The sequence below is a fragment of the Prevotella dentasini JCM 15908 genome, assembly GCF_000614065.1.
Lineage (GTDB): Bacteria > Bacteroidota > Bacteroidia > Bacteroidales > Bacteroidaceae > Prevotella > Prevotella dentasini.
The window spans coordinates 57672-173014 of record NZ_BAKG01000001.1 but is presented as its reverse complement, the minus strand read 5'-3'; the positions used below and the strand labels follow the sequence as shown (position 1 = coordinate 173014).

Annotated in this window: 80 protein-coding genes, 4 tRNA genes and 23 pseudogenes (2 of these 107 cut by a window edge); 55 read left to right on the top strand and 52 right to left on the bottom strand. The window is 50.4% G+C overall.

The window, feature by feature from the left end; all coding sequences use genetic code 11:
* From JCM15908_RS11460 to JCM15908_RS00690, 19 genes and pseudogenes are all read left to right on the top strand, one after another.
* A pseudogene (locus JCM15908_RS11460) lies at positions 1–282 on the top strand (pyrroline-5-carboxylate reductase family protein); it begins 494 nt to the left of the window's first position.
* A 598-nt stretch (positions 283–880) separates the two neighbouring features.
* A complete protein-coding gene (locus JCM15908_RS00785; RefSeq protein ID WP_444543838.1) occupies positions 881–1780 on the top strand; it encodes an IS256 family transposase, variant Zn-binding type in 900 nt (299 codons plus the stop codon).
* A 136-nt stretch (positions 1781–1916) separates the two neighbouring features.
* A complete protein-coding gene (locus JCM15908_RS00780) occupies positions 1917–2123 on the top strand; it encodes a hypothetical protein (protein WP_025001883.1) in 207 nt (68 codons plus the stop codon).
* Positions 2124–2159: 36 nt separating this feature from the next.
* A complete protein-coding gene (locus tag JCM15908_RS00775) occupies positions 2160–2453 on the top strand; it encodes a hypothetical protein (protein WP_025001882.1) in 294 nt (97 codons plus the stop codon).
* Positions 2454–2681, top strand: coding sequence for a hypothetical protein (locus JCM15908_RS00770; RefSeq protein ID WP_025001881.1), 228 nt, complete (start codon positions 2454–2456; stop codon positions 2679–2681).
* Between the two features lie 383 nt (positions 2682–3064).
* On the top strand, positions 3065–4402 hold the full coding sequence (locus JCM15908_RS00765; RefSeq protein WP_025001880.1) for a site-specific integrase: 1338 nt from the start codon (positions 3065–3067) through the stop codon (positions 4400–4402).
* Between the two features lie 8 nt (positions 4403–4410).
* Complete coding sequence (locus tag JCM15908_RS00760) at positions 4411–5334, top strand: DUF6043 family protein (protein ID WP_025001879.1); 924 nt, start codon at positions 4411–4413, stop codon at positions 5332–5334.
* Between the two features lie 173 nt (positions 5335–5507).
* Positions 5508–5822, top strand: coding sequence for a helix-turn-helix transcriptional regulator (locus tag JCM15908_RS00755; RefSeq protein ID WP_025001878.1), 315 nt, complete (start codon positions 5508–5510; stop codon positions 5820–5822).
* 3 nt (positions 5823–5825) lie between these two features.
* Positions 5826–7016: a primase-helicase family protein gene (locus JCM15908_RS00750; protein WP_025001877.1), complete on the top strand. Its 1191-nt coding sequence runs from the start codon at positions 5826–5828 to the stop codon at positions 7014–7016.
* Positions 7017–7500: 484 nt separating this feature from the next.
* Positions 7501–8430, top strand: coding sequence for a DUF8464 domain-containing protein (locus tag JCM15908_RS00740; RefSeq protein WP_025001875.1), 930 nt, complete (start codon positions 7501–7503; stop codon positions 8428–8430).
* Positions 8431–8573: 143 nt separating this feature from the next.
* A complete protein-coding gene (locus JCM15908_RS00730; protein ID WP_025001874.1) occupies positions 8574–8927 on the top strand; it encodes a plasmid mobilization protein in 354 nt (117 codons plus the stop codon).
* Positions 8924–9844: a relaxase/mobilization nuclease domain-containing protein gene (locus tag JCM15908_RS00725; protein WP_025001873.1), complete on the top strand. Its 921-nt coding sequence runs from the start codon at positions 8924–8926 to the stop codon at positions 9842–9844. The genes JCM15908_RS00730 and JCM15908_RS00725 overlap by 4 nt, the downstream gene beginning before the upstream one ends.
* Positions 9845–9846: 2 nt before the next feature.
* Positions 9847–10497, top strand: a complete 651-nt coding sequence (locus JCM15908_RS00720; RefSeq protein WP_025001872.1) for a hypothetical protein — start codon at positions 9847–9849, stop codon at positions 10495–10497.
* A 126-nt stretch (positions 10498–10623) separates the two neighbouring features.
* Positions 10624–10914 (top strand): helix-turn-helix domain-containing protein, encoded by a 291-nt coding sequence (locus JCM15908_RS00715; protein ID WP_025001871.1) that lies wholly within the window; start codon positions 10624–10626, stop codon positions 10912–10914.
* Positions 10914–13316 carry a DNA cytosine methyltransferase gene (locus JCM15908_RS11455; protein ID WP_234396341.1) on the top strand — a complete coding sequence of 801 codons (2403 nt, stop codon included), beginning with the start codon at positions 10914–10916 and terminating at the stop codon, positions 13314–13316. The genes JCM15908_RS00715 and JCM15908_RS11455 overlap by 1 nt, the downstream gene beginning before the upstream one ends.
* 157 nt (positions 13317–13473) lie before the next feature.
* Positions 13474–14667 (top strand): hypothetical protein, encoded by a 1194-nt coding sequence (locus JCM15908_RS00705; RefSeq protein ID WP_025001870.1) that lies wholly within the window; start codon positions 13474–13476, stop codon positions 14665–14667.
* Positions 14660–15034, top strand: a complete 375-nt coding sequence (locus JCM15908_RS00700; protein ID WP_025001869.1) for a hypothetical protein — start codon at positions 14660–14662, stop codon at positions 15032–15034. Before JCM15908_RS00705 ends, JCM15908_RS00700 begins: the two co-directional genes overlap by 8 nt.
* A gap of 79 nt (positions 15035–15113) precedes the next feature.
* Positions 15114–15431: a hypothetical protein gene (locus tag JCM15908_RS00695; protein ID WP_025001868.1), complete on the top strand. Its 318-nt coding sequence runs from the start codon at positions 15114–15116 to the stop codon at positions 15429–15431.
* Positions 15421–16020: a hypothetical protein gene (locus tag JCM15908_RS00690; protein ID WP_025001867.1), complete on the top strand. Its 600-nt coding sequence runs from the start codon at positions 15421–15423 to the stop codon at positions 16018–16020. The genes JCM15908_RS00695 and JCM15908_RS00690 overlap by 11 nt, the downstream gene beginning before the upstream one ends.
* Before the next feature lie 98 nt (positions 16021–16118).
* Here JCM15908_RS00690 and JCM15908_RS00685 read toward each other — a convergent pair.
* Positions 16119–16203: transfer RNA gene (locus JCM15908_RS00685), tRNA-Leu, on the bottom strand.
* A 477-nt stretch (positions 16204–16680) separates the two neighbouring features.
* On the opposite strand from JCM15908_RS00685, the pseudogene JCM15908_RS11450 reads away from it, so the two are divergent.
* Positions 16681–17770: pseudogene (locus JCM15908_RS11450) on the top strand (mannose-1-phosphate guanylyltransferase).
* A gap of 279 nt (positions 17771–18049) precedes the next feature.
* Here JCM15908_RS11450 and JCM15908_RS00675 read toward each other — a convergent pair.
* Positions 18050–19057: a 2-oxoacid:ferredoxin oxidoreductase subunit beta gene (locus JCM15908_RS00675; RefSeq protein WP_025001866.1), complete on the bottom strand. Its 1008-nt coding sequence runs from the start codon at positions 19055–19057 to the stop codon at positions 18050–18052.
* A gap of 14 nt (positions 19058–19071) precedes the next feature.
* A pseudogene (locus JCM15908_RS11445) lies at positions 19072–20968 on the bottom strand (2-oxoacid:acceptor oxidoreductase subunit alpha).
* 752 nt (positions 20969–21720) lie between these two features.
* Here JCM15908_RS11445 and JCM15908_RS00665 point away from each other — a divergent pair.
* The 3 genes from JCM15908_RS00665 (at position 21721) to JCM15908_RS00655 (ending at position 24866) form a co-directional block, all read left to right on the top strand.
* On the top strand, positions 21721–22083 hold the full coding sequence (locus tag JCM15908_RS00665; RefSeq protein WP_025001865.1) for a BlaI/MecI/CopY family transcriptional regulator: 363 nt from the start codon (positions 21721–21723) through the stop codon (positions 22081–22083).
* Positions 22084–22118: 35 nt separating this feature from the next.
* On the top strand, positions 22119–23732 hold the full coding sequence (locus tag JCM15908_RS00660) for a M56 family metallopeptidase (RefSeq protein WP_025001864.1): 1614 nt from the start codon (positions 22119–22121) through the stop codon (positions 23730–23732).
* 162 nt (positions 23733–23894) lie between these two features.
* Positions 23895–24866: a tetratricopeptide repeat protein gene (locus tag JCM15908_RS00655; RefSeq protein ID WP_025001863.1), complete on the top strand. Its 972-nt coding sequence runs from the start codon at positions 23895–23897 to the stop codon at positions 24864–24866.
* Between the two features lie 244 nt (positions 24867–25110).
* Here JCM15908_RS00655 and cysS read toward each other — a convergent pair whose 3' ends face one another.
* Positions 25111–26598, bottom strand: a complete 1488-nt coding sequence (gene cysS / locus JCM15908_RS00650) for a cysteine--tRNA ligase (RefSeq protein ID WP_025001862.1) — start codon at positions 26596–26598, stop codon at positions 25111–25113.
* An 81-nt stretch (positions 26599–26679) separates the two neighbouring features.
* On the opposite strand from cysS, the pseudogene JCM15908_RS14220 reads away from it, so the two are divergent.
* The 3 pseudogenes from JCM15908_RS14220 to JCM15908_RS15410 form a co-directional block, all read left to right on the top strand.
* Positions 26680–27243: pseudogene (locus JCM15908_RS14220) on the top strand (IS982 family transposase); the annotation flags it as partial.
* A gap of 194 nt (positions 27244–27437) precedes the next feature.
* Positions 27438–27500, top strand: a pseudogene (locus JCM15908_RS15655) (hypothetical protein); the annotation flags it as partial.
* A 6-nt stretch (positions 27501–27506) separates the two neighbouring features.
* Positions 27507–28347 (top strand): annotated as a pseudogene (locus JCM15908_RS15410) (IS256 family transposase, variant Zn-binding type).
* A 291-nt stretch (positions 28348–28638) separates the two neighbouring features.
* Here the strand turns inward: JCM15908_RS15410 and JCM15908_RS11435 are convergent.
* Positions 28639–29799 (bottom strand): annotated as a pseudogene (locus JCM15908_RS11435) (IS4 family transposase).
* A 518-nt stretch (positions 29800–30317) separates the two neighbouring features.
* On the opposite strand from JCM15908_RS11435, the gene JCM15908_RS00620 reads away from it, so the two are divergent.
* Positions 30318–30392, top strand: a tRNA-Arg gene (locus JCM15908_RS00620).
* 276 nt (positions 30393–30668) lie between these two features.
* Here the strand turns inward: JCM15908_RS00620 and rnc are convergent.
* The 3 genes from rnc to JCM15908_RS00600 form a co-directional block, all read right to left on the bottom strand.
* A complete protein-coding gene (rnc, locus tag JCM15908_RS00615; protein WP_025001859.1) occupies positions 30669–31709 on the bottom strand; it encodes a ribonuclease III in 1041 nt (346 codons plus the stop codon).
* Complete coding sequence (fabF, locus tag JCM15908_RS00610; protein ID WP_025001858.1) at positions 31699–32961, bottom strand: beta-ketoacyl-ACP synthase II; 1263 nt, start codon at positions 32959–32961, stop codon at positions 31699–31701. Before fabF ends, rnc begins: the two co-directional genes overlap by 11 nt.
* A gap of 349 nt (positions 32962–33310) precedes the next feature.
* Positions 33311–33547, bottom strand: a complete 237-nt coding sequence (locus JCM15908_RS00600; RefSeq protein WP_025001857.1) for an acyl carrier protein — start codon at positions 33545–33547, stop codon at positions 33311–33313.
* Between the two features lie 343 nt (positions 33548–33890).
* On the opposite strand from JCM15908_RS00600, the gene JCM15908_RS00595 reads away from it, so the two are divergent.
* Complete coding sequence (locus tag JCM15908_RS00595; RefSeq protein WP_025001856.1) at positions 33891–34493, top strand: DUF4254 domain-containing protein; 603 nt, start codon at positions 33891–33893, stop codon at positions 34491–34493.
* 162 nt (positions 34494–34655) lie between these two features.
* Positions 34656–35713: pseudogene (locus JCM15908_RS11430) on the top strand (glycosyltransferase family 9 protein).
* A gap of 129 nt (positions 35714–35842) precedes the next feature.
* Here JCM15908_RS11430 and JCM15908_RS11425 read toward each other — a convergent pair.
* A pseudogene (locus JCM15908_RS11425) lies at positions 35843–37512 on the bottom strand (nucleoside kinase).
* 86 nt (positions 37513–37598) lie between these two features.
* Here JCM15908_RS11425 and JCM15908_RS11420 point away from each other — a divergent pair.
* A pseudogene (locus JCM15908_RS11420) lies at positions 37599–39313 on the top strand (Na/Pi cotransporter family protein).
* Between the two features lie 169 nt (positions 39314–39482).
* Here the strand turns inward: JCM15908_RS11420 and JCM15908_RS11415 are convergent.
* Both JCM15908_RS11415 and JCM15908_RS13970 read right to left on the bottom strand, forming a co-directional pair.
* A complete protein-coding gene (locus JCM15908_RS11415; RefSeq protein ID WP_148295479.1) occupies positions 39483–40511 on the bottom strand; it encodes an alpha/beta hydrolase family protein in 1029 nt (342 codons plus the stop codon).
* The gene (locus tag JCM15908_RS13970; RefSeq protein ID WP_051530725.1) at positions 40460–40765 is read right to left on the bottom strand and encodes a hypothetical protein; all 306 of its coding nucleotides are present in this window, start codon (positions 40763–40765) and stop codon (positions 40460–40462) included. Before JCM15908_RS13970 ends, JCM15908_RS11415 begins: the two co-directional genes overlap by 52 nt.
* A gap of 404 nt (positions 40766–41169) precedes the next feature.
* On the opposite strand from JCM15908_RS13970, the gene JCM15908_RS00570 reads away from it, so the two are divergent.
* Genes JCM15908_RS00570 through JCM15908_RS14755 form a run of 3 tightly spaced genes read left to right on the top strand, consistent with a single transcriptional unit; the run spans position 41170 to position 42586 of the window.
* Entirely contained in the window at positions 41170–41538 is a 369-nt protein-coding gene (locus tag JCM15908_RS00570; protein WP_084607786.1) for a starch-binding protein, read from the top strand.
* Positions 41535–42392 carry a hypothetical protein gene (locus JCM15908_RS13965; protein ID WP_025001854.1) on the top strand — a complete coding sequence of 286 codons (858 nt, stop codon included), beginning with the start codon at positions 41535–41537 and terminating at the stop codon, positions 42390–42392. The genes JCM15908_RS00570 and JCM15908_RS13965 overlap by 4 nt, the downstream gene beginning before the upstream one ends.
* A 20-nt stretch (positions 42393–42412) precedes the next feature.
* On the top strand, positions 42413–42586 hold the full coding sequence (locus JCM15908_RS14755) for a hypothetical protein (protein WP_159101285.1): 174 nt from the start codon (positions 42413–42415) through the stop codon (positions 42584–42586).
* Positions 42587–42710: 124 nt separating this feature from the next.
* Here JCM15908_RS14755 and JCM15908_RS13960 read toward each other — a convergent pair whose 3' ends face one another.
* The 3 genes from JCM15908_RS13960 to JCM15908_RS11400 form a co-directional block, all read right to left on the bottom strand.
* Entirely contained in the window at positions 42711–43604 is an 894-nt protein-coding gene (locus JCM15908_RS13960) for a TonB-dependent receptor (protein WP_051530724.1), read from the bottom strand.
* A complete protein-coding gene (locus tag JCM15908_RS14750; protein ID WP_051530723.1) occupies positions 43586–44860 on the bottom strand; it encodes a TonB-dependent receptor in 1275 nt (424 codons plus the stop codon). Before JCM15908_RS14750 ends, JCM15908_RS13960 begins: the two co-directional genes overlap by 19 nt.
* Positions 44861–45140: 280 nt before the next feature.
* Positions 45141–45767 (bottom strand): helix-turn-helix domain-containing protein, encoded by a 627-nt coding sequence (locus tag JCM15908_RS11400; RefSeq protein ID WP_234396339.1) that lies wholly within the window; start codon positions 45765–45767, stop codon positions 45141–45143.
* A 653-nt stretch (positions 45768–46420) separates the two neighbouring features.
* On the opposite strand from JCM15908_RS11400, the gene metK reads away from it, so the two are divergent.
* The 8 genes and pseudogenes from metK to JCM15908_RS00510 all read left to right on the top strand — a co-directional run bounded on the left by metK (position 46421) and on the right by JCM15908_RS00510 (position 53895).
* On the top strand, positions 46421–47713 hold the full coding sequence (gene metK, locus JCM15908_RS00545) for a methionine adenosyltransferase (protein ID WP_025001853.1): 1293 nt from the start codon (positions 46421–46423) through the stop codon (positions 47711–47713).
* An 8-nt stretch (positions 47714–47721) separates the two neighbouring features.
* Positions 47722–48690 (top strand): DUF4271 domain-containing protein, encoded by a 969-nt coding sequence (locus tag JCM15908_RS00540; protein WP_025001852.1) that lies wholly within the window; start codon positions 47722–47724, stop codon positions 48688–48690.
* Positions 48691–48696: 6 nt separating this feature from the next.
* Complete coding sequence (locus tag JCM15908_RS00535; RefSeq protein ID WP_025001851.1) at positions 48697–49449, top strand: uroporphyrinogen-III synthase; 753 nt, start codon at positions 48697–48699, stop codon at positions 49447–49449.
* A 46-nt stretch (positions 49450–49495) separates the two neighbouring features.
* Entirely contained in the window at positions 49496–49933 is a 438-nt protein-coding gene (gene rnpA, locus JCM15908_RS00530; RefSeq protein WP_025001850.1) for a ribonuclease P protein component, read from the top strand.
* 73 nt (positions 49934–50006) lie between these two features.
* Entirely contained in the window at positions 50007–50252 is a 246-nt protein-coding gene (gene yidD, locus JCM15908_RS00525) for a membrane protein insertion efficiency factor YidD (protein ID WP_084607785.1), read from the top strand.
* A 69-nt stretch (positions 50253–50321) separates the two neighbouring features.
* Positions 50322–51621: pseudogene (gene tyrS / locus JCM15908_RS11395) on the top strand (tyrosine--tRNA ligase).
* 478 nt (positions 51622–52099) lie between these two features.
* Complete coding sequence (locus tag JCM15908_RS11390; protein WP_234396338.1) at positions 52100–53677, top strand: sulfatase-like hydrolase/transferase; 1578 nt, start codon at positions 52100–52102, stop codon at positions 53675–53677.
* Between the two features lie 147 nt (positions 53678–53824).
* A tRNA-Gln gene (locus tag JCM15908_RS00510) sits at positions 53825–53895 on the top strand.
* Between the two features lie 256 nt (positions 53896–54151).
* On the opposite strand, the gene JCM15908_RS11385 is transcribed toward JCM15908_RS00510, so the two are convergent.
* Together JCM15908_RS11385 and JCM15908_RS14950 are read right to left on the bottom strand one after the other, a co-directional pair.
* On the bottom strand, positions 54152–55840 hold the full coding sequence (locus JCM15908_RS11385; RefSeq protein ID WP_234396337.1) for an outer membrane beta-barrel family protein: 1689 nt from the start codon (positions 55838–55840) through the stop codon (positions 54152–54154).
* A gap of 53 nt (positions 55841–55893) precedes the next feature.
* Positions 55894–56325 carry a TonB-dependent receptor plug domain-containing protein gene (locus tag JCM15908_RS14950; protein WP_234396336.1) on the bottom strand — a complete coding sequence of 144 codons (432 nt, stop codon included), beginning with the start codon at positions 56323–56325 and terminating at the stop codon, positions 55894–55896.
* 299 nt (positions 56326–56624) lie between these two features.
* Here JCM15908_RS14950 and JCM15908_RS00500 point away from each other — a divergent pair.
* Together JCM15908_RS00500 and JCM15908_RS00495 are read left to right on the top strand one after the other, a co-directional pair.
* Positions 56625–56696, top strand: a tRNA-Arg gene (locus tag JCM15908_RS00500).
* A gap of 35 nt (positions 56697–56731) precedes the next feature.
* Positions 56732–57520 carry an ADP-ribosylglycohydrolase family protein gene (locus JCM15908_RS00495; protein ID WP_025001848.1) on the top strand — a complete coding sequence of 263 codons (789 nt, stop codon included), beginning with the start codon at positions 56732–56734 and terminating at the stop codon, positions 57518–57520.
* Between the two features lie 327 nt (positions 57521–57847).
* Here the strand turns inward: JCM15908_RS00495 and JCM15908_RS11380 are convergent.
* From JCM15908_RS11380 to aroQ, 4 genes and pseudogenes are all read right to left on the bottom strand, one after another.
* Positions 57848–59072 (bottom strand): annotated as a pseudogene (locus JCM15908_RS11380) (FtsX-like permease family protein).
* A 166-nt stretch (positions 59073–59238) separates the two neighbouring features.
* Positions 59239–59574, bottom strand: a complete 336-nt coding sequence (rbfA, locus tag JCM15908_RS00485; RefSeq protein WP_025001847.1) for a 30S ribosome-binding factor RbfA — start codon at positions 59572–59574, stop codon at positions 59239–59241.
* 163 nt (positions 59575–59737) lie between these two features.
* The gene (locus JCM15908_RS00480; RefSeq protein WP_025001846.1) at positions 59738–60367 is read right to left on the bottom strand and encodes an O-methyltransferase; all 630 of its coding nucleotides are present in this window, start codon (positions 60365–60367) and stop codon (positions 59738–59740) included.
* Positions 60368–60529: 162 nt separating this feature from the next.
* Positions 60530–60967 carry a type II 3-dehydroquinate dehydratase gene (aroQ, locus tag JCM15908_RS00475; RefSeq protein ID WP_025001845.1) on the bottom strand — a complete coding sequence of 146 codons (438 nt, stop codon included), beginning with the start codon at positions 60965–60967 and terminating at the stop codon, positions 60530–60532.
* 223 nt (positions 60968–61190) lie between these two features.
* Here aroQ and xerA point away from each other — a divergent pair, with 223 nt between their 5' ends.
* Positions 61191–62111, top strand: a complete 921-nt coding sequence (gene xerA / locus JCM15908_RS11375; RefSeq protein ID WP_036892415.1) for a site-specific tyrosine recombinase/integron integrase — start codon at positions 61191–61193, stop codon at positions 62109–62111.
* Positions 62112–62617: 506 nt separating this feature from the next.
* Here the strand turns inward: xerA and sucD are convergent.
* Both sucD and sucC read right to left on the bottom strand, forming a co-directional pair.
* Positions 62618–63489: pseudogene (sucD, locus tag JCM15908_RS11370) on the bottom strand (succinate--CoA ligase subunit alpha).
* 45 nt (positions 63490–63534) lie between these two features.
* Complete coding sequence (sucC, locus tag JCM15908_RS00455; protein ID WP_025001844.1) at positions 63535–64674, bottom strand: ADP-forming succinate--CoA ligase subunit beta; 1140 nt, start codon at positions 64672–64674, stop codon at positions 63535–63537.
* A gap of 1066 nt (positions 64675–65740) precedes the next feature.
* Between sucC and JCM15908_RS14945 the strand changes: the two genes are divergently transcribed.
* Genes JCM15908_RS14945 through JCM15908_RS00445 form a run of 3 tightly spaced genes read left to right on the top strand, consistent with a single transcriptional unit; the run spans position 65741 to position 67532 of the window.
* Entirely contained in the window at positions 65741–66004 is a 264-nt protein-coding gene (locus tag JCM15908_RS14945) for a hypothetical protein (RefSeq protein ID WP_234396335.1), read from the top strand.
* Positions 65938–66228: a T9SS type A sorting domain-containing protein gene (locus tag JCM15908_RS14940; protein WP_234396334.1), complete on the top strand. Its 291-nt coding sequence runs from the start codon at positions 65938–65940 to the stop codon at positions 66226–66228. Before JCM15908_RS14945 ends, JCM15908_RS14940 begins: the two co-directional genes overlap by 67 nt.
* A complete protein-coding gene (locus JCM15908_RS00445) occupies positions 66225–67532 on the top strand; it encodes a hypothetical protein (protein ID WP_025001843.1) in 1308 nt (435 codons plus the stop codon). The genes JCM15908_RS14940 and JCM15908_RS00445 overlap by 4 nt, the downstream gene beginning before the upstream one ends.
* Positions 67533–68517: 985 nt before the next feature.
* On the opposite strand, the gene secF is transcribed toward JCM15908_RS00445, so the two are convergent.
* The 6 genes and pseudogenes from secF to JCM15908_RS00430 form a co-directional block, all read right to left on the bottom strand.
* Positions 68518–70047, bottom strand: coding sequence for a protein translocase subunit SecF (gene secF / locus JCM15908_RS15695; RefSeq protein WP_506256107.1), 1530 nt, complete (start codon positions 70045–70047; stop codon positions 68518–68520).
* Positions 70044–70408, bottom strand: a pseudogene (locus JCM15908_RS15690) (SecDF P1 head subdomain-containing protein). Before JCM15908_RS15690 ends, secF begins: the two are co-directional and overlap by 4 nt.
* 41 nt (positions 70409–70449) lie before the next feature.
* Positions 70450–70845, bottom strand: a complete 396-nt coding sequence (locus JCM15908_RS15685; protein ID WP_506256105.1) for a hypothetical protein — start codon at positions 70843–70845, stop codon at positions 70450–70452.
* A gap of 8 nt (positions 70846–70853) precedes the next feature.
* Positions 70854–71558 (bottom strand): preprotein translocase subunit SecD, encoded by a 705-nt coding sequence (locus tag JCM15908_RS15680; RefSeq protein WP_506256104.1) that lies wholly within the window; start codon positions 71556–71558, stop codon positions 70854–70856.
* 106 nt (positions 71559–71664) lie between these two features.
* A pseudogene (locus JCM15908_RS11355) lies at positions 71665–72773 on the bottom strand (endonuclease/exonuclease/phosphatase family protein).
* Between the two features lie 20 nt (positions 72774–72793).
* On the bottom strand, positions 72794–73765 hold the full coding sequence (locus JCM15908_RS00430; protein WP_025001842.1) for a rhomboid family intramembrane serine protease: 972 nt from the start codon (positions 73763–73765) through the stop codon (positions 72794–72796).
* Between the two features lie 214 nt (positions 73766–73979).
* On the opposite strand from JCM15908_RS00430, the gene JCM15908_RS00425 reads away from it, so the two are divergent.
* Positions 73980–74255, top strand: a complete 276-nt coding sequence (locus tag JCM15908_RS00425; protein WP_025001841.1) for an HU family DNA-binding protein — start codon at positions 73980–73982, stop codon at positions 74253–74255.
* Positions 74256–74447: 192 nt separating this feature from the next.
* On the opposite strand, the pseudogene JCM15908_RS11350 reads toward JCM15908_RS00425, so the two are convergent.
* The 5 genes and pseudogenes from JCM15908_RS11350 to JCM15908_RS14495 form a co-directional block, all read right to left on the bottom strand.
* A pseudogene (locus JCM15908_RS11350) lies at positions 74448–76324 on the bottom strand (murein hydrolase activator EnvC family protein).
* Positions 76325–77227: a lipoprotein insertase outer membrane protein LolB1 gene (gene lolB1, locus JCM15908_RS00415; protein WP_025001840.1), complete on the bottom strand. Its 903-nt coding sequence runs from the start codon at positions 77225–77227 to the stop codon at positions 76325–76327.
* Positions 77224–78951: a tetratricopeptide repeat protein gene (locus tag JCM15908_RS00410; RefSeq protein ID WP_025001839.1), complete on the bottom strand. Its 1728-nt coding sequence runs from the start codon at positions 78949–78951 to the stop codon at positions 77224–77226. Before JCM15908_RS00410 ends, lolB1 begins: the two co-directional genes overlap by 4 nt.
* A gap of 16 nt (positions 78952–78967) precedes the next feature.
* The gene (gene dut, locus JCM15908_RS00405) at positions 78968–79405 is read right to left on the bottom strand and encodes a dUTP diphosphatase (RefSeq protein ID WP_025001838.1); all 438 of its coding nucleotides are present in this window, start codon (positions 79403–79405) and stop codon (positions 78968–78970) included.
* A gap of 25 nt (positions 79406–79430) precedes the next feature.
* Positions 79431–79748, bottom strand: a complete 318-nt coding sequence (locus JCM15908_RS14495) for a hypothetical protein (protein ID WP_148295477.1) — start codon at positions 79746–79748, stop codon at positions 79431–79433.
* A gap of 163 nt (positions 79749–79911) precedes the next feature.
* Here JCM15908_RS14495 and dgt point away from each other — a divergent pair, with 163 nt between their 5' ends.
* The 3 genes and pseudogenes from dgt (at position 79912) to JCM15908_RS00385 (ending at position 85918) form a co-directional block, all read left to right on the top strand.
* On the top strand, positions 79912–81249 hold the full coding sequence (dgt, locus tag JCM15908_RS00395) for a dGTP triphosphohydrolase (RefSeq protein WP_025001837.1): 1338 nt from the start codon (positions 79912–79914) through the stop codon (positions 81247–81249).
* A gap of 153 nt (positions 81250–81402) precedes the next feature.
* Positions 81403–82397, top strand: a pseudogene (locus JCM15908_RS11345) (YqiA/YcfP family alpha/beta fold hydrolase).
* A gap of 143 nt (positions 82398–82540) precedes the next feature.
* Positions 82541–85918 carry a DEAD/DEAH box helicase gene (locus JCM15908_RS00385; protein ID WP_025001836.1) on the top strand — a complete coding sequence of 1126 codons (3378 nt, stop codon included), beginning with the start codon at positions 82541–82543 and terminating at the stop codon, positions 85916–85918.
* On the opposite strand, the gene JCM15908_RS00380 is transcribed toward JCM15908_RS00385, so the two are convergent.
* Positions 85915–86889 (bottom strand): ComEA family DNA-binding protein, encoded by a 975-nt coding sequence (locus JCM15908_RS00380; RefSeq protein WP_025001835.1) that lies wholly within the window; start codon positions 86887–86889, stop codon positions 85915–85917. The two genes, JCM15908_RS00385 and JCM15908_RS00380, sit on opposite strands and share 4 nt — an antisense overlap.
* Positions 86890–87246: 357 nt before the next feature.
* Positions 87247–90450, bottom strand: coding sequence for a choice-of-anchor J domain-containing protein (locus JCM15908_RS00375; protein WP_148295476.1), 3204 nt, complete (start codon positions 90448–90450; stop codon positions 87247–87249).
* A 530-nt stretch (positions 90451–90980) separates the two neighbouring features.
* Between JCM15908_RS00375 and pncB the strand changes: the two are divergent.
* Positions 90981–92199, top strand: a pseudogene (gene pncB / locus JCM15908_RS11340) (nicotinate phosphoribosyltransferase).
* 137 nt (positions 92200–92336) lie between these two features.
* Here the strand turns inward: pncB and JCM15908_RS11335 are convergent.
* From JCM15908_RS11335 to pckA, 4 genes and pseudogenes are all read right to left on the bottom strand, one after another.
* Positions 92337–92950 (bottom strand): annotated as a pseudogene (locus JCM15908_RS11335) (TrmH family RNA methyltransferase).
* A 3-nt stretch (positions 92951–92953) separates the two neighbouring features.
* Positions 92954–93369, bottom strand: a pseudogene (locus JCM15908_RS11330) (SufE family protein).
* Positions 93370–93371: 2 nt separating this feature from the next.
* Complete coding sequence (locus JCM15908_RS00355) at positions 93372–94625, bottom strand: peptidase U32 family protein (protein ID WP_025001833.1); 1254 nt, start codon at positions 94623–94625, stop codon at positions 93372–93374.
* Positions 94626–94882: 257 nt separating this feature from the next.
* Entirely contained in the window at positions 94883–96496 is a 1614-nt protein-coding gene (gene pckA / locus JCM15908_RS00345; protein WP_025001832.1) for a phosphoenolpyruvate carboxykinase (ATP), read from the bottom strand.
* 289 nt (positions 96497–96785) lie between these two features.
* Here pckA and upp point away from each other — a divergent pair.
* Positions 96786–97444, top strand: a pseudogene (gene upp, locus JCM15908_RS11325) (uracil phosphoribosyltransferase).
* 379 nt (positions 97445–97823) lie between these two features.
* On the opposite strand, the gene JCM15908_RS00330 reads toward upp, so the two are convergent.
* A complete protein-coding gene (locus JCM15908_RS00330; RefSeq protein ID WP_025001830.1) occupies positions 97824–98738 on the bottom strand; it encodes a DMT family transporter in 915 nt (304 codons plus the stop codon).
* Positions 98739–100610: 1872 nt separating this feature from the next.
* On the opposite strand from JCM15908_RS00330, the gene JCM15908_RS00310 reads away from it, so the two are divergent.
* Together JCM15908_RS00310 and JCM15908_RS14740 are read left to right on the top strand one after the other, a co-directional pair.
* Positions 100611–101678 (top strand): tetratricopeptide repeat protein, encoded by a 1068-nt coding sequence (locus JCM15908_RS00310; protein WP_025001826.1) that lies wholly within the window; start codon positions 100611–100613, stop codon positions 101676–101678.
* Positions 101606–102175 (top strand): PilN family protein, encoded by a 570-nt coding sequence (locus JCM15908_RS14740; protein ID WP_234396333.1) that lies wholly within the window; start codon positions 101606–101608, stop codon positions 102173–102175. The genes JCM15908_RS00310 and JCM15908_RS14740 overlap by 73 nt, the downstream gene beginning before the upstream one ends.
* Before the next feature lie 105 nt (positions 102176–102280).
* Here JCM15908_RS14740 and JCM15908_RS11320 read toward each other — a convergent pair.
* The 12 genes and pseudogenes from JCM15908_RS11320 to JCM15908_RS00240 form a co-directional block, all read right to left on the bottom strand.
* Positions 102281–103570 (bottom strand): annotated as a pseudogene (locus tag JCM15908_RS11320) (L-cysteine desulfidase family protein).
* A 91-nt stretch (positions 103571–103661) separates the two neighbouring features.
* Entirely contained in the window at positions 103662–104060 is a 399-nt protein-coding gene (locus JCM15908_RS00285) for a hypothetical protein (protein ID WP_025001822.1), read from the bottom strand.
* A gap of 8 nt (positions 104061–104068) precedes the next feature.
* Positions 104069–104206, bottom strand: a complete 138-nt coding sequence (locus JCM15908_RS14735; protein ID WP_159101284.1) for a hypothetical protein — start codon at positions 104204–104206, stop codon at positions 104069–104071.
* 2 nt (positions 104207–104208) lie between these two features.
* A complete protein-coding gene (gene cdaA, locus JCM15908_RS00280; RefSeq protein WP_025001821.1) occupies positions 104209–104979 on the bottom strand; it encodes a diadenylate cyclase CdaA in 771 nt (256 codons plus the stop codon).
* A 38-nt stretch (positions 104980–105017) separates the two neighbouring features.
* Entirely contained in the window at positions 105018–105857 is an 840-nt protein-coding gene (folP, locus tag JCM15908_RS00275) for a dihydropteroate synthase (protein WP_025001820.1), read from the bottom strand.
* A 379-nt stretch (positions 105858–106236) separates the two neighbouring features.
* Positions 106237–108246 (bottom strand): AAA domain-containing protein, encoded by a 2010-nt coding sequence (locus JCM15908_RS00265; RefSeq protein WP_025001818.1) that lies wholly within the window; start codon positions 108244–108246, stop codon positions 106237–106239.
* 130 nt (positions 108247–108376) lie between these two features.
* Positions 108377–109204 (bottom strand): carboxypeptidase-like regulatory domain-containing protein, encoded by an 828-nt coding sequence (locus JCM15908_RS00260; protein WP_036892455.1) that lies wholly within the window; start codon positions 109202–109204, stop codon positions 108377–108379.
* Positions 109205–109434: 230 nt separating this feature from the next.
* Positions 109435–110193 (bottom strand): methionine--tRNA ligase subunit beta, encoded by a 759-nt coding sequence (gene metG, locus JCM15908_RS15540; protein WP_506256106.1) that lies wholly within the window; start codon positions 110191–110193, stop codon positions 109435–109437.
* Positions 110194–110346: 153 nt separating this feature from the next.
* Positions 110347–111497 (bottom strand): annotated as a pseudogene (gene metG / locus JCM15908_RS15535) (methionine--tRNA ligase); the annotation flags it as partial.
* Between the two features lie 555 nt (positions 111498–112052).
* The gene (locus JCM15908_RS00250; RefSeq protein WP_025001816.1) at positions 112053–113807 is read right to left on the bottom strand and encodes an RluA family pseudouridine synthase; all 1755 of its coding nucleotides are present in this window, start codon (positions 113805–113807) and stop codon (positions 112053–112055) included.
* Between the two features lie 101 nt (positions 113808–113908).
* On the bottom strand, positions 113909–115255 hold the full coding sequence (locus JCM15908_RS00245) for an McrC family protein (RefSeq protein WP_159101283.1): 1347 nt from the start codon (positions 115253–115255) through the stop codon (positions 113909–113911).
* A protein-coding gene (locus JCM15908_RS00240; RefSeq protein WP_084607791.1) for a DUF8426 domain-containing protein crosses the window boundary here: on the bottom strand, positions 115230–115343 show its 3' end. It continues 1095 nt past the right edge of the window; the window shows 114 of its 1209 coding nt (coding positions 1096–1209); its start codon lies off the right edge, out of view; it ends in the stop codon at positions 115230–115232. The genes JCM15908_RS00245 and JCM15908_RS00240 overlap by 26 nt, the downstream gene beginning before the upstream one ends.

The following is a 115343-nucleotide window of genomic DNA, read 5'->3' as shown; positions in this document are numbered from 1 at the left end:
AGGCACGACTCTCGCGAGCTGCGGCATCGCCTACGCCATGCGCTATGTCCGAGCCGCCTCCGAAGGCGGTGTGGAACTGGGATTCAAGGCAGATCTCGCCAAGGACATCGTGCTCCAGACGCTCAAGGGAGCGGTCGCCCTGCTACAGGCTAACGGCAATCATCCCGAGGCGGAGATAGACAAGGTAACGACACCGGGCGGTCTGACCATCCGGGGGCTGAACGAAATGGAGCACGCAGGGTTCACCTCGCAGTCATCCGCGGCCTGAAGGCTGCACTATAGACAAACGGCGGGACGGGAATACTGCCGGGCACATGCCTGACGACGGATGTTTCTTTCCGCTCCGATACCACTTTTGTTAGTTTTATCTGTAACTTTGTCTTTGGTGATTATAGCGATTTTTGTTTGTAATTCTTTGTTTTTAGCACTATAAAGTTACAACAAATTTCGCTAATCACCAAATTTACAAGAACTTATAATTCGTCGAACTCACATTAGTTAGAATGGCAACTAATACCATTACAATTTATGATTTAGGGAAGTTTCATTTTTATAAGAACTGATTATGGTGTTTGTTATTAATAAACTAATATTGTTGACATGATATTCTGAGTTTATTCAAGCATATTTTTGATAGTTTCTATCAGTTTGGGGTTGATGTCTTCCGGAATCCTCATGTTTCCGATAATTACTCTTCTTTCTTTAGAATGGTAATTATCTCCCCAGACTATCTTTTGTAATGCGTTATAAAAAACCTCAATATCGAAAAGACTGTTTTTATTGTTTTTTGGCGTAATGGACATTTGGTAGGATGAAACCTTCCGAATGTCCTTCATTTATTACCTTCGCAGCATTTGAAAACTTATGAATAAAAAACTGTATATGCTGCAATGGCTCAAATGTTAAAAAGAACGGTCATCGGTGTGGCTTCCAAATGTATTATTGCCGGGACTGTGATGAGCAATTCCAAGGAGAAAAGCGCATTAGAGACATAACCCTTTGGAACGAATATCTGACTGATAGACGGACGGTTTCAGAACCGGCTGTTATCCACAAATGTTCAGAGAGGACAATACGCCGCCATCTGGCATTGGCAGCGGACAATTTCAATTCTGTCTGTCCAGAGTCAGCCGTCATCATCACTGATACGACATACTTCTCCCGCAGCTTTGGTGTTATGCTGTTTATGGATGCGGAATCCGGAAAGATACTTCATCGCAAGTATGTCAGGAATGAAACGAACAGGGATTATCTTGACGGACTCAACCATATAGAAGAGTTTGGAACAGAAATAAAGTCAGTCGTATGTGACGGACACACAGGACTCTTGCAAGCTATAAACTCCTGTCCTGCACAGATGTGCCAGTTCCATCAGTTACAGATAATCAGGAGGTTACTCACGAAAGACCCACATCTGTCTGCCGGTATAGAGTTGCTGAAGTTAGTACAGAGTATGTTCCCGATGAAGAAAAATGAGTTTATATCGCTGTTTAACAAATGGTGTGAGGACTGGGAAGATTTTCTCAATGAAAGAACGGTATTGCTTTCCGGGAAAGCCACCTATATCCATAGAAGGCTAAGAACAGCAAGACGATCTATAAGAACGCATCTCAAATGGCTTTTCACCTATGAGGAACATCCTGAACTGAACATTCCTAATACGACAAACCGTTTGGAAGGATTTAACACACACATCAAAAAGGCATTATTAAATCACAACGGGTTGAATGATATTAATAAGAAGAAATTTATTGACGGGTTACTCAATACAAAAAAGTAGGCTGGATAATCCAGCCTACCAAATGTCCATTGCTAACAAGCATACAAGGTTTCAGCCTACCAAATGTCCATTACGCCTAATAATGCATTTTTCCAACTAATGCAATCACTTCCAGACAAAGTGGAAGATTAAAGGAATGAAGATACAATTAAGCAGAGAGGACAAAATAGAACTTTTGTTAGCCATTAAAAATAGTGTATGGAATACAGACAAGACACCTAACCTATTGGCAAAGTTAAGTGATAAATCTGTAAGAGTAGATACTATACCGATACTATCTGATGAGGATATACAGAAAGTTATTGAAATTAACAATGAGTTAAAAAAGAATAAAGTTATTTGATAATCAAATATGCATCAAAATCTTTTAACTTAACACATGATTATCAGATTACTTTATTGGTTACTTTTACATTATCAATCAAATATAAATATTATGGTACAGATAAAAGTAAGTGAAGATTTGGCAAGCGCATTAAAATGGGAGTTTGAGCATGTTGAAACAGAAAGTAAGTATTTTTTAGATGCTATGTGTGAAATGGTTAGTATTATGTATCAACCAGATTGTATGGATGCTGTTTATACGATGGAAGAGTTATTTCCATTGTGGAAGTTAGCTGAACAGAAACAAATGTTAGATGAATTGTGCAAAGGTTTGGAAGTTATAGAGTAAATGGATGTGGTAAAATTATGTAGCAAACTTGAAAAAGGAGCAGTATATCTCAAAGATGATTACGAAGACATTGTTTTAAGAGTGGTAGTCATTGGTAAATCTACGCATTGTTTTATCAAAAGGCGAGGAAGAACAGAAGTGGAGGTAGATTCAACAGATAAAGATATTTTTGAATCTAAGATGTATGGTGACGAAATCAGCAAGGAAGAGTATGAAGAATTTCGATAGATAAAAAACATCTTGCTAAAGACCATTTTGGGGGAGATGTTTATATGGGGTATTGTTAGAGCCCCAGCATTGCCAAACCCAAATATTTTCCGAATTGTTGCACCAATGTTGCACTAAAAAGAAAGGAAGAAGCTGTATCTAATTGATAATCAGCCTCTTCCTTTTCTTATAAAGTACCCAGACCCGCATTTGAAATATTAAATATGGGAACATTTCAATTAATTCTATTAAATCCCACAACTAAATATAAACACCTTATAATCAACAGTATAAAAGAATATTGTGTTTATTCTTATTGAAAACAATAAAAATAAATTTAGGATGAACGGGAACAATTTGGGAACAAATTAGTATCTTTGCAATAGAATTAAAAAACAACGATTATGAAGGTTACTGCATTCATTCGCAAGACGGCAAAAAAGAACGACACAGATAGTATGGCAACTATCTATTTTCGTTTGCGTGATGGTAAGAAAGATATTAAGGCTGCAAGTGAACTTGTTATAAATCCTAACCATTGGAGTAGCGAGAAGCAAGGGTACAAGGATCGTGTTGCACTGGTTTCAGAAGAGAATAAATTGCATTTGGCACAAAGTGTACAAGATATTGTGTCAACGATTACCGAGCAATATACGGCAGAAGCTGATAATGAATGGTTGGCAATGATTATCGACAAATATCATCATCCTAATCGATATAAGACGGAGGAAGAGTTGATGCTGGAAAATAAGCCTAAACTTTTGGAACTCTTTGCTAAATTTCTTGTTGAACATAAATTATCTGAGGTACGTGTGAAGAACTTTAAAGTTATTCAGCGCTCTTTGGCTCGATATGAAATGTATGTCAGAACTGCTAAACGTGGTCGTCGCGACTTCATTCTTGATGTTGATGATGTGACTGCTGATATATTGAGAGACATGTGGGATTTCTTTGAAAATGAATATATCTATTATGAGAAATACCCAAAGTTGTATGAGGCTTTTCCTGAAAAGCGAGTACCGTTACCAAGAGGCAAGAATACTTTGATAGATAGGTTTTCTCGTATCAGGACATTCTTTATATGGTGCTACGATAAGAAAATCACAACCAATCGTCCATTTGATGACTTCCCATTAGACGAATGTACCTATGGAACGCCTTATTATATTACCTTAGATGAGCGTGACCAAATATTTGATGCAGATTTATCTGAACACCCACAGCTTGCTATTCAACGAGATATTTTTATTTTTCAAACTTTAATAGGCTGCAGAGTTAGCGATTTATATCGGCTGACCAAAAGAAACATAGTCAATGAGGCTATAGAATATATCCCTAAAAAGACCAGAGAGGGTAATCCTGTAACCGTTAGAGTACCCTTGAATAGCAAAGCAAAGACAATATTAGCTCGCTATAAGGACTACGAGGGCGCAAAGTTATTTCCATTTATATCAGAACAAAAGTATAATGTAGCTATCAAACGCATTTTTCAAGAAGCAGGTGTAGATAGGATAGTAACTATCTTAGACCCTTTGACTCATGATGAGGTGAAGCGACCAATATATGAGGTAGCAAGTAGCCATTTGGCAAGACGCACATTCATTGGCAATATCTATAAAAAAGTAAAAGACCCCAATCTGGTTTCTGCATTATCAGGGCACAAGGAAGGGAGCAAAGCCTTTAGGCGTTATAGAGATATTGATGAAGAAATGAAGAAAGACTTGGTAAAACTTTTAGACTAAATCCAACGATGAAAGAAAGTTTTGAAGATTTTAAGCGACTTATAAAAGATTGGCTTGATACGCATCCGAAGGAATATTGCTCATTTGTTGAGGAAATGAACCGTAAAGATAGTGCTGGTTTTCAGAAAGTCTTTATGCTTGTCGTAAAGATTGTACCGAAATACAAAGACGAGGTCAAGAAAAGGATGTTCAACGATACATTAAAGGATTTTTCTTCTTTGGAAAATATGCTAACTAATTCAGACCTTGCAGAACGCCTGATACATGAATTTCATAATACTGATAGAAAATCAATAGTTCCAGCAATGCTTGCATGGTTGTATTTTGGTCGTAGTTATGAATGTATGGTAGAACATGGTGAGAGCCTTATTCAAAACAGCAAGACCAACCGATTGCACAAATGGCTGCTTTCTTTGATGATAAAATACATTATTCTCAGAAGTGTATCATCAGGGGAAAGAACAAAGGAAGATTGGAAAGAGTTTCAACAATACCAGAAATCTATAGGTTCCGACGGACTTGTCGAATCTGCTTTGGAAGAAAACTTCTCTGATAATGAGGATTCAAAGGCAATCAATAATAGGCGTGGCAGAGTTAAGGATGAGAGAACTTTAGAAGAACTTTTAAAGATAGAAAATAAGGAAAAACTACTTGAAAAGATTAGGAATCGGCTATTGACTAAGCCAAAAGAGAAAGATATTATTTATCTCAAAATAGCTTTAGAAGAAGCAAACTTGCTCAGAGAATGTGATATTGCACCATTCTACAGAGCATTATCTGACCATTATAATATTCGCTTGGTAGGGCTTCGAGGCGTTCAGAAAGCCAACAAAAATCTTTCTGAAGCCATAGGGAAGACAGGAATAAGGCTGATGGATAAAGGCGAAGACCGTGCTGCCATCAATGAAATCAAATCCTTTTTAACGGAATAAGAGTTCGTTTAATTCGTTTAATATTTATGTGAATTAAGCGTTTGCAAAATCGTTGAAGATCAGTCATTTTACGATATAAATTTGCAGTCGTCATCTCAAGCGAGGTGGCGGCTTTTTGTTTGCAAACCCACCGACAACAGAAAGTCAAACAAGCTGGTGGAGTCTAAAAAAATATGACCGATATTCTATCAATTATTCAAAGTTCTAATGCACATGTGCGATTAGAAGTGTCAGGAGAGGACCTGTTGGCTTTCTCTAACAATCTTATCAATCGTGCAAAAGACGAACTAACGACTATCGTTGAAGAAGCACGCAAAGAACGCTTTCTTTCAAAGGAAGAAGTAAAACAACTCTGTGGTGTCTGTGATGCAACCTTATGGCATTGGGGGAAAAAGAACTACCTAAAGCCAATAAAGGTAGGTAACAAAGTCAGATATAAAATGTCTGATGTGCAGAAAATTTTAGGAAACTATACTCCAAGTATCTAACTTATGGCACAAGAAGAATTTATCCGTGTTGGCACGACCTTATACAAGATCGTGAACCAACCACGCATCAATGGCGGTTTTGCCAAGAAGCGTATCGTGTGGAACAATGAAACGCTACGGCAAGACTATGGCAAGGATTTCATAGCCACTGTCCCTAAGTACGATGGTTTCTGCACTGTTCCTGATCATGTCAACTACAAGCCTGTAATTGACAAGTTCCTCAATCTCTACGAGCCGATAGGACACCAACCAAAAGAGGGTGAATTTCCGAACGTTGATTCCCTGATAAGGCATATCTTCGGGGAACAATACGAGTTGGGTATGGACTATTTGCAGTTGCTCTATCTCCAACCCGTGCAGAAACTACCCATCCTCCTGATGGTGTCAGAGGAACGCAATACAGGGAAGAGTACGTTCCTCAATTTCCTTAAAGCCGTTTTCCAGAACAATGTAACTTTCAACACTAACGAGGATTTTCGTAGCCAATTCAATGCTGATTGGGCAGGAAAGCTGCTCATTGTTGTGGATGAAGTTCTGCTCAACCGCAGGGAAGACAGTGAACGATTGAAAAATCTTAGCACAACGCTCTCCTATAAGGTGGAAGCAAAAGGCAAAGACCGAGACGAAATCTCCTTCTTTGCCAAGTTCGTGCTGTGCTCCAATAACGAGTTACTCCCTGTCATCATAGACGTGGGAGAAACCCGATATTGGGTAAGGAAGATAGAGCGTCTTAAAAACGATGATACCGACTTTCTGCAAAAACTGAAAGCAGAAATCCCTGCCTTTCTCTATTTTCTGCAGCACCGTACCCTGTCCACTCACAAGGAAAGCCGTATGTGGTTTGCACCCAAGCTGACCTTTACACCAGCCTTGCAGCGCATTATCCGCAGCAACCGCAATAAGATTGAGTTGGAAATGTCAGAACTCAGTTTGGAGGTAATGGAGCAAATGGTTGTTACCGAGTTTTCATTCTGTATCAATGACATGGTGTGCCTGCTGAACAACACAGGATGCAAGGCTGACAAAAGCCAAGTTCGTAGGATAGTGCAGGATATATGGAAACTCATTCCTGCTCCCAATACGCTGACGTATCTAACCTATCAGATAGACTACAACAGCTTGCGGAACTACTCACCCATCAAGCGGACAGGCAGATATTACACCGTAACCAAAGAACAGCTCACGAACATTTAATCATTATTTTGATGAAATGATGAAAAATATATATAACAGATTGATTGACAACATCTACTCGATTCATCTTTCCACTCATCAATGTAAAAGAATGATGAAAGCGAACTTTACTGCTGCCCAAAAGAGAAATGAATTTAGTTTTTCTTTTGGCAGGTATCGGGATGGAATTTGTGAATCCTTTTCCCGACTTCGTGTAGTCGGCAACATACTTTTGTCCGCACAAAAGTACAACTTGCTAAACAAATTCTATCGAGGTATTGAGAGACTCAAAAACCGATGTCGTGATTTTATAGAAAACAGAGAATCCAAAATAGAGAAATCAAGAAAAGTCGAAATGACAATATCATAGAATGTGAGTTGTTCTTTATCTTTTGGTAAGTTTTATGATGAGACCATGATGAACAGGTAACTTGTTTGTTATGAAACGATTATGTGCATTTTCATCAAATCATCACTTTTTCAAACCATCCAACTTCATTATAATATGAATATACAAGAAATAAAAGCGATAAAGTTGCAGGAAGTTCTTGCGAGTTTGGGATATTCTCCCACCAAGCAACAAGGTAACAACCTGTGGTATCTTTCTCCCTTTCGTCAGGAGAACCATGCTTCTTTCAAGGTAAACACCGAGCGTAACCAGTGGTATGATTTCGGTATTGGCAAAGGTGGAAACATCATAGATTTGGCAGAACTGCTTTACAAATCCTCTGATGTCTCATATCTCATTCGCAAGATAGCGAGTGATGCCCCACATTGTATGCCGATATCTTCTGCACCATTTGCAGATGTTAAGTCAGTACAGCGAACAAACTCTTTTGAGAATTTGCAGGTACTTCATTTGTCACATCCTGCTTTGATAAGGTATCTCGATGACAGGTGTATTGATATGGAGGTGGCAGCTTCTGTCTGTAAGGAACTGCATTACGATTTCAATGGCAAGCATTACTTCGGTATAGGCTTTCCCAACATAGCAGGTGGGTATGAATTGCGTAACCCATTTTTCAAGGGCTGCATTGCACCGAAAGACATCAGTCATTTCTGTGCCGATGAGCCGAAGAAAGTATGTTTTCTTTTCGAGGGTTTTATGGACTTTCTGTCATTCATGACGCTGAAAAGGAAGAAGAATCCGCAGAGTACAGGACTGCGGGAACAGGATTATTTGATACTCAATTCTGTAACGAATATTCATAAGGCTGCAAAGAGATTATCACGCTATGATAGCGTTCAATGCTTCTTGGACAATGACGAAGCAGGAAGAAATGCCTATCTACAATTATCAAAGGAATTGGGAAAATCTGTTACGGATGCATCAACCTTATATAATGGCTACAAGGACTTGAATGAGTATCTGTGTGCTGAATCCAAGCATTCAGAGAGAGCTGAAATCAAGAAATCCAAAGGGATTAAGCTATGATTACAGGAATAGTTTGGCATAATCTGTTTTTCGGGGAGCAAGTTTATGTTTTGGGCATACCAAAACCACTTGCTCCACCTCCTGCCACTCGGTGCAGAGGATTATCCCGTCGGTCTCCATCAAAACAAATTAAAGAAACAAATATGACTAAATCAGAATACAACAAAGGCGGGCGCCCGACCAAAGGCGCAGCCGAAAAGAAGAAATACCGCATCACGGTAAAACTTACCACAGAGGATTACTACACGCTCAAAGGTAAAGCCAAAAGCGCAGGAATATCCATAAGTGAGTTTGTAAGAAAAGTTCTTGAGAAAGGAAACGTCATAGAACGGCTGACCGTAGAGCAGGCAGACTTCATTCGCAAGCTGTGTGGCATGGCAAACAATCTCAACCAGTTGGCACATCGTGCCAATGCGGAAGGGTTTCATGCCATTGCTCCTTTCCACAAAATCGTCATTGGCAAGATTGACGAAATCCTAAACATGATACGAAGATGATCGCCAAGATAAGGAAAGGTTCGGGCTTCAAGGGTGTCATCAATTACATCCTTGACCCGAAGAAAGGAACGGAGCTTATAGACTGTTCCGGCGTGAGAACAGACAGTATCAGCCATATTGTCCAAAGTTTCATTGACCAGACGGAACTGAATCCACGAGTAAGTAAGGTTGTCGGACATATCTCCCTGAGCTTCTCCGCACAGGACTCTCCCAAACTCAGCAATGAGTGGATGGCGAAAGTGGCGCATGAGTATATGGAGAAGATGGGTATAAAAGATACTCAGTACATCATCGGTCGCCATTTCGACAAGGAACATCCGCACATTCATATCGCATTCAATCGGATAGACAATAACGGCAAGACCATTTCTGACCGTAACGACCGATTCAGAAGCGAGAAGATTTGCAAGGAACTGACTGCCAAATATGGTTTGTACTTCGCCGGTGGTAAGGAGAATGTCAAGGAATACCGCTTGAAAGAACCTGATAAGACTAAGTATGAAGTCTATCAGGCATTGAAAGCAGAAATAGCTCGGTGCAGAGATTGGAAAACCTTACTTACTCACTTGAAAGAACAAGATATTAATGTCCGTTTCAAGTACAAAGGCAACTCGCAGGAAGTTCAGGGTATTATCTTCGAAAAGAACGGTTATCATTTCAATGGCTCGAAGGTGGACAGGAGTTTCAGTTATTCCAAGATTGACTTTGCCCTGCAACAGAACAATAGGGAACACGAACAGCAGATGCAAGGAACGACAAATCTTATATCTAATGTTGCAGATGCTACGAGCGAAATAGTCAACGAACTCATAGAAGGAGGATTGGGATTGTTTCAGACTCATGGCACAGTCCCTGCGGAAATTTACAACACACTTGACAAAAAGAAGAAAAAGAAAAAACGTAAAATACATTTATAACTATGGCAGATAATAATGCATTTGTCCTCTTTGAGGAAATCAAGAACAAGTTGGAGACAATTTACAGGGAACTGAAGGAGCTGAAAGAAAAGGAGAACAGTTCTGTTTCTCTCCCTGTTCCCTCCACACCTGCACAACGTGACGACCAACAGGAACTGGAATTGCTCAATCAGTATGAACAGCGGATAAAAGCCGTGATTAACAAGTATATTGGTGTACAAGTGCGCATCAAGGACGAGGAGGCTAAATCCATGGACAAGTTGGTGGCAAGTGTCATGACTATGCTGCACGAGTGGCAGGAGCAGAAAGAGCATCCAATACCGCAGGAACTGCTTCACAGACATAGCTTTGACATAAAGTCGTCGAAAGTCTTTACTACTGTGGTGGCAGTGTCTATCCTTTGTCTTGTTTCTTTGGTTGGTAATTACTCCTTATGGCAAAGCAAACTGCAATATAAGGATGATGCCTTGAAATTCCGTATCATCAGAGTGTGGAGGGGCTGTAGTTCCAAGGAAATCTTATGGCTCAATGATGTGTTTGACATTCATCGAAATGAAAAGGTAATCAAGTTAATTAAGGAAAAAGCTAATGGTTACGATATGGATTTGAAGCAAAAGGCAGATAGCCTGATGCAGAAGAAATTAAATGAGTAGAATTGTGATAGTAGAGGCGTAGAGGTAAAACTTTCGACCTTTACTTAAAATAAACAAGAAAAATCACAGATTACTCAAATAAAAATCGTAATTTTGCCAAATAATGTCAAGACGTAAGTAGGTAATATGCTATTTTCTGAACGAATAAAAGAGTTGCGTATGCAATATAAGCTGCCACAACGCCATTTGGCAGCAGCGCTTGATATTGATACCGCGACTTATTGCAAAATAGAAAAAGGAGAAAGGAAAGCTAAAAGAGAACAAGTATGTATCCTGTCGGGGCTATTTCATGTCAAGCAAGAAGACTTGATAGTGTTATGGCTTGCCGATAAAGTCTCCGATATTGTGGCACCAGAGAAACAAGTCGCTATAAATGTTTTATCTGTTGTCAAAGAAAACTTAAAGCGTATAGTGTGATGTTACAAAAGAAATATAATCCAATAAATCAGGAACCCGCTATAGTTGCAGAAAGTCGTTCTCCATATGGACTGAAAACATATGTCAGTTTGTTCAGTAGTGCTGGGGTAGGATGTTATGGTTTTAAACAAGAAAATTTCTATTGTATTGCTACGGTAGAACTACTTGAACGTAGGCTAAAAATACAAAAATACAATCAAAAATGTGCATACGATAGTGGGTATATTTGTGGGGATATGACCCAAAAAGAAACTCAAGGTCGAGTGTTTGAAGAATTGGATTTGTGGAGACGAAATTTTAATGTAAAAGATTTAGATGTAATCGTTGCGACACCACCATGTCAGGGTATGTCTGTGGCAAATCATAAAAAGAAAGATGAACTGAAAAGGAATTCTTTGGTTGTTGAATCTATAAAAATGGTTAGCAAAATACAGCCAAAATTTTTCATATTCGAGAATGTCCGTGCATTTCTTACATCCATTTGTACAGATGTCGATGGTCAAGATAAGACTATTAGAAATGCAATAGAGTTGAATCTTGGAGGATTGTATAATGTGCTGTTTAAGGTTGTGAACTTTAAGGATTATGGTAATCCGTCAAGTAGAACACGAACTTTAGTCATTGGGGTAAGAAAAGATTTAAGAGAAATTACCCCTTATGATGTATTTCCCGATAGACAGCCTGAGCGAACCTTACGACAGATAATAGGTGATTTACCACCATTAAGAACTATGGGAGAAATTTCTGAAACCGATATTTATCACAATTTTAGGAAATACTCGCCAAGAATGGAAGCATGGATTGCCGATATAAAGGAAGGACAATCAGCTTTTGACAATACTGACATAACCAAGATTCCCCATACTATAAAGAATGGGGTTGTAGTTTATAATGCTCAGAAGAATGGGGACAAATATACACGTCAATGTTGGGATAAAGTTGCACCATGTATTCATACTCGTAATGATATTATGGCAAGTCAAAATACTGTTCATCCTGTGGATAATCGGGTTTTCAGTATTCGTGAAGTGATGCTTATGATGTCGGTTCCTGCATCTTTTCAATGGAGTGATATTCCTTTTGACGAACTGAACAATTTGCCAATAAAAGAAAAAGAAACATTCCTCAAAAAGGAAGAAATGAATATAAGGCAAAATTTGGGCGAAGCTGTTCCTACTATCATATTTAGACAGATAGCGCATAAAATATCCAAAGTTTCCTGTCGTATCAATATGACAGAACAAGATATTAAGGATTTGATAGAGCGGAAGCATCTTGATAGTCAAATAAATCTTGTAGATTTTATCAATAAATCTACAAGATACCGTTTCAGTGAACTCTCAAAAATTGCAGAATTATCAAATGCTAATAGAAATAATAACGCAGCATATTATACACGACAGGATATTTGTTTTTCAGTAGTTGAGAACTTGCCAGAAGCGAAAGGCTTTACAGAAATCGATATTTTGGAACCCTCTGTTGGTGTGGGCAACTTTATTCCCATGCTTATTCAAAAGTATGCGGACGTTCCCTCTGTAAACATAGATGTTGTGGATATTGATAATGACAGCCTTGAAGTACTTAAGGCTTTAGTCAATCATGTAAATGTTCCTAATAATGTACACATAAATTACATTCATACAGACTTTCTTACTTATTGTTTTGAGAAAAAGTATGATGTGGTAGTTGGAAATCCTCCTTATAAAAAACTGACAAAGGAAAAAGAGTTACTATCTGTCTATAAAGCTGAAGCCTACAATACAGATACAAATAACATATTTTCTTTTTTTATAGAAAAGTCTATGAGAATCGGAAATGTAGTATCATTAATTGTACCTAAAAGTTTGATAAATGCTCCTGAGTTTAATAAAACTCGTCAACTAATGAGTAAAAAAAGAGTTTCTCATATCATTGATTTTGGGGAAAAAGGATTCAAGAATGTTAAGATTGAAACTATAAACTTTATTATTGAAACACAGCGAAAGCCTGCTCAGACTATTGTCGAATCTTACATTACGGAAAAAGTTGTAGTACAACAGCAATCCTACCTTATGGATACAAAGTTTCCTTATTGGATAATATATCGTAACAAAGATTTTGATCAAGTTGCAGATAAAATGGAGTTTAATGTGTTCAAAGCATATAGAGATAGAGTAATAACCAAGTCTTTGACAAAAGGAAAAGGTCAGGTAAGAGTTCTCAAGTCAAGGAATATTGGTGATAATCAAATTATAGATATTCCAGAATATGACAGTTATGTGGATAATTTAGATGGGCTGGATGTTAGTAAGTTTCTGAACAAAACAAATTGTGTCCTGCTCCCAAACTTGACATATAACCCACGAGCATGCTTTCTCCCCAAAGGTGCATTGCGGATGGTTCTGTTGCAATTCTTACTTTGACAAATAATGATGAGGTTATAACAAAAGAAGACCTGTCGTTTTATGCCACAGATAAATTTACTAAATTCTATGCAATAGCAAGAAATTTAGGTACACGTTCACTTAATATTGACAACAACTCTGTTTTCTTTTTTGGAAAACTTAAAGGATAGATGAAATGAGAGAAAATATAATAAAGTATCTTAGTAGCTTTGATTTAGATGTACGTAAATCCCAAGATGCACGTTTTATGGATCAGAAATGCACTCCTGATGTTGTTTGCTTCATTGCTGATTGCATCATCAATACAATAGATGTTGACAATGAGTTTACGGTGTCCAACATTTGGGATGCTCAATACTTCATAAAGAACGCAAGAGCTATTTTCAATAAGCCATTACCTACTAATCCCAAAGCTCGTCATGAGTATGATAAGTTTATACAACAGCCTCTCCGAATGCTTGCTTATGCCCATGTGTTGGAGATAGAAAAGCGATCGGGAACAAATTATTATCGTGTTGCTAATTTGGATATTCTTGACTATATAGCGCAAAGAGAAAGAAATACATATAATTTCCTCTATTGCTATCTGCAAAAGGTTCTTTCGGATAGTGGGATTATCCGATATTTTGATGCGTTCAAAGATAAATGTTTGCAGGGAAAAGCTACGAATGCAGACTTCCAAGAGTTAAAAAGTAGATATGACCGTTTTGTAATTGGTCATACAGCTATAAATACAGAAGTTGAAGTACATCGTATCTTTAGTAAGATATTAAATGTATATGCTGTAGAAAATCAGATTAATGGAACTGAAAAAGGACATATGTCAAAATATATCTTTACATTCTCGGATTTAATGTACAATCGCAAGAATTGGAGAGACCTAAATAAAGATAAATCCATTACTCGGCAGGAGGCACAAGAGCAACAGGATGTTGAGCAGCAGGAAGCATACAATGCTTATTATGTTCAAAAAGCTATGAATCTATTGCGAAAAATACAAGTAGAAAGTGAAGTTCATGACCAATGGGGAAATGGTGAAGCAACGCAAGTCCATCATATTTTTCCAAAATCTCAGTTTCCGCAACTGGCACATTATTTAGAAAATCTGATAAAGCTTACAGCAACGCAACACTTTACAAAAGCCCATCCTAATAATAAAACTCAGGAGATAAATCGTGATTATCAACTTACCTGTCTTTTAGCTAAGGCAGATACGATTGAAGCATCGTTGAGGATAGTTGGTGATAAATACTACCGCAAAGAGTCTTTTGTTTTTATCATTAATACAGGATTAGATACGAATATTAGTATTGGCACAAGTTTTGATGTAATAAAGAAAGAATTAATTAAAGCATACAACTATGTATAAACAATCGTTTGGAAAAAATCAGCAAATACAATTTGCTAATGAACATGAGTATTATAAGTTCTTAGGTTTTCTTGCTAAATCAGATGGAAGTACATCTCTGGTTTTGGAACATAACGAAGAGCAGGGAGCTTGGGGGAGTGAGAATCGTATACAAATATATATTTCAAATCTTCCAACTGGGATGGGAACTTTTTCTCTATCAGCAGGCGTTGGGAATATCATAAATAGATTAAATTGCAATGAATTTATACAGAATCTTGTAGACAATCATAATTTTATCATGGGGAAACATCAGAATAGACAGGATATTTTGGACACTATTCCTAATGCTTTCAGGGAAGATTTTGATAGAGGGTATAATGCTTAAAATATATGTTTTTCAAGTAAATTTGAGATATGGATATGTAAATTCAAATGGAAAATAAAATGAAAGAAACACCTTATTTATGCCAGTAAAAAAACAACGAGAAAAAGAAAAATGGGTAGAAAGTTTTCTTTCAGCTTTAGACAGTTTGTGGGGAAAGCTTGCGATAATATTGATTATTCTATCTGTTGGTTTTAAAACTGGATGTTTCTATCAAGAAACCAAAATGACTCGTGATCAACTCCAGTTAGAGAAAGAGCAATGGATAAAATGGATTGACAGAGAGACAAATTATAGGTCAGAAATAGATATTCTTAAACAGGAACGACTTGAATTAAAATATCAAATTAATAATCTTAAGTTCCCAGAACTTCATAGTAAAGGCAAATATGAAAAATAATGAACAAACGATTAAAGCAATAGTCTCAGAACTCAAGGATGAACTAAGAGTAACTGACTTAGCAAAGAATGATAGAGTGCTAGAAACAATGGATAAACTTGAACAAAAAATTGAAATCCATGAAAAAACAAAAAGAGGATTAGCAAATCTTTGGCTTTTACTACTAATTATCTTTGCAGTTTTAATCACTGGAAATATTCTTTTATTAGATAGAAATGATGCGTTAGAATCGAAATTGGAATTGCTAGAATATAGAGATTCTCTTTTTAAGAAATTTATGGAACCAGACTCTAATTCTTTTATCACATATCGTACGATAAATGGAAAACCTGTTACATATCATCAATTAGAGAAAGAAAAAGACTCATTAGAGGAAAAAAGTAGTAATATAGAAAACCTAAAGGAGCATTATCGAATACAATTGGGGTTAGTTACAAGAAATTATCCTATTAGTTTTCAAAAAAAAGGTAATGTTTATATGATATCTGCACCACAAATAGATTCTGCTCTTCAATTATTACCAGTCTACAGAGATATGATCAAATATGATGCTAAGGATCAAGTATGGACTATTAGTAGATATAAATAATTGATATTTGATTATATGCTGACTGGGAACATTTTGGGAACATTTATAAAATAACAAAAAAGCTAAGTGTTTGTAATCAAACTACTTAGCTTTTTTCTTGGTACCCAGACCCGGGCTCGAACCGGGATGGATTACTCCACTGGTGTTTGAGACCAGCGCGTCTACCTATTCCGCCATCTGGGCTAACGGTCTTAAAAAAGACGCTGCAAAGGTAGGGAGAAAATCTGGAAATGGCAAATTTTTTACAGAAAATCGTAGAGGGATGGTCGCTTTTCCCTTATTTTAAAGAGACGATGTGTAAATATAATATTCTATTGATATATATGAAAAGTAAACATTTGTAATGGCACTGATACTACTTATGAAGCAGGTGTTTGCAATTTTATTGAAGAGATTTGAAAGTTCACATTCAGGAAAGCAACATAGTATGTAGGGTATAATTTGTTTTTCTTTTATTTTTCGTTTAGAAAGATTATTTCTAGCAGGATTGGGAGCTGTATTTTCAAAATACTATTCTTATATCGAGGATAGGTGGAGGGAGAAATAAATGAGTTGCCAAAGATAATAAAAAATAGTTATTTATTAATCAAAAATTCGTTGTTGTTAATTTATTGGGATATCTTTGAAGTGTTAATAAAGAAAGTCTATACTGATATCGAAATGACTCAAAGGAATAATAACTATTGTGTAATTCTGGCAGGAGGAAAGGGACGTCGCCTATGGCCTGTTAGCCGTGAAAGATTCCCCAAACAATTTATTGACTTTTTCAATGTCGGGCGCACGCAACTGCAACAGACCTTTGACAGGTTTGCCAAATTTATACCTCAGGAGAATATTTTTGTCAATACCAGCGAAGATTATCTGGAATTGGTGAAAGAGCAGCTGCCCAAACTTGCCGATGACCATATCATGCAGAGCCTATTCACCGCAATACAGCCCCGAGCGTGGCATGGGCAGCCCACCGCATCGTGCACCTTAATCCTAACGCCAACGTAATAATAGCACCTTCCGACCAAAGCATATTCAACGAAGACATATTCCAACGCAATGTAGAAGAAGGACTTGAGTTTGTCTCCCAACATGATAGTCTGCTGACCATGGGTATTCGTCCCACCCGTCCAGAGCCTTGCTATGGATATATTCAAGAAGGAGAGAGTGCCGGGATGGAAGGTATTTTCAAGGTAAAAGCCTTTACTGAAAAGCCAGACGGCAATTTTGCTCAGCTATTTATGGATAGCGGAGAATGGTATTGGAATACAGGTATGTTCCTATCCAATGCCCGTTACCTGAACGAATGTATGTCGCTGATTCTTCCCGTAGCTTTGGGTTGTCAGGAAGTATGCCGGGGAAATTTCAGTATAGAGGAAGAAAATGCTTTTATCCGTGAGAAATTCCCATCCTATCCCAATCTTTCCATAGATTATGGTATATTGGAAAAATCAGATAATGTTTATGTGCTGCGATGTGGTTTCGGGTGGGCCGACCTCGGAGCTTGGCATAGTATCTACGAGCCAAAAGTCGGGGAAAAGGCGATAATGTCATCATTGACTCTAATGCCATTGTAGAAAACTCCAAAAACAACGTAATCAAAGTGCCTAAGAATCGCCTGACCGTTATTGACGGATTGGATGGATATGTCGTTGCCGAACATGAAAATGTATTGCTCATTTGCAGAAAAGAAGCCTCTTCCAATCTTATACGGAAGTATATCAATGAAGTGCAGATAAAGAAAGGAGAAGGTTTCGTGTAAGCGGTCGGTCAATGGCAATTGGATATAGGTTCGGCCAGACGGATAGGTGCTTGTCTGGCCGAATTTATTGTTTGTTTTTTCGGTTCTATGGGATGATGGTTCTTGGTATATATATTATGAAAGGAGCACACCGACAACTCGGTGTGCTCCATAATTAATAACCTATGATATTATGATAGAATTTGTTTCCTCAGCATTATGGAGAGGGCTAATGCCCTATTATTTGACCGTTTGGCGGTCTGTCTTAGGTGTTTGGCTCTCTCCTGAGGACTTTCACAATTATTGTACTTCCCAAATGTCATTGGTTTCCAACATCTCCATAAACGTGTGATAAGGCTTCTTTGCCTTCACGTCTTCAATTTGCTGATTGACAGCAGCATCGTATGTTGGAGCGTCCACGTCGCGGATAACACCGAGCGCAACTGGGAAGCCGTCCTCATTGCTCATCATCGCAAGTTTCAGTTGCAGAGTGTTGTCCATGCAATGGGCATCATGTACGAGGATATCGTCCTTGGTGATACCGTTCTCGCCAATTTTTACGACCTTCAGTCCGAATCCTTCCTGAATCAGACCCATTTCGTTGTCTTTGCCGAAGATGAGCGGTTCGCCGTGGCGTACATAGATGGCATTTTCCTTTCTGCCTGCCGAAGTGTAGACAGAGTCGTGGCATCCATCGTTGAAGATGACACAATTCTGGAGAATCTCACACACGGCCGCACCCTGATGGCGGTAGGCTGCCTGAAGAATAGCCATTGTTTCGGTGTTGTCGCTGGCCACACTGCGTGCGAAGAAGTTACCACGTGCTCCGAAGCAGAGTTCTGCCGGGCGGAACGGGTCTTCCGTGGTGCCGTAGGGGCTTGACTTAGACACAAATCCGCGCGGACTGGTAGGAGAGTATTGTCCCTTTGTCAATCCATAGATGCGGTTGTTGAGCAATATCATGTTCAGGTTGATATTGCGGCGCATGGCGTGGATGAAGTGATTGCCACCGATAGCCAGTGCATCACCGTCTCCGGAAACCTGCCATATTGTCAGGTTCGGGTTCGTTACCTTTGCTCCTGTTGCTATGGCTGCCGAACGACCGTGGATAGTCTGCATGGCATACGTGTTAGCATAGTAGGGAAGACGGCTTGAGCAGCCGATACCCGATATAACTGCTGTTTCGTATGGCGGAACACCAATCTCGGCCATAGCCTTCTGAAGGCTGGCGAGGAAGAAATGGTCACCGCATCCCGGACACCATCTGGGCTGTCCCTTCTTGAAATCTTGTGCTGTATATTCGTTCATGTCGTGTTCCTCCTTTATTGTAATATCTTAGTATAGAATGTGCACCTTCTTCCTTTGGCAGTGGGGCATTGATAAGTTTCTCGAATCCTTTCACCAACTCGCTGACCACGAAAGGCTGTCCCTTAACCTGATTGTACTGGTAAGGAGCGAAGTTGTTGATGCGGATACGGAGAAGGGCTGCCAGCTGTCCGAGGTTCTGCTCGGCAACTACCACTTTCTTGTACTTGCTGAGCACTTCGGCAGTGTTCTTCGGCAGTGGTTGATATACTTAAACTGTGCGAGGGCAATCTTGTGTCCGGCAGCACGAAGTTCTTCCATAGCCGAATAGAGATGGCCGTATGTACTTCCGAATCCTACTATGAGGAGGTCTGCATCGTCCTTGTCGCCCAAAACCTCAAGGTCGGGAACGGGGATTCGTGCAACCTTGTCCCAGCGCAGGTGATCCATCAGGTCATGGTTCTCCGGGTCGGTAGAGATAGCTCCAGTCTCGCCGTCTTTCTCCAGACCGCCAAGAATGTGGGTATAGCCTTCCTGTCCCGGGATAGCCCAGTATCTTACGAGAGTTTCCGGGTCGCGCTTGTACGGTGAGTACTTATATTTCTGCTCTTCGGTAGCATAGTGCGGATGAATCTCTGGCAAGTCGTTGATGTCGGGGAGTCTCCAAGCCGATGAACCATTGGCAATGAAGGCATCGGTCAGAAGTACAACCGGGGTCATGTGCTCAAGGGCTATCTTGCAGGCATGGTAGGCTGCATCGAAGCAGTCTGTCGGGCTGGTTGCAGCGATGACAGGCATCGGACTTTCGCCATTGCGACCGTAGAGCACCTGCAAAAGGTCGGTCTGCTCGCTCTTTGTAGGAAGTCCCGTAGATGGACCACCGCGCTGAACGTCGACAACTACCAACGGCAACTCGTCGATAACGGCAAGGTTCAGAGCCTCGCTCTTCAAGCAGATACCGGGGCCGGAAGTAGAGGTGGCAGCCAGTGCGCCTGCAAATGCGGCACCAATGGCCGATGCGCAGCCTGCAATCTCGTCCTCGCATTGTACGGTTGTAACACCCATCGACTTGTGTTTTGCCAGTTCGTGCAGGATGTCGGTAGCCGGTGTGATAGGGTATGAACCGAGGAAGAGGCGCAGTCCGGCCTTCTCCGCAGCTGCCATCAGACCATAGGCTGTGGCCTTGTTACCCGTGATGTCCATATAGCGTCCGGGCACCTTTACCTTTGTCTCAATGCGATAGGTATTGGGAACGGAGGCGTGTACGTTGTTGCCATAGTTATATCCGGCTTCTACTACCTTGATGTTGGCTTCTGCAATAGCCGGCTTCTTGCGGAACTTCTCGCGCAGGAAGTTGTTGATTAACTCCAAGTCGCGGTTGAAGAGCCAGCTCACCAAGCCGAGTGCAAACATGTTACGGCACTTGAGTATTGACTTGTTGTCCATACCCGTGTCTGCCAGACAATCCTTCACCATCTTGGTGATGGGGCATGCCACTACGCGGTCGGGGTCTATGCCCATCTCGCCGAGGTAGTCGTCGCTCTTGAACTCTGCCTTCTGGAGGTCGCGTGGGCCGAAGGAGTCGGTATCAATGATGATTGTAGCCTGTGGCTTGCAGTAGTGATACTGCATCTTCAGGGCTGCAGCATTCATTGCTACAAGCACGTCGCACTTGTCGCCCGGTGTCAGAACCCTGCCCGAACCGATGCGTACCTGAAATCCACTGACGCCCGTCAACGATCCTTGCGGGGCGCGGATGTCGGCAGGATAGTCTGGGAACGTAGAGATGCCGTTACCAACTGTTGCTGAAACTGTTGAGAAAATGTTGCCTGCAAGCTGCATACCGTCGCCGGAGTCGCCGGAGAAATGTATGACAACATTGTCTAGCTCTTTCACTTCAAGTTGTTCATTCATAGATTATTTCATGTTTATGTTAGTATTCTTCCGCAAAATTGCAAATAATATTTGAGAATCCAAAATATTTTGAGGGAAAATTGTCATGTCGTCTTTCTCTTTTTATACTTTTCAGACAACGAACCGTAAACTCAGGCATGGGGAAACTAACATTTGTCTTCGCTTTTCTTGTTATCTGTAACTATAAGATACAATAACCCGTCTTTCGGGAACTTTCAGCCAAGAGAAAAGATATGTGGTCAAATGATGGGTGGAAAGTGTTTTTAAGAAGTTTTTCCGATAAATGGCATCCGCCTTGATGAAGATAACGGACAACGGGCACCATGCAGGCTTTTAGACAGGCCGGAGGTGTGGTAGCCGGAATGTGCATGCTTGCTTACCGTATTGCACCTTGTCAGGTAGTGTGTGCTTGAGTTGGCAAATAGCAAATGCGGAACTTCCGGCTGGTCTGATTGTATTGGTCAATGTGCCACCTAATCTATAATATAAAGCCGTGAAGGGGATATTTTGTCTCTTGCTTCCTCCCGTCTTGTTTGTGCTTTATGGTCGCCAAGATTCCTTTTTCCGGCTATAACAGTTTGGGTAGGGCAGGCGGAAAAAGAAGCGGACTCATGCTTACGATACTATCGTAATAAATTGTTTGTCAACAAATAAAATAATCAAAATTTAGTTTTGTTAACTTTGATAATTTGCTTTTATTACGAGATATTCGTAGATTTGCGACATCAAAAGTATTAAACAGCACAGACAATATGGAAAAACTGACCAGACAAGAAGAAGAAGTTATGCTGCGCGTGTGGCAGCTCGGCAGCTGTACCGTGAAGGAAGTCCTGAATATTCTGCCCGAACCGCAACCGCCCTATACCACCCTCGCCTCGGTGTTCGGCAATCTGAAGCGCAAGGGGTATGTCTCGGCAGTGCAGCGGGGACTTACTTACATCTATCAGCCTGCCATTGCCGCCGCCGAGTACAAGCGCAGTTTTATGACGGGCTTCGTACACGATTATTTCCGCAACTCCTTCCGTGAGATGGTGTCGTTCTTTGCCAAGGAAGACAAAATATCGCCCGAGGAATTGAAAGACATCATTGCCGAGATAGAACGGGGAAAGGATTAGGCCGCCCTATTGTTGTTTCAGTAAGCTCTACCATCATGATTATTTATTTCATCAAGCTCAATGTAGCCCTCGCACTCCTCTTCGGCTTCTATAAGGTGGCGTTCGCCCGCGATACTTTCTTCGCTTGGCGACGTGCCGCCCTCATCGGAATCTACCTTATGGCAACGGCAGTTCCGGGACTCAACATGGCCTATTGGATAGCCTCGAACAGCGAGGCCCACTCTGTGGCTGCTGCCTATGCACAGGTTGTCCTTCCTGCTGTCAGCGTTCAGGCCCGTCCCGATACCGCCACCTACTGGCAGCCGCTGCTGTTTTGGGGCTATATGGCAGTGGTGCTCCTGCTGCTGATTCGTTTTGCCGTGCAGCTGTTCTCCATCTACCGGCTGGCCCGAAAGTGCCCTGCAATGGAGGTCAACGGTGTCCGCGTCCATGTCCTGACAGGCGAGCAAGGCCCGTTTTCCTTCTTTCGGATGATATTCCTGAACCCGTCGAGACACAGCAGGGAAGAACTTGACGAGATACTCCTCCACGAGCAGACCCACTGCCGCCAGCTCCACTCTGCCGACGTCCTGCTGTGCGAGCTTTACGCCATCGCCTTTTGGCTGAATCCCTTCGTGTGGCTGATGCGGCGTGAGGTGCGCATCAATCTCGAGTACATGGCCGACCACCGCGTACTCTCCCATGGTACCGACAGCAAGTCCTACCAGTATCATCTCGTCGGTCTGACCTATCACAAGAACGTAGCTACAATATCAAATAACTTCAATGTTTTACCCCTTAAACAACGTATTAAAATGATGAACAAACAGCGTAGTAAAGGAATTAAGAAGGCAAAGTACCTTCTTTTCGCACCATTGGCAGCCACATTGCTGTTAGTCAGTAACATAGAAACTGTGGCCCGAAGCATAAAAACGAGCATGGGCGAAGTGCCTGTATTGGGCAAGATGGTGAAGGCGATAGCCGAGTCGGACGGCCAGAGCACCTCCGTTGCCCTAATGAATCAGCAGGCTGACGGGGCGACGGTTTCCGATGCCGCCACGGCAGAGGAACTTCCGATGCAGGAAACCATACAACCGGCAACGTCTGTCCTGCCCGGCGATACTGCAAAAGCGAAGGAATATATCGCAGTAGACCAGATGCCGTCATTCAAAGGGAATGTAAACGTGTGGATTATGCAGAACCTCAAATATCCGGCAGAGGCTGTGAAGAATAACGAGCACGGGCGGGTTGTAGTCAGATTTCTTGTCAGCAAGACTGGAAAGGTGATGAAGCCTGCCGTCATCCGCGGTGTCTCTCCGGCACTGGATGCTGAAGCTCTCCGTATTGTGTCGACTATGCCCGACTGGAATCCCGGTTATCAGGACGGCAAGCCTGCTGATGTCTGGTTTGTGCTTCCCGTTAGTTTCTCGATGAAACCGGACGGGGAGAGTGGTTCGCGCGGAACCTCTGCAACCTTAGTGCGGAATACAGCTAAGGCGAACGAGACCACGCGCAAATCCGAAAAGGAGACTCCGCAATTCAAAATCTATCTGGACGGTAAGAAAATATCGGATGCTGAGTCGAAAAATATCAACGCAGAGACAATACGTTCTATAGACGTAGACAAGTCTGACAACGCCATCCGCATCTCCACCAGTGAAAAGAAATAGCCGGCTTTCCATAGCCTAAACCCTTTCGGCCCGTCGGTGATTGTCTGTCAGACAGCTCCGACGGGTTTCCCTGCCGCTTGCAGGAGGCATATAGGACGACAGCCTCCTCATGTTCTGAACTTTTGTCCGCCCGTTCCGTTTCACCTTTATCGTTCTGTCATTATGAAACATATCCTTCTTTTCTTCCTCTTTCTGCTTGCCCTGCCCCTTCGGGCAGACAATACCGAACGCCGGCATCTTGTTGCTCAAGGCGACAGCTGCGTGCGCGACTACGACTATTTCAATGCCCTGAAGTACTATCGGCAGGCGCAGACGCTGCTCGACGACAACGCCATCAAGCAGAAAATAGGATATTGTTATTACAATCGGGGTAACTACAGCGGCTGCGCGTCCATCCTTCTGCGCGTTCCCGAAGACAGCCTCAACCACGAATCGCTCCGTCAGCTTTTCTATTCCTTCGGTGCGCAGGACCAAGTAAGACGGCAGGTCAGGTGGGGCGACGTTCTCCTGCGGCGATTTCCGATGGACGGGAAGATTGTCTCGGAACAGATGAACCTCTATATGACAGACCTGTTCGACGCAGCCCAGTTGGCAATAGACTATGGCGAACGCTATTGTGCGGTAGATTCGGACAATATCCACGTCAACCGCGCCCTCGGCGAGGCCTACTTCACCTGTCGGAGGTACGATGAGGCCATCAGTGTCTATAGGCGATTGCTTGCCGCCAAGGACTCTGCCTACAACAATCTTTACTATCTTGCCGGCTGCTTTGAGTATCTTTACTATCTCGACTCTGCCGCCGTCTATTTCCGGAAGGCCATCCGCCGCAATGCCAGACTGGCTGTTGCCTATTATCGTCTGGGCGTGGTTGAAAACCATCTGAAGCATCCCGAAGCGTCCATCGGCTATCTCAAGAAGGCCGCCTTCCTCTACGAGCCGAACAAGACCATTATGTATGTCATCTACAAGAACATGGGCGAGGCCGAACTCGCGCGCTCCTACTATGGCAGGGCGTATGCCTGTTGGGAGAAGGCACTGGGATATACCTATGACGGCGAACTGAAGGCTGAGCAGGACGGGCTGCGTGGCAAGAGGAAGGTGCATCCCGACGATGACGATATTCCCAAGGAGTAGTATTGGACAGCTCTTGATGGTAGGAGGCCTTCTGTTTTATACACAGGCAACGGCCCTCTTCCCTTTCGGTGTCGTCGGCGGAAGAAAAGGGTCGTAAAGTTCTGATAGTCAGTAGTATCTATGCGAGTAGGCGAAAGTGCCGTTTTCATGGGGCCAAAGTGGCACTTTGACCCTGTGAAAACGGCACTTTCATTTTGTTGCTGTGGCTTTTTGCCCGTATGTCGGCTGTGCTCCTGATGGTCGGTTACCGGTCGAGCTTCCAAGTAACACCGTCCTTGGTGTCCTTCACTTGGAAGCCGGCGGCGGCGAGGGAGTCGCGAATCTGGTCGCTGACTGCCCAGTTTTTCTCTGCCTTGGCCTTTGCCCGGAGGTCGAGCACCATCTCTACCACCTTACCGTATGCCTCCTCGCGCGCGTCGTTGTTGGCACTGCGCTCGTTGCGGAGTCCGAGGATGTCGAAGGCGAAAAGGTTCATCGTCTCGGTGAGTTCCTTCAGGTCGTCGGTTGAAATCTGCGCCTTGTGGTCTATGAGGAGGTTGACCGAATGGCACGCCTCGAAGAGAGCGGAGATGACGGCAGGCGTCATCAGGTCGTCGTTCATGGCCTCGTAACACTTCTGACGGAGGTTTCCGGCAAGTTTCTTCGTGTTTTCGTCGGAAGCGGCAGCGGTCTGTATGTGTGCGAGGTCTTCCAAGCTGTTCATCAGCCGTTCGTATCCCTTCTCGGCGGCCTGCAGGGCCTCGTTGGAGAAATCGACCGTTCCGCGGTAGTGGGCGGAGAGGATGAAGAAACGGATGGTCATCGGCGAGTAGGCTTGGGTAAGCGTCTGATGGCTGCCGGTGAAGAATTGCTCAAGCGTGATGAAGTTTCCGAGCGACTTGCCCATCTTCTGTCCGTTGATGGTAATCATGTTGTTGTGCATCCAATACTTCACCATCTCGTCGCCCTGCGAGGCTACCGCCTGTGCAATCTCGCACTCATGGTGTGGGAAAACCAAGTCCATGCCTCCCCCGTGAATGTCGAAATGACTGCCCAGATACTTGCGTCCCATGGCCGTGCACTCGCAGTGCCAGCCGGGGAAACCGTCGCTCCAAGGAGACGGCCAGCGCATGATGTGTTCCGGCATAGCCCGTTTCCAAAGGGCGAAATCAGCCTGATTGCGTTTCTCGTTGACTCCTGCCAGTTCCCGGGAGTTGTTGACCATGTCGCTTAGATTACGGCCCGAGAGGACGCCATAGCGGTGGTCCTTGTTGTATTTCTCCACATCGAAGTAGATGCTGCCGTTGCTTTCGTAGGCGTAACCGTTGTCGAGAATCTGCCTTACCAGCTCTTCCTGCTCTATGATGTGGCCCGTTGCGTGCGGTTCTATGCTTGGCGGAAGCACGTTGAGCGACCGCATGGCGTCGTGATAGCGGTTGGTATAATACTGCGCTATCTCCATCGGCTCGAGCTGTTCGAGCCTTGCCTTCTTCTCAATCTTGTCGTCTCCCTCGTCGGCATCGTGTTCCAAGTGCCCCACATCGGTGATGTTGCGGACGTAGCGCACCTTGTAGCCGATGTGCTTCAGGTAGCGGAAGAGGATGTCGAAGGTGATGGCAGGGCGTGCGTGTCCCAGATGCGGATCGCCATATACGGTCGGTCCGCAGACGTACATGCCCACGTTGGGTGCTGCTATAGGCTGGAAGAGTTCCTTCTGTCGATGCAGCGTATTGTAAATAACTAAGTCTTGCATAATCTTCTGAATTGATACTGATTGCAAAGTTACATAAATATTTTGTATGGCAGACGACTTCTGCAAGTTTTTTGATGCAATATCAGCTTCGTTGACAGTACACCACTTCGCGTCTCCGGAACCAGAGAAAACACATTCACAGGGTGTTCAAGGGCATTGCCCAAAGGGGAAAATGCTCCATGGGGTGGTTCTTCGCTTTCAAGTTGCACCTGATTTGCAACGAGAAGGGAGAACTTCTCAACTTCATGATAACTCCGGGTGACGTGGATGACCGAAAATCTCAGGAATACAAAGCCTTTGTAGAGTTCATTTACGGCAAGTTGGTAGGCGACAAGGGATATATCAGCAAGAATCTCTTTCAGAGACTTTTCGTTGATGGCATACAGCTTATTACCAAGTTGAAAAGCAACATAAAAGGGGGCGCTGATGAGCGTCTCTGACAAATTGCTGCTCAGAAAAAGGGCTATCATTGAAACCGTGAATGATGAACTCAAGAACATTGCATAGGTGGAGCACTCCAGACATCGGTCCTTTGACAATTTCATCGTCAATTTATTGGGTGCCATCGCTGCCTATTGCCTGTTCCCCAAGAAGCCGTGCATCAATGTACAAAGGACTGTAGATACACAACTTGCTTTGTTTTAAATTCATCGAACTCACGTTAACTACTCTAATAATGAGAATATTAAGCAAGCATCAGGATTTAATTCCATACAATATTGACAAAGATATTGGGGAACTTTTCAGAGATTCCTATAATATTGGGCGTAATGGACATTTGGTAGGCTGAAACCTTCTTAATGTCCTTCATTTATTACCTTCGCAGCATTTGAAAACCTATGAATAAAAACTGTATATGCTGCAACGGCTCAAATGTTAAAAAGAAGGGTCATCGGCGTGGCTTCCAAATGTATTATTGCCGGGACTGTGATAAGCAATTCCAAGGGGGAAAGCGCATTAGAGACATAACCCTTTGGAACGAATATCTGACTGATAGACGGACGGTTTCAGAACCGGCTGTTATCCACAAATGTTCAGAGAGGACAATACGCTGCCATCTGGCATTGGCAGCGGACAGTTTCAATTCTGTCTGTCCAGAGTCAGCCGTCATCATCACTGATACAACATACTTCTCCCGCAGCTTGGCGTTATGCTGTTTATGGATGAGGAATCCGGAAAGATACTTCATCGCAAGTATGTCAGGAATGAAACGAACAGGGATTATCTTGACGGACTCAACCATATAGAAGAGTTTGGAACAGAAATAAAGTCAGTCGTATGTGACGGACACACAGGACTCTTGCAAGCTATAAACTCCTATCCTGCACAGATGTGCCAGTTTCATCAGTTACAGATAATCAGGAGGGTACTCACGAAAGACCCACATCTGTCAGCCGGTATAGAGTTGCTGAAGTTAGTACAGAGTATGTTCCCGATGAAGAAAAATGAGTTTATATCGCTGTTTAACAAATGGTGTGAGGACTGGGAAGATTTTCTCAATGAAAGAACGGTATTGGTTTCCGGGAAAACCGCCTATACGCATAGAAGGCTAAGAACAGCAAGACGAGCTATAAGAACGCATCTCAAATGGCTTTTCACCTATGAGGAACATCCTGAACTGAACATTATACGACAAACCGTTTGGAAGGATTTAACGCACAACTCAAAAGGGCATTACTAAATCACAACGGGTTGAATGATATTAATAAGAAGAAATTTATTGACGGGTTCCCTCAATACAAAAAGTAGGCTGGATAATCCAGCCTGCCAAATGTCCATTGCTAACAAGCATACAAGGTTTCAGCCTACCAAATGTCCATTACGCCTAATATTGCTTATAATAGAGCCATTATAAAACTCTATAATGACAAGTATGAAGTTACCCTGACATTTGAGGATATGCCATTTCACGTATTGATAAGCCTATCTAACTTTTGTTTAACTAATGAAGCTGATTGTATTGGAGGGCATTTCAATAACTTCTTTATAGTTGAAAAACTCCAATTTAATTTCACTAGTGTCTACTAAAAATGGACGAGTTTAAAAATTAAATAAATTAGGTTCACCTGAACCGCTTCGGTCTTTGTCATTTTTGAATATAGTTTTGTCGAAGAGATCTCTGAGATTTGTTGTGTCTGTAAGTGACATGCTGAGGATTTGCAGCATCTCATAAGTGCTTCTATCCAATCGCATATCATATTGCACAATGGCAACGAGGCAGTAGCGCAGATGGCAAAGTAAATATGTATTCTGACAGCATTCTCAGTTATTCCCCAAAATTTCTTGATTTTGAGGTGCTGCTTGAGCCACTTGAAGAAAAGTTCTATCTGCCAACGATTCTTGTAGAGGTCGGAAACTTGCAGTGCGGTCAGTTCCATTGCATTAGTCAGGAACATGAACTCACGGCCTTGCTCCTCATCGAAGAATCGTACAAGCCTAAGATGTTCTGGATAGCCTTTCTGACTGCCATAGATGGTCAGCTCTATCTCAGCATCTGTCATTATTACCCTGGGCAGCCTGCGTCTCCACTTGATGCACTTGTACTGCAAATTGGTCTTAGCCCTGACAACGAAGAACGACTCTGCACGATGTATGCGATAGAGCTCCTTGAAGTTGTTGTAGCCACGGTCAAAAATGTAGTAAGCACCTGTCTCAATGGGGATTTCCCTCATCGCCTTGGAGTCATGCACTGATGCTGTGGTGATATGAAAGAAGGCAGGAATCTGAGTCTCCAGGTCATATAGGGTATGTATCTTGATACCGCCCTTATGCTTGCGGAACTTGGCCCACCAAAACACATTCAGGCACAGCGAGATGGTCGTGGAATCGAAAGCATAGACATTACCGGCAAGTTTGAAGATATTAGCAGCCCGTTTGCGCCTGGCCTTACTCACAAGGTAGTAGGCATACTCCTCGAAGATGCGATAGTCACGATTTGTATTGGCTTTAGCCAGATTACTTCTGGTCACATGCTTGCCAAGTCCGAGATGATAGCACTTCTGGTGATGTGCTTCTATGGCGACAATCAAGTCTCGCATGCTCTCACGATTGCTCAACTGACCAAACATCAGTGTAAGGAGTTGGTTCCAACATGTGAAGTTTCACATAGCGGTTACCGCCATACTTGTCAACGATGTGACGGAACTTGTCTGAATCCATAAAAGCGACCAATTGGGAGAAAACGAATTTGGGCTTGTTCATATGCAGTCATCTGTTTGGACTGCAAAGATACAAAATCAAATCGTCGCACCTTGAAAATCTCTGTAACTAACTATATTTCAATTATTTCAAAGAACGCTTAGCGATTTTTAGTGGACGGCAATGAGTTAATTTCATTATTAGAAAGAAATCTAAACTCTCTTGATAAAAGTATTTATTCTGAAATTAAGAACAAAATTCACTTTTTTATTTACACTGAAGATGAATGTTTTGATATAATATCTGACAAACTACCCAAGACAGAAATATCAGAGAGATAACGAAACAGGCTCATCCACGTTAAACAGAGAATTTCCCCAATCGTACTTTTTACTATATTGTTTCCAAATAAAACCTTGCAAAAGTTTTCCTTCAAGAGAGAATAAAAAGAGAAATTATTACGGAAGAATCTGCGGATGGAATAGAATGAACGGTATTTATGCGTTCCAATACCACCACCAATAAATCTCTCTCTTATTTGGTAGAACAGAATAAAATCACTATCTTTGCACCCGATTAATGGTTCCGTAGCTCAGTTGGATTAGAGCAACAGCCTTCTAAGCTGTGGGTCTTGGGTTCGAACCCCAACGGAATCACTGAATACGACACATTTCCCGTGTCGTATTTTTTTATGATTAGACGATTTATAACTCTATTATGCTAAGAATTTTCCTTATACTACAAGCAGCAGGGAAGTACTTTATTGGTTATTTCCTAAAGGCCCAAACGAAGCTATTACCTATATTTCACACATGAATACAAGGATTTTAATAAAGAGGCTTGCGTACTTTCACTAAATCATATCAACTGACAAGCCCTACCAACACATGAGGTACGGCTTGCCAGTACTCTGATATCATAAACAAAAACTGCTATTCTCCAAAGGCTTTTGCCTCTGCTGCGGCAATGGCAGCCTCACGGTCAGCATCTCGCTCGTAAGAGATGCCGGAAGAAACAGATTCATCTGCTTGGTCCTGCCCATCCGACTTACTTCTTCCCAGCTTCGAGACAGGGTTATCGGCATACACCTCTTCGTGAAAAGGATTCCTGCGCTTTTCCTCCTGACTCTTGCAACCTGCCATGAAATCGGTACCCTGCGGCATTGCCGGAACATCTACCACAGGCTCTTCCTCCATCTTTGTACGGTTGGCCTTAGCGGTAAACACCTCGTTTATGAACTGCGGTTCGCGGCGCAGCCGCTGCAACGTCTGCTTGGCAGCCAACTGCTGACTTTCCTTTTTGGAATATCCCTTGCCTTCTCCACATTCCACGCCCTCCATGACAACACGGAACAGAAAGACAGGATTGTTGTCCTTGTCTTTCTCGAAGTTCAGAAGTTTGAACTCCATCTTCACCTTGTTCTTCTGACTCCATTCGATGAGCTTCGACTTGAAGTTGACTTCTTTGTAAGCCACCTTATCTATATTGATAAGCCCACCCAATATCTGCCGCTTCATGAACTTCATGCAGGCATCATATCCGTGGTCAAGATAGAGTGCTCCTACCAGTGCCTCGAAGGCATTGCCCCCCAAGTAGCTGTTGTGCGACGAAATTTGTCCGCTGGACAAAACAAGATTGCAGATACCCATTTCCTTTGCAAGCCGGTTGAGAGTATCACGCTGTACAATCTTCGACCGTGTATTGGTCAGGAAACCTTCGCGCTTTCCCGGAAAATGTTCGAAGACAATGTCTCCGACGACAGCATCAAGAATGGCATCCCCGAGAAACTCCAGACGCTCATTGTTGACCGGCTTTCCCTTCTCGTTACGACGTGCAATACTCTTGTGAAGAAGCGCAGTCTTATAGTAACTAAGGTCGTGTGGAAGGATTCCTATGATGTGGTATAAAGACAAATAAAGCTCCTTTTCCTTGCGGAAAGGGAGCCTTATCCTATCTATAATATTATTCAGCATACTTTTTGAATACTACGCAAGCATTGTGGCCACCGAAACCGAAGGTGTTGCTGAGAGCAGCACGCACTTCGCGCTTCTGCGCCTTGTTGAACGTAAAATTCATGTTGTAATCAAGTTCTTCGTCCTTATCATCCTCCTCGTGGTTGATGGTAGGAGGTACGATGTCGTTCTTCACGGCGAGAATACAAGCCATGGCCTCTACCGCACCGGCTGCACCGAGAAGATGGCCCGTCATACTTTTGGTAGAGGAAATATTCAGCTTGTATGCAGCATCACCGAACAGCTCCTTGATGGCCTTGGCCTCAGAGATGTCACCAACGTGAGTCGAAGTACCGTGAACGTTGATATAGTCAATGTCCTCTGGCTTTAATCCGGCATCGTCGAGAGCTGCCTGCATGACGAGCTTTGCACCGAGACCATCCGGATGAGAAGCAGTGATGTGGTAGGCATCGGCAGACTCGCCCTCGCCAATCATCTCTGCATAGATTCTCGCACCACGGGCCTTGGCATGCTCCAACTCTTCGAGAACGACGCAGCCGGCACCCTCACCCATGACAAAGCCGTCGCGGCTTGCCGAGAATGGACGCGAAGCGTGCTCAGGGTCGTCGTTGCGGGTGGAAAGAGCGTGCATGGCATTGAATCCGCCTACCCCACAAGCACATATAGCACTCTCCGCACCACCACTGACAATCATGTCTGCCTTGCCAAGACGAATTTGATTGAAGGCTGCCGCCAACGCATTGCTTGAAGAAGCACAGGCGGACGTGGTAGTGAAATTAGGTCCGTGGAAGCCGAAATGTATGCTAATCTGTCCCGAAGCGATGTCGGCAATCATCTTCGGAATGAAGAACGGGTTGAACTTAGGACCTTTCTCCTTGTTCTGTCCATAGTAGGTAACCTCCTCTTCAAAGGTACGGATGCCGCCGATACCGACACCGTAGATAACACCGATGCGGTTCTTGTCGGCCGTCTCCAAGTCAATGCCGCTGTCTTTGACGCCCTGCATCGCACTAATCATGGCCAACTGGGTATAGTGGTCAAGTTTGCGGGCTTCCTTGCGGTCAATGTATTCGTTGATGTTCAAGTCCTTTACCTCACACGCAAACTGGGTCTTGAACAGAGTTGCATCGAACTTTGTAATAGGTGCAGCACCACTCTTGCCAGCCAACATATTCTGCCAAGTTTCCTCCGGGCTGTTGCCTAACGGTGTAACGGCACCAAGTCCTGTTACGACTACTCTTTTTAATTCCATTTATATAAGTTATATTGTTATGGCGAATCCGAATTTTCCTTTGTGCTTCCTTGCCTTTTTCTCTGCACATACTTCCTCACCCCATGTCTTGGGCTGGCAATGCCACACGAATAGAAAGGTGCAGAAGAAAAAGCTTCCGTTCTCGGACATAGAAACATCCGTCTATGCCGGAACGATGGCTATTCTGTATTGAATAAGGTGCCGAATAAAAACAAAAAGGCACAAAGAACGCTTTCGTACCTCCCTATCGTGTACGTGATGATTTTTTCGGAACGCGCCCGATAAGTCAATGACTGAAAAAAGATAGGCGGGAAGAATCTTTCCGCCTTTATCTCTTTTACTGCAATCTTTACTTAGCGTTCTCTTCGATGTAAGAGATAGCGTCGCCTACAGTAGAAATCTTCTCAGCCTTGTCATCAGGAATGGAAATACCGAATTCCTTCTCGAACTCCATAATCAGCTCTACCGTGTCGAGAGAGTCTGCACCAAGGTCGTTTGTGAAGCTTGCTTCTGCCTTTACCTCTGCTTCGTCAACACCGAGCTTGTCTACGATAATAGCCTTTACCTTTGATTCAATTTCTGACATAATTGTAAGTTTTAAAATGTTTGATGATTACTTTCTTATTCTAAAATTCGGCTGCAAAGGAACAATAATTTTTCAAGCTACGCAAATTTTTCATTCAAAAATATACCTTTTGCTGCACAAACAACCCAACATTGTGCATCAAATTAGCCTAAAATACCGTTTATCTTGCGTTAAATCAAGTTATTATATAGCTTTATTCAAACATTACTTCCAATATCCGGCACAACAGGAACGGCACACCCGCCTATCGGAATAAGCACAACGGCACGAAAAAGACGTGTTTTTATTTTGTCAATCGCATATTTTCACTTATATTTGCACAATCAATTCAAATCTAATAGAAATGTCATTTACTGATCATTGCAACGAGATTTTCGCACAGGCCATCCGCGATTACCATATCACGGACAATGTAGACACACCCATCAACAATCCTTACGACAGGGATTCCATAGAGAATCGTCTGTACCTGAAGTGTTGGATAGATACCGTCCAGTGGCATTTCGAGGATTTAATCCGCGACCCTCACATCAAACCGGAGGACGGAATGAGCCTTAAACGCCGCATAGACAGGTCGAACCAAGACCGTACCGACCTCGTGGAGCAGATTGACTCCTATTTCCGTCAGCTCTATTCCGACATCGCACCGATGCCCGACGCCACCATCAATACCGAGAGTCCGGCATGGGCGGTAGACCGTCTCTCCATCCTCGCACTGAAGATTTACCACATGAAGGAGCAGGCCGAGCGTACCGATGCAGCCCCGGAGCATACGGAGAAATGCCGTTCCAAGCTCAACATCCTGCTCGAACAGCAGGCTGACCTCGGCACCGCCATCGACCAGTTGCTCGACGACATCAAGGCCGGACGCAAGTATATGAAGGTCTACCGGCAGATGAAGATGTACAACGACCCTTCTACCAATCCCGTATTGTATAAGAAATAAGATGCCGGCTCCGGAAGAAGGCACGTTGCGTGATGGGTGTTGACGAAAAGCCGTGGCTTTCTTCAACACCCATTCCCTTTGCTTCCACCATTTCTATTAAGGCATGACGTCCCTCCTGCAAGCCCGTCCGTCATTCTTCCACCATCACCCCATCCTCCTGTTATGCACGCTGAACATATCATCATCATCCGCTTTTCGGCCATGGGCGACGTTGCCATGACCCTGCCAGTCGTCTACTCGCTCGCCAAGCAGTATCCCGACTTGCGAATCAGCGTCCTCTCGCGTCCCTTCGCGCGCGCTTTCTTCGAGTCCATTGCACCAAACGTCGACTTCATGGAGGCCGACCTGAAGGGCGAATACAAGGGTATCAAGGGACTGAACCGGCTTTACCGCCGCCTGATTGCCAAGCACCCGACAGCCGTAGCCGACTTCCACAACGTACTGCGGACGAAGTTTCTCCGCCAAAGATTCCATCTTGACAGAATCAAGACAGCACATATAGATAAGCACAAGGAGGGGAAACGACTATTGTGCAGGCGCAGAAACAAGGTCTTCGTACAGCAGCCGACCTCCTTCAGCAACTATCAGGACGTACTGAAGGAGCTGGGGTATCCTGTCCGACTTTCCTTCCAGAGCATTTTTCCCAAAGAGGGCGGCGACCTGTCAACGCTGTCCCCCGTCGTCGGCACAAAACCGTCCGGCTGCCAATGGATAGGAATCGCACCCTTTGCCGCCCACCAAGGCAAGATGTACCCACAGGAGAAGATGGAGCGAGTGATAGACCTGCTTGTCCAGCGCGCCCCCACGTGCCGCATATTCCTGTTTGGAGGCGGCAAGAAAGAGAAAGACATACTCGGCAGATGGGCAGAGAAACACAGCCAGTGCATCTCGCAGCCTCAACCCTGAACGGCCTGAAAGAAGAACTGACGCTGATAAGCCATCTCGACGTGATGGTTTCGATGGACAGTGCCAACATGCACCTTGCCTCGCTGACGGGCACACGCGTCGTCAGCGTATGGGGGGCGACCCATCCCTATTGCGGTTTCATGGGGTGGCAGCAGTCTCCCGACGATGCCGTACAAGACAACGGACTTTCCTGCCGCCCCTGTTCGGTCTTCGGCAACAAGCCCTGCCATCGCGGCGACCTTGCCTGCATCAACTCCATCCGCCCCGAAGACATTGTAGAGAAGGTGCTTTCGCCTGCAAGCTCCCGGCCGTAAAGACAAGACACAGCCTTCACGGACAGACAAGACTGCCCCCGAAACCCTGTTTTTCGGCTAAATGCAACCACACAACAGGCTTCGGGGGCAGTTTCCCATTATTTTTTCACAGGCAGGGCTTCCCCCGTCTCAATACTTGAACGACGAGCCGCCCAAGAACTCTCTCAGCAGCGACGTCGGGGGAAGATTCCGAAAAGGCAGCGAAGAGAAGTATTTCAGGAACTTCCTCAGCCTGTATGCCTCAGCATATTCATCACAATTCTCCGGCACCTGCTCCAGTATCTCCTCGGCCTGTGGCTTGATTACTGCCAGTTCAAAGAGCATGGCGGTGTTGAACATCACGTCGGCGTTCTCCTGATAGGGGAATATCCACTTGTTCTCCCCGGCACGTACCGAAGGCCACCGGCGGATGGTCTCCTGCGCAGAACTGCCCCTATACTTGTAGTCGCGGACGATGCGGCGCAGCAGGCGGTTGTCGGTCGTGGGAATATAGTTGTGGTCGTCCAACAGGATAGTAGTCAGCGCAGAGGCATAGACCTTGAACTTGAGCGCATCGGTATCTGCTCCGTCAACATCGGATTGAGGGCGTGGATACCCTCTACTACCAGAATGTCGTTCTCACCGAGCCTCAGCAGCTTGCCGCTCTTCTCGCTCTTGCCCGTCTGGAAGTTATATTTCGGAAGTTCCACCTCCTCTCCCCGGAACAGCGCACTGAACTGTTCGTTTATCAGGGGTATGTTCAGGGCGTGGATGCTCTCGTAGTCGAGTTCGCCATTCTCGTCCTTCGGTGTGTCCAAACGGTTGACGAAATAGTCGTCGAGCGACACCTGCACCGGGCGGATTCCGCTTGCAAGGAGCTGCACCGAGAGACGCTTGCAGAACGTCGTCTTTCCGCTTGACGACGGACCGGCTATCAGCACCGCCTTCACCTCCTTGCGCTCTGCAACCGCATCCGCTATTCTCGAAATCTTCTTCTCCTGCAAAGCCTCACTGACGTTGATAAGGTCGGTGGCCAGTCCCTTCCCCACCGCCTCGTTGAAGTCGCCCACGGTCGTAACCCCGAGGATGCTCTGCCAGCGGTGATGCTCCTTAAACACCTCGAACATCTTGTCCTGCCGTATCACCTCCCCCAGACGGGAAGGGTCCTGCAACGACGGAATACGCAGCAGGACACCGTCGTAGTAGGGTTCCAGTCCGAAAAGACGAATCTGCGAAGTGTTCGTCAGCATCGAGCCATAGTAGTAGTCCTTGTAGTCGTCTATTACATAATAGGTGGTGTAGAGCGTACTGCTGCTGCGCAGGAGCTTTGTCTTGGCCTTGTCGCCCAGCCCGGCAAACATCCTGACCGCATCTTCGGTGGTCGTCTCGTATCGCTGTATGGGAAGATGGGCATCTATTATTTCCTGCATCCTCCTGCGGATGGCAGCCACGTCTCCGGCACTTACGCCCCTTTCGGGCCGCCCGAGCTGAAGGTTGCAATAGTAGCCGTTGGAGACGGGAATATCTATGACGACCTGACTGCCGGGATAGAGGTCGTGTACGGCCTTGCAGAGAACAAAGAACAGCGACCGCGTGTAGGTGCGTATACCCGACGGTGTGCGCAGGTCGAGAAACTCGACGTCCTTGTTGTGGTAGACCCGATAGTGCAGGCCTTCCACCTTATTATTGACCTTTGCACTGACGGGTCCATACTCCATTTGTAGGTTATTTGCATTGAAAATCTCAAAAAGTGTACTGCCGATTGGGACTTTCAGAGTTTTTTTGTTATTTTTGCAACGGATTTGCAATACTTGTTTCATACCAACTAACTTTAAGTGTTATCTGGGTGTAAAGGTAGCAAAATCCACCCGGAATGCAAAATATATCGCATTACAATATTATTATTATGAGTACAAGTGCTTATTTAGCAATTGCCTTTAAGATAGTAGGGTCTCTCGCCCTGCTTATCTACGGCATGAAAGTGATGAGCGAAGCCCTGCAAAAAATGGCAGGATCGCAGTTGCGCCACATCCTCGGGGCCATGACAACCAACCGCTTCACCGGCATGCTTACGGGTACGTTCATCACCTGCGCCGTACAGTCGTCTTCGGCAACCACCGTAATGACGGTTTCCTTCGTCAATGCCGGACTCATCACGTTGGCACAGGCCATTTCCGTCATCATGGGTGCCAACATCGGAACGACCCTCACCGCGTGGATTATGTCCCTCGGCTATTCGGTCGACCTGACGAGCTTCGTGTTCCCTGCCTTCCTCGTGGGCATCATCCTTATCTATACGCGGAAGCTCCGCTACGTCGGCGACTTCCTCTTCGGACTTTCGTTCATGTTCCTAAGCCTTGTACTCCTCAGTGCTGCCGGAGGCGATTTGCAACTGGAACACAACCCTGCCATCATAGACTTCTTCCGTTCGTTCGACGTCAACAGCTACCTCACCATACTCGTATTCCTTGCCATCGGTACCGCCATCACGTGCATCGTGCAGTCGTCGGCAGCCGTCATGGCCATCACCATCCTCATGTGCTCCACGGGCGTACTGCCCATCTACCTCGGCATCGCGCTGGTCATGGGCGAGAATATAGGTACGACCATCACCGCCAACCTCGCCGCGCTCGCTGCCAACACGCAGGCCCGGCGTGCTGCCCTTGCCCACCTGATGTTCAATGTCATCGGCGTGGTCTGGGTACTCTGCCTGTTCTATCCTTTCGTAGACACGGTTTGCAGCTTCGTCGGCTATGATCCGCAACAGCACAACCTCACCCAGCAGCAGCTTGCCCTCAAGCTCCCCATCGTACTGGCGGCCTTCCATACATCCTTCAATATCGTCAACACCTTCCTGCTCATCTGGTTCATCCCCCTGCTGGAGCGTCTGGTCTGCTCGATTATCAAGCCGCGGAAGCGCGAGGAGGAGGAAGACTTCCGCCTGCGCTTCATTCAGGCCGGCATCATGAAGACCCCCGAGCTGTCCGTACTCGAAGCCAGCAAGGAGATTCAGGCCTTTGCCGACCGCCTTCAGCGCATGTTCAGCATGGTGCGCGAACTGCTTACCACCAAGGAGGAGTCGGCCTTCGTGAAGCTCTATACCCGTATAGAAAAATATGAGGGCATCTCCGACAACATGGAAATTGAGATAGCGAAATACCTCGACGAGGTGAGCAACGCCCATCTGAGCGACGAAACCAAGGACAAGGTGCGTGCCATGCTCCGTGAAATATCCGAACTGGAGAGCATCGGAGACGCCTGCTACAACATTGCACGGACGGAAAGCCGCCGCATAAAGGGCAAGGAGGAGTTCACGGAAGACCAGCTGAACCACATTCACCAGATGTTTGAGCTGACCGACGACGCCTCACGCAGATGAACTGCATCCTCGTAGGCCACAAGCAGGACAACAACATCAACCGTTCGTTCAACATTGAGAACGAGATAAACAACTACCGCAATCAGCTGCGCAGCCAGAACATCAGCGATGTAAACGACCATAAGTACACCTACGCTATCGGTACGATGTACATGGACATCATTCAGGAGTGCGAAAAACTCGGCGACTATGTGGTCAACGTGGTTGAGGCACGAATGGGCATCAGGCAGCAGGAGGCATAACCGCCGCCCTGTCTGCCTGTGCATGACGGACACCGACAAATCCATAAAGGCTTAACGGCAAAACGAAAGTGCCGTTTTCGCAAGGTCAGAACGGCACTTTGACACTGCGAAAGCGGCACTTTCGTTTTGCCACATTCTTACGCCCGCCAACGGAGTCAGCGGACAAGGCTCATTGCTCCGCTATTTTCCCTGTCCTGACAAACTGCGCTATGTCGTCCATGACGTAGCCGGGGATATGCGAGGGCGTATTGTACTCTTCGGCTACGGGCTTCCCCGTGTCCTCCACGAAGAGGTGGTTCAGCAGCGGATAGGTCCTGCGCACCACGCCGCGGTTCTTCTTCAACCATTTGTCCCACGCCCGATAATCTGCCACGGTTACCTGTACGTCGCGTTCACCCTGCAACAGAAGCATTGGGAGACGGAGACGGGCTGCCGTCGCACCGGCCGAATAAAGACTGTCAAAGGCTATGTAGCTCTCGGGCAACTGCCTGCGCGCGACGGCCATCACGGAGTCGACAACTGCCGCATCCGATGTTTTCAGGGCAGCGATGTTCTGGTCGCGCAACACGTCCATCAGCTTTCGGGGTGTTCCGGCAAGCATGACGATGCCTGCCAAGTGTCCCGACCGCTCGGCAATGCGGGGTGCGAGCATTGCCCCAAGGCTGTGCCCTACTACGTAGATGCTGTCCCTGCACACCTCGGGGAACACCCTTGCCGAATCGATGGCCGTCAGCACGTCGTCTACCGTCTCGGTATCGTAGTCCAGCTGCCGTCCCTTGGGCAGCCCGTGCCGGGCAACGTCATAGACGTGGGTGCGCTTCTCGTATCTGATGACGGCTATTCCGCGCCGACTCAGTCCCTCTGCAAGGTCGCGGAAAGGCTTGTTCGCCCCGACCGACTCGTTCATGTCCGACGGTCCCGACCCATGAACGAGGACGACGCAAGGATATTTCCGTCCCTTCTCACCACCGGGAAGAGTCAGCCGGGCAGGCAGGTCGAATCCGTCGGTCTGCAGCGTGAACTCGCGCTCATGGGGCAGCGGCGGATTGTCGTCGATGGCTTCAGGCTGCGAGAAGAACAGACCGACGAGACGGTTGTCGGCATTGAAAGTCAGCGAAAGCGTTATCCGGCAGCGCGCAAAGGTCATTACGCGCGTGAAAGCCTCATGTCCGCCTGCCCTGTCTCGGCAGGCAGCCACAGCGCGGCCGAGCGGAAATCGCCCAGCTGCAGCTGTATCTGCCTGAACATGGCGGATGCCTGCTCCTTGGTTACGGCTTTCCGAAACTCGTCGTCTGCCATGTTCAGCAGGCTGTCGCCCTGTCCGTGGACAAAATATCCGTATGCCTGCTGCGGCAGCATGTAATATTGCTTCATCAGTTTTCCCATACCCTGTGCGCAGACGGGCACAGCGGTGAGGAGAAGCAGCAGGAGTGTTGCGATTGTATTCTTCATTTCTATTGTTGATGATTGGAAGATTGGAAGACGGACAAGGCGGCACGGGACGCCCTACCTTATATTATAGCTGTCCTGTCCTCATATAGCCAAGGAGCTGTTCCGGCAGCATGGCACCGCCTTTGGGCAAAGTTACGAATAAAAAAACGCTTCTCAGCGTTTCTCCCTGTATAAAGTTGAGCCGACAGCAGAAAATAAATGAATATTCCATCCATACACAACAACAAAGCAGTTAAATATACATAAGAACGCCACTCTATAATTAAAAATACTTAATCTGTATTCGTTTTATATCAATATCCGAGGAAATGGCATAACTTTGCAACCCGACTGACATATTTACAACGTACAAACCGAATAATAAATTCAGTAATAATCTATAATAACAACTAATAATTAAAGAAATGAGAAAACTATTTACGCTATGCGTACTGCTCACAATGGCAGTACTTAACCTGTGTGCGAAGGACATCACCGTTTATGTTCAGGCATCTGCAGCACCCCATATCCACTATTGGGGAAGCGCAGGCAACTCAGAGTGGCCGGGAGAAATGATGACCGAAACCAAGACGTTCAAGAACCCGACAACGAAGCAGGAGCAGACCTTCTACGTAAAGAGATTTATCAATATACCCGAGGGTGGTGCTGTAAACATCATTTTTAACAACGGGCCAGACAAGCAAACCGGCAACATTGAGGCATTACGTCTGACAGCTACTTCATTTACGACGGTGAGAGTGGCTATGAGGATATTACATCACAATATGGCATGAAGGCCACCTATACCGTTGCAGGTGCTCCTGCCAGTGTTTTTAAAACATTGTGGGACAAAGACAACGATGCCAACATCATGCAGGAGCAGCCCAACGGCACCTACCTCTGGAAGAGAACCATTACCCTTAGCGAGGCCGAGGCAGCCGACAAGCAGAACCTTGCCTTTAAGGTGGTCATTAATCCGGGCAATACTTGGTTGCCGAAAGAGAACTTCTATTATGGCGACCTGCTGCAGCGTGCCGGCACTTTCGACGTTTCCATTACCTTTAATCCTGAAAACGACAATATCGCCATGACAGCCACACAGGATGTTACCATCCCGTCGGCAGGCTATGCAACCTTTGTTCCATCCGTGAAGACCAATTTCTCGGCTCTCGGCATCACCGCCTACACGGTAAAGGTAACCGATGCCAGCGTTACCCTCTCGCCCATTGAGCACGAGGTACTGCCCGGTACGCCGGTCGTACTGAAAGGTGCCGCACAGACATACAAGGCTGCTGCCATCTGGGCAAACAAAGAGCAGGATAGTCAGTTTGCCGCTACGACAGAGCTGAAGGTTTCCGATGGCAAGATGACAGGGGCCGGTCTGGTCTATGTACTCGCTAACAAGAGCAAGGGAGTAGGCTTCTACCGTCTCGCTGAAAACGTAACCATCCCTGCCGGAAAATGCTATCTCTCCATGCCGATAGAGGCTGGCGCGAAGGACTTTATCGGTTTCGAGACAACCGGCATCAGCCATGCTGCCATGTCGGCTACCGCCAACGACGCCATGTATAACCTTTCCGGGCAGCGTGTAGACAGCACTTACAAGGGAATTGTAATCAAGAACGGCAAGAAGATATTGAACAAATAAACAAACTAAAAGATACAACTATGAGCAAGAATTATATTGTACCGGCTATCAAGGTAAAGGAAATGAACGCAGAATCTCTGTTAGCTGGAAGTGGTGAAACACTGCCTTTAGTGGATGATGAGACCATCAATAATGAGTCGGAAATCCTTTCCAAGGAGAACCATATAGGAAACAAGAGCCTTTGGGAAGACTAAACCGGCACGTAGAACATACAGCATGGAGGAGACAGACTGCCATCAGGGCAGTGCTGTCTCCTCTTGTTTTTATCATGGGACTGGCATGAAAAAATGAACGAAAGGCCACCGTAAGCCCCTTGCCTTACCGTCCCTGCATGATTCCCGTTTGGGAATCTCTGTTCTGAAGCGTCTTCCTGATGCTCTTATACTTTCGTCCCCACTGCATTTTCCACGTAAGATTGAACGTCAGCATGTTGCCGTAATCCCGTCCGCGCTCTATGAAGACCTTGTGCATGTATTCGTTGCAGATGATGCTCTTGTTCGTCCGGGGATGTTGCTCGAAAGGATGCTGAAAGAAAACCGACAGGTCGAAGTTGCCTATATGGCAGGTTGCCCCCACGTAGGTGGCACTTCCACCGTGTCCCATGGTCTCGCCCTCCATGAATTTCCACCCATTGTCGGCAGCGGCAACGAGCGTCCAGCGTCCGAGATAGGCATTAAGGCTGCCCGAGAAGTTGTAGGTCGTCAGGTAATGGCGGTAGTTATCGCCATAGTTAAAGAAGCGGAAGACACCTCCCCACAGGTTGGCCGTCAGCCGTTCGGGCAGGATGTCGCAACGGGCATAGACCGTTCCGTAGACCATACGGATGTCTTTCTGATTCCGCTGCGTATAGACAAAGCGGTCGTCGGCCGTTCTGACGTAGTAAGCCATATTGGACCGTGGGTTCGTCCGATAGCAGAAATCAGCCGAAAGCGACAATCTCGGGCGGTCATAACTCAACGTGAGGACATGGTCGAACACCTTATTCGGCTTCAAGTCGGGATTCCCGACCGTCCATTCCATTACATTCGTGCGGATAGCAGTGCCGCCGATAAAGGCAATCCGCGATACATGCTCGTACATCTCGAACGAATAACGGAGCGAAAGGGCAGGCGTGAACGCGTAGGACACGGTAGTCTTGGGACGGAAAAGCCAGTATGAGTAGCGGCTTCCTCCCTGCCGATAGCCATGATGGCTCACCCCGAGTCCTGCCACGTAGCTGAGGTCCTTCCATCTTCCTTTATCTCCCCGAAGACATACAGGCTGCTGTTGTGCAGCTGGGTGAGTGATGCCACAGAACCCGTATATTCGTTGCGCGTGTACTTTGTGCTGTGCTTCATGCCCAACGAGACGGTGAAGGGACGGAGGCGGTTCTCGTAGACGGCCTCGGTCAGCAGCGACCACGTCCGCCCCTTGACGGCATACTCGTAGACGCTTCCTTCGTCGTTGAAATCGTAATCGTCGGTGGCTATGCCCGTCCCTACGGCATTGGCGGTGAGGGTTTGGTGACTGCCGAGAGTGTGCATAAAATAGAGGTCAAGAGCCGGGGTGAAGCTGGAAGAGCGGCCGCGGGAATGTACGACCGCATCGGTCTTCACACCCGGGTTCAAGGGACTCCTGCCATTATCCGACACATTTTGTATCACGCTGCTGCCGGGGTCGTGCCTCCATTCGTTGGTAAGGACAGCCTGAAAAACGTAGGAAGCCGAATCGGCAAGGCTGTATTTCGCCTGCAAGCTATTATTATAGCTGCGCGAACGGGCCGACTGACAGGTCCGGCTGACGTGATAGAGCGTGCCGTTGTTGAGCAGATAGTCGGTCTGTTCGCTGTTATCGTTCCCCCGGAAGTCGGTATAGTCCTGCTGATATGTCAGCCCGAACTCGGAGTTTCCACGGTTCGCCTTCCCGAAAACGGTATTGCTGCCATGCCGGGCGGTCAGCGAGTTGTTCAGGTCGGCCCCTGCCAGCCATCCGCTGTCGCCCCTCCGCGTGCGAATGTCAATGACGTAGCCAATCCCTTCACCGTATCTGACGCCCGGATTGTCGATGAAATCGACGCTTTTCACGGTTTTCGGGTCAAGCGACAGCAACTCTTCGTGCGTAGTGATGGCACCGTTGAGCCGCAACTGCACCGAACCGTTGTTGCCAAGGGGCGTTATCGTGCGTGCCACCTCGTCTACACGGATGCGCGGCAGGGCGAGCTTGGCGAGCAGGCTGTAGCCGTTGGTAGAGGCCTGCAGCTGTTTTGCGGAGGGGAAAAGGAGTTGTCCGTCGGGTTTGCGGACGACACGCGCGGCCTCTACTGTTACCTCCGGCAGGGCGAGGGCTGCAACGCTGTCGGAGCGAACCGAAGCAACCGGACCGCCGTCCTGCATATACAGGGAGTCGCAGCACGACGACAGGGCAGCCGCCCGGGTACGGGTGGCATGCGATAGGGATACCACCAAGAAGAGAATCAGGAGTTTTTCCATCTTTACTAAAGTTTAGTTATTGCTGGCAAAGATAGAGAAAAACAAAGCAGACAGGCGAAAAAAGAAGCTGACAATTGTCTGACAATCGGACAGGCAAGCCTATATACAAGGATGAAAATACAAAATGAGGATGACCATTCCACCTTATCATATACAACAAGCCTCCTTCCGCATCCGTCCGCAACCCCGGAATGTGATAGCCGAAATATCAGAAAAACATGACCATCAAATAGAGACACGTGCCACACGTACCCGGATTGAGAAAGCCAAGCTCACGCTTCTACGCTTCCTCCAGCCGATAGCTCCTGCCCCGTTCGGAGACAATTTTGAGACTGCCTTGCCGTTCCACAATCGGCTTCAGGCGGCGGATGAGGGTGTAAAGCGTCTCGGAGGCATCGGGTTTCCGCGGCCACAGCCGTTCGCAAATCTCGTCTTTGGACAGGCAATGCTGCTCGGCGGTGAAAAACATCTCCAACAACTGCTGCTGCATCGGGGTGAGACGGACGGGCTGGCAGTCGGGACGATAGAAACGGCGTTCGCCGGCGACATAGACCAGCGAGCCGAACGACAGACCCTCTACGCGCCGACGACGTACAGAGCGGAACGAGAGGAAGAGCCACCCCACCGTCAGGAGCGACAGAAACCACGGCAGCCGATGGTCGGCCAAGCCCCACACGGTGGCAAACGAGCAGTTGGCATAGCCCCGCAAGGCCACCGCCGCATGCTGCGAACGCCATTCCATCCGCCGGCTGCACAGAGTGTCGTCGCGCTGCAAGTCGGCATAGTAGAGGTAGGAGTGGTTACGAAGCTCGGCTATCCGCAGGTTCTGACGGTAAGAGTGGATAGTGTCGGGCGTTATCCAGCCCTCCTGACTTGCGGCAAGCGTCTTGCTCAGAGCCTGATTCATATCCTCACTATGCGCTGTTCGGCAGTATGGTAGCTGTCGATGCCTGCCCCGACAGACGAAAGCAGCAGCACCAGAAAGACGACGACGGACATATAGGGTTTCATAAGCGTTTCTGTTAGAGTTTCGTTTCAGCTTGACCTTGCAAAGATAAACATTTATAGCCAAACCGGCAAACGTTCTGCCAAGATACTGGCAGGAAACTATCGGAAATCGCGAAAAACATTTACAGCCTACAAAAGCATCCACGCAAACACCCACAGAAGGCCATCCTCGTCCACTTATCTGCAACCAGCTAACAGACAAACACTTACACAGGTCCTCCGAAAACGCCGTTCCCGGCAGGCGAAAGCAGCATTCTGACACAGTGAAAACGGCACTTTCGCATGGCCGTTCCGGCACTTTCGCAACACGAAGACGGCTTCCCGGCAGAAAGGGGAAGGCACGGCGAATGAAAAATATCAACAAAACGACGTCAGCGACCTGCGCGGCCCGCCCTCCGCTCCCGTCATTCCCTACACTCCGGGAGACCTCCCCCACACGGCCGTACCACCGCTCTTCCGGGCATAATATTCTCTAAATATTCCGTCAATATTTTGCTATCACGTTAAGTTGCAGTAACTTTGCACTCTCAAATAAAAAACAGAGAAGAAGATATGGCATATTTATTTTCATCAGAATCAGTATCTGAAGGCCACCCGGACAAGGTTGCCGACCAGATAAGCGACGCACTCCTCGACCAGTTTCTCGCCTACGACAAGGACGCACGCTGCGCCATCGAGACGTTCAACACGACGGGGCAGGTAGTCATCATGGGCGAAGTACGCTCCTCCGAATACGTCGACCTACAGGCCGTTGCACGCAAGACCATCAACAACATCGGCTATACAAAGGCAGAATATCAGTTCGACGGCAACAGCTGCGGCATACTCTCGGCCGTCCACGAACAAAGCGACGACATCAACCGGGGCGTAGACAACGGCGACGAGGAGAATCAGGGAGCCGGCGACCAAGGCATGATGTTCGGCTACGCCTGCAACGAGACCGAGAGCTACATGCCCGTCACGCTCGACTTGGCGCACCTGCTCATGCGCACACTGGCAGACATCCGCAAGGAGGGCAAGCTGATGACCTATCTCCGTCCCGACTCGAAGAGTCAGGTAACGGTAGAGTACAGCGACGAGAACATACCGCAGCGCATCGACACCATCGTCGTTTCCACACAGCACGACGACTTCATTCAGCCTGCCGGCGACACGCGCGAGGCACAGCTCGAAGCCGACAGAAAGATGCTGGAGCAGATTCGCAAGGACGTGATAGAGATACTCATACCGCGCACGAAGGCGCAAATCAAGTCGGAAAAGGTACTCGCCCTCTTCAACGACAACATCAAATACTTGGTCAATCCGACGGGTAAGTTCGTCATTGGCGGCCCTCACGGCGACACGGGTCTGACGGGACGGAAGATTATCGTCGACACCTACGGCGGCAAAGGTGCGCACGGCGGCGGTGCCTTCTCGGGCAAGGACTCCAGCAAGGTAGACCGTTCGGCAGCCTATGCAGCACGGCATATCGCCAAGAACATGGTAGCAGCAGGCGTCAGCGACGAGATGCTCGTGCAGCTGGCCTACGCCATCGGTGTGGCAGAACCCGTCAGCGTGTACGTGAATACCTACGGACGCTCCAAGGTAAAGGCTTCCGACAGCGAGATTGCAGAGACCATCAAGAAGCTCTTCGACCTCCGTCCCAAGGCCATCGAACGCGCGCTGAACCTCCGGCAGCCGATGTATCTCGAAACAGCGGCATACGGACACATGGGCCGACAGAACGAAACGATACGGAAAACCTTTACCAGCCACTATCACGAGACAAAGGTGATAGACGTAGAACTCTTCACTTGGGAGAAGACAGACAGGGTAGACGACATCAGGAAGGCTTTCGGGCTATAGGCTGAACCATGCTCAGTACGGATTCAACAGCAATTCCGCCACTACTCCGCAGGCTTGACTCAGGGGGTCGGGCAAAGGCAAAGTCGGACGCTGCCGGGCAGGCTGCGTCCGACTCGGTGCATTTGCCGGCTGCCGATTCACTTCATGCGGAGACCAGTCTGCCGGGACTCCTGAGGCTGAAACCGAAGAAAGAGTTCCGGCTGACCGACGTGGACTTTCGCAACGAAGGCTATTTCAAGGGCAGCCAGTACTTCCGCCCCGGACTGAGAGCGGCCCACAGCGGTGTCCTCGGCGACCCCGCGCCCTACAGCGTCAGCAACGACAATACCGTTGCCGGACTGCTTCTGGGGTGCTTCGCACTTGCCCTCGTGGCGGCATCGCTCTCGCGCAACTTCATCATCCGGCAGGTCGGAAGCCTCTTCCGCATACCGCGCAACCGCGCAACCATGGCAGAGACCTCCTACGAAGTGCGTTTCCAGCTGTTCCTTGTCGTACAGACGGCACTCATCCTCAGCATCGTCTACTATCTGTACAACCGCACGGCAGGAGGCAACAGCTACATCATGGAGTCCCAATTGGAGATGATAGGCATCTATTTCGGTATCTTCATGGGATATTTCTTGGCGAAATACATCCTCTATTCCATCGTCAACTGGGTCTACTTCAGCAGGAATAAATGTTTACAATGGATGCAGTCGTGGCTCTTCCTGACCTCCATGGAGGGCGTGCTGCTCTTCCCCCTCGTGCTGCTGTTGGTTTATTTCAATCTGTCGATGCAAATATCGATGATTTACCTGCTTACAGCCATACTTCTAATCAAAATACTTGCCTTTTACAAAGAGTTCGTTATCTTTTTCAAAAGAACAAGTGTCAGTCTGCAAATAATTTTGTACTTTTGTGCGCTTGAATTGATGCCGTTGACGGCATTGGTCGGCGTCTTGACATATACAGGTAACTATTTGACTATAAATTTTTAGGACACGATGATTAAAAAGATCTTGATATCACAGCCAAAGCCCTCCAGCGACAAGTCGCCTTACTACGACATAGCGGAAGATTTGGGCGTTGAACTGGTATTCAGACCATTCTTTCAGGTCGAGGGACTATCGGCAAAGGAATTCCGTCAGCAGAAAATCAATCTGTTAGACTATTCGGCTGTTGTATTCACATCACGCCACGCTATTGACAATTACTTCAAACTTGCCAAGGAAATGCGCGTTACCATTCCCGAGACCATGAAATATTTCTGTGTTATTGAGACCATCGCGCTCTATATTCAGAAGTACGTTCAGTATCGCAAACGAAAGGTTTTCTTCGGCAATTCGGGCAAGATAGACTCCCTGTTGCCCACAATGGTGAAGCACAAGGACGAAAATTACCTCGTCCCGCAAAGCTCCGCGCACAACGAAATGCTCAAGACGATGCTCGACAACAGCAAGCTGAAGCACAAGGAGTGCATCATGTACCGCACGATAAGCAGCGACCTGACTGCCGAGGAGAAGAAATCGTTCGACTACGACATGCTTGTCTTCTTCAGTCCGACGGGTGTCCGCGCATTGAAAAAGAACCTCCCCGACTTTGAGCAGGGCGATATAAAGATAGCAGCCTTCGGGCCTGCTACCGCCAAGGAGGTGGTAGCGCAGGGCTTCCGGCTCGACCTTGAGGCACCATCGTCGAAGTATCCGTCCATGACAGGTGCCCTCCGCGCCTATCTGGAAGAGCAGAACGGCAAGTAACTGATGGCAGACGGCCATCCGGCAAGGCAAAGAACACTCACCCGACATGCCCATCACGCACAGACAAACATTCCGAAAGCAGGAGCGACTTTGCAGCAAGAAGCTCATCGACAGGCTCTTCACGGGAGGCGGCAGCCACTCGCTGTCAGCGTTTCCCCTGCGGGCTGTCTATTGCGCAGTGGACGACGGAGAAGGCGAATCTGCGACGGAGAATGCGGCACAAGTGCAGTTGCTCATCAGCGTTCCGAAGAAACACTTCAAGCGTGCAGTCAGGCGCAACCGCGTAAAGCGGCAGGTTCGCGAAGCCTATCGGAAGCACAAGCATCTTCTTCTCGATACTCTCGCATCCATGCCACAGCACCGTCTTCTGATTGCCTTCATCTGGCTGGCAGACGAACTTCACGGTTCAAAGAACGTAGAGAGCAAGGTCTGCAACCTGCTGGAGCGGATAGGAGAGAGGGAAAACGCCACAACCGCGCAATAGGCACAGGCGTCCCGCCTGCCCATTCCGCCCCCACCGGATTGCCCGGACAGCCCGTTAAGATAAGGAGGACACAATGAAAGTAAATAAAATACTGCGCTTTGCCTCGCGCGCTGCCGCATGGCTGCTGATTCTGCCATCCGTTTCTATCAGGCAGCCATCAGCTTACACTCCGCCCTCGTGCCGTTTCACCCCCACCTGTTCGGAATACGCCAGACAAGCACTGCTGAAACACGGGCCGATAAAGGGACTGGCACTGGCCGTGTGGCGCATATTGAGATGCAATCCATGGGGTGGAAGCGGCTACGACCCGGTTCCGTGAGTCGCCTTTTCAGACACCCCGATATGATTATAAACAAACAGGCTCGCAAGAGCCACAAAACATTCAATGATGAAAAACTTTGTTGAAGAACTACGCTGGCGCGGTATGCTGGCGCAGATAATGCCGGGAACGGAAGAGTTTCTCCAAAAGGAAATGGTGTCGGCATACCTCGGCACTGACCCGACGGCGGACTCCCTGCACATCGGGCACCTCTGTGGCATCATGATGCTACGCCACCTTCAGCGTTGCGGACACAAGCCCTACCTCCTCGTCGGGGGTGCAACGGGCATGATTGGCGACCCTTCGGGCAAGAGCAAGAGCGCAATCTGCTCGACGCAGAGACCCTTTACCACAATCAGGAAGCCATCAAGAAGCAGGCAGGCAAGTTCCTCGACTTTGACGGAAACGAGCCGAACAAGGCCGAAATGGTCAACAACTACGACTGGATGAAAGACTTTACCTTCCTCGACTTCGCACGCGAGGTGGGCAAACACATCACCGTCAACTACATGATGGCCAAAGACAGCGTGAAGAAGCGGCTCAACGGCGAGGCGAGCGACGGCCTTTCGTTCACCGAGTTCACCTATCAGCTCCTTCAGGGCTACGACTTCCTCTACCAATACCGTAAGTATGGCGTGAAACTGCAGCTCGGCGGCAACGACCAGTGGGGCAACATGACCACCGGAACCGAACTCATCAGACGCACACTGGGCGGAGAAGCAGAGGCATACTGCCTCACCTGTCCGCTCATCACGAAGGCTGACGGCAAGAAATTCGGCAAAACGGAGAGCGGAAATATCTGGCTCGACCGCAAGCGCACCTCCCCCTACGTCTTCTATCAGTCTGGCTGAACGTCAGCGACGACGACGCGGAGAAGTATATCAAGATTTTCACCTCGCTGGAAAAGGACGTCATCGATACCCTCATAGAGGAACACCGACAAGACCCAGGCCGCCGCAGCCTGCAACGCCGCCTTGCCGAGGAGGTTACACGGATGGTTCACTCTCAGGAAGACCTTGACATGGCTGTCGCAGCCAGCAACATCCTCTTCGGAAAGTCCACAAAGGAAGACCTCCTTCAGCTCGACGAACAGACCTTCACCGACGTGTTCAAGGACGTGCCCCACTACGAAGTCGCCAAGGAAGTGCTCGGCCAGGCTGCCGTAGACGTCTTCAACCAAGAGGGAATGAGCATTTTCCCGAGCAAGAGCGAGATGCGCAAGCTCGTCAAGGGTGGCGGCGTGTCGCTCAACAAGGACAAACTTCAGGCCTTCGACCAGCCAATTACGGCAGACGACCTCATCGACGGCAAGTACCTGCTTGTTCAGAAAGGCAAGAAGAACTACTCGCTGATTATCGTCAAACAATAAATTACAGAAAGATGGTTATATCCCGACAACGAGGGATATAACCATCTTTTGCTTTTCAGCCACCTCACTGCAAACCACCGGGGAGACGCTGCCGGGCAAACAAGACTACAGCCGGCGGACAGCCCGACGGACTCCGCACGGACGCCATCCGACCGCATTGTTCCCATCCTTCCGCTCCCCCACTTCTCCAACCTCTCCATTTGACATCTATGAACCAACCGAAAAGCCGGAACATCCTGCAAGGATTCCTGTTCTATCTACTTGCAACCATCGCATTGGCTGCCATTTTCTTTTCCTATATCCTAAACGGCACGAGCACCGAAGTGATGGACGTTGGGCTGGATTTACTTCACGGCCTCCTGCCTCACGCATGCCGCCCTCTTTGCCCTTATCCCTTTCCTCGTCTTTCAGCTGCCTTTGGCGGCACTGGGCTGCCGGCAACGCCTGACGGATATCCTGCTCTCGGTTGCTATGCCTCATGTTCATCGTGGCAGTAGCCAACAGCTACGTCTACAGCATCTACCATTTCCATATCAACGGACTTGTCTGGGAGATGCTGACAGGCCCCGGCGCATCCGAAATATTCATCTTCGACACGTGGGTCTACCTGAAAGCCGCAGCCCTCTCGTCACTCTTCTTCCTCCTGAGCTTCTTCCTGAGCTACCTCTCCCGGCTGCTTAACAGCCGCATTGTCTTCCACCACTTCTATCGCAACAGCCTGCTCATCCTCTCAGGCTTCGTCCTTCTCTCTCAGGGCATACACATCTACGGAGGCGCAACCATGAAATCGTCCATCGTAGAAAGCACCGACGTGCTGCCCTACTACTTCCCCCTGCGGGCCAACAAGCTCTTGGCGAAACTGGGAATAGTGGACATCAACAAGCTCAACCAAATACGTTTTCAGAACAGCGGAACGGCAGTCGCCTACCCACTCCGTCCGCTGAAGGCGGTGAAACCATCCCGTCCCCTGAACGTAGTCATCCTCTGCATCGACTCATGGAATCCCCGTACACTGACGAAAGCATGCACACCTAACATCTGCGCCTTTGCCGACAGTGCCGAACAGTATCCCCATCACATCAGCTCGAGCAATGCCACGCGGGGCGGCATCTTCGGTATGTTCACGGGAATATCGGCCTATTACTGGAAGAGCTTTGAGTACGGGAACGTCCAACCCGTCCTTATCAGTCAGCTGCTCAAGGCAGGCTACAAGGTGCAGGCCTACCCCAGTGCCACGCTGGAATACCCGCCGTTTGCCAAAATGCTCTTCCGCGACGTGAAGGGACTCAACATCAGCACACCGGGAAAGACCGCCTACGAGCGCGACACACGCATCACGCGCAACTTCATGGCCGACATCGACCGCTACGACGGGCGGCAGCCGTTCTTCTCCTTCGTCTTCTACGACCTCGCACATGCCATTGAGCTGCCCAAGAGCAAGCAGTATCGATTCCGTCCCAGCTGGGAATACTGCGACTACATGAAGCTCGACAACGACACCGACCCGACACCCTTCTTCAATCTCTACCGCAACTGCGTGGCCGAAGCTGACTCGCTCGTCGGACTGGCCCTGCGCAAGCTGAAGGCCAAGAACCTTCTGCGGAACACCGTCGTCATCATAACGGGCGACCACGGACAGGAGTTCAACGAGAATCACAACAACTATTGGGGCCACTCATCCAACTATTCACAGTACCAGACCGCCACGCCCTTCATCTATTACTACCCCGGATGCAAGCCCGGAAAGCGCAATTACCGCACCACCCACTACGACATCTCGCCGACAATCCTCCGTCAGGTGCTCGGCGTAACGAACCCTCCGTCCGACTACTCGATGGGAAAATACCTCCACGACCCCTCCCCACGCGACTGGCACCTCGTAGGTAGCGACCTCTACTACGCCTTCATACGCAGCGACGGCACGATAGTGGAGAAACAGGGAGCAGGAAACCTGAAGGTGATGGACAAGCGGATGCGCCCCATTCCCAACTATCCGCTCAATCCGCGGCAGCTCCACGAGGTCATCACCCGGATGAACCGGTTCTTCCGGAAGTAAGCACGCCAAGAGCCATCAGCCCCGCTGCCTTTCCCGTCCCAGCCAAGCCGGGCACCCTGCAAAACGTCCGCTTTGATTTCCGACGCAATAAAAACGGAACGAAAATTTGGTTATCACGCAGAAAAACACTATCTTTGCACCCACGATTGTCCTATGGTGTAATGGTAGCACTACAGTTTTTGGTTCTGTCAGTGGTGGTTCGAGTCCGCCTGGGACAACAAAAAGAGACGCCAAGTCATTGATTTATCAATGCTTGGCGTCTTTTTTCATTACCCCTGCCACGGGCAGAGACCACCCCTTCACGCGCAGGCAGAAGCGGCACTCACCCCGACCCATTCCGCCGTCAAGCCACTCCGGCAAAACGAAAGTGCCGCTTTCGCATCGTGAAAGCGGCACTTTGATGTTGCGAAAACGGCACTTTCGGCTTGCGACTACACCATAGCTGAAAATCAAGTACTTGGAACAGGCTTCGGACTAATGCTCCATTCCTCCCACCAAGTCGTCGTTCCGGATAGACCGCTCGGCTTTCTTGACGCCCGACTTCAGCTTTCCGAACTTCCAGCTGAGGCGGATGCTGAAATTGCGGCACTTGTTCCACGACATGTCGTAGCCCGTATAGTCGCCCTGAATGGTTCGGGTGGTATCGCGCACGCGAGTGGTAAAGGGCATGTTGGCGTTGAGGCTGACCGACAGATTGCCCTTCAGGAAGTCGCGCGTCAGGGAGAAGTTGTAGTTATACCATCGGTTTCCCCAAAAGTACACGTTGTAAATGGGCCGTCCGAACGTCCCTCCTACACTGGCATCGAGGCTGATTTCCCACGGCAGTTTCTGTTCCAGACTCAGGAAAGCACTGCCCGTCCAGCCCGAATTGGACAGGCTCGGCAGCGGAATGGAAACATATCTGTGGAAGATGTTCCCGTTCAGGCTGAGCGTTGTGCCCGTAAAAGCCTGCCACTGCGTGTAGGCACTGATGCCGAACGACCTCTTGCGCATCTGGTTGCCGTAGGTAGTTACATCCTTTCCGTCTTCCTCGTGCTTCAGCCGGGTAATGGAGTTATTGCTAAAGGAGCAGAACGGTGTGAGGTTCAGCGTCAGTTTCGGGCTTGCCAGCATGTAGTTGAGGCTGATGTTCTGGTTGCGGCTGCTGCCCAAGGCGGAGTTTCCAAAGAATATGGTGGTCGGTGTGCTGATGACGGCAGGGTTCAGATAGCTGATGCCGGGGCGGTAGATGCTCGTACTGTAGCTAAGCCGGAGCGACTGCCTGTCGGTAATCCTGTACTGGACGCTGGCAGACGGCACCCAGTCGTTGAGGTTCCGGTGGAAGTCCGTGCTGCTTCCGTCGGGATATTCCGCCTTCATGTAGCTGTGCTCGTAGCGCAGTCCGGCCCGTGCCGACCATTTTTCCGAATTAAAAAGATAGGAGAGGTAGGCTGCCTCCACCTGCGTGTTATGGCTGAACTGGTTCTCTTCGTCAGCCACGAGGCCGTCATAGTCCATGAGCGAGCTGCTGCTGTTGTCTCTGAGAATGTATTTCAGACCCGTTTCCACCTTGTGCTGCTTGCCGAAGGGGCGCACGTAGTCTATCTGGAAGGTGTGCTCGGTAAACCGCTCGCGCGCGTTCCGGCTGTAACCCGAGTAGCTGACAGGCATGTTTACCATCTCCGAGTACTCCTGCCGCCGTATCTCGTGCCGCCTCGAAGCCGAAAGCATGTACGAGAGGGTCAGCGTCTCACCCTTGAGGCGGGTTTTGTGCTGATAGTCGGCCCGTCCGCCGAGGTCGTAATACGAGTAGCCGGGGAGCGAAGTCCGGCTGTTATACCGATAGAGGAGGTTGTCGGCGGCATCCCACCGGGCCAGACCGTTAATGGCGTTTTGGTCCACCTTGTAATAAAAGCCGTTGAATGACGCACTGATGAGGTTGAGCGAATCGACGTCGTAACTCATGCTGACGTCGCTTCTGTGGATATTTGCCGCTGTCGACTGATGCAAGTTATCCTGCGACCGCTCGCCCGTCCTCACGTAGCTGAAGGTAGTTTCGTCCCAGAACTCGGTCTGCCGCTTGTTCTGATTGCCGTAGTTGTAGGTAGCGGCAAGCATCAGCTTGCCCGCCTGTGTAGTCAGATAGCCGCCTGCATAGTATGAGCCATAAGAGTTGGCACGCATATTCACGTTGCCGGCAACGCCCTGCAGGTGAGAGTTGTCGGCAAGTACAATGTTCAGAATGGCGTCCGTGCCTCCGCATCGTACTTTGCGCCCGGGTCGGTAATTACTTCTATCTTCTTGATATTGCTCGCCGGCAGGGTCTTCAGGATTTCATTGACGTTGCTTCCCGAGAAGCTCGGGTCGGGATGTCCGTTCTTGTAGATTCTGAATGAGGCCGAACCGTTCACCCTTATGTTGTCCTGACCGTCTACGGTTACCATGGGCACCTTGCGGAGTATTTCCAGCGTGCTCTTCGACTTGGCCGACTTGTCGTGCTGTACGTCGTAGGTGAGCTTCTCTATGTCGTTCCTGACGAGCTGACGTTGGTGTGTTACCACCACCTCGTCCATCTTCAGGGTATCCGTGCTGGCTGTATCGCGCACGGCTTGTGCCTGTGCCGTGAGGGCGGCAAGGCAGGCGGAGAGTATAAATGGTTGTCTTTTCATAACGATTTACAGATGATTAGCGTAACGTTTATAGTATATTGACAACAAAGGTAGGTCATTATCAATTAAAAAAAACATTATTTAATACTTTAACACGAATTTAACAGAATAGCCGTTCTGGCAAGATGGCCGGACGAAAACGGCTTGTGAAAACAACAAAAATTGATGTGCTGATAGAAAAAAGTACAGGAATAGCGGCAGAATAAAAAATTTTGGCTATCTTTGCAGGTAGGAATGGAAAAGCCGCCCGGTGCAGTGCACGGTCTTTGTCGGCAGATGCCATTCCTCCATCGCTATATGCTCTGATAGTTCAATGGATAGAACGGAGGTTTCCTAAACCTTTGATCCGGGTTCGATTCCCGGTCGGAGTACTACCGAATCCACTTTTGGCTTCTTCACATACATCATGATTGGCGCAATTATAGGAGATATTGTAGGCTCCCGTTTTGAGTTCGGGGCCGCTCCGCAGAAAGACTTCAAGCTATTTACTCCCGAATGTTCATATACCGATGATACTATCTGTACCATCGCCATTGCCGATGCGGTGATGAACGGACGCGGCTATCAGGAGTCGCTTCTGGACTGGTGCCGCCGCTATCCCGACCCAATGGGCGGCTACGGCAGCCGCTTCTACGCATGGATTAACTCGGAGGAGCCTCACCCCATGAATTCTTTCGGCAACGGGTCGGCCATGCGCGTCAGCCCGATAGGCTGGCTCTACGACGACTGGGAGGACGTTCTGGAGGAGGCCGGGAAAAGTGCGGCGGTCAGCCACGACCATCCCGAGGGCATCAAGGGGGCGCGGTGCATTGCCGAGACCATCCTGTGGCTGCGGCACATGCGCTTCACCAAGAACGACGTGGAGAAGAAGGTGAGGAAGTATTTCGGCTATGAGCTGCCTCCGATGCGCGACATTCTGCGCATCGGCTCGGAAAACCACTTCGACGGAACTTGTCAGGAGACTGTGCCGATGGCCCTGCGCTGCTTCATGGATGCCAATAGTTTCGAGGACACTATCCGCCTTGCGGTGCTCTGCGACGGTGATACCGACACGAAGGCCTGCATAGCCGGGTCGGTGGCCGAAGCCTATTACGATGTGCCGGAGTGGATGATTAACAAGGCTGTCGGCTATCTTCCGGATGATATACTGGGCATCTTGGAGCAATTCTATAACCGGATTAAGGAGGACATATAGGCCTGCCTTCCGCTCCTCTCCGAAAAAAGAGGGAGATGCAGAAGCCTTGTCCTGATGGCAGGGGCACGAATCCCGCAACGGCGGACGGGGCGAAAGGGGGCAGAGAGGTGTTGACCCGGTTTATGGCTTAGGCGGCTCTGATATGCCGCAACGGCTTTCCGGCAATGCGAAAGTGGCACTTTGACACTGCTAAACGGGCTTGTTCGCATGGTCAAAGTGCCACTTTCGTCTATTTGTTTATATACTGCTGATAGTCAGCCTGTTAGTAGCGGTGTTCCCCCGTTGGGCTTTCTTCCCGGTGAACGAGGCTTAGCGTGGGAATTATGCCTACACCATCCTCTTGCTCATATACCTCACGGGATACCAGACGGCAACCCACCCGACAAGCAATACCGTAAAGAAGATGGCAACGATGTCCCACGGATGCACACTGATGGGGTATGCCTCGATGATGAAACTTCTGGCCTCGCTGCCCAGACGGACCAGTCCGTAGGTCTGCTGAAGCCAGCAGAGCAGCAGTCCCAACCCGATGCCGATGACGGCACCGCCTACCGAAATCATGCGTCCTTCGAAGAGGAACACCTGACGGATTTGCTTCTCCGTGGCACCGAGGTTGCGCAGCGTCTCCACGTCGGCTTTCTTGTCTATCATCAGCATTGAGAGCGACCCGATGATGTTGAAGCATGCCACCATCAGTATGAAGGTAAAGAAGATGTAGGCGAAGAGTTTCTCTATCCGCATAATCTTGAACGTGTCGGCCTGTTGCTCGTATCGGTCCTTTACGGTGAACTGTCGGCCTGCCATCTTCTGTATCTTCGCCTTTGTTTCGTCTATGTCGGCACCGGCTTTCAGGCGCAGTTCCAAGGAGGTTATCTCACCTTGGCGGTTGAAGATACGCCGTGCGAAATCGAGGGAAGTAACGATATAGTTCCTGTCGTACTTGCTCTGCTTCACCTGAAAGACTGCCCCGGGCGACAGCAGCGAGTCCTGCACGAACGCATCCATCGGGTTGGAAGCATCGTACTGTCCCTTCCGCTGCGGTGCGTAGATATGCAGGTAGTCTTGCCATGCCACTCCCGTACCGAGATTCTGCGCCACCTGTATGCCGATGATTCCGAATTGCAGGTTGGCGGTGCTGAGTTCAAAGTCTCCGTCGCCGTAGAGGATGTCGCTGATGTGCGTCAGCGAGTCGAAATTCTCCTGTACTCCCTTCACCTTTACCATGGCCTGCTTGCCGTGATACACCGCCAGGCTTGGTCTTCTACACATTCCGTCGCCACCTCCACCTCGGGCAGCCGCTTTATCTGCGTCAGTATGGGGAGGTCGGCAGCCGTCGCCTTTCCCTTGGCAGGCTCGATTTTCAGTTGTGGGTCGAAGTTGGTGAACAGCGAGGCCACCAAGTCGGAGAAGCCGTTGAAGCCGCTCAGCACGACGACGAGGGCCATCGTGGCAACGGCAACGCTACAACGGAAATCAGGCTGATAACGTTGATGGCGTGGGTGCTCTTCTTTGAGAAGAGATAGCGGCGTGCTATGTAAAAGGGGAAGTTCATACGGGAATGTCTCGTCCTTAGTCCGGCTCCTTCAGGCAGGGAATCCGCAGGGGCGGAAGAGAATGTTTGAGGCGGTAATGGCCACTATCCGGGATTGCGGTTCTGCCAACCGGCGATGGCCATGTCCGATGTCTTGAATTATGAATCTTGAATTACGAATTGGCCATTATTTCTTCAGCAGCTCGTCAATCCGCTCAATATAGTCGAGCGAATCGTCGATGAAGAAGCGCAGTTCGGGTATGATGCGCAGCTGGTTGTGTACGCGCTGGCCGAGATCGTAGCGGATTGTCTTCTCGTTGGCGTTGATGTTCTTCAGCAGTTCCTCTCCTTTCTCCGAGGGAAAGATGCTCAGATAGGCGGTGCAGATGCTGAGGTCGGGGCTTATCCTCACCCGGGTAACACTTACGAGAACGCCGTGCAGCGCACGGGTCTGGCTCTGGAAGATGCTTGCCAGTTCCTTTTGGAGCAGGCGCGATATGCGGTTTTGTCTTGTTTCTTGCATAATTTCGTTGAATGATAGTATTGAAGTGCAAAGATACGATATTTTCCTTGAACTTGCCAATTTGGGCTTTGAACTTTGCGGCTACTTTGAGACGGTCGGGCAAAATAGGCTGACAGGCTCTTCCGCCGACCTCCCTTTCGGAGGAGAATCGGGGCAGTCGGCCTTATTTCTTCCTGATAATCGTCAGTCCGTCGCGGAGGGGCAGCATCACCTTCTCCACGCGCTCGTCCTGCGCCACGTGGTCGTTGAACCGGCGGATGCCCTGCGTCTGTTGGTCGTGGTCGTAGGCAGGGTCGATGATATGGCCGTCCCAAAGCGTATTGTCTGCCAGAATGTAGCCGCCGGGGCGCAGCAGGGAGAGCACCGTCTCGTAGGTTTCGACATACGTGCGCTTGTCGCCGTCGACGAAGGCAAGGTCGAAGGTTATGCCAAGCCGGGGAGCTTCTGTGTTGGCATCGCCTATCCGGAAGTCTATTTTGTCGGCGTAGGCAGAGCCTTCGAGCCACGGACGGGTGAAGTCCTCCATCTCGTCGTTAATCTCGAAAGTATATATCTTGCCCCCGTCGGGTAGTCCTTCTGCCATGCAGAGGGCAGAATAGCCGCTGAAAGTCCCCACTTCGAGCACGTTCTTGGGGCGTATCATCTCTACGAGCATCTTCAGCAGGCGTCCCTGAACGTGTCCACTCGCCATGCGGCCGTGGATGGTGTGGATGTTGGTGGCGCGGTAGAGCCGGTAGAGATAGTCGCCCTCGGGCGACGAATGGGCGCGGATGTAGGAGGAAATGTCGGTCATTGGGTATCGGGCGAGGGGCCTTTGGTGTTGGGTGGAAGACGTCGGGTGGTGGTGAATACTATTGTTTGCGAGTGGGGAGGACTAAGCGTCGGGCATTTGGGGGATGGATGTCAGGTATTGACGTACGGCCGGGTGTCAGGCGTCCATCGGCACCTGATGCCTTCATCCTGCCCCTCTCTCCCCATCGCCCAGCAACGCCTCCACTGCCAATCGGTAACTATCGAGTCCGAATCCCTGTATCGTACCCTTGCAGCCCGGGGCAATCATGGAATGGCGACGATATTCCTCGCGGCCGTCTACATTACTTATATGTACTTCTATGACCGGAGTGCGGAGCGAACGGATGCAGTCCAGCAGAGCGATGCTCGTATGCGTGTAGGCTCCGGCATTGAGAATGATGCCGTCGTAGGAGAATCCCGCCTCCTGCAACTTGTTGATTAGCTCTCCCTCCACGTTGCTCTGATAGTGATTTATCTCCACATCGGGGTAACGCCGGCGCAGCTTCGTCAGATAGGCTTCCATCGACTCGCTGCCGTAGATGCCCGGTTCGCGTACGCCGAGGAGGTTCAGATTGGGTCCGTTGACGATGATTACTTTCATTTTCATTTTGTTTTTCGTATCTTTGCATGTCCAAGAGAGCGGACTGGCGCAGCCGGTTGCCCGCGGTGCAGGGACAGACGGGGAAATCGGCCTGCTCCATTTGAGTAAGTCGGACAGCCCGGGGCGTCTGCCTCTGCATGGCCGTTCATGTTCCGAAAGGGATACGCCCGATGGAAGACTGCCATCCGTTTGCTTGTTCAACATGCAAAAATAAGAAAATAAAATGGAAACAGAGAAAGATTCCGCAGCGAATATCGTCCGCAGATACCAACGCTATCTCAAACTGGAGAAGGGCTATTCGCCCAATACCATCGATGCGTACACCTGCGATTTGAACAAGCTCACCGACTATCTGAAAGGCGAAGGGGTGGACATACTGGACGTGGAACTCGACAATCTGGAGCATTTCGCCGCAGCTGTCAGCGACCTTGGCATCGGGGCACGCTCGCTGGCACGTATTCTCAGCGGTGTGCGGCAGTTCTACCGCTACCTCGTGCTTGACGGATACCTGAAGAGCGACCCGACGGAACTGCTCGAGTCGCCCAAGCAGCCCGAACATTTGCCCGAAGTATTGTCCACCGCCGAGGTGGATAAGCTCGAAAACGCCATTGACCTTACCAAATGGGAAGGGCATCGCAATAAGGCTATCATAGAGGTGCTCTTCTCCTGTGGCCTGCGTGTCTCGGAACTTGTGAACCTCCGTCTCTCCAATCTGTATATCGAAGAGCAGTATGTCCGCGTGATGGGCAAGGGAGCCAAGGAACGGCTCGTGCCCATCTCGCCCCGCGCCATCGAAGAGCTGAACTACTGGTTCATGGACCGCAACGTAATGAAGATAAAGCCGGGCGAGGAGGATTATGTCTTCCTGAACCGCCGGGGACACCACCTCACGCGCACGATGGTGCTCATTATGATAAAGAAGTACGCTCTCGACGCAGGCATAGGCAAGACTATCTCGCCCCATACCCTCCGCCATTCCTTTGCCACTGCCCTGCTTGAAGGTGGTGCCGACCTCCGTGCCATTCAGTCGATGCTGGGGCATGAGAGCATCGGAACGACCGAAATCTACACCCATATCGACACGACTACGCTCCGTCAGGAGATACTTGAGCACCATCCGCGAAACATCAGGGGGGAGAACTGAAAGGACAGGGGCCGCGATTGTTTGTTTTCCGTCAGTCTGTCAGGCATAGGGATGAGGCTGTAGGACGCCTGTCTCCCTGTGGCTTGTAAACGCTTGATAATCAAAAGAATAGAGTCTGAGAAACGAAAGTGCCGTTTTCGCCATGCGAAAAAGGCACTTTGACACTGCGAAAGCGGCACTTTCGTTTTATGATTGCGTATAGGCAGAGAAGCACGGGAGGGAGTACAGAGGAATGGGGCTGACAGGTAGCAGATGGCCACAATGGGTGTGCTGGGTGCCGGCCGGACTTGTCAGCGGTATCGGCAAGAAAAATACAGACGGACAAAAGGCACTCTGCAGAAGCCTGCAAGACTGCGTTGCCATAAAAAAGTGCATTTCTACGATTGTAAAAATGCACTTCAATACTGATACAAGCACATGCCCGTATCACTAAATGTATTTTCTGGCGGAATCCCGTCCCCTTCTCTCCCCCTTGAAAGGGAGAAAAGGGAGTGGAATTTCCTCACTTACTTCTTCAGCTTCTCGGCCAACAGACCCGGAATCTCGCTGGTTTCGCGAGCTACTGGTACGCCGGCGGCCTCGAAAGCGGCAATCTTTTCGGCTGCCGTACCAGAACCGCTGGAGATGATGGCACCTGCATGGCCCATCTGCTTGCCCTTCGGAGCTTCACGGCCGGAGATAAATGCAACTACCGGCTTGGTCATGTGGTCGCGGATATACTCTGCTGCACGCTCCTCGGCATCGCCTCCGATTTCGCCAATCAGGGCTACGCTGTCTGTCTCGGGGTCGTTCTCGAACATCTCAAGCAGGTCTTGGAAGTACAGGCCAACGATGGGGTCGCCGCCCACACCTACTGCAGTGGTCTGTCCCATACCGCTTTCGGTAAGGTTGGCAACCACCTGATAGGTAAGCGTACCACTACGGCTGATGACGCTGTATGGCCCTTCTTGAAGATGTTGGTAGGCATAATGCCGACCATGCTCTCCTCCGGGGAAATCAGACCCGGGCAGTTCGGGCCAATCAGATTGGCACCCTTGTCGCGGATATAGCGGTAAGCCTCCACTACGTCGAGTGTAGGAACGCCTTCAGTAATACAGATAATCAGCTTGATGCCGCCGTCAGCAGCCTCGAGCATGGCATCCTTTGCAAAGGCAGCCGGCACGAATATGACGGAGGTATTGGCCTGTGTAGCCTCCACTGCATCCTTAACGGTGTTGAAAACAGGGATTCCCTCTACTTCCTGTCCAGCCTTGCCGGGAGATGTACCGCCCACAACATTGGTGCCGTACTCCTTCATCTTCTTGGCGTGGAAGCTGCCGTCGCGACCAGTGATACCTTGAACGATCAGTCGTGTATTCTTGTTGATAAGTATACTCATTGTTTCAGTGTTTTTATTTATTGTTGATTGTTCGGTTATTATCTCTTAGCATTTGGCTGCCAGTTCCACTGCCATCTTGCCGGCCTCGCCCATCGTGTGTGCCACGTTGAACTTTGTGCCCTTGAGGAGTTCGCGGCCTTCAGCTTCGTTGGTTCCCGTCAGACGGATAACGATAGGCATGTTCGTGTCAATCATCTTGAATGCTTCTATCAGACCCTTTGCCACGTCGTCGCAACGGGTAATACCGCCGAAGATATTGATAAGAACCACCTTCACGTGCTCGTCGGAGAGGAGGAGCTTCATAGCCTCTACAATCTTGGTAGGATTGGAGCTTCCGCCAATGTCAAGGAAGTTTGCCGGGTTGCCGCCGTAGAGCTTAATCATGTCCATCGTTGCCATGGCCAGGCCGGCACCGTTCACCATGCAGCCGATTTCGCCGCCGAGGTTCACGTAGCTGAAGCCCTTCTCCTTTGCAAACTGCTCTTTCTTCTCTTCTTCCGTAGGCTCGAACATCTCGAAAATGTCGGGATGGCGGAAGAGGGCGTTGTTGTCGAAGGTCATCTTGGCGTCAATGGCCATCACGTTGCCTTCTTCTGTCAGCACGAGCGGGTTGATTTCAGCCAGTGAAGCGTCCTTTTCGACAAAGAGCTTGTAAAGTTTCTGGAGGATTGGCACCGTCTGCTTGACAGAGGCCATGTCGTCGAAGAGATGGAAAGCTGCCTCGCGGGCAAGATAATCGGGCAGGCCGATGAGCGGATCAATAGGAATCTTGACAATCTTCTCAGGACTTTCCTTTGCTACCGTCTCAATATCGACACCACCTTCGCGGCAAAGCATGAGGATAGCACCCTTGGTCTTGCGGTCAATAACGATACTTACGTAATACTCGGAAGCAATGTTTACAGCCTCGGCAACAAGGACGCGGTCTACCACAAATCCCTTAATGCTCATACCGAGGATGTCGGTAGCGCGCTGCTTTACTTCCTCTTCGCTCTTCGCCAGCTTCACGCCGCCGGCTTTTCCACGTCCGCCTGTGTGAACCTGCGCCTTGACTACTGTCAAATCTGCGTTCAACTTGCGATACGCCTCTACTGCTTCTTCCGGTGTGCGGCATACGAAACCTCTCTGGACAGCCATACCATAAGCTGCAAAGATTTCCTTAGCCTGATACTCATAGACTTTCATAGTAAATATTTTAATTTATATTAGATATATCTGTTGCTTACACTTGGTGTTTGCAAATATAGATATTTTTCTTATAGAAACAAAATTGTACCGCACTTTTTATTCGTTTATCGCAAAAAAATGTTACTTTGACGGCATACTTCCTGTAGTTTTATAGGATTTTCACCTAAACCCGTAGGAGAAACCGCACCAACCTTCTGACAGAATGTAATCCGCAAGACAACCGGCAGAATGAAAATATCCATGGCACGAAACATCCCGATAGAAGACGGACACCCCCCTGACAGAAAACATGAATTGACCCGGCAGGCAGCCTCTCCCCGCCAGTCCCACATCCTTGCCCGGGCACTTTGATATTATGTAAACCAAAAAGACAATACTGCTTTCATATTTTACAATTCTGCCGAATGATAGGAGCCAAATACTTGATATAAATCAATAAAAAGCAAATTATTGCAAAAAGAGCACAAAACTCTTGCACATATAAATAATAATACCTATCTTTGCAATGTGTTTTTCATAGTATTAGATTTAAGGTTAACAAAGGTTGGACTACAGCGGTAGTCCTTTTTTTATGCCCTAAACTTAATATATCGCCCTACACAACCATCTGACTGCATGCCCGACAACGATTATTTAAAGGTACACAACCACTCAATTACACACCCGACAGAGACTGTTTGAAGGAACAACACCCTCTCCTACGGCAAGCAGAGGGCGTATTTCCATTCCTCCTTTCCACCTACACGAACGCTCGGGGAAAGCAATACGAAAGTTCAGAAAAGGCTACGCGAACATTTGGGAAAGGCTATACAAAGGAAAAACATAGGAAACTCACACACCCTCCCAAGCCTAAAGACATAAAATAGCCATCTTGGAAAACACCGGGCATAAACCAACCGGCACCTCCATCCCGACACTTAAAGGCGCGAGGAATGGCCATTTTCGGTTACTATTTCACGAATTAGCAATGAAAAAAAGCCTCCCCGACTATGGCAAATCAAAATATTTGCTTACTTTTGTAGCCAAACCTAATTAAATTCATCAACTTTAACCAAAAAGCATTATGAAGAAAGAACTACTCGTTAGCGTCTTGACAGCCATAATGGCTATGGGTTCCAGTTCGCTCCACGCGCAGGCTAAGTTGGTCGTTACCCCTTTGAACGGTGGGCAGACCGGCGAATACGCGCTGACGGACATCCAAAAAATCACCTTTGGTGAAGACGGGATGCACGTCGTAGGAAGTAACTTCAAAGTAGAGCCTTGTGGAAACTCTCCACGATTAAGAATCTACAGTTTGTCGGACTTACCGACGGAATCGGCCAACTGACCCGTCAGGAAACCGGGAAACTCACCATTTCTCTCCGCGAGAACCTCCTGACCGTACATGGCATCGGCTCACAGCCTGCTCTGGCAACCATCTATGACATCAGCGGACAGATTGTCCTGCGTGCCAAGGTAGCCGACGGCGAATCTATCGACGCCTCTGCCCTCAGCAACGGTATCTTTATCATCAGAGTAAACAACAAAACCCTTAAATTCGTAAAGCAATGAAGAAAATCATAACCCTCTGCCTCACGGCACTCATCAGTCTCGCTGCACTTGCACAGACCGAACCCAACCGACTCATCATCAACAAAGCAAATTCCCAAAAGGCCTTTGACGTTACTCGCATAGACAGCATCACCTTTGCAACTCAGGAAGGAAAGATTGCCGCCGACGTAAAGTACCTTAACTATAATTCAGGCGATAGTGGCGATACCATTTGGGTAGCCATCACAAAGACCCCTGCATGCAAGGCTTACCGATTCGCCTGTATCCCCAAGAACATTGCCGACCGCATAGCCGACGACGTTACAGCAGAATCTTATTTCGACCATGTTGCAGGCAGCATGCAGTCAGAAGACTTCACCAACGCACAGATGACAGGATTCGATATGCCTTTCAAGGCCAGCACTTCCTACGCCATCATCACCCTCGGCTACGACCAGTACGGTGTTGCAGGCAGCATGTCGAAGGCAGAGTTCACCACTCCCGACAAACCCCTCGTAGGCAATCCTGAGATAAAGGGCGAAGTTACCGAGATTACTCCTATGACCATCACGGCCAAGTTCACCCCTAACGCTGACGTAATGGGCTATGCCTACGTCATCTTTGAGAAGGGAATTGCAGAGCAGCAGTTCCAACAGTTCGGTCCGATGATGGGCTTCAGCAACATGGGCGACATGATCAAGGCATGGGGCGTCAAGAGCAACGCAGAGGCTACCTACACTTGGGAGAAGATGATTCCGGGTACGGAATACGAAATCTACGTGCAGGCATGGGACAACAACGAGACCTACATCCCGATGGTCATCATTCCCGTTACCACAAAGAAGCTCGGAGGAGAAGGCACGGCAGAGGTTTCTATTGAGATAAAGGAGTTTGGAAAATCTAACGAGCAGCACTACCAGCGCGTAGTCTACACTCCTAACGACCAGTGCTCGCTTCACCGCGACATCATCATCACCAAGGAAGGCTTCGACAAGGCCGACATGGGTGAGGAAGGCGTGAAGAAGATGCTGATGGAGGATAATCCCAACGACCCGTACTGGAACCAGTATGGAGTGGATAACGCTACATGGAACGCCGACCCCAGCACTACCTACTACGCTTGCTCCATGGCCAAGAACATAAACGACCAGTGGGGTCCGCTTACCAAGGTAGAGTTCACCACTCCTGCCACTGCCGGTGCGAAGGCCACCAAGGCCAAGGCCGTTCCTTCCCGCATGGAAAAGAACTCCGGTGCAGGCGTATTCAAGGCTCCGTTCATGCTCCGCAACGCTGCCAAGCCAGTTATGAAACTTGAGCAGAAGTAATATTTAGGTCAAAAAAACCTTTTACATATAAAGGGGAATCCGGCACATTTGTCCGTGGTTCCCCTTTTTTTTATCGTGCCTGCACGGCAAGGACAACAGACAAGGCTGATTCATCCAGAGCAGGAAAAGCAAACGGACAGACACGGGGTCTGTCCCTACAGACAAACGGATACCTCCCTGCAACCAAAGAGAAACCACTCGACGCGTAGGGACAGACCCGTGTCTGTCCGACCCATAAACCATTATCCATGATTTAGATAAATGGGGGCAATTCCCGAAAACAGCCTGACAACAAAGAGAGTGCGCTACGGACAAAAGGCAGACTGATTCATCCAGAGCAGGAAAAGCAAACGGACAGACACGGGGTCTGTCCCTACAGACAAACGGATACCTCCCTGCAACCAAAGAGACACCGCCCGACGCGTAGGGACAGACCCGTGTCTGTCCGACCCATAAACCATCATCCATGATTTAGATAAATGGGGGCAATTCCCGAAAACAGCCTGATGACAAAGAGAGCGCGCTACAGACAAAAGGCAGACTGATTCAGCCAAAGCACGCAACGCAGGCGGACAGACACGGGGTCTGTCCCTACAGACAAACGGATACCGCCCTGCAACCAAAGAGAAACCACCCGGCGTGTAGGGACAGACCCCGTGTCTGTCCGACCCATAAACCATCATCCTTGATTTGTACGAATGGGGGCGATTCCCGGGAGCAGGCTGACGAAAAAATGAAAGTGCCGTTCCCGCCCAGCGAAAGTGGCGTTTTGATGATGCGAAAGTACCGTTCTCATATAGCGAGAACGGCACTTTCATTTTACGGCTATCTGACGGCCGGAAACAGGCAGACCTGCATGCGGATACAAAAAATGGGGTCCCTTATAGTAGGGAACCCCGGATTGTGTTTTGGTTACGTTGCTCTCACGAGCTGATAACCTTCGACAGCTCTCACGAGCTAATAACGTATGTTTAACCTTTAGTCTTTATGCTTCTGCTTCAGCCGCTGCCATCTTCTCATCGGCAAGACGGTTTTCAATCTTCTTGCCGAGCACCAGATAAGCTACCGGTGAAGCGATGAAGATAGAAGACAGCGTACCGATAATGATACCGATAATCATTGCGAAGGCAAAACTGCGGATACTGTCGCCGCCAAGGATGAAGATGGCAAGCAATACGATAAGCGTTGATGCCGACGTATTGATGGTACGGGACAGCGTCTGATTGATGGAGTTGTTGAAAAGTCCCTGAATATCCGTCTTCGCAAGGTTGTGCTTGTGCTTGCGGAGATTCTCGCGGATACGGTCGTAAACCACCACTGTATCGTTGATATCGTAACCGATAACCGTCAGGATGGCACCGATGAATGTCTGGTCTATCTCAAGCGAGAATCCTATCCAGCCGTAGCAGAGAGAGAAGAGACCGACAACGATGGTGGTATCAAGCACCAGACCGACAATAGAACCGACGGAGAAGCCGATGTTACGGAAACGAACGAGGATGTAAACGAAGATGAAGAAGATAGCCAGTGCAACGCTCATGAAGGCGTTGTAGGTAATGTTCTTCGCAATAGACGGGCCTACCTTTGCACTCTGAATGATAGAACCGCCCTCGCGGATGTCAGGATTCTTGAAGCTGTCCACATTGGCCTGACTTACAAATCCGCCCTTCTTCAAGGCTGTATAGAGAATGGTCTCTGCCTTGTCGTCCTCCATCGGGTCGTTGGACTCGATATTGTAGTTGGTGGATATGCGGACGGTCTTGCCGTCGGTACCCAGTGCAATGACGGTGGTAGTGGCAGGCTTGCCGGCATTTTCGCCCACGGTGTTGACGAAAGCTCCGTTCATCACCTTGCGGACATCCTCAACCTGAGCAGCCTTGTTCAGCGTTACGACGTAGTTGCGTCCACCCGTGAAGTCGATGCTCCGGCTCAGGCCGCGCACGGCAAAGCTGACAACGCAGATAAGAACGGCTATACCCCAAACGGTAAAGCTCTTCTTGTACATGCTCATGAAGCGGTAGTTAACATTCTGCATGAAGTTCTTGGAGAAGCCGGTGCTGAATGTCTGGTTCAGCCACTTGTCGTTTGCGACACGGTTCTCGAAGATAAGGCGGGTCAGGAATACGGCTGTGAAGAACGAGATGACCAAGCCGATGATCCAAGTCGTGGCGAAACCGCGGATGGGACCAGTACCCGTAATGAGCAGGATTACACCTGTAATGAGCGAAGTAAGGTTCGAGTCGAAGATGGCCGAGAAGGCATTGCTGTATCCTTCCTTCAGAGCCTGCTTCATGCCCTTGCCCAATCGGAGCTCCTCCTTGATGCGCTCGTAGATGAGCACGTTAGCATCCACGGCTGTACCGAGGGTCAGCACAAGACCGGCAATACCCGGCATGGTAAGCGCAGACTGGAAGGAGGCAAGCACGCCCAAGGTAAAGAAGAGGTTGGCGAGCAGGGCGAGGTTGGCCATCATACCCGGAATGAGGTTGTACATCAGTACCATGTAAACCATCAGGAGTACGAATGCGATGGCGAAAGATACAAGACCCTGCTGGATAGACTGCGCACCAAGGTAGGACCAACGACCTCTTCCTGTACGATCTTGGCAGGAGCAGGCATGCGGCCCGACTTCAGGGTGTTGGCCAAGTCCTTGGTATCCTCAACGGTAAACGAGCCGGAGATGGACGACTGACCACCGTCAATCTCGCTATTGATGCGCGGAGAGGTGTACACAAGACCGTCGAGCACGATGGCAACGGCCTTTCCGATATTTGCTTGGTAATGGCGGCCCACTGGCGTGCGCCCTCTGAGTTCATCGTCATGCTGACTTCAGGACGGCCAAACTGGTCGAACTGGTCCTTGGCATCCGTTATCACGTCGCCCTCCAATGGTGCACGGCCGTCGGAGGTCGTTATCTTCAGTGCATGAAGCTCGAATACATTCTTCTGCTGCAGGCCGTCGGCAGGCTTCGCACTCCACAGGAGCTTGAGGTCGGACGGCAGCACCTGACCGGCCAGCTGACCGTGTATGAGCTTGTTGATGGCTGCTGTATCGCGCACGTTGGCATAGCGACAAGGCTGAGAGCCTCGTTGGGCATCAGCTGCAGCATGGCCAGCAACGGATGCTGCTTCTTGGCAGCTGCCATCTGTGCGCTCTCGCCCTTCGCTGCATTGGCAGCCGGGGTTTTGGCGTTCTTCAGAGAGAATTTGGAAGTGGCTGCCGGCTTAGCCTGTGCGAGCTGCTTGGTAGAGTCGTTCTTGGTGGTGTCTACCTTGGTGTCGCCACTGGCGAGACGCTGGTCGAGCTGCTGCAAGTACGGAGCTATCTCCTGATTGTTGTAAGTCTCCCAGAATTCGAGGTTGGCAGAGCTTGGAGGAGCTTTCGCATACGCTCCGGCTCGCGGATACCCGGCATTTCGACCATCAGACGGCCTTCCTGTCCTTCAAGCTTTTGGATATTTGGCTGTACTACACCGAACTGGTCGATACGGTTGGTAACAACGTTGTAGGAGTTGTCGATGGCGGCCGTAACCTCCTCGCGCAGTGCCTTCTCCACATCGTTGTCAGAGCTTTGCGTGCTGACCTTGCCCTTCAGCTGCTGGGTAGCGAAGATTTCGGCCAGCCTGTGTCCCGGTGCGTTCTTGTGATAGGCATCGATGAAGAGCGAGATGAAGTCGCTCTGGCTGGTCTGTTCCTGCTCCTTGGCCTCTTCCATGGACTTGACGTATGCAGCGTCGGTCTTGTGATCGGCAAGTACGTCTACTACATCGGGAACGGAAATTTCCAATATTACGTTCATACCGCCCTTGAGGTCAAGGCCCAGACCAATCTGTGTCTCCAGACACTTTTGGTAAGAATAAATACCCAGATACTTGACAGAATCCTTGTAATCCTGCTGCGCAATAGGGTCTTTAATCTTTGCCGCCTGACTGTCGTAGTAGCTTGTAGCTACCGAGAAAGACAAGTAGAAGATGCTTGCGAGCGTCAGCAAGACGGCAATACAAATTACTAATCCTTTGTTTTGCATTTTATTTGTTTGTTTAATTTATTGTTCCCAATGAGTATAGTTAGCGTGCAAAGATAACCATTTTTTCACATTTTCAGAAATTTATAACCTACAAAATGACACATATCTAAGGTTTTGGACGATATTTCAGCCTGCAAAAGATAGGATAATGGTCGGAATTGCCTACTCGGTCGTCTACTTTCGCCCCGTAAGGCTCAAAGTCTGAAGAACATAGGATGTGGTCTATCCTGACGAGCATGCCGCTTTTGTGATAGGATATGCCGGGTCCGTTGCCCGACGCTATGTAGCAGTCGGTCAGCCGCTCGGCAATCGTCCGATGGGCATAGCTGATGGGATTGTCGTTGAAGTCGCCGCAGAGAATGACGGGCATCTTCCTGTTGAGCCGTTCCGCCACATAGCGCGCCACGGCTTCGGCCTGCGGTGCACGGAGGGCGGAGGCTTCGCCGAGCTTGTCTATCAGGTAGGCAGACTCGCGTTTGGACGAAGGCGTATCGAAAGGATGCCTGACGAGCGACTTGAAGCCGTCCTTGTCTTTTTGGTCGAGCCGGTAGCTCTCGAGATGGTTGTTGACCAGCAGCGTTTCCGTGCCCTGATGTTAAGGGTGTAAGCCACACTGATATTGCCGTCCGACTCGTAGGGGATGATTTCCCTGCGAAGAATGGGATAGCGGCTGAGCACCATCAGCACGTCGCCCCTGCCGGACTGCTTGTGAACAGTGTCTATATGTTCATAGTGCTTGGCCAGTTCCGCAATGGGATCAATGTCCGTTGCCGCCTTGGATTCCCCGGCATTGGCCTCTTGCAGGCACACAATGTCAGCCTTGCTCTGTATGATATAGTCAATGATTGGATTGCTGCTGCCTTCCGGCAAATCCCATGGGGCAAAGAGATAAACGTTATACGACAAAACCTTTATCGTGCCATGGGGAAGTTCTTTTGTTGGATTGAAGGGAATGTATTTCCGTATCGGGACATAGCAAAGGAGAAGTCCGAGCAACGGAAGCCATACCATCCTGAAACGGATACAAATCCATAGGACGAGAAAGCCAGCGTTGACAGCCAGTATGACGGGGAAGCCCAACCCGAGATTTGCCCACAGGGGATGGGCGACAGGGTGGACATGGTCGACGTTCCCTATTGCCGCCATCAGCAGGATAGCCAGAATGTTGGCGGCAACGAGAAGCCAAAAGGACACTTTCTTTATCTTACGGAACATTGTCTGCGAGGTTACAGCCGTTATTTCCTGCTGCTGTCGAAGAGCTGCTGCTTCTCGTCCTTGGTCAGACTATCGTAGCCGCTCTTGCGAATCTTGTCGAGTATGCGGTCTATCTGTTCCTGCTCGCGCTGCTTGCGGGCGTTGTAGTCCCAGTCGCTTTCAGGACGCTGCTGACTGCCCGAGGTGGTATTCGACTGCCATCCGCTGCCATTGCCGTGCGTATTCGTCTGTCCGAATCTCCCTGAACCGCGCCGCGCACGGTTCTCCCAGCTGTTCTTCATTCGGTCAAAGAACTGCTGCCCCTTGCCTACTCCGAAGTCTCCATAACCCGAATAGGGATGCTTCTGCCAGTACTTGATAAGGATAAAGCCGAAGAGCATGCCACCAAGGTGAGCCAGATGAGCCACACCGTCGCTGCTGGTACCGATAGCCGAGAAAAGTTCTACGGCAACCGAGCCAATGACAATCCACTTTGCCTTGACCGGGACGGGGATGGGGATAATGAACATACGCTCGTTTGGAAAAGTCATTCCGAAAGCAAGAAGCACCGCATAGATAGCTCCCGACGCGCCGACAGTCGTCCATTGGTTCAGGTAAGTGTCCATCAGCATGCGCATCCCACCTATGTTGACATAGTCATAGGCAGCAAGTCCGTCCGCCACATAGGAGGCATATTGAGCCAGTTCCTGACAGAATCCGGCACCGATACCGCTCACCATATAATAAAGCAGAAACTTCCGAGGCCCCCAGACGTTCTCCATCACCATGCCGAACATCCACAGCATGAACATGTTCATGGCTATGTGCATCAATCCTCCGTGCATGAACATATAGGTAATAAGCTGCCAGAACTGGAAGTCTCTGGCAAGAAAGAAATGCAACCCGAACAGGTTGTTGAGGTCAATGCCGATAGTTCCTAAAACGACAGTAGCAAGGTAGGCAAGTACATTAATAATAAGCAGGTTCCTTGTTATCGTTGGTATATTGCGCATAATGTAATCTACTTAGTTGTATTTTAGAGAATTAAACAGCGCAAAAGTACGAAAAAATCCTGTGATATAGCACAATTCGCCCCGAATAGGGGCTTTTTTTCAGTATTTCTACACTTTTCTTTATTTTTTGTTTGTGATTATAAAAGGAAACGACTATATTTGCAGCATTGTTAGAAATAGACTTGTAAAAATAATCAACTAAATAGTATCAATTATGAATAAGACAGAATTAGTAGAGAAAATTGCTGAAGCTGCAGGTTTGAGCAAGGCTGACGCAAAGAAGGCATTGGACGCAACTACCGACGCTATCAAGAACGCCCTTATTGCAGGTGATAAGGTTCAGCTCGTTGGTTTCGGTACATTCTCCATCAATGAACGTCCTGCCCGCGAAGGAGTAAACCCTGCTACCAAGCAGAAGATTCAGATTGCAGCCAAGAAGGTTGCCAAGTTCAAGGCCGGTGCAGAACTGGCTGATGCAGTCAACGCATAACTTACCATCTCCTACAAGAAATAAAGGCGGCTCCATAAAGCCGCCTTTTTCTGTCTTATCCATCGTCTGTGTCCCGCAACGGGACAGAGGGATTATCATAAAATACCGCAGCGGATTGTCCGCTGCGGTATTTTCTTCTCATTATTATATATACAGCGCAGGGCGTTATATATATAGCGTAGGGCTTATTCCCTATCGGAGCCACTGTTCGGGATTGAGTTTGACCGTCTCCTTGCGGAGCTGGAACTGCAAGATACCGTTGGACGAGACGGTTCCGAGGGTCTGTCCCGTACTTACAGACTGACCAACGCTGACACTGACATGGGCCATATAGCAGTAAACAGATATGTAAGCCCCATGGCGAACCATGACTACCATGCCGTCCGAAGAGTTGAAGACGCCCGTTACCTGTCCCTTATAGACACAGCGGACAGAACTGCCTCCCGCTCCCTTGATATTGATTCCCGGACAGCTAAGTTCCCCATTTCTAACACCATCTACCTTATATCTACCGAAGCGGTTGATAATCTTGCCCGACATCGGCATAGGAAGGCGACCCTTATTATTGGCAAAGCTACCCGTCGCTGCACGGTCGGCAGAACTGAGCAGGTTGTCCTCGGCCGATGCAGCCTTTGCTGCGGCAGCCTCACGGTCGGCACGCTCCTTGTCAGCAGCAGCCTTCCGCTCTGCCGCCATACGCGAAGCCTCCGCCTCGCGTGCCGCTTGGTCGGCACGGGCCTTATGTGCCGCTGCCTTGGCCTCGGCCCTTTCAGCCGCAGCTTTGGCTGCCGCCTCCTGTTCCTCGGCCTTCCTGAGAGCCTCGGCACGGGCTGTCGCAGCCTTCGATGCTGCCTCCCGGCGCGCCTTCTCGGCTGCCGCCTTTGCCGCAGCTGCCTTTGCCGCTGCTTCCTGACGTGCCTTTGCTGCTGCAGCCGCAGCAGCCTGAGCCTCCGCCTTGGCCTTCGCCTCACGTGCCTTCGCCTCGGCAATGCGACGGGCATTCTCCCGCGCCGCAGCTCAGCAGCCGCTTTCTTGCGTGCCAGTTCCTCGGCACGCTTCTTGGCAGCCGCGGCCCTTGCGGCAGCCTTTGCCTTCGCCTCAGCAAGAGCACGCTCGCGTGCTTTCTGGATTTCTATCTGAACAAGCCGGTCAATCTGTGCATTAAGTGCCTGCTGCTTGCGCTTGCGGTCTGCAATGACCCCCTGCAACACTTTCTGATCCTGCTGCAACGACGCGACAACGTTCTGCTGCTCCGCCTTCTTGTTCTGCATCTGGGCATGAACCTGCCTGTCCTTGTAGAGCATATTGCTCTTCGTACCGCGCACATCACGCAACTGGGCATGCTTCTCGTCCACCTGCCGCTGCTTCGCCTGAAGGAGTTCGCCCTGCGCACGCTGATAGGCGGCATATTCGCGAACGAAGCGCAGGCGACGATACATTTGCGTCAGACTCTTGGCAGAGAAGACAAACATCATCTTATCCTGTATGCTGCGGTGCCGGGCCATATACCGCATGGAGCGGATAAAGCGTTCGCGACGCTCCCCGAGCTGTGCCTCAAGCGACTTCAACTGACTTTTCAGTATACCTATATTGCTGTCAAGCCCCTTGATATTGGATGCCAGCGTGTCGATGGTCTTCTGTTGCTGCCCAATCTCCGTGTCGAGCGTCATAATCTTCTGCAACCGTTTGTCCACGTCCTGCTGCTTCACCTTGAATTCCTGCTCGTGTTCCTGAATTTCCTGCTGAATCTTCTGATTCTGCTGCTGAAGCCCCTTGATTTCCTCCGTGGTTACATATCCCGGCGACTTGGCAGCTTTCTTGCCACGCTTGCCGTTTCTCTTTGCGGCAGCCTTATTTCCCTTCTGTGGTGCCGCTGCCTGCTTTCCTTTGCTGGTGGCAGCAGTCTGGGCCTGTTGCCGGTTTGCCTTGCCATTCTCTTTCCGCGATTTCTTCTGCGCCGGCTGCTGAGATGCGGCAACCGTTGCCTTTGCCTTGCGATTGGGATGTTGGGCAAAGGACGTCAGCGTGCAGGCTGCGAAAAGAAGAAAAGATAGTAAAATTCGTTTCATTTAGAGTTTCATTAGTTTGCCGAGAATTTCCTCGACGCTTACTTGCTGATACTTACCAGACAGCGTGGTTGTAGTCTCCCAGTCGGCAGAGTCGCTGAATCCGTCGAGTTCAAAAGTCGCCTTCAGGGTCTTTTTCTGCTTGACCGCTTCCGTCTCTATGGTCAGACTGTGCCGTGCCGGAAACTTCTTTGAACCAAAAGGCCGGAAGTCGGAGTAGCTCCATGTAAGGGTCGACATGCCGTGGGCGGCACTGGAGTACTGCGCCCTCGCCTCCCCTATCAGCCCGGAGAGGGTCTGCACCATCCAGCGGTAGGTCATCTTGCCATCCTTCAGCGTTACGGGCACACTGGCATTAGCAGTGTTGGCAAGCCGGGCAAGGTCTACATCGAACTGCGACAGACTGCCCTCGCTCACCCGTTGCTGCCTCGGGATGAAGAGCTGATTCCAAAACAGCGACTGGAGGGAGTAGAAATTGATGCCGTTGTCGCGCAGGAAAGCCACGTCGCTGTAGCTTGCCCGGACATACTGCTTGTGTACCCGGTCGATGAAAAGCACATAATCCTTGGTAAACTCTATCCGTCCCACCTCACTGCGGATGATGGGAATGAGGAGCTGAAGCCGGATTACCTCGTCCCTGCGCATGTGGAGAATACCCGGAACGGTGATATCCTTACGCCCGTTGTTGAGGGTAAAGGACAGGTCGGAGACCAGATTCCTCTGATAGAGGGCCTGATCGGACACGCGCTGTACGAACGCCAGCTTCTGCCTTTGGGCGGAAGCAACAGGAGACGAAGCCTCCGTTGCCGTAGAAGCAGACGGCTTGACCGCCGCCTTCTGCGTACCGCAGCCCGTGAGGACTACGGCAGCGGCTGCCGACAGCAATGATATGGTGATTTTTTTCATTCTGCTATGTATTTCTGTTGTGCTATTTTCTTCTTCAGCGTCGGGCTGTCATTTCCCTTATCAAGGGCTTTCTGCCAGTACTCGAGGGCCTTTGCCGTGTCGCCGTTCATGGAGTAGATGTCTCCGACATGCTCTATTACGACGTTACTGAGCGAATCTTTGTCCCGCAGGGCCTGCTCTATATAGGTCTTTGCCTCGCCGTACCGCTTTTCCAAGAACAATATCCACGCGTATGTATCAAGATAGGTGCTGTTGTCCGGTTCGGCCTGAACGGTCTTGTAGCTCATCTGTTCGGCCTTCTGAAGGTCAATACCTTTCAGACTGAGATAGTAGGCATAGTTGTTGAGGGCAAAGATGTTGTCGGGCTTCCATTGCAGACAGCTGTCGTAGGCAGCGAACGCTTCGGTGTCCATTCCCTTCCCGTGGAGGATGTCGCCCATGATGGCGTAGAAGTCGGAGACGATGTTCGGATTGCTGTCCTTGTTTATCTGGCCGACTCCTTTCTGAAAAGTCGTCAGGGCGGCATCGTTATCCCCCTTCTGAAACTCGGCGAGTCCCTGATAGTAATAGAACGCCATATTCTCGGGAGCATACTGCTGTGCCGGACGGCAGAGGGCTATGACGCGGTCGTAGTCGGCCGCATCCCAAACATTCTGTATGAGGGAGAGACGCGCGTGCGAGTTCTCCGGCTCTACCGCAATGGCCTGCTCGTAGACCCGGTTGACGGCTTCGACAGGTGCCTTGACCAAGGTCATGTAGGCAGCCTTCATGAGCACGAGGTCGGCATCTTCCTGCGGCAGTGCCAGTGCCTTGTCGAAATATCCCAATACGGCCGTGCTGTCTTTTGCCCCTGCCTCCTGATGGTCGGCTATGGTCTGCCGCAGGAGTGCCATCTTGGTATCCTTCCCTGTCTTTCTCGACTGGAGGAGCTGCACCAAAAGGCCGTCGGCCTGCCTGAAGGCCTTGGTCTCGCGATAGTAGTCGTAGAGCGAGAGTTGGGCCATGACGTTGTCCGGCTCGTCCTTCAGCACTTCCCTGTAGGCTTTCAGGGCATCAGCCTTTCGTCCGTTCTGCAAGAGCCAGTTGCCGAGCATGACTTTATAGTCGTAGTCGAAGGGATGCTTGGCCACGAGCGAGCGAAGCTCGTCATACTCCTTGTGCTTCTCGCCCATCTGCTCGTATATCTGCATCTTCGAGAGCGATATTTGTTCGTTGCTCCCTTCCAGCACCTCCATCCGCTCGAGCACGCTTATCATCCCCTTGTAGTCGTTCTTCGAGGCATAGAGCTGGAAAAGTATCTCAAGCACGTCTACGCGTGCCTTGCTTGCCGAATAGAGCCGTTCGTAGGCATCTATCGCCTTGTCGTATTCCTTCTGCGTGATATGCAGCTGCCCCAACCGCTCCTGATAGACGGGGTTATCGGGTGCAAGGGCAGCCGCGCGCCTGAAGTTCTCTGCCATGCGGCGGTCGTCTTTCAGGTCGGCATAGAAGCCTGCCAGCTCGTAGTAGACCTCAGCGGCACGGGGATTCAGGTCGCGCGCATGGCGGAAGAGGTCGAAGGCCGCCGCCATATTGCCCATCCCCTGCTGCCGCAGTCCCTCCAAGAAGAAGTAGTTGTAGCGTTGCAGGCTGTCCTTCGAGACGGTCTGTGCCGACAGCGGAAGCAGCGACGCCACCACAAGGGCTGCCGCTGCAAGGAGACGGTGTCTGGAAAAAACTTTCATTGCGCTATATATCTTCTCATTCTACGCCCGTATGACCGTATCCGCCCGTTCCGCGCCCGGTCTCGTCGAGGGCTTCCACCTCTATCAGCTCTGCCTGCTCGTACCGGGCTATGACCATCTGCGCGATGCGTTCGCCTGCGTTTATGGTGAAGTCCTCGGTAGAGAAGTTGATGAGCAACACCATGATTTCGCCCCGATAGTCCGCGTCTACCGTGCCGGGCGTATTGAGTACGGTGATGCCATGCTTCAGGGCCAGTCCGCTACGTGGCCGTATCTGCGCCTCGAAGCCTTCGGGCAGGGCTATGTGCAGGCCTGTCGGGATAAGCCGGCGTTCCATCGGCCGGAGCACGACGGGGGTTTCGAGATTGGCACGCAGGTCCATCCCGGCACTCTGGCTGGTGGCGTAGGCAGGCAGCTGCTGCCTGCCCCGGTTGATGATTTGTATCTTTGTCATTGTCTGTTGTTTTCTCCTTGATTCGCTATATGTGCGGCACTCCGCGGCTGACTTTTTCCTCCGGCCCGACGAAAGTGCCCGTTTCGCAAAACGAAAGTGCCGTTCTCATGCGGTCAAAGCGGCACTTTCGTCGTGTCAAAGTGCCGTTTTCGTGTTGCCCCTCAGAAACAGGCTGTTTGTCAGATAGTTGCAGCACTTCCTCCTCTGCATCTGAAACGGGAGTGCATACGGCAGGTATATGGCCATCGTCTAACTCCTTCCGGCAGCCGTTGCAGCCACCCGGACGTATTCGGCAATCTCCGCCAGACACTCCGCTCCGTGGGAGGCGCGGGGCAAGTTCCATATTTAATAAGGTACAAAATTACTCATTTTCGGGCATATAGCTGAATTTTACCATGTAAAAAGCCCGTTTTTAGCCAATTTTAATTACTTTTGCGTTCGGCTTTCGGGCCACGGCAATTATTCAAAACATTTCATTACCACCCTTCAATCAATACCCACCGCCCATGAATTGGCAACAACTCATATCCAGCAAACGTCTCGGACAGGAGCACCACCACTCCCTCCGCCACGACGACCGGTCGGAGTTCAAGCGCGACAGCGACCGGCTCATCTATTCGGCTCCGTTCCGCCGATTGCAGAACAAGACACAGGTGTTTCCCCTTCCGGGCAGCGTCTTCGTCCACAACCGCCTCACCCACTCGCTCGAAGTGGCGTCGCTCGGCAAGTCGCTCGGTGACGACGTGGCACGAAAACTGACACGGCTGCATCCCGAACTGGCAGGGACGCCCTTCGAGGAGATAGGAACCATCGTGCAGACTGCCTGCTACGCCCACGACATGGGAAACCCACCGTTCGGGCACAGCGGCGAGAAGGCCATTCAGACTTTCTTCACCGAGGGGCCGGGAGCGTGCATACGCGAACGCGTGAGCGAGCGGTTCTGGAACGACATTACCCACTTCGAGGGAAATGCCAATGCCTTCCGCCTGCTGACCCACCGCTTTCTGGGACGGCGCGAGGGCGGCTTCGTGATGACATACGCCACGCTGGCAAGCGTGGTGAAATATCCCCTCTCGTCGCAAAAGGCAGGAAAGCACGGAAAATTCGGCTTCTTTGGGACGGAAGAGTCCATCTATCGGAAGATTGCCGACGAACTGGGAATCGTCTGCATGGAAGACGCGGCCGACGGGTGCCGCTATGCGCGCCATCCGCTGGTCTACCTTGTCGAGGCGGCCGACGACATCTGCTATGAGATAATGGACATAGAGGATGCCCACAAACTGAAACTTCTCTCCTTCGACGAGACGGCAACGCTGCTTCTGGGATTCTTCGACGAGGAGACAAGGCAGAGCATCCGCCAGCGCATTGTGGAAGAGGGTGTTACCGACGAGAACGAGCAAGTGGTCTACTTCAGGGCCTGTGCGGTCGGGAAACTGGAGGCGGAATGTGTCAATGCGTTCGTCAACAACGAGGCGGCTATCCTTGCCGGGACGTTCGAGGGGTCGCTCATCGACCATATTTCAGCCCGGCAGCGCGACAACTACCGACACTGCGTGGAGGCTTCCGTCAGGAAGATATACCGCAGCAAGACCGTACTCGACGTGGAGCTGTCGGGTTACAAGATTATGGAGACGCTGATGGAAGCCCTCATCGGGGCTGCACTCGCGCCGGAGAAGTTTCACAGCCAGCAGCTCATCCGCCGCTTTTCGAGCCAGTACGACATCCAGAACCCGAATCTCGAAGCCCGTATCATGGCGGTTATCGACTATATCAGCGGCATGACCGACATATACGCGCTCGACATTTATCAGAAAATCAATGGGATAAGTCTGCCGATTGTGTAAGCCTCCCCAGCCCCCTCCGAAGAGAGGGGAGTAGCTAACGGGATGCGGGAAGCCCTAACAAGGGGCGCGAAAGCAGCAGGGACGCTGTCCTTATACCCCCGGCGACAAAAGGGAGCAATATCTTTCGGAACGCCTTCAACTTCAAATTAGCAAATGGAAAATCAATATCAAAAGACCTTCCCCGACCTGATGGCAGGAAAGAAAATACTCTATGTTCATGGCTTCATGTCGGCAGGCTCTACCCATACCGCCCAAATACTGCGCGAATACATGCCGCAAGCCACGGTCATTGCACCCGACCTGCCCATCCATCCCGAAGACGCCATGACGCTGCTGCGCCGGCTCTGCGCCGCAGAACAGCCCGACCTCATCGTGGGCACGTCGATGGGAGGAATGTACACGGAGATGCTGTATGGCTACGACCGCATCTGCGTGAACCCGGCCTTTCAGATGGGTTCCACCATCAGCGAGAGCAATATGCTCGGCAAGCAGGTCTATCAGAACAAGCGTGCCGACGGCGTGCAGGAAGTCATCGTTACGAAGGCATTGCAGAAAGAATATAAGGAGATGACGGAGCAGTGTTTCGCTGCCGTAACGCCCGACGAACAGCATCGGGTCTTCGGTCTGTTCGGCGACAAAGACCCTGTCGTGCACACGTTCGACCTTTTCCATGAGCACTATCCGCAGGCTATCCGTTTCCACGGGGAACACCGGCTCATAGAGAAAGCCATCTTCCACTACCTGATGCCCGTCATCCGCTGGATAGACGACCGGCAGGAGAAACGCGAACGCCGCACCGTTCTCATCCATCACGACACGCTCGCTGACGGCTACGGCAAGCCGAAGTCGAGCCTCCACAAGGCATACGAGCTGCTACTGGACAATTACAACGTCCTGTTCGTCTGTCCTGCACCGACCAACCGGCCTGCTTTCCTTACCGGGGCGCAGCAGTGGATAGAAGAAACGTTCAGTGCCCCGGCATGGAATCATGTTGTTTTCACCAATAATCCAGAACTTCTCTATGGCGATTACCTCTCTCTGCCGTACCGCACGACGAGTTTCTTGGGACGGTTTTGCCTTTCGGCAGCGACGAGTTCAAGACGTGGGAAGAGGTCATCACCTACTTTGACAGATTGGGAGGGCAGTAGAAAGCCCCTCCCCCGGCTGTTCCCGTCCCGGCTGTTGCGATATTGGCACAGCCTCCCCGTATTACCAATATTTCCCCGACGCTCCACACACCCTGCAAGCATGGGCTTCTCTCCTTGCGGAAGAGCAGCGAAGGCTTTTCATTATGACCACCGCACAAGAACTTTTCGCACGCATTGCCGACATTCTCTCGGCTCCTTCCGAATCTCAAAACCTCATCATGCACGAGACACTCGTCCTTGCCTGCCATGAGGGCCTGAAAGATACGCGGCACGGATTCGGCAACCTCTCCTCGCAGGTGGAGGTTCTCTGCCGGCAGCATGGCGTCTCTCTCAAAGACATCGTGGAGGTTCAGAGGATGCGCCGGCACAGCAACTCGCCTGCACCCATCCTTGCCGAAGACTTGGCATACGATTGTCGGGCGTTGGCCGTCTTTGTTTCGGCTGTCTTCAAGGAGGACATACCGCCACAACTCGTCGGGCGCATCCCGGCGCACGGGCGTCTGACGGAGAATATACAGCTGACCAACTACCGCTACATCCGTTGCATCGTGCGCCAATGGGACGAGAAGACCATCCGGGTAGCCGTTACCAGTCAGGACAGCAGCGAAGAACTGCTGACCGTAGACTACACGGACACGCCCGAGTACATTGATTTCAGCTATCTCCGGCCGCTCCTTCGTGAGGGCATGCAGCTGAACCTGCTCGACTGCACCGTTACGCGCAAGAAGGTAGTGCCCCGCATCATCATTGTCGAACCCGACTATCTGCTCGACATCTCCACCATTGCCAACTGCTTTGAGAGCTATGGCCACCATCCGTTGCTCTTCACCGTGAACCGCCTGCAAGCCCGGCCGGACAACAAGTACATTGTGCTGGGTAACTTTGCAGGCTCTGCCCTTGACGACATCATCAACCATCCGGCACATTACGACATCAAGAACACCTTCCGCTCCAACTTCCGCGAGAAGGCACTTGACTTTGCCACGTGCCCCGACTTCGACGGTACGGAGTTCAAGCAAGAGGCGGAAAGACAGGCAGAGAATATCAAAGGCATCGTCGAAGAGTTATTCCGAACTTTCGACCGGGGCAAGGCCATCCTCGAACCGTCCTTCGTCTGCGAGCAATTGGGCATACAAGGACGTGTCGACTTGATGACTACAGACCTCCGTCTCCTCGTGGAGCAGAAATCGGGAAAGAATGTTTTCATTGAGAGAAAGTTCAGAAATCCACATGGTTCGCTCCATGTGGAGAAGCATTATGTGCAGTTGCTGCTCTACTTTGGCATCCTTCAATACAACTTCCAGCTCACTGCGAAGAAGGCACACATACAACTTCTCTATTCCAAATATCCGCTTCCTGACGGCCTGCTCGAAGTAGAGCCGCTGCAATCGCTGATGCGCGAGGCTCTCCGCTTTCGCAATCAGGCTGTGGCAACGGAGTTTTGGATGGCAGAGAACGGGTTCGGCAGGGTGCTGCCCCTGTTGACTCCGCAGACGCTGAACACCGAGGGGCAGAACGATTCGTTCTATCACCGCTATCTATTACCGCAGCTCACCGCCACGCTTGCTCCACTTCACCGGCTCAACGAGCTCGAACGGGCTTACTTCTCACGCATGATGACCTTCGTAATCAAGGAACAGCTCGTATCGAAAGTGGGGGCACAGGAGGGCGTGGGCAACAACAACGCCGACCTGTGGAATATGCCTGTGACAGAGAAAAAGGAGACGGGAAACATCTATACGGAGCTGACCATTATCTTAAAGGAACGCAGCAGCTCCTTCAACGGCTACGATACCATCACGCTTGCCGTACCACAGCAGGGCGATGACTTTCTGCCCAACTTCCGCCGGGGCGATATGGTTTATCTCTATGCCTATAAAGGCAATGAAATCCCCGACGTCCGGCATGCCATTCTCTTCAAGGGCGCATTGCAGGAAATACACAGCGACCGCCTCATTGTCCACCTTAACGACGGCCAGCAGAACCCGGACATTATTGACGGAGAACTATTCGCCATTGAACATGCCGGCAGCGACATAGGCGGAACGTCGGCCATACGCAGTCTCTATACTTTTATCACGTCGGGCGAGGAACGTCGCCGGCTTCTCCTCGGACAACGCGCGCCCCGTGCCGACAAAACCCTGAAATTATCACGAAGCTATCATCCCGACTACGATGAGATTATCCTGAAAGCCAAGCAAGCCCAAGACTATTTCCTGCTGATGGGTCCTCCCGGTACGGGTAAGACCTCCCAAGCCCTCCAGTTCCTTGTACGCGAGCAGCTGGCAACGGCAGAAAGCCTCAGCACGCAGCCTTCAGCACCTTGTAATAACGGCTCCATCCTCCTTCTGTCCTACACCAACCGCGCCGTGGATGAGATTTGTGCGATGCTCTCCAACAATGGTCTCGACTATGTGCGCATTGGCAATGAGTTCAGCTGCGACCCGAAATTCAGCGACCATCTGCTGCAAGAAGTGATAGACGAAAGCCCTACTCTCCACACGATAAAGACAACTTTGGAGAACGCCCGTATTGTAGTAGCAACGACATCTACCCTCAACTCCCGTTCCGCTATCTTCAATATCAAGCATTTCGACCTTGCCATCATAGACGAGGCAAGCCAGATTCTTGAGCCGAATATCATAGGCTTGCTGTCTGAAAGCCGCAGCGAGCGAAATGCTATCGGCAGATTTATACTGGTAGGCGACCACAAACAGCTGCCTGCCGTGGTACAGCAAAACGATGCAGACGTAATTGTGGAGGAAGAAAACCTAAAGGATATCCACCTCACCTCGTGTGCCAACTCCCTCTTTGAACGCCTTATCCTCACCGAACGGGAGGCAGGCCGCACCGACTTTATCGGCACTTTGCGCAAGCAGGGACGCATGCACCCAGACATAGCCGACTTCCCCAACCGCAAGTTTTACGCCCGTGAGCAACTGGAATGTGTACCCTTGGCTCACCAACTGGAGCTATCGCTGCCTTACAACGAGCCGGGCGAGGACGCGATGGACGACTTTCTGAAAGCACACCGAATGATTTTCATTCCCTCAAAATCCTGCCGGCAGCTGAACATCTCGGAGAAAGTAAATACGGAGGAGGCCCGCATCGTCGCCGACCTGCTCCGCCGGCTTCACCGACAGCTCGGACAGGCGTTCCATCCGCAAAAGTCTGTGGGCGTGATAGTGCCTTACCGAAACCAGATAGCAATGATACGCAAGGAGACAGAATGCCTCGGCATACCCGAATTGGAGCAAATCAGCATCGACACCGTAGAACGTTACCAAGGCAGCCAACGCGACATCATCCTCTACTCCTTCACCATTCAAAGCCGCCATCAGCTTGACTTCCTCACTGCCAACACCTTCTACGAAGACGGACAGCCCATTGACCGCAAGCTGAACGTGGCCATTACCCGTGCCCGCAAGCAGCTGATTATGGTCGGGAACGAAGCCACCCTGCGGCAGAACGCACTGTTCGGAGAGCTGATAGATGCCTCCCAAAAGCCTCCCGTCGGCTAATAGCAGACATAGGGACGCAACCGCTCAATGGCCTCGGGAGGGAAATCCTTGAGCAGACGCAGCTGGGAAAGGTCTTTGAGCTTTCCCTTCAACCGTCTAAACTCCACAATGGCACGTGCCTGATAAAAGTTAATGTAGGGATGCCTCCGAAGCTGCGAAACCGACAACTGGTTAAGATTCATCCTTTCCGTCTTTGGATGGGAGACGACAAAATAAGGAAGAGCCTCCACGGGGAAGTCGTCAATCTCCTTCAACTGCCCCACAGCCACATATCCGCCCAGCCGTTGACGATAGCCGACAATGGCGCGTGCCCATCCCGAACCGATGCCCGGAACCTTCTTCAGCATCGTTGTGTCGGCACTGGCAAGGTCGACATGTTCCCCCACCTTAATCTTTATAGGATACCGAACAGTGTCCCTGTCGTATTCCCTATACGCCCGATAACTATCCTCTGCCTTGTAACGCTCGTATGCCTCATGTGCCTTCTGCCGTTCGGCCACCCGGTTCTCGTGCCACGCCTCAACAGAAGCAAGGGTAGAGGCTGGCAGATAGTCGTCGCCAATAACGATATACGGCTTCAGCTCCCGATACTGCTTGCGCGTCAGTCCGTAGAGCCGGGCAAACGATTCAGGCGAACGGTAGATGCCACCCTTGGCACGGTAACGGTAGATATTCCGTATCTGATAGGGTGCAAGTCCCAAGAGCCGCAGGTCGGTGCTGTCAGCCGTGTTCGGGTCGAAGGGAAACAGGTGCACCTGCCGTTCTACTTCCCCGATATAGCTTTCCCTGCCTGCTGCCTGCCGGGAACGGTCTGCCGGATTGGTTTCGGTACTTTCAGCCTTCACCTTTCCCGTATCCTCCTGCCTGCCCAACCAGACAAGCCCGCCCAAAACGACGATGAACAGCAGTGCAATCATCCCCACTGCCTTCCTGTCTGAGCGTTGCAAATAAACGAGTTCGCGTAGCTTCATGGTCAAAAAGTTTTCTGAATAAACGCAATATGCCCCCGATTATTACGCAGACAGACGAAAAAAACGCCACCAAACGTGCCCGAAGCCCTATCCGAAATACCATCTCGCTGCATCAGAGCCTATCATAAAAAAGCTCCACAGCCATATACAGGAAGCCCAAAAATCACCTTGCGGAACAGAGAATAAAAAGCATGAGCCTGACACAATATATCAAGCCCATGCCATAAGGAAGCTACTATCTCACCGCCCCACTCCGTGAAAGGCTATTCGGAATCTCCGCACTGCCTTTTCAATCCGCATACTGGGCGCATAGCCGCGCATATAGCACATTATGAGGACGGCAAAAACGACAGCACATTATTTCACTACCATCTTCTTACCATTGACGACATACACCCCGGCCTTCAGCCCGTCAAGGGTTGCAGACTGCTTTCTGACCTGTACTCCGTCAAGCGAATAGACATCGTAGCGAACATTGCCGGACGACAGGATATCGATGCCGGAAGCAACAACCTCAACCGTCAGAGGGGCTGACTCGGCATCTTCGGCATATACAGCCGTTACCTGATAGACATGACTACCCTCCGGCACATCCGTGTCGGTATAGAAGAGGGAGGTCGTAGAAGACAGGAACGTCCCGTCGCGGTAGACGTTGTACTTCTCTGCCTTACCACCACCGACATGATAGGTAACATCGTCAATAAGGAGAATGTAAGCCATTGCAGGAGCGGTAACGTTGCGAATAGCAAAATATTTTGCCCCTTCGGGAAGCTCTGCCTCCAGTTTCTGCCATTTTCCACCCATTACTTCCACTGTCTTGAGGAGCTTAAAGTGGGCCGTATCGGCATCAGTGGCAGAGTAGAGTATCTCTACCGTCTGCTTCAGGTCAACCGTTTCGCCCGTTGCCTGATTGGTCGCCACAACATTATTGGCGTAGAACGAAATGGTCTGGGCATTACCGGGAAGTTCCGGACTAATCATCCAGTCGTCGTTGGCAACGGTCTCCTGATTGAAGGTATAGATGTCCATCTGTGTTCCGTGTAGCGATGCCATTGACTGACTTCCGCTGTAAGCATCGAAAGTATGGATGCCACCAGAAGGCAAATCGTATCCGTTGAAGTCATGGGGATTGAAGACTATAAAGGCGAACGGGTCTCCCTCGTGGGCGTAAGGTATCTCCGCCCCATTGGCATCGTATACGAAGTCGCCTGCCGACGAAGCTCCGTCGCCATCAACAAGTGTCCAGTTTCCTACCCCCGATATGGCCCAAGGGATATAATCCTCGAAGTCATCGGTCTTTGCCATCAGTGGCAACGGCTCTTCCCAAGAGAGCTTGACACCATCGGAAACCCTTGTCCAGACAAGATTCTGAACGGGCGACAGGTCGGGCGCAGCTACGAGAATACTCACCTCGGCAGAGTTATTGTCCGTATTGCCATCGTTCTCAGCCACTACGGAAACGACCATATCCAACTGTTCTTTCGCCTCCAACTTGGCAGCAGTATAGGGCAGTTCAAATGTCCTTACGCCAAGCGAAGCCAACGGTTCGTTCACCTGTTGGTCAGCAACCGGCTTTCCATCCACAGCGAGGAGAATCCGATAGCTGTCTACCTGTTGGTCGCCCACGTTGCAGACTCTGACACGTATCTTGGTCGTCTCGTTGCGCATCACTTCCTTATCGGCTGCAACGGAAACAGCAAGGTCCTTGTCCACCAAGTCGCCTACATGGATATTGTCAAGGAAAACCACCTTAGTGCTGTTCTCATTCGACTTGTCCGCCAAAGCGAAGCCTATCTGCACATAACGGTCGGTGGCGAATTGCGACAAATCGTACTTGCGTGTCAGCCACTGATCGTCGGCAGCCGTCAGTTCCTGAGTGTCAAGATAGACCGTCCCCTTATCCGGAGCCATGACATAGACATAAAATGTTCCCGTTGCCGTAGCGTTCTTCTGCCTGAAGGCCAACATCGGGTGGCGTGTCCCTCTCAGAGAAATCTTAAATGTATTCACGCCTACGGAGTCGTTCATAAAGGTTTGGAGATAGAGGCATCCACCGTCTTCATCGGCAGCATCGTCCACAGTTCTGCCTGCGCCTGCCATTTGGAAGGTTACCCCCTGCCCCTCGGCAAAGGGAATGAGAATCTTCTCTTCCTTACCATTGACGAAACTCTCGTGATATGGAGTACGGTCGGGCTTGCCCAAGAGGAGGGTGTTAGAGATATTGGCTGTCTCGCTGACGCCCTTCCCGTTCTCGGCAGTAACTGCCAGTTCAAGCTGCCGCGGAGTGCCTTCGTCGGCTCCATAACCTAACGAATAACTGGTTTCGCCACCGACAGCCGTACCGACTTCCTCGCCCAACTGGGCTTCACCCCAGCTGTTATAGCTGACAGAGTGGATATGATAGGTTACGTCTTCAGGGAAGAATGCACCGTGATGGGCTGCCCGTGCCTCATCCCAAGAGAGGACAATATTATCGGGATTGTCGGAGAGACTGACATTGCCGGGAGCTGACGGCAGGTCAAGTCCGATATAGGCCGACATTACCAGCGTTTCACCGTCGCCCTCCTGATTATAGGGAAGGAACGTAAAGACATTCATACCTTCCTGCGGTATGTTGTCAATATTGAGGCTTCGGCGTTCTCCGGGCTGAATATCGTTGACATCGCTCACCTGTGTACCGTTCAGCAGCACCTTTACGCCGTCCAAAGAGGTCAGCGGGCTGCCGTCGTAGGAAACCTCGGGAGCCGTAAACGTCACGGAGGCCCTGAGAGCTGCGGAGGCGTCGGGAATGACAGCGACATCGGTAACCTTGCCCGGCGACTTGGCTTCGGGAGCAGCCACGACAGAAATGTCGTCTACATAGAGTGCTATGCGGAAGGCGTCGCTGATGGCATGAAAGCCGACGTAGTAGACACCATCGGCCGACGGACTTAGGGTTTCGGTATAGGTGTGATAGTCTGTATTCCCCACCTCGGTGGGCTCAAGGATGCTTCCTGTCATTGCTTCCGCAGTGGCAGCATTGCCATACTTCACCTCGATGCGCTCAGGATAGGTCTCCTGAACGCAACGTGTCTTGAAGCTGACGTAGTAGGTCTTTCCGCCTTTCAGGCTGATTCCGGGTGAAATCAGCCAGTCGTTGGCAGCATTTTTAGCATTGTAGTAGTACATGGCTGCACCATTCCCCTCGTTCAGAAAGTGGCTCCAGATACCATTGTTATGACCCGGGGCGGCATCCTTGTCGCCATTGGCATCAATCGTAGTGAACTGTTCCCACTGGTCGGCAGTATTGAAGTCCACGCTCCATCCGGCTTCATAAACTGCCCGTGGGGCTTTGGATGCAGTGCGCCGGATATACTTCTGCGTATTGTTCATAAACTTGGCGGAGGCCGTCGGGGCTACCTTCACCGTTTCATTTCCATCAAGTGTGGCACCGAACGACGGGACACACCTTTGCAGGGCATGCCGCCGGATGAGCTGCTGGTCGGAAAGGTTCTGCCCGAAGACAGGGGAAACCGACAGCATCGTTCCCATCCCAAGTAGTAATATCAGTTTTTGCTTCATAAGAAAAAATTGTTTGAAATAGATGTATATACTAAAACACATAGTCCATTAATGATTATCCGATACCTCCATTGGCAAATATAACGTTTTTTGCCCGTATCGGCAAATTTTCCGAAGGCTTTTATTCCCGGGGACGGCCATAAGGTTTCAATGCTCCGGCTTCCGTTGGCCATGCCCCGGACTCCGGCACGCCGGACTGCTACGACAAAAGAGGGACAACCTTCATTTGCCAAAACGGGACACAGGGCCTGCCGGACAACGCGGACGGCCCACTTTTGCACGCACGGCGAAAGTGCCCGTTTCGCAGGGCCAAAGTGCCGCTTTCATGGTGCGAAAACGGCACTTTCGTTTTGCCATCAAGGCTTGCTGACAAACGGAGAGGAAGAAATAGCCGGACGAAGCTGCCTTTTCCGGCTCATAAACGACGCTTTTACAAACATTATTCGTATTTTTGCAGTCGGCTATCAATCATGGCACGGACAGACGGGCCTTGCCCCTCACGGCTGCCAGAAACAATATAAGGGAAAACCATGCAACAGATTATCCGGCATCTTACCGACAACGATGCCTACACTTTCAGCTGCCAGTACTACGTGCTCCAGAAATATCCGCGCGCCGAAGTGGAATATACTTTCTTCGACCGCAACCAGACCGTCTACCCGAAAGTTCAGCGAACTGCTCAACGAACAGCTGGGCTATATGCGCAACGTCATCATCACCGAGGAGGAAATAGCCTTCATGCACCGCCGGATGTACTATCTGCCGGAATGGTACTTCACTTTCCTGCGCGGATACCGATTCGACCCACACGAGGTCTCGGTATCGCAGGACGAGGAGGGACACCTCAACATATCGGTGAGGGGCAAGTGGTATTCCACCATCATGTGGGAGATGCCGATTCTGAGCATCGTATCGGAACTGATGCACACGCTGCGGGGCGACATTGACAACTACGACCCGGAACGCGAGCACGAGCGTGCGGCAGCAAAGGCACGCCAGATTCTATCCGCCGGACTGATACTGGGAGACATGGGGACACGCCGCCGGCTCTCGTTCGACCACCAGAACATGGTCATCCGGACGATGAAGGAGGTCAACGGGCAGGGCGGCTACGCCGACGAGCAGGGCTTCCACCCGTGGACAGGCCGCTTCACGGGAACGAGCAACGTGTATCTGGCGATGAAGTACGACCTCATTGCCATCGGCACGATGAGCCATCAGCTCATAGAGTTCGAGGAGAACGTGAGCGGCATTTTCGAATGTAACTTCAACGTAATGCGGAAGTTCAGCGACGTCTATGACGGCGACAACGGCATCTATCTCTACGACTGCTTCGGCGACAAGGTCTTTTTCAGCAACCTGTCAAAGCGGATGGCGATGATGTTCTCGGGGCTGCGCGTGGACAGCGGCGTAGAGGAGGAGCAGACAGAGAAGATTATATCCAAGTACAAGAGCCTTGGAATAGACCCGGCAACGAAGCAGGTGGTCTTCAGCAACGGGCTGAACATCAACCGGGCCATAGAAATTCACAACTACGTGGGGGGGCGCATGCAGGACAGCTACGGCATGGGCACGTTCCTCACCTGCGACGTCGAGAACTGCCGGCCGATGAATATCGTCGTCAAGCTGACAAGGATGAGGATTACGGAGAAGCGCGAATGGCACGACTGCGTGAAGCTCTCGTGCGACAAGGGAAAGACGCTCGGCAACCCGGAGAAATGCGCCTACCTGCTGAAGCAAATCGGATAAAGCTGCGGACAGGCGGAAACGGACATTTGCCAACAGGCAACTGCCCACCTCACAGAAAGATTACGGCCCGAAGAGCGGACGGGGACTGCAAGACGGGAAAAACAAAAACGGCTGCTTGATGCAAGCAGCCGTTTTCTTTATTTCATGGCAGTCATCCATCGCTTGGCAAACTCCCAGACGACGATGCCGGCCGTTACGCTGACGTTCAGCGAATGTTTCGTACCGAACTGCGGTATCTCCAGACAGCCGTCGCTCTTGTCCACCACCGTCTGCTTCACCCCTTTCACCTCGTTGCCCAGAATTACGGCGTAGTGAAGAGTGGCCGCAGGGGATTGAAGGCCGGCCCCGGCCACAGACCGGGCACCGATGGATAGAGGAGCCTCCAGCCATTATATGCACCGGCTGCCAGCTCCTGCAACTTCGTAGAACCCTCCACCTGCTCCACGCTATAGACAAAATAGCCCTGCCGGTGCAGCTCGTCGACGGCATCCTCCGTCCGCTCAAAGTACTTCCAGCCGACGGAGTCTTCCCCCCCGAGTGCCGTCTTGTGGATTTCGGCATTGGGCGGCGTGGCGGTGATGCCGCACAGATAGACGGCCTCAACGCGGAAGGCATCGCACGAGCGGAACACGCTTCCGACGTTATACAGCGACCGCACGTTGTCCAAAACGACGACGAGCGGCAGCTTCCCGGCCTCCCTGAACTCCTCAAGGGAAAGGCGGTGCATCTCTATGGTGCGCAGCTTTCTCATGGGCTACTTCATGCTGAAGGCGATGGCGTATGCTTTATCTGCTTCACCATCGATAGCAGGCCGTTGCTGCGCGTGGGGCTGAGATGCTGTCGGAGTCCGATTCGCTCAATGAAGTAGAGGTCGGCATCGATGATTTCCTGTGGCGTGTGATTGCTGATGACGCGCACGAGCAGAGCGATGATGCCCTTGGTGATGAGCGCGTCGGAGTCGGCAGTGAAGACAAGACGGCCGTCCACCATGTCGCACTGAAGCCACACACGGCTCTGGCAGCCGTCTATGAGATTCTGTTCGTTCTTGTATCTTGCGTCCAGTGGTTCCAGATCGTTGCCCAAGTCGATGAGCATCTGATACTTGTCCATCCAGTCCGTGAACTCGGAAAACTCTGCAATAACCTCCTCCTGAAGTTCGTTGATTGTCATAACTATTCTATATTCGTCTTTACTAACTTGTATATCTTGTCGTTCGGACGCACCTTTCCGGGTACGGGGATGGAGATTCGCCACCCTTTCTCGGCTTTCTCCACGGGCTGAAGCTCGTAGCGGATTTCCCCGGCATCAAGTTTCATCACGCCCGTCGTCGTGCCGGTGATGAGCAGATGGTCGCCCAGTTCTATCTCGGAAGCCTCAACGGCAACCTCGGCCACGCCGAGCTTGGAGAAGTATTTGTTAATCTTGCCCACCAGCACCTTCTTCTCGGTAGCCTTGTTGCCATAGTTTCTTGTCCATTCGCCCATGGTCTGGCCCTGATAGTAGCCGTCCCAGAAACCCCGGTTGAAGACGGTGGCGAGACGCTTGTCCCATGCGTCCTTCCTCTCTTCGGTGAAGGTGCCGTCAAGGACGCTCCGAATCGCTTCCTTGTAGCAGCTCACCACGGTATGGACATATTCCGGCCCACGGGCACGACCCTCAATCTTGAAGACGCGCACACCGGCTTTCATCATCTTGTCAATGAAGCGGACGGTCTTCAGGTCTTTCGGGCTCATGATGTACTTGTTGTCTATTTCGAGCTGCTTTCCCGTCTCGTTGTCGGTTACCGTGTAGGAACGGCGGCATATCTGCACACATTCGCCGCGGTTGGCAGAACGGTTGGCGTCGTGCAGGCTCATGTAGCACTTGCCCGAAACGGCCATGCAGAGTGCACCGTGGCAGAACATCTCAATACGTATCAGCTCGCCGCGGGGCCCGCGGACATCCTGCTCCTTTATCTGCCGGTAGACCTCCGCCACCTGCTCCATGTTCAGCTCGCGCGCCAGTACGACGACATCGGCAAACTGGGCATAGAACTTCAGTGCCTCAATGTTCGAGATATTGAGCTGCGTGGATAGGTGAACCTCAACGCCCACCTGCCGGCAATAGACCATCACTGCTACGTCGCTGGCTATCACGGCCGTGATATTGGCCGCCTTGGCAGCATCTATTATCTCGTGCATCGTGCCGATGTCTTCGCCGTAAATGACGGTATTGACCGTCAGATAGGTCTTGATGCCGTACCGGCTGCACGTCGCCGCAATCTCGTTCAGGTCGTCCACGGTGAAGTGGTTGGCCGAATGGGAACGCATGTTGAGCTGTCCGATACCGAAATATACGGAGTCGGCTCCGGCCTGAATGGCAGCCGCAAGGCTCTCGCGCGCCCCGACGGGTGCCATTATCTCAAAGTCTGTTATCTTCTCGTCCATTGTCTGTTTTTATCGGGTGCAAAGTTACACAAAATAATCCGAATCCCCACGCCCTGCGATTTGTTATCTTTCATGCAGTCCGGCAACGGGGAGGAAACTCCGGGAATAGGGATGCGCAGCTGCAGCATGCCCGATTCCGAGGAGCAGGAAGAGCTGTATCGTCACACCACATTTCCATCCGCCCGGCAAGACAAGGAAGCCCGTCCACATACTCGTGGACGGGCTTCCAATTTATCTGTTCTGAAATACCTGACGGCTTAGAGCTGCGGACCAGCTGCTACAAGAGCCTTACCGGCCTCGTTGCCTTCGTACTTCTTGAAGTTCTTGATGAAGCGGGCTGCCAAGTCCTTGGCCTTCTCCTCCCACTGAGCTGCCTCAGCGTAGGTGTCGCGTGGGTCGAGAATCTCGGTAGCGACGCCTTCGAGCTGTGTAGGAACAGTGAAGTTGAAGTAAGGAATCTGCTTTGTCGGGGCAGCGTCGATGGAGTGGTTCAGGATAGCGTCGATGATGCCGCGGGTGTCGCGGATAGAGATACGCTTGCCTGTACCGTTCCAACCAGTGTTTACGAGGTATGCCTTGGCACCGCTCTTCTCCATCTTCTTAACCAGCTCGTCTGCATACTTGGTCGGGTGAAGCTCCAAGAAAGCCTGACCGAAGCAGGCAGAGAATGTCGGAGTAGGCTCGGTGATACCGCGCTCCGTACCAGCCAACTTAGCCGTGAAGCCGGAGAGGAAGTAGTACTTCGTCTGCTCTGCGTTCAGGATAGATACTGGAGGAAGCACACCGAAAGCGTCAGCCGACAGGAAGATAACTTGCTTGGCAGCAGGACCTTCGGATGCAGGACGCTGAATGTTCTTGATGTGATAGATAGGATAAGACACACGGGTGTTCTCGGTAACGCTCTTGTCGGCGAAGTCAATCTTGCCGTCAGCAGCCACGGTAACGTTCTCAAGGAGAGCGTCGCGGCGGATGGCACCGTAGATGTCCGGCTCTGCCTCAGCGTCGAGGTTGATAACCTTAGCGTAGCAGCCGCCCTCGTAGTTGAACACGCCCTCGTCGTCCCATCCGTGCTCGTCGTCGCCGATGAGCTTGCGCTTCGGGTCAGTAGACAGAGTGGTCTTGCCAGTACCTGAGAGACCGAAGAAGATGGCGGTGTTCTCGCCATTCATGTCGGTGTTGGCAGAGCAGTGCATGGATGCCATGCCCTTCAGTGGCAGGAAATAGTTCATCATGGAGAAGATACCCTTCTTCATCTCACCGCCATACCATGTATTGATGATAACCTGCTCCTTGCTTGTTACATTGAAGACAACGGCAGTCTCGGAGTTCAGGCCGAGTTCCTTGTAGTTCTCAACCTTAGCCTTGGATGCGTTGTAAACGATGAAGTCCGGCTCCTGCTCGAAGTCGGCCTCGCTCTGAGGACGGATGAACATGTTCGTAACGAAGTGAGCCTGCCAAGCAACTTCAACGATGAAACGAACTTTCATACGTGTATCCTTGTGAGTACCGCAGAAACCGTCGACAACGAAAAGACGCTTGTTGGAAAGCTCCTTCTGTGCGATTTCCTTAACAGCAGCCCATGTTTCCTTGCTTGCCGGATGGTTGTCGTTCTTGTAGTCTTCAGAAGTCCACCATACAGTATCGTGAGAGTTCTCGTCGTCAACGATGAACTTGTCCTTAGGAGAACGGCCGGTGTAGATACCAGTCATTACGTTGATTGCACCAAGCTCTGTTTCCTGACCTACCTCAAAACCTTCAAGGCCTTCCTTGGTCTCTTCGTTGAACAATACTTCATAAGAAGGGTTGTAGAGAACTTCTGTAGTTCCAGTAATTCCGTACTTCTTAAGTACGCTCTTATCAAACTTTGCCATTTTGTAAAATGTATTTAGTTGAAAAATTATTTTGTACTAATGTTTATTATAAAGGGACTCTTAAAATCCACGGCAAAGGTAGTTAAATTCTAAAGTACACCCAAGACTTACCCACAAAAAAAGCATCAAAGACGCACATCTTTAGGTTAAAGAATTGAAAATTGAGGCACTCTCGTCTACATTTGCAATTCAGACTTTGCAAAAATTATAAGTTTTTCTTACTTTTGCCGAAATTTACGAAACCGGGTAAACGCATACAGCGGCTATTCGACTATCTAAAAGATTAAAAATGGAAATTATCAACTTCTCGGAGCAACACTCCATCATCAATCAGTACATGGCTGAGATACGCGACAAGGACTATCAGAAAAACCGTCTCCTTTTCCGCAATAATGTCATGAGAATAGGCGAGTTTGAGGCTTTTGAAATTTCTAAGACGCTCAACTACGAACAGAAAGATGTCGTTACGCCACTGGGCACCGCCAAGGTGAGCGTACCGACCGACAAGATAGTCTTGGCTACCATCTTCCGTGCGGGCCTGCCGTTCCACAATGGCTTCCTGAACATATTCGACCATGCCGGCAATGCCTTCGTCAGTGCCTATCGCGAATACAAGGATGCCGCTCACCACGAGGTGGGCATCCATGTGGAGTATCTCGCCACACCGGACATCAACGGCAAGACCCTCATCATTGCCGACCCGATGCTCGCTACCGGCGGATCGATGGAGCTGGGCTACAAGGCCATCCTCTCCAAAGGTACGCCCCGGCACGTGCATGTAGCCTGCATGATAGCCTCCCCGGAGGCATCGCCCATATCAGGAAGACCTTCCCCGACAGCACGACGACCATCTGGTGCGCCGCCATCGACGAGGGACTCAACGAACATCAGTATATCGTACCGGGATTCGGCGATGCCGGCGATCTCTGCTACGGAGAAAAGATATAATTCCGAAATATAAGCAAAACAAAAGGGTGGTGATAACCTACGGCTATCACCACCCTTTTAGCGTTTTATCCCATATACGATTATTGCATCAGTTCAGAGAGAATATCTCCAGACAAAGCGTACATGTTACCTCAAGTACTCTTTACACAAAAAGACGATAGCAACCTGTTGCATTTATTATCCTTTTTTATTTTCCATTTTTGCCGTCATGCTGTCAGTTCGACGACATCTTCCTCATTTACAAGCAATTGCAGGCTGACAGAAAGACATGTTTTGACAGCAAGATTACTGTCAGTCAGGGAATACATCCATTCAGTAATACATTCACCGACACCCATCTGCTCCACGATGAAAGTGCGAATACAGGAGAAATTCCCATCTATGACTTTCCCTTGTTGATAATGTAGATACCCGTTGTTGCCAAAGCTCCTGCCACGGCATATTTCCAATAGAATGTTTCGTTGAGGCAGATACATGAGGTAACGGCACCAACCACCGGAATGAGCGAATTGTAAATCGCCACCTTGCCCACGGGGTTGCAGGTGAGCAACTTATTGTAGAGCGTAAAACCGATAGTGCTGATGGCTATGAGCAATAAGAGGTAGAAACCTCCGGCAAGCGTGATTTGCGGCAGGATGCCACCCATCAGCAGGCCGGACACCACTAACAGCAATCCGCCCACGGCCAGAGAGATGCCCGTCCCCACAAAGACATCTACGCGCTTTCCCAGTCCGCGGGTGAGGAGTGATGCTGCTGCACCGCACAGGGCATTGAGTATAATCATGCCGTCGCCCAACCATGTGAACTGTCCGCTCTCCTTGCCTCCTAAGTTCAGTGAGAGAATTCCGGCAAAACCAACAGCACAGCCAACGAGCTTGCGACTTGTCATCCTGTCGCTGGCAAAGAAAAGGCAGGCGAAGACAACCACGCAAAATACGCTCATAGAGTTGAGGATGGCAGCGCGTGCACCTTGACTGTGCGACAGCCCGAAATAGAAGAAGGCATAGTGAAGCGTGGTGTTCGTCAACGCAAACAGCAACAAATACCACCAGTCGCCGGTCTTGCGAATGTGAAAACTTCGCTTGACAGATTGCGCCACGGCAAGAATGATAAATCCCGAAAAGCTGAAGCGTATGCCGGCAAACAGCATTTTGCCACCGGTCATGTCGGGGGATATGCCAAATTCGGCAAAGCCTAACTTAATGAGAGGATACGCCCAACCCCATGCCACGGCAGCACTGAGGGCGAAAATAGTAACCCACAGGGGACGTTGAAATATGCTTTTGTTATCCATCACGATAGAATTGTGGGTACAAAGGTAACTATTTTACGCCACATTCCACGACTGATACATAAGCAAACACCATTCATTATGTCTTAATCACAGGCAAAAAACAAATTGTAGCCTTATACCGAACTCACGTTGATGATGTCTCCGCAAATGTCGGCTCTGTTAAGAATTCCAGAAATACTCTATTAGCATACAGCCAATGCAGACCAAGGACACAACTATCAGGCGCATCGCTATGGCAATTCGTGAAACCTTGTCACTATGTCTTTTCCATTTTAGGCAGAAATAGATAAGCTCGTAAATAATCAGTCCCGTGAAAAGAGCGTAAACGATAATATGTCCAATACCATGAATCCCACTTAGCCAACTTGGCAATTCTCCATTCAGCTCAGCTTCATGTGCATACTTTGCGAGTACCAACACCAGAGAAAATATCAAAATCTCGAAAAACGATTTTTTATTAATTGATAATTTCATATATTATTTTATTATTAAAAATTTATTTTGCTGACTACAAAATTATTACAACAAAGAAAAACCACAAAATAATTTCAAAACTTTTTTTCGTGAGTGTTACATTTTCAAAATGGGATATAACACTGAACATCAAACATTTACACCCAAAAATACATCTTTTTACCCTAAAAAAATGTAACAAAAGTCCATCCTTTTTCACGTAAAACAGGCAAAGAAAGAATCCTTTTTCTTCACTTTCTCTTATTTTTGCTATCGCAAAGTCTTCATTCTGATGAAACAAATATTTATCTTTTTATGTGTCGTTATCTTTTTGATGGTGTGTCAACGCAATGCTATTCTTGACAATTACTGGCGAAAGGTATTCCTTTTGGCAACTATGAATGGATTTTGCGGCAACTACAATCTGGTACTTCTATACGACAAAAAACTCTTGAGACAGCCCGCAGGAACAGGCACTATGCCTGTCCGAAAAACGAATAGACGGAGAATGTTTACGGGAAAGACGGAGGATAGTAGGCTGCCACTTACATGTAAGGACAGACGCGAATGTCTGTCCTTACAAGCAAAGTAAATCGTCTAGGGGTTAACGAAGACTATCATTTTAATATGACGTAAGCCTGATATAATCATACAAAACTTTCTATTTTATGAATTGTTGTCCTATACCGAACTCACGTTCTGACGACATCTTCACAAAGGCCTGCCCTGCTAAGAAAACCAGAAATGCTCCATCAGCATACAGCCAATACAGGTAAGAATCATCAACCCATATTTCACGCCTAAGAAGATACGCATGTATTTATCCCGTTTCTTTCTCCATCCTCTATAAAAATAGAACGTTTCATACAGAATAGTTCCTATAAATATACTATAAACAACGACATTCTTGGCTTGGTCTACCCAGACAGACCCCGTCGTAAGCCCGGAGTAATCAAGCAACCAGCTGATGAATATTAAGATTATGGGGATATTCCAAAGATTGGAATATACTTTCTCACTTTTTGATACTTTCATAATTGATGTTTTTCTGTTTATTTGTTAGTTGATGTTTCCGAACTCAATTCGTCATTAGAATTGCATGACACAAACAAGGTTGCTGTTAAGACAGCAATTAAAAGATACTTTTTCATTTTTAATTAGTTAGATTTTTGTTTTGTTGACTACAAAATTATTCTGACAAAGAAAAACTACAAAATATTTTCTAATCTTTTTTCTTGAGTGTTACATTTTGAAATACAGTATAATATACTGATAATCAAATTAGTACATTCTGTTTTTTATGTTTTTTGCACCTTAAAAATGTAACAAAAATCCATCTGTTTTCACGTAAAACAGACAAAGAAAGGATTCTTTTTCTTCACTTTTTCGTACTTTTGCAATCGCAAAATCTTCATTCTCATGAAACAAATATTTATCTCTTTATGTGTCGCCATCTTCCTGATAGGATGCCAACACAACGCCGTCATTGACAAACACCTGCTACGCATAGACTCTTTTTATCAAGAAGATTTCAAGGATAGTGCCAACATCCTGTTAAATAAAGTGGACACCACAACGCTGTCTCCTGAAGACAAAAGGTATTTCTATCTGCTGAAAGCCATGCAAGACTATTCCATGGAAAACCAAAAAGCGTCGTTCGTTCACCTGAATGAAGCAGAGAGACATTACAAGAAGACAAGAAACAGCCTAAAACTCTTTAAAACCTATCTCTGCAAGGTGAAACTTTACAGCATAAAAGGAGAATACGTAGAAGCTGCAAGATACGGGAAAGAGGCTGAACGCATCGCCGAGGAAAAGAAAGACAACGAACTACTGGCAAAAGCGTATTCCTTTATGGCAACTCTGAACGGATTTAGCGGCAACTACAATCTGGCACTTCTATACGGCAAGAAAACTCTCGAGACAGGCCGCAGGATGGGCAACAAGAGATGGATAGGATTTGCACTTGACAACATAGCCTGCACTTTTCAGGACATGGGTGAGACAGACAGCTGCCAAGCCTATATTGCCCGTTCTATGGAATACGTACGCTTCATGCCCAAACACGAACAGCCGTGGCTGATAAACAACATAGGAACATACTACACTCAAAAGGGCGACTACAAGAAAGCGGAGGCCTACTTCCTGCAAGCCATCGGACAAGACCCGCAACCGCTGTTCGTCGGCAATCTTGCAAACATATATCAGGAGCAGGGAAGACTGTCCGAGGCCGAGAAGCTATGGACACGGCCTTGGCTGCCAAAGATTCTGAAACAAGGCTGTTCGGCTTGGAAGCATACGCAGAATGGCTGCACAAGAACGGCAGAACAGAAGATGCGCTCAATATGCAAGAACACATTCTTGCCCTCCGCGACAGCATCACACACAAGCAACACGCGGAAGCCGTGCAGAAAGTGCAGGAAGAATACGACCAAGGCATTGCCCAAGCCCGGCTTTGGCACTACATCTACCTCTCCGTTTCCGTGATTCTCCTGATTGTCATCGTTGCCATCCTCCTGCACCATCGGCACCAGCAGCGGATAGAGAAGATGAAAAGGGCCGTCAGCGAGAGCCAGGCACTGGTCAATGCCCACCTCTACCGCATCGAAGAACTGGAAAAACAGGGAGCCGACGGGAGCAAGGAGGCGAAACAGCTGCGAAAGGAAATAGAGACCATACGTCAGCGGCAAGGCGAGATGATTGCCAACGGCAAAGAGCGGTACGAGGAAATCGTCCGTGGCGGAACGACTATAAAATGGCACAAGAAAGACTTCACAGACTTTGCCGAATACTATCAGATTCTCAACGCCTCCTTCATCCTATCCCTGCGCTATGCCCACCCGAAGCTGTCGCCCCGTTCGTTTTTCTTCCTTATCCTGCTGAAAAAACGATACGAGAAGGAAGACATCAAGCACATCATGGGCATGTCGGACAATGCCTATCGGACGATGAAATCGAGAGTAGGCGAAGAAGACGCATCCTGATGCCACCTGCCAGAAAGCAAGGGCCTCCCGTATCCGGATACGGGAGGCCCTTGTCAGTTGCCATGACGGCAGTTTTCCTATTGCATGAATATCATCGGCAGACCGTCAGCAGCCTCCCTTGTGGGTCATGATGTTGAGCACCATGTCGTCGGTAGCACACATGGCATCCTTGCCGATATTGGTCAGGTTGTGGATGGAGCGGTCTACGTCGTCGTCGATGATTCCCTCTGCCGAGGTAACGAACTTGCCCTCCATGGCCATTGTGCAGAGAGAACGGCAGTCGATACTCCCGACGAAATCTTGAGCGAACAGCTGGGCTTTGCCCCGTCGCATATCATGCCCGTTATGTTGGCTATCATGTTCTTCACCGCGTGGCAAGCGTTCTCGTAGCTGCCTCCCATAAGATAGGTGATTCCGCAGCTCGACCCGATGCTTGCCACGACGCATCCGCAGAGAGCCGAAAGTGCGCCAAGGCTCTGTTTGATGTAGATGGCCGTCAGGTGGCTGAGGGTCAGCGCACGTATCAGCTCTTCCGGGGTGTTCTTGTTTTCCTTGGCAAACACGGCCACGGGATTGGTGGCGCAGATGCCTGATTTCCCGAACCGCTGTTGCTCATGACGGGTATCAGCGCGCCTCCCATACGGGCATCGCATGCCGAAGCCGTCTTGGCGATGATGTGCGAATAGATGCTGTCGCCAAAGATACCGCGGCTGAGCGGACGGTCCATCACCTTTCCGAGGCAGTGGCCGTAGTTCCCCTTGAGCGACTCTGAGGCAGCGCGGAGATTGTACCGCTTGGCTTCAATGATGAACTTTATCTCGTCTACGGGTGTCGTGGTGGCGAAATCCCATACGGTGCGCAGGTTCAGCTCGGGCTGCTGTGCCTGTTCCGTCGCCTCGCTGGCAGCATTGCAGTCGAGCAGTACCTTGTCGTCGAGCCGCTCGAAGATGAAGTTCGTGTGGCTGCCGGAAATGATGGCGGTAGCTTGTGTCCCCCGGCCTCACAGTCGACCTCAATATACAACTTCTCGGAAATTCCCATCTTGAGGCTGATGGAGATATGGTCGCCGGCCATGTATTGCTTGCCCTCTTCGAGAGTCTCGGGGGTAAGGTCCTTGATGACTTCGAGCTTGTACTCCGACTTTCCTATCAGCGCGCCCAGCGATACGGCTATGGGCAGGCCTATCATGCCGGTTCCGGGGATTCCCACGCCCATGGCGTTCTTCAGGATGTTGGCGGAAAGCTGAAGGGTGATTTTCTCGGGGCGTCTGCCCAGCAGTTCTGTCGCGCGGGCGGTACACAATGCCACCGCCATCGGCTCGGTACAGCCTACGGCAGGAACCACCTGCTGCTGTATCAGTCTGATAATCTGTTCTCTGATGTTTTTCTCAAGCATAATGTTTGTCTTAGGTTTCGATGGTACAAAAATAGTCAAAAGAATACAAACCGCAAAGTCTTACGGCAATATATTTTCGATATTGGTCTCCCTACAGGCCTATTTGGGCCAGTTCTGCGCGCAGGGCAGCCATTTTCTGCTGCCGTTCTATGGAGAATGTGCTGCCGTTTTCCTCCACGTAGTCGAAGAGGCGGTAGGCTTTCTCCATGAGCATCCGGCGCAGTACCGGCGTCTTCAGCAAGGCCTCGGCGTAGAGCAGCTCTGCCACCATGCCGATGCGGTCTGTCCGCTCCTCGTCGTTCCATTGCTCGGAGGCATAGGTCAGGAGTTCTTCTACGCTGCAATTGCGCAGCAGCTCATAGTCGCCCACGTACTGACGGTAGAGTTCCCTGAGGTCGTCGTCCTTGTCGTCTTTCTTCTTTTCAAGGAAAAGGGCCAGTGCGGCCGCAAACTCCTGTAGTATTCTGATGAAATAATCTCGTTGCAGCATATTGTATTTTATTGATTGAACAATGCTTCCCGTATCTCGCCCGTGGAGTTTTCGGACAGGGCATCCGTGGGGTATCGCCCTGCTCCGCGGGCGGTATCGGGGACACGGGATGAAGGAGACTGCCTGCGGAGGATTCCCACCGGCACGGCTATCCCCTCATGTTGTCGGTCAGGATGCTTTCGAGCTGCTCTGCCGAAAGGCGCAGCTGAAACTCCCCGTGCAGTGCCGTGCTGATGCGCCCCGTCTCTTCGGACACGACGATGGCAAGGGCGTCGGAATCCTGCGATATGCCCATGGCGGCACGGTGGCGGAGACCGAGTTCCTTGGGAATGTCCTGCTTGTGGCTCACGGGCAGTATGCAGCCGGCAGCCTTGATGCGTTTCTTCGATATGACCATCGCACCGTCGTGGAGGGGCGAGTTCTTGAAGAAGATGTTTTCTATGAGCCGCTGGTTGATGCGTGCGTCTATCAGGTCGCCCGTCTCCACAATGTCCTCCAGCATGACTCCGCGCTCTATCACTATCAGCGCGCCTACCTTGCCGCGGCTGAGGTTCATGCACGCCATCACGATGGGCATAATGGTTTCCTTGTCTACCTCGTCCTTGCGTGCTCCCGTGAAGAACTGCATCAGCCCCTTCAGCTTGCCGTGGGCACCAAGGCTGTAGAGGAAGTGGCGTATCTCTTCGAGGAAGAGCACGACGAGACCGATGACGCCCACCGAGACGAGCTTGTCCATGATACTACCGAGAAGACGCATCTCCAGCACTTGGCTGACTATGAGCCACACGATGACGAAAACCATGATGCCGATGAAGATGTTCAGCGACCGCGACTCTTTCATCAGACGGTAGATATAGTACAGCATGAGTGCCACGAGGACTATATCTACAATGTCTTTAATGCCAAATTCAAAAAACATGGGAACCGTTCTTTTTTATTCTCCTTCCTCTTGGGACACTACTTCCGGCTGTCTCTCATCTTCCCGACTATCCTCACTGCCTCTGCCGCTGCACGGACATCGTGTACGCGCAGGATGGCAGCACCCTTCAGCAGGGCTATGGTGTTGAGCACGGTCGTGCCGTTCAGGCTCTCTTCCGGGGTGATGCCGAGCAGCTGGTGTATCATTCTCTTGCGGCTGATGCCGACCAGAAGCGGAAGCTCCATGACGTGCAGGCGTTCCATCTCGCCAAGGAGGGAATAGTTGCCGTCTACGGGGCCTTTGCCGAAGCCGAAGCCCGGGTCGAGGATGATGTCTTTCTGCCCGAGCGACCGCAGCTGCTGAACCTCACGGGCAAAACCTGCGAGCATCTCCTCCAGCGTGGCTGCCGTCGACATAAGGATATAGGGCACGCCCAGTTCCGCCACGGTGCGGAACATTGCGGGGTCTCTCCCCTCCTCCACGTCGTTGATGATGTCGGCTCCGAACTCCTCTACCGTTCTCCGGGCCACCGACGCGCGGAAGGTGTCTACCGAGATAACGGCATCGGGCTGCGCCTCCCTGATGACGGGGAGTGCCATGGCAAGCCGCCGCATCTCCTCCTCCTCGTCCACAACATCGCCGCCCGGACGCGTGGAGCAGGCACCTACGTCTATAATCCTGCCGCCTTCTGCCATAATCTGATTGGCTCTGGCACGGATGGCCTCTGCCGTCTGCACTCTGCTGCCGGCAAAGAAAGAGTCGGGCGTAACGTTGAGTATGCCCATCACGCAGGGACGGCTGAGGTCGAATAACCGTCCACGGACGTTCATCGTATAGTCTGTCGGGCGTATGCCTGTTGTTGGTTGGGTATTTTCCATAACGGCAAAGTTAGTGCAAATCCTCCACAATGCAAAGGATTCTCCCCGTTTTTCATTGCTGCATTAATAAAAATTAGGGCGGCGCACCCAAGGTAAGGCTGTTTCGGCAAGCTGTCAAGGGGCATGCACAGCCTGCCGCTTGCAGCCCGGGAGGGGGAAATCTGCCCTTTCTGTCAGCACCGCTCCGACCTCCAGAACCGGCAGGAAATGCAGCCGCAGGAACAGGAAAAATCGGCCGAACATAAACAGCTGATTGTCAACACGATAGGAACGACGCAGCGAAAGCGGCACTTTGACCGTGCGAAACGGGCTTGTCCGCATGGTCAAAGTGCCGCTTTCGTCAGGCGGACAAGCCGGAACGGTTCTCCCTGTCTGCCGGTCAGTCGGCCTCGCGGCATATTCCCTGTATGTACTCAAACAGCTTTTTGTAGAACGGATGGCGCGACATCGTGGCCGCACTGCCCAGAATGATGAGCTTCATCCGGGCACGCGTGATGGCGACATTCATGCGGCGGAGGTCGCGGAGGAAGCCTATCTGCCCGTCTTCGTTGGCACGCACGAGGGAGATAAGAATGACATCGCGCTCCTGTCCTTGGAATCCGTCGACGGTATTCACGCTGACAAGACGGCGGTAGGGCCTGAAGAACTCACGCTTCCTGATGAGACCGCGGAGGTATTGCACCTGTGCGCGGTAGGGAGAAATAATGCCTATGTCTATCTGCTCGTCGAGGACTCGCTGCCTGCCTATCTTCGTCAGATAGTCTTCGAGGGTCTTCAGCGTCAGCTCCGCCTCGCCCTTGTTGATGCGCCCGAAGCTCTCGCCCACAAACTGCTCGTGGAAGGAGGACGCGCCCGGCTTGTTTCCGTCTCCGGCCGGCGGGAGGGCAGGTTGCTCAACGGTGTTCTGAGAGTGCCCTGACGGCGTGTCGGTACTGCTCCGGGCGATGCCCTGCGCTGCCGCGGCTTCGTCCGACGTGTCTATCCAGACCATCGGGTGGTCGTAGTCGAGTATGCCGCGGTATCTGATTTGCGGTGCACTCTCCACCTCGCCGCGGTAGAACCAGTCTGACGAGAAACGCATGATTTCTTCATTCATCCGATACTGCACCTTCAGGAGCGTAACCACCTCGGGCTTGTTCGCCACAATGCGCTCCATAAGCGTTTTTCCCAATCCTGCCTGCAAGGCGGCAAAGCTCTTCACCGTAGGCGGAAGCTGGCAATGGTCTCCGGCAAAAACGACGCGCGACGCCCTGCGGATGGGAATCCAGCAGGCGGCTTCCAAAGCCTGTGCCGCCTCGTCGATGAAGAGGGTGGCAAACTTCTGCCCCTCCATCACGCGGCTGTTGGACCCCACAAGGGTGGAGGCAACGACGCGCGCTTCGGCAAACAGCTCGGCATTGATGCGTATCTCCAGTTCCGTGGCGCGGCTCTTGAGCCGGTCGAGCTTCTGATGGAAGTTTTCCGACCCGTTCCTGCGGCCGTTCCGCAGCTGCCGGACGGCCTTACGGATGGCCCATAGCTGCGGATAGTCGGGGTGGGATTCAAACCTCCGCTCGTAGGTGAAGGCGAGCATCTTGTCGTTGACACGGCTCGGATTTCCTATGCGCAGCACGTTGATACCGCGGTCGACGAGCTTCTCGCTAATCCAGTCGACGGCCATATTGCTTTGTGCACAGACCAAGACTTGGCTCTCGCGCATCAGCGTCTCATTGATTGCCTCGACGAGAGTGGTTGTCTTTCCCGTTCCGGGAGGGCCGTGTACGACGGCTACGTCCTTTGCCCAAAGTACCTCGTTGACCGCCTTTTCCTGTGTCGGATTCAGCCACGGGAGGCGCAGGGGAGCGAAGGAAAACCTGCCGGCCTTTTGCCGCGAATAGAAGAGGTCGCGGAGATAAGCCAGCCGCGTGCCCTTCGCCTTGATGGCGCGGTCGAGCGCGTCGAACATCATCTGGTAGCTTGTCTCGTCGAAAGAGAGTTGGCAGCCCACTGGGTCGGTCGCGCCTTGCAGTTCCGGCAGCGGAGCGGAGTCGGGAACGGCCACAACCATGCGGTCGCCGTCGACGTATGATACCGTGGCAGTGAAGGAATAGTATCTGAGAGGGGCTTTGTCGCCCTCTCCCTGCCTGAAGAAGAGAAGCGGACGGCCGAACTCAAAGTTGTGCTCTATGTCTTGGTCGCGGGTTCGGAAAACTTCCACGCAGAGCTGATTCATCCCGTTGTAGAATCGTTTTCCTACCTTTAGCGGAAACCATGCGTCGCCCCGCTTCACCTTTCTCCGCATGCCGATGGCCTCGGTCTGCTTCCGAAAGGTTTCTTTTTCGGCATAATATTCCATCTGGAGCAGCATCCGCTGCCGCTGTAGTGCCTGTATGGGAGAGTCTTGTTGCATGAGAGAATGAATGATAAGGGGGAGAAGCCGGCTTCAGAACGCTGTCCGGCGGTTTTCCTCCCGAATGGTACAGGTTGCCGTTTGGGCTTGTCGGCATAGGGCGGCAGCCGATGCCGCAACGCAGTAGTGCCTATCGGCCGACATACTTTTGGCGTTCCAGATAGTACACTCCTTCACCTTCGTCGCCCGTCCGTGTGTCTTTCAGGTGGATATTGAAGGTTGTATAGGGTGTGGAAGACCATTTCCGGGGCATGCTTACCGTCAGCAAATAGGCGTTGCAATATTCGTTTGCATTGACATACTCCTTGATTTCTTGCTTCAAGAGCACTTTCACCAGCTCACCGTCTATCCATACCTTGGTTTCCAGTTCGGAGGCAGGCGGTGCCCATTGCAGCAATTGGGCATCGGGGGCAAGGGCTTCTGTCGTGCTGTTGTCCGTGTCGGAAGCATGCAAGCTCTTCCCCGGCCCAACCTCAATGTTACGTGTCAGCGACATGGGGCGCACGTAGATGACAAACGTCGGCGTGGCACCCTGCACATTAAAGGCATTGATACCATATACCTCCATGCGGTGATAGCGGATGTTGAACGTCGTGTCGCGGTCGGCAACAAAGTTCCATGCCCAGAACTCCAACCGCTGCTTGTCGGCCGGGAAGGGCTTCTCCACGTGTGGATAAGACGGCATATAGAGGGCCGTCATGGCATAATAGGTTCCTTTCCTTATCCTTGCGGAATAGTAGCCGTCCTGATTGGTCAGCACCTCCTTGATGCCCGAGAAACTCGGAGACATCCATCCAACCGAGCAACTGTCCACAGGATTTCCGCTGAAGTCGGTTACCCGTCCGCTGACGGTTACGGAGTCTTCTCTGCCGGGAGCTGAAACGGAACAGCCGTCGCCTGCCATGCAATTGTTGACGGAGACGAACAAGAACATCCATATAAGAATATTTGCCTTCATGTCTTTTTGCTTTGCTGCAAGGATAAAGATATTCTTGCAACGGCAAAGATACCTATTTCCACGGACTCTGGCAAGCATCCGTGACGAAAAAAGCAACCAGTCTATTCCTTGGAATGTGCTGGTTGCCTTTTCTTTTTATATCTTCTCCGTCCCCATACCCACTATTCAGACCCTCCTCTTTAAGGGACAGGATGGTTGCGGACGGCTGGATGCGATGCTTGAGACGGGTATTATCCCACCTGACTTCCCGGCTTTACCTCGCCCAAGGTAGTTGTTACGGAGAGCGAACCGTCGAAATTGACAGCAGAGAGAATCATTCCCTGACTCTCAATGCCCATCATCTTGCGGGGCGCAAAGTTCGCTACGAAAAGGACATCCTTGCCCGTCAGCTGTTCCGGCTCGTAGTAGGCGGCTATTCCGCTGAGGATGGTGCGCTCCTTGCCCGAACCGTCGTCGATGGTGAACTGAAGGAGCTTCTTGCTCTTCTTCACCTTCTCGCACCTGACAATATGGCCCACCCGTATGTCGAGCTTCTCGAAGTCGTCGAACGGAATCTCCGCCTTGACGGGTTCAGCCTTGTAGCCGGAAGCCTCATTCTCCTTCTTTGTGTCGGCGAGCTTCTGCAGCTGGGCCTCGATAGCCCCGTCCTCAATCTTCTCAAAGAGCAGTTCCGGCTCGGCAAGCTGCTTTCCGGCAGCGAGCAGGTCGGTGCTTCCGAGCTCGCTCCAGTCGTAGTCCGTCATGTTAATCAGCTCGCGCAGCTTCCTGCTGCTGAACGGAAGGAACGGCTCAAAAGCGATACTGAGGTTGGCAACGAGCTGGAGCGAGATGTAGAGAATGGTCTCCACGCGCTTCGGGTCGGTCTTCCATACCTTCCACGGCTCGCACTCGGTGATGTACTTGTTTCCGATTCGGGCGAGGTTCATGGCCTCCTTCTGTGCCTCGCGGAACTTGAAGGCATCGAGATATGCCTCTACCTTTGTCTTCACATCCTTGAATTCCTGAATGGCCTGACGGTCGGTCTCCTGCAGCTCCCCGCATGCCGGCACCACGCCGTCCCAATACTTCTTGGTCAGTTGCAGCGCGCGGTTGACGAAGTTTCCGTATATTGCCACCAGCTCGGAGTTGTTGCGCTCCTGAAAGTCTTTCCACGTGAAGTTGTTGTCCTTGGTCTCCGGGGCGTTGGCCGTGAGCACATAGCGCAGCACATCCTGCTTGCCTTCGAAATCGCGCAGGTACTCGTGCAGCCAGACCGCCCAGTTCTTGCTCGTCGAAATCTTGTCGTCCTCAAGGTTGAGGAACTCGTTTGCCGGCACGTTGTCGGGCAGAATATAGTCGCCGTAGGCTTGAGCATGGTGGGGAAGATAAGGCAGTGGAAGACGATATTGTCCTTTCCGATGAAGTGAACCAGACGCGTCTCCGGGTCTTTCCACCACTTCTCCCAGTTTCCGAAGCGTTCCGGATCGCGTTCGCACATCTCCTTGGTGTTGGAAATATAGCCAATCGGCGCATCGAACCAGACGTAAAGTACCTTGCCTTCCGCATCCTTTACGGGTACGGGAATACCCCAGTCGAGGTCGCGGGTCATCGCGCGCGGCTGCAAATCCATGTCGAGCCAGCTCTTGCACTGACCGTAGACGTTGGACCGCCACTCCTTATGCCCGTCGAGAATCCACTGTTTGAGCCACTCCTGATACTCGTTCAGGGGCAGGTACCAGTTCTTGGTCTGCTTCATGACGGGCTGTGAACCCGAAATCGTAGAGTGGGGATTCTTCAGCTCCATGGGCGAAAGGTCGCTGCCGCACTTCTCGCACTGGTCGCCGTAGGCATTGGGGTTGCCGCAGTGGGGGCACTCGCCCATGATGTAGCGGTCGGCAAGAAACTGGTGCGCCTCCTCGTCGTAATACTGCTCCGACACCTGCTCGGTCAGCTTTCCGTCGTCGTACAGCTTGCGGAAGAAGTCGGAGGCAAACTTGTGGTGCGTCTCGCTCGTCGTGCGGCTATACACGTCGAACGAGATGCCGAACTCCTCAAAGGAGTCCTTAATCATCTTGTGGTAGCGGTCGCAGACGTCCTGCGGCGTGATGCCTTCCTTCTTGGCGCGGAGGGTAATGGGCACTCCGTGCTCGTCGCTGCCGCCGATGAACACTACCTCGCGCTTCTTCAGCCGGAGGTAGCGAACGTAGATGTCGGCCGGAACATACACTCCGGCAAGATGACCTATATGCACACCGCCGTTGGCATAGGGCAGGGCCGCCGTTACGGTGGTGCGCTTGAATTTCTTTTCTTCCATACTGCTTGATTGTTATTTATGTGCTGCAAAGTTACTGCAAATAACAGAAACGACAAAAGAAATGGGACGAAAAGGCGAGCAAGAAACTATCGGACGGCATCTGCCTGCCTTTCACGGAAACGGACAGCCGCACCGTCAGACCGATTATTTCACAATATCTTATCAAAATCGACAGACATGCTTGACCGACAAGGGCAAAGCCCACAACGAAAACCCGGCATCCGCCATGCCCTCACGGCGATGCCGGCAGGCGGGCACGGCATCCCACGCAGGGCGGTTCTGCCTGCCGGGATTCCTCCATGCCCGGCCCCGGAAACCCAGCCCGGAATGGCGGCAAGGCGAAAGTGCCGCTTTCGCATGGTCAAAGTGCCGTTTTCGCATGGTGAAAACGGCACTTTCGCTGAACGGAAACGGTACTTTCGTTTTACGGCTGTCCCGATGCGGACTTTTCGCCCCAACAGCCTGTTGCCGCCAAGGGGCGGAAATCATCAGTTCATGCAGGAAAGTCTGTCTGTTGACAACGGAAGAAACAGGACGTCAGTCTTCCGGAAAAAATCATGCAATGGGATTAGACGGCTCGGAGAAAAATTCGGTATCGGCAGGCGAGGACATCCGCATGGTCTTGCCGCTGACGGGATGCACAAACTCCAGATACCCGGCATGGAGATACAGACGGGCGGCACGCGTCCCGTAAAGGGTATCGCCCAAGATGGGCGCAGACAGGCCGTCGGGATGCGCACAATGGACGCGCAGCTGATGGGTGCGTCCCGTCAGCGGACGGAGTTCCACGCACACGGCTTCCGGGACGCGTGGGTCAGGGAGGGGAACACGCCCCTTGATTGTATAATGTGTGATGGCAGGCTTGCCCCGTTCGGGGTCTACCACCTGACGGGGACGGTCGGCCGGGTCGGGGCGCAAGGGCAGGGAAATGGTTCCCGAGGAGGGTATCCGGCTGCCGAGGAGCGATACGGGCAGGAGGGCGGTATAGCGTTTGCGGACGGTGCGTGCCCTGAACTGTGCCTGCAACTGCCGGTGAACCGACTTCGTCCGTGCCACAACGAGCAGTCCGCTCGTCGCCATGTCGAGCCGGTGAACGATAATCGGGCCGCCGGCATCGGGCCAACGCTCCTGCATGATGGTATAGACCGACTCGCGGCGGCTGCGTCCCGGGACACTCAACATGCCCGACGGCTTGTTGACCACAGCGAGATAGTCGTCCTCGTAGAGTATTTCCAGTTGACGGCAACTGCTCTCCCCGGCTTCCTCCCCGGCCCAGTCCACCCCTTGCAGCATCCATTCGAGAATGGGCTTGCACTTCCCGTTGCAGGCCGGATAGAACTGGCCGTGCTGCCGGATTTCCGTCTTCGGGGGTCTGCCCCACCAGAACATGGCCATCGAGACAGGACGGAAACCGTGGGAAAAGGCGTATTGCAGGAGCTTAGGCTCGCAACATTCGCCTGCCCCCGAGGGAGGGAGAAGGCTGTCGGGAGACTGGCTGGCAAAGATTTCAGGCCGCAATGCCGAAACCGCTGCCGCACGCTGCCGGGCAGGACTGTTGCGGAGATAATATCCGCGGAATATATCGAGCAGGCTTTTCTGCTCTCCACGGGCGTTGAGAAGGACAAACTGCGCAAAGAGCCAGCGTTGCAGGCTGTCCGACTTCCGCTTGCGCAGCAGCTTCAGCGCCGTTATCTCGGCCTCGACAGCCTCCACGGCTTCCTCGGCATCCCGAATCTGTCGGGCGAAGGCGGTTTTCGTGCGGTGCAGCTCCGCCTTCAGAAACTGGCTCTGGCGCGTCAGCTCCTCTTTTTCCGCCTCGGAGAGGAACGCCTCCCTGCGCCGCTGGTCGCGCAGCAGCTTGGCAGCCGCAACAATGCTCCGCTTCTTTTCTATTTCCACCTCGGCTTCCCTGCGGACGGAGGCAAGCCGACGACGGGCCGACTGGCAACGCTCGGAGTGCGAAAGTGCCGCTATCCGTTCGTTGACAAGGCTTATCTCGGCCTCGTGCGTCTTGAAATGGCCGCCGGGCGCAAGGTAGTCGAAGACAGGAGGAACGAAATCGTCGGACGGAACATCCATCTGCCCCGAATAGGCCTGCAAGTATCCGAGCACGCCATCGGCCTCCACGACCATCACCCCGTACATCTTGCCTTCCGAGGTTGCCGGCAACGTAGCCTGAAGCTGCCGGGCAGCCAATCGGCACAGCCCGTCTGGCTCGTAGCAGAAGGGATTGTTGAACAGTCTCGGCCGCAACTCCTCCAGTTCGGAAGGAGCAACGGAGAGGTCGGAAAAGGGATGAAATGCCGTCATGTGTGCAAGGTTATTACTTTAATCGGATATTTCCGGGAAACGGAAGGGAGAAAAATGATTCGCCGGAGGAATGGGGACGCAGAGAGAAAAAACAATATACGCTAATCAAACAATGCGGTTAAACGCTTTTCCTCCACCTCCATTGCCCGGACAAAATCAACGTATCTACCGACAGGAGGAATATGCAAGCCGATGTTATCCACCACTCCGCCATAGCCACGAAGCCTGCCAAGACGGACGGAAAAGGTCGCTTGCGGATGCGGATAGACAAAACCACCCCGGAAAGCCTGCTCTACATACATATAGGAAATGATTTGGTGCATATCGTCCCGGGCTATCCGGCCACTTTCAAGATGCTTGTACTTGGCGTCAAACACGTAGCCCGGACGCAGAAAATCGGGATAACGACGATAACGGGAACGGGATTCCACGATTTCATCGTCCGTGACTGTCGGATTCTCAAAGAGGGTTATGCCTCCCCTGCCTGTCCTGTTCTTTGGATGGCGGAAGCCTAACGGGTGCAGCAGCGTATTGAGATACTCTTCCCAAAGCCACGCTGCATCGAAGAGGATACCATAGATTTTATCGTGCTCCTGACCATATTTGAGTTTCTCGTGCTGCAAAATCTGAATACAAAGCCGCTGCAACGGCTGATAGGAAACGAAGCAAGGATGCCGGAAAGGATGCAGCACGTTGTCGGAAACCACTCGTTGCACCTCTCTTGCATGGTAAGTAGGCGTAGCCGTCACGACCATTTCCACCGCATGTTCCATCTCTGACGATACGCGGAGCAGCCGGTTGCCCACCTGATGGCGTCGCAGCAGCTCTATCGTATGGCGCAACAGCTGCGTGATACGGTTGTCGTAACTAAGCTCCTTGGCGTTATAGGCAACGCGACCGGCAAAGGGAATGTTCTTCTGAATGTGTCTTCTAAGGTCTATAACGCCCTTCACGCCTGCATCGTTATGCTGCTTTGTCCGATACTCCTTGTAGAGTCCCAAACGCAAAGCCTGCTGTAAAAGACGTGGAAAAAGATAGAGCAGGAAGTCGAAAGAAGACTGCCGGCTGGTCGTATGCTTCAAATCAAAGAGATTGACAGAAAAGACTTTTCCCAGCATATAATGGAGAAAGAAGTCTTCCTGTTCTGGATTCCCGAAACGGGAGCGGATAGTCAGCTGCGTGTCATTGACTCCTACGAAGCCTACAATGTTCCCCGTAATCAGACGAACTGCCTGCGCTTTGCCGCCCAATGTATAGATGCAGTCCTGCCCAATACGGTCATCGCCCCCGGCAAGGTCGCGCGGAAACACAAGCAGATGAGGAAACTCGTCGCCAGTGAGTTTCCCTATCGTCCTGCCGGCAAAGCGTTTCAGGTTTCGGAGGTCAGCCTCATCGCCTATCGGCAGCTTTCCTTGATTGTTGTCAGTCGTGGTCAGTCTCGACATCATCCGCCTCGCTTTCGTCCTTTCCCATATAGACTTTCTCCAATTGCCGGAAGTTTTCCCCGGCATTGGGCAACCCACGCAGATACTCCTT

Coding starts and splice junctions, on each gene's coding strand:
- JCM15908_RS00660 (WP_025001864.1), top strand. CDS start 22,119: ATGATTATTTATTTCATCAAGCTCAATGTAGCCCTCGCACTCCTCTTC.
- JCM15908_RS00750 (WP_025001877.1), top strand. CDS start 5,826: ATGGCACAAGAAGAATTTATCCGTGTTGGCACGACCTTATACAAGATC.
- JCM15908_RS00570 (WP_084607786.1), top strand. CDS start 41,170: ATGAGAAAACTATTTACGCTATGCGTACTGCTCACAATGGCAGTACTT.
- fabF (WP_025001858.1), bottom strand. CDS start 32,961: ATGGAATTAAAAAGAGTAGTCGTAACAGGACTTGGTGCCGTTACACCG.
- cysS (WP_025001862.1), bottom strand. CDS start 26,598: ATGCAAGACTTAGTTATTTACAATACGCTGCATCGACAGAAGGAACTC.
- JCM15908_RS00410 (WP_025001839.1), bottom strand. CDS start 78,951: ATGAAAGTTTTTTCCAGACACCGTCTCCTTGCAGCGGCAGCCCTTGTG.
- JCM15908_RS00385 (WP_025001836.1), top strand. CDS start 82,541: ATGACCACCGCACAAGAACTTTTCGCACGCATTGCCGACATTCTCTCG.
- sucC (WP_025001844.1), bottom strand. CDS start 64,674: ATGAAAGTCTATGAGTATCAGGCTAAGGAAATCTTTGCAGCTTATGGT.
- JCM15908_RS00425 (WP_025001841.1), top strand. CDS start 73,980: ATGAATAAGACAGAATTAGTAGAGAAAATTGCTGAAGCTGCAGGTTTG.
- cdaA (WP_025001821.1), bottom strand. CDS start 104,979: ATGTTTTTTGAATTTGGCATTAAAGACATTGTAGATATAGTCCTCGTG.
- JCM15908_RS00675 (WP_025001866.1), bottom strand. CDS start 19,057: ATGAACGAATATACAGCACAAGATTTCAAGAAGGGACAGCCCAGATGG.
- JCM15908_RS00330 (WP_025001830.1), bottom strand. CDS start 98,738: ATGGATAACAAAAGCATATTTCAACGTCCCCTGTGGGTTACTATTTTC.
- JCM15908_RS00760 (WP_025001879.1), top strand. CDS start 4,411: ATGAAAGAAAGTTTTGAAGATTTTAAGCGACTTATAAAAGATTGGCTT.
- JCM15908_RS00600 (WP_025001857.1), bottom strand. CDS start 33,547: ATGTCAGAAATTGAATCAAAGGTAAAGGCTATTATCGTAGACAAGCTC.
- JCM15908_RS00695 (WP_025001868.1), top strand. CDS start 15,114: ATGCCAGTAAAAAAACAACGAGAAAAAGAAAAATGGGTAGAAAGTTTT.
- JCM15908_RS15680 (WP_506256104.1), bottom strand. CDS start 71,558: ATGCAAAACAAAGGATTAGTAATTTGTATTGCCGTCTTGCTGACGCTC.
- JCM15908_RS00770 (WP_025001881.1), top strand. CDS start 2,454: ATGGATGTGGTAAAATTATGTAGCAAACTTGAAAAAGGAGCAGTATAT.
- JCM15908_RS00285 (WP_025001822.1), bottom strand. CDS start 104,060: ATGCTGCAACGAGATTATTTCATCAGAATACTACAGGAGTTTGCGGCC.
- JCM15908_RS14950 (WP_234396336.1), bottom strand. CDS start 56,325: ATGAAAAGACAACCATTTATACTCTCCGCCTGCCTTGCCGCCCTCACG.
- yidD (WP_084607785.1), top strand. CDS start 50,007: ATGAAAGTAAATAAAATACTGCGCTTTGCCTCGCGCGCTGCCGCATGG.
- JCM15908_RS13965 (WP_025001854.1), top strand. CDS start 41,535: ATGAAGGCCACCTATACCGTTGCAGGTGCTCCTGCCAGTGTTTTTAAA.
- JCM15908_RS13970 (WP_051530725.1), bottom strand. CDS start 40,765: ATGAAGAATACAATCGCAACACTCCTGCTGCTTCTCCTCACCGCTGTG.
- JCM15908_RS00535 (WP_025001851.1), top strand. CDS start 48,697: ATGATTAAAAAGATCTTGATATCACAGCCAAAGCCCTCCAGCGACAAG.
- JCM15908_RS00375 (WP_148295476.1), bottom strand. CDS start 90,450: ATGAAGCAAAAACTGATATTACTACTTGGGATGGGAACGATGCTGTCG.
- JCM15908_RS00595 (WP_025001856.1), top strand. CDS start 33,891: ATGTCATTTACTGATCATTGCAACGAGATTTTCGCACAGGCCATCCGC.
- JCM15908_RS00705 (WP_025001870.1), top strand. CDS start 13,474: ATGAGAGAAAATATAATAAAGTATCTTAGTAGCTTTGATTTAGATGTA.
- rnpA (WP_025001850.1), top strand. CDS start 49,496: ATGCCCATCACGCACAGACAAACATTCCGAAAGCAGGAGCGACTTTGC.
- JCM15908_RS11385 (WP_234396337.1), bottom strand. CDS start 55,840: ATGCGTGCCAACTCTTATGGCTCATACTATGCAGGCGGCTATCTGACT.
- JCM15908_RS14945 (WP_234396335.1), top strand. CDS start 65,741: ATGAAGAAAGAACTACTCGTTAGCGTCTTGACAGCCATAATGGCTATG.
- metK (WP_025001853.1), top strand. CDS start 46,421: ATGGCATATTTATTTTCATCAGAATCAGTATCTGAAGGCCACCCGGAC.
- JCM15908_RS14750 (WP_051530723.1), bottom strand. CDS start 44,860: ATGGAAAAACTCCTGATTCTCTTCTTGGTGGTATCCCTATCGCATGCC.
- JCM15908_RS00380 (WP_025001835.1), bottom strand. CDS start 86,889: ATGAAGCTACGCGAACTCGTTTATTTGCAACGCTCAGACAGGAAGGCA.
- JCM15908_RS00495 (WP_025001848.1), top strand. CDS start 56,732: ATGATTGGCGCAATTATAGGAGATATTGTAGGCTCCCGTTTTGAGTTC.
- JCM15908_RS00250 (WP_025001816.1), bottom strand. CDS start 113,807: ATGACGGCATTTCATCCCTTTTCCGACCTCTCCGTTGCTCCTTCCGAA.
- JCM15908_RS00690 (WP_025001867.1), top strand. CDS start 15,421: ATGAAAAATAATGAACAAACGATTAAAGCAATAGTCTCAGAACTCAAG.
- JCM15908_RS00720 (WP_025001872.1), top strand. CDS start 9,847: ATGGCAGATAATAATGCATTTGTCCTCTTTGAGGAAATCAAGAACAAG.
- pckA (WP_025001832.1), bottom strand. CDS start 96,496: ATGGCAAAGTTTGATAAGAGCGTACTTAAGAAGTACGGAATTACTGGA.
- xerA (WP_036892415.1), top strand. CDS start 61,191: ATGGAAACAGAGAAAGATTCCGCAGCGAATATCGTCCGCAGATACCAA.
- JCM15908_RS00665 (WP_025001865.1), top strand. CDS start 21,721: ATGGAAAAACTGACCAGACAAGAAGAAGAAGTTATGCTGCGCGTGTGG.
- JCM15908_RS00730 (WP_025001874.1), top strand. CDS start 8,574: ATGACTAAATCAGAATACAACAAAGGCGGGCGCCCGACCAAAGGCGCA.
- dgt (WP_025001837.1), top strand. CDS start 79,912: ATGAATTGGCAACAACTCATATCCAGCAAACGTCTCGGACAGGAGCAC.
- JCM15908_RS14755 (WP_159101285.1), top strand. CDS start 42,413: ATGAGCAAGAATTATATTGTACCGGCTATCAAGGTAAAGGAAATGAAC.
- JCM15908_RS00355 (WP_025001833.1), bottom strand. CDS start 94,625: ATGGACGAGAAGATAACAGACTTTGAGATAATGGCACCCGTCGGGGCG.
- lolB1 (WP_025001840.1), bottom strand. CDS start 77,227: ATGAAAAAAATCACCATATCATTGCTGTCGGCAGCCGCTGCCGTAGTC.
- JCM15908_RS00780 (WP_025001883.1), top strand. CDS start 1,917: ATGAAGATACAATTAAGCAGAGAGGACAAAATAGAACTTTTGTTAGCC.
- JCM15908_RS00725 (WP_025001873.1), top strand. CDS start 8,924: ATGATCGCCAAGATAAGGAAAGGTTCGGGCTTCAAGGGTGTCATCAAT.
- rnc (WP_025001859.1), bottom strand. CDS start 31,709: ATGCTGAATAATATTATAGATAGGATAAGGCTCCCTTTCCGCAAGGAA.
- JCM15908_RS00740 (WP_025001875.1), top strand. CDS start 7,501: ATGAATATACAAGAAATAAAAGCGATAAAGTTGCAGGAAGTTCTTGCG.
- rbfA (WP_025001847.1), bottom strand. CDS start 59,574: ATGCAAGAAACAAGACAAAACCGCATATCGCGCCTGCTCCAAAAGGAA.
- JCM15908_RS00655 (WP_025001863.1), top strand. CDS start 23,895: ATGAAACATATCCTTCTTTTCTTCCTCTTTCTGCTTGCCCTGCCCCTT.
- JCM15908_RS11455 (WP_234396341.1), top strand. CDS start 10,914: ATGTTACAAAAGAAATATAATCCAATAAATCAGGAACCCGCTATAGTT.
- JCM15908_RS00265 (WP_025001818.1), bottom strand. CDS start 108,246: ATGCAACAAGACTCTCCCATACAGGCACTACAGCGGCAGCGGATGCTG.
- JCM15908_RS00540 (WP_025001852.1), top strand. CDS start 47,722: ATGCTCAGTACGGATTCAACAGCAATTCCGCCACTACTCCGCAGGCTT.
- JCM15908_RS14495 (WP_148295477.1), bottom strand. CDS start 79,748: ATGGAACTTGCCCCGCGCCTCCCACGGAGCGGAGTGTCTGGCGGAGAT.
- folP (WP_025001820.1), bottom strand. CDS start 105,857: ATGGAAAATACCCAACCAACAACAGGCATACGCCCGACAGACTATACG.
- JCM15908_RS00775 (WP_025001882.1), top strand. CDS start 2,160: ATGATTATCAGATTACTTTATTGGTTACTTTTACATTATCAATCAAAT.
- JCM15908_RS00480 (WP_025001846.1), bottom strand. CDS start 60,367: ATGACCGACATTTCCTCCTACATCCGCGCCCATTCGTCGCCCGAGGGC.
- JCM15908_RS11390 (WP_234396338.1), top strand. CDS start 52,100: ATGTTCATCGTGGCAGTAGCCAACAGCTACGTCTACAGCATCTACCAT.
- JCM15908_RS00245 (WP_159101283.1), bottom strand. CDS start 115,255: ATGATGTCGAGACTGACCACGACTGACAACAATCAAGGAAAGCTGCCG.
- JCM15908_RS11400 (WP_234396339.1), bottom strand. CDS start 45,767: ATGAATCAGGCTCTGAGCAAGACGCTTGCCGCAAGTCAGGAGGGCTGG.
- JCM15908_RS00430 (WP_025001842.1), bottom strand. CDS start 73,765: ATGCGCAATATACCAACGATAACAAGGAACCTGCTTATTATTAATGTA.
- JCM15908_RS00260 (WP_036892455.1), bottom strand. CDS start 109,204: ATGAAGGCAAATATTCTTATATGGATGTTCTTGTTCGTCTCCGTCAAC.
- dut (WP_025001838.1), bottom strand. CDS start 79,405: ATGACAAAGATACAAATCATCAACCGGGGCAGGCAGCAGCTGCCTGCC.
- JCM15908_RS00765 (WP_025001880.1), top strand. CDS start 3,065: ATGAAGGTTACTGCATTCATTCGCAAGACGGCAAAAAAGAACGACACA.
- JCM15908_RS00700 (WP_025001869.1), top strand. CDS start 14,660: ATGTATAAACAATCGTTTGGAAAAAATCAGCAAATACAATTTGCTAAT.
- JCM15908_RS00310 (WP_025001826.1), top strand. CDS start 100,611: ATGAAACAAATATTTATCTCTTTATGTGTCGCCATCTTCCTGATAGGA.
- JCM15908_RS00755 (WP_025001878.1), top strand. CDS start 5,508: ATGACCGATATTCTATCAATTATTCAAAGTTCTAATGCACATGTGCGA.
- aroQ (WP_025001845.1), bottom strand. CDS start 60,967: ATGAAAGTAATCATCGTCAACGGACCCAATCTGAACCTCCTCGGCGTA.
- JCM15908_RS00715 (WP_025001871.1), top strand. CDS start 10,624: ATGCTATTTTCTGAACGAATAAAAGAGTTGCGTATGCAATATAAGCTG.
- JCM15908_RS00445 (WP_025001843.1), top strand. CDS start 66,225: ATGAAGAAAATCATAACCCTCTGCCTCACGGCACTCATCAGTCTCGCT.